Genomic DNA, 110,754 nt, shown 5'->3' with positions numbered 1-110,754 from the left:
ATCAATAGTACCTAAAGGGTACCAATCTTGGCTCATCAATTACTGACAAAAAATTTGCTCAAATAAACTTCGAGAAATTTCTACCAATTATTAATGATAATATATATCGATCAATCAACCAGTAAAAATCCACACAAGTTGTTCTTCATAATCTCTTAATGATCTTCTTAATGCTTCGTCAGCATCAAGCTAGGTCGGCTATATTACCCTTTCTTTTCAGAAAGTCAACTAGAAATGTTAATTTATTTTCTAACTTATTCTCAAAACTTAGATCCAACCTATTCAGCTAAATCCTTGTTTTTCAACAAGTTTTAATCAACATCACCGCCGATGGATGTGCATTCTACAGCATTCCTCTCCCAATGCAACCTCTTTTGTAAAATTTAATTATATTTTCTTAACAAGTGATTATATTTTCTACAAAATCACTCTTTTTTCACGGTTAATTCACATTTTTTGTGCAAATATACTTTAGTAAACTGCTTTCAACTCTCGCTATAATGGCGTTATTCTGTTCGTACTTACTATTTATTTAATAAGACTAATATTCAGCTTTTATTCTAGGATGTTTTTATGCAGTACTCTCAACTTCTTTGGGTCAGTATGTTAAGTATTGGTTTAGCTGCACCCGCTTACGCCCAACAACCTGAGATTGCAGGCAATAAAGTTGCTGACGATACTGCATTATCTACATCTGATGAATTGTCTGCCACAAATGATAATAATCAGCCTTCAGACAACGATACTGCTAACGCCTCAAACCCTGCTTTAGAAAATTCAGTTAATACCAATGGATCTATCAAAGATTTAAAAAATTTAAAAATTGATAACTTCAAAGTCAATGCAACAGCAGCATTACCTGAAAATGAAAAAGATCCACTTCAACCTTTAAACAGACAAATCTATGCATTTAATGATGTTGTCGATCAAAATGTCTTGCGCCCTATAGCTGTGCAGTACGCTGATAAAATTCCAGAACAAGTTAGAGATTCAGTACGTGGCTTCCGAGACAATTTGGGTGAGCCATGGAATGCTGTAAATCAGGTTGCTCAAGGTCGCTTTAAACGTGCCGCACAAACGTTTGGTCGTTTTACATTAAATACAATTACAACGCTTGGTTTCGCTGATCCTGCACGTCGCTTATCTCTTCCGATGGAAGATGAGGATTTTGGAACTACTTTAGGCTATTACGGTGTCCCTTCTGGTCCTTACCTTGTTCTACCCTTTATGGGCCCAAGCACCTTCCGTGATACTGTTGGCCGCGTAGTAGATAGTCAAGCACGCCCTCAAAAATACCTACTCGATGGTCATGATCGTATTTATTATAGTGACTGGGCACTTAGCGCATTAGATACACGTGCTCAACTTTTAGAGATTGAACAAGTCTTGCAAGGTGATAAGTATGCAGCAATGCGTGATGCCTACTTACAACGAAAAAACTATGTTATTGCTGAAAAACGCGGTTTAGAAACTGGTTCTGGACTATTTATTGAAGATGATTTTTCAGATGATGAATCCTTCATGGATGAATCTATCGAATCTGAATAAAAGCCATATGTAAGTTAAAGTCTAAATCTTTTGTTTTTAGACTTTAACTTGGCGTTCGATATAAGTTCGTCTAAGATAGTTTTATAAATAAAGCATTTAGGATTGATTCTTTCATCTATGTATTTCATTCAACCCACTCGTGACATCCATCTTCTAGATAGCGTTCTAGAGGCTCTGCCGAGTTTACAAATGATTCATATAGATGATCTTCATCTTTACGATTCAACCATCATTGCCATTAGTGATGTTAATGATTTTCTGCAATATAAATGGACCCTCCCTACGATCGTGATAGGTCATGCAGATGAGGGACTTCAACTCTCGCAAGCATGGGAACTTGGCGCACTCGCTGGCTGGATTTGGGACCGTCTTCCAAAAGATCTCGCAAAATCGATTGCTAAAATTGAAGCAAAATACAAACGCAATCAGGACAGCCGCGACCTGCCCTCTGCAGCTGAATTACAAAAAAAACTATTACCCAACCCAATCGACCTACTTAATTATAAAGTCGAGACTTTATTTCAACCGTCAGCTTACTTATCTGGTGATTGGTATGATTATTGGAAACTCAGTGATCGTGAAATCTTATTTTATCTCGCGGATGTTTCTGGACATGGTGTAACAAGCTCACTTCTTACCTCTTGGATGGCTGCATTTCACGGTAGATCGAAAACCCCACGAGAACTTCTCAAAAAACTTAATGGCATGCTTTTGCAAGAGAACATTGAAAAGCATATTACAATGATTGCAGGCACATTGAATCTAGAGACCCACCAACTTAAGTGGTCCAGCGCAGGGCATTACCCTCCAGCAATTATCTTTGAACCTAATCAGGATGCTCGTATCCTCAACACCAGCAGTTTCCCCTTAGGGCTTACTGAAGACCTCGAAATTGAAGAGTTTGAATGTACGTTGAATCGTGGAGCTCGTTTTATTATTTGCTCAGATGGTGCGCTTGAACCTTTTGATGGTGGTTTGAATGAACAATTCACCCAATTGGTCTATCACTTGCAAAATCAATCATTCGAAGTTCCTGAACATGTTGCAGATGATATTGCAATACTCAGCTTCCAACGTCTAAATTAAGTTAATAATCAATAGTGTAGCTGTTTATAAATCGATCTACGACTGAAGACTACTTGAGTATCGACTTGCGCTATGTGATAATTTTAGCATCCTTTCTGCAAATGGCATTTATATGTCAACAGGTCATGTTGAATATGCAAGCTTGGATGGTACGCACATTTTCAAACTCATTGGAGAAGTGCGCGCTCAATCTTGTATAAGCCTTGATAAATTATTATCTCGGATTGAACAACAACAAAACGTCGTAGGCGCAATTGTTGATTTAACTCAAACTACATTCATAGACAGTACTGTGCTTGGAATCCTCGCAAAACTAGGATTAAAGCTCAAACAAGTGCATCAAGTTCAAGCTGTTATGTTATCTACTAACCCAGATATCACTACACTTGCGAACAGTATGGGTCTTGGTCAGGTTTTCGTAATTTTAAACTATTGCGGAGATCCGAATGTGTGCACGCGCGCTTTATTGGACGAACACATCACACATAATGCAATGCTTTCAACTGTATTAGATGCTCATCGTACATTAATGAAATTAAATGCTGATAACCAAAATATGTTCGAGCCTTTGGTTAAACAATTAGAACAACAACAAGATACCATCGATCACAGCATCTGATATTCTCTTAAGCATACTGAGCGCTTAAGGAGAACCTCATGACAACCTTACTTTCTGTCACCCAAATGAACTCCCAAAATGATATTGAAAATAACTTTCAAGTCATTGAATCATTGTTAGCAAAAAGTAAGAATCAAGGGGCCTCCTTGATCGTTTTCCCGGAGAATTTCGTTTGTTTTGCGGCAGGCAAACAGCGTGAGACTGCTGAACGATTTGAAGAAATACAATCTCGTTTAGAACAACTTGCTCATCAATATCAAATGTGGATTGTTGCTGGGACACTCCCCTGTCCTTTTCGCCCAGACGGCACCATTGTGCCAGATGGTCGTGTCAGAACAACCAGTCTTTGTATTAGCCCTGAAAAGACAGAAGCACGTTATGACAAGATTCATTTATTCGATGTTCAAGTCGGTGATGCGGTAGGTGGATATCAAGAATCTAAGTTTTTTGAACCAGGTGATCACACCGTCATTGCTAAAACTCCATTTGGCAATATTGGTTTAATGGTCTGCTATGACCTTCGTTTTCCTGAACTTGCTTTAAAGCTGCGCGCACAAGGCGCAAATATTTTAACAGCACCTTCTGCTTTTACTTACACGACAGGTCAAATGCACTGGCAATTACTTTTACAAGCTCGTGCCATGGATAGTCAATGCCAAGTTTTAGGCTCAGCTCAACAAGGGTGGCACGGTGAAAAAAGACAAACCTGGGGTCACTCTGGTGCTGCGAATTCTCGTGGTCAATTGTTAGATATCATCTCTGAAGAAGGTGCTCAAATGATTACAGTTCCGTTTGACATCGATGAACAGAAAAAAATTAGAGAATCGATGCCATTAATTCAGCATCGTAAACTTATTCAGCTTTAACCTGCTCACACATAAAAAATTGAATACCAAGCTTTACAAAATTACCGCTTATCATTCCTTTTAAATCAGAGAGTATAGATATTCACCTATACTCTATCTGGAAGGAATCATGTCATTAGAAAAAGTTGTTTATACCGCACATGCAAAAGCTACTGGTGGGCGTGATGGTCGTGCTACATCATCAGATCAAATTTTAGATGTTCAGCTCGCTGTACCAAAAGAAATGGGTGGTCCCGGTGGTGGAACAAATCCAGAGCAATTATTTGCTGCTGGTTATTCTGCATGTTTCTTAGGTGCGATGAAATTTGTTGCCAACCGCGATAAATTGAAAATCACACCAGATGCTTATATTGAAGGTGAAGTGAGTATTGGTCCTATTCCAACTGGTTTTGGAATAGCAGCCACTTTAAATATTCATCTGGAAGGCTTGGATAAAGAGCAAGCTCAAAAGCTAGTAGATGCTGCTCATATCGTTTGTCCATATTCAAATGCAACACGTGGCAATATTGATGTGACCTTGAATGTGATTGTTTGATCCAGTTGTTTCAATCCTAAAAATCACGCTGATATGCATATTGCATCTCAGCTTTTTTGTGGTTATAAGTTAATTTCAACTTAGAAAAAGAAATTTTATGTTAGGTGGGATCAAGTAGATTTATGTGTATCTAAAGGAATAATGACTCTTTGCCTCAGCTTGCAGTAATCAGTCCTGCAGCTTAATTTAAAGAAAAATAGTGATTTGGAGATACCTCCACTAACTAGTTCAGTATCTCCAAAATTTCCGTCTTCAACTATATCAATTCAAAAGTACATATGTCTTTTTAACTATTACTCTTTTAATCTAGCAAGTAAACTATTTAAAAAGTATTGCTAAGTCAATTAAGGCGGGCGTTGTAATTGAGCCGATCATTGACTTCATAACACTAGGCGTCCCATTAACGGAAATAGCTGGACGTGCACGAGGAGTTGTAAGTGCTGTATCGCTATTTAGATCTATACGGTATAGGATAGAAGCACCATTATTGTTGCTTATTGCCGCTAGAGCTAATCCATTATCACCACCAGCAATATCGAAACCATCATTCAAGCTTAAGTTCACGCCAAGACTACCTAATCTCACCAATGTTCCATCATTGGGTGGAACTTGCTTCGTCAGTAACTGATTGGCCTGATCTAGATTAAATAATTCGGTGCTAAGAGCTGAAATAGGTGTTTTAAAACTGTTGGTATATGCCGCAGCGCTAATCACTGCATTTGTGATCCCATTAATTTTGCCATCTTGAATGGTTTCACCCGTATCGACATTGATTCGCAGATTTTGCCCTGAATTACTGATGACTCTTAAACGGTCAGCCGTTGGATTGAAGTCAACAGCAAACTGTGTGCCGTCTAGAGTACTAAAGTTACTACCCGTGCCTGCTTTAAGTGCAGTCACAAGTGTTGCAGCACCAGAATTTGGGTTAATGGTATACAAGTTTGCTTGATTAGTTAAACCATATAGTGTATCGGTTTTATCAGCAGCAGTACGTAATCTAAAATCAATACCTACGAATTTCTCATTGACCAATACGCCTGTAATTTTTTGTTCGGTCGTATCATTTGGACTATTGATTTCAAATCTAATTAAAGAATTATTATTGGTCAACCCAATTCCTTTTGAAGTGGTTTCTTCTGCTCGATTAAGCGCAATCCCACGAATGGAGGTTTGACGATATTCGTTAGGCAAGTCGCTTGTCTCAAAAATAGCGTTATTGGTCGTTCCGACTTGAGCAAGATTAACTTGAAATAGTTTATATGCACCCGAGACTTTTAATGCAGCAAAACCAATATTATTTATTGGGTCTATATCAAAACCACCGTTATTCGATACATCCTGACCTAAGGGTGCAGAGATACCTAATGTTCCGGCATTTGCATTTTGCAGATAAATGCGATCTGTCGAAGATTCGATACTGTATAATTTTGTACTTGCCGTTCCAGCAAAAGCATTGGTATAAGCTGCGGCACTTACTTCGGTTGTAGCATCACCAACCCGACTAATTTCTCCATCGGTGATGGTGAGACCTGTATCAACATTAACTCTTAGGTTTTGACCATCTTGACCAATAATTCTTAGACGATCCGCAGCAGGGTTGAAATTCACGCTAAGCGCATCAGGATTGGAAGTAATTTTACTAAAAGCTGCATTACCATCTGTCGTATCTGCTGGATCAGCTGTCATTTTAATAACGAATTTTGCTACTCCAGAACTTGGATTTAACGTGTAAATATTACCCAACAAACCTACTGCATATAACTTTCCATCACTTGGACGATGGTCCATTCCAACCAGCTGATCCCCAGAAACTAAACCTGAAATTTTAATATTTGAAATCAGCGAACTAGGTTGGTCGTGATTGAGTGAGCTAATCATACCGTCACTGGTCAGTACCAAGAGATTACCAGTAGCATTTGTTGGAGGAATAGGCTCAGATGAATTTGAATCATTACATCCAACTAATCCGATACCACCGAGTGCGGTGAGGGTGCAGATGAGTGTTTTGAGTTCCATGTATAATTTTCCTTAATTACTGATATTTGATTTTGAAGAACTTCTGATTACACGGTTCAATATGTAAAACAACTCAGCTTTGCTGAGAAACACGTCGAGGTATCTTTAGACTTGGAAAGGATCATTCTCTATAGTTAAGCATGTAGAATACATAGAAATGTAGATCTTCAAGTTCAATGTCTGTCGCATGTTAATTAACCATATGTTTTTATTATTTTTTAGTAAATATATGTTTTATAGCTATTGTTTTGTATTGTTAGATCTATTTGGTAATACTTCACAGATTTTTCACATTATGTATGAAACCAAATGCAAAATTAAATTATCACATTGCAAAATCTAAATATTACATAATCTTTAATTTTGTAAAATAATTTTAGTGAGATGTCTTACAGTAATGGCGTTTTGACATAAGATAATTCATAAATATTCCTATAATTGACCTTATAAACCTTATTCAAAATTATTTTTATTTATGAATGTAATTCATTACCTTATGCGAATGCGAAATGCCCAACTATTATAATTGGGCTCTTTTGTTGAATCCTCAGCTTTCGAGCTTACTTTCAAATCAGCGCTTCTTCGTTTTATCGAGAATTATTAAATAATCTCTGAATCACTCCGCCGCTTCATTTGTTACTCGAAGTACTTCCTCTAATGTACTCTTACCTTCAAGCACCTTTCGTAACCCATCATCACGTATCGAACCTGACTGCTGACGAGCATAGTTTTCAACTTCAAACTCTGCAGCATTCCCATGAATCAGACGGCGCATTCCATCATCAACAGGGGCGATTTCATAAATGGCGGTACGACCACTAAAACCTGTATGCGCACAATGTTCACATCCCTCTGGTTGAGGCAGATTGAGTGCAGTACCATCATGGACATTCTTAAAAATTTCTTTTTCAAAATCATCCGCGGCACGCCAACTATGACAATGCGAACACAAAGTACGAACCAATCGTTGCGCAATCACACCAATTAAAGAACTCGATAGAAGGAATGGCTCAATTCCCATGTCTTTTAAACGCGTCACTGCACCAATCGCAGTATTGGTATGCAACGTCGACAATACCAAGTGACCCGTCAAGGATGCTTGCACAGCAATTTCTGCAGTTTCTAAATCTCGGATCTCCCCCACCATCACCACATCGGGATCTTGACGAAGCATCGCTTTCAATGCACGCGCAAATGTCATATCCACTTTAGTGTTAACCTGAGTTTGTCCAATACCTTCAAGTTGATATTCAATTGGATCTTCCGCGGTCAAAATATTCTTAGATCCGTCATTTAAATCCGAGAGTGCAGCATAAAGTGTCGTCGTTTTACCAGAACCTGTCGGTCCGGTCACGAGAATGATACCGTGAGGACGATGCACTAATTGGGTTAATCGCTCGTAATCATCTTTCATCAGACCCAAATGGGTCATATTTAAACGACCTGCTTGCTTGTCTAAAAGACGCATTACTACGCGCTCACCATGTGAAGAGGGTAAAGTCGAAACACGGACATCCACCTCACGACCTGCCAGTCGTAAAGAGATACGACCATCCTGAGGTATTCGCTTTTCAGCAATATCAAGTTTTGCCATTACTTTAATACGTGAAACCAACAATGGCGCAAGTTCACGACGTGGTTGCACGATTTCTCGAAGTTGCCCATCAACACGTAAACGAACCGATAACTTTTTTTCAAAAGCTTCAATATGTATATCTGATGCACTCACTCGAATGGCTTCGGACAATAATGCGTTAATCAATCTAACAATCGGAGCATCGTCTTCCTGATCCATCAGATCTTCTGCTTCAGGTACTTGATCGGCTAAACTTAACAAGTCAGGATGATCTTCCAAACCAGCAGCCACTTGCTGAGACTCGCCTGTCTCGCCAGCATAACTTGAACTGAGTAACTGACTAAAATCTTGTTCAGTCGCCAATTGATATTGGGCTGTACGCCCCACGTAACGGCGTGCTTCTTGCAAAGCAACCAAAGCAGTATCTTGACGACGGACAATAAAAACTTGATCCCCTTCATAACGCAACAAAACGCCATGCTTTTTTGCAAAACTATACGGTATTTGTATTTGTTTAAGTACTTGCATAAGGGATGATAATCATGATTAAAATTACCTCGAGTGTACTCTAAGCATTTGACAGCGTGAAGACAGTTTTTTAATGAATTTATTTAAGGATATTCCCTATTGTCACTAGATCAGAAACTTGAGCAAAACCCTTCGACTTTAAGATGGTGGGGTGAGCAGCATTTTGAACTCAATCAAGTGCGTGCTTGGCAATTTGGTTCATTGCTCTTTCGACTCACTCGTGGCTTACAAGAATGGCGCATGGAGTACTACCGTCCTCAAATTCAATACGACTACGAACAAAAGTGGCAGGAAATGGATGACCCCCATTTTTCATTTCCTCGTCCTGTGCATGTAGAACGTTACATGTTCAGGGAAACTCACCCTAAAATTCAATTGATACCACGTCTTGCAGATCGATCTGTGGTGATCCGTCCTGTAGACCCAATTTACATTCCAGCTGGTCAACGTGGCACGCTTTATATTAGTACCCCTCTGTGGCTTTCAGGTTATGTCGAAAGCCAAAAGACCCCATTATTCGATATACCGGTCATTATGCCTAAAGATACATGGTTCGGACCTGATCAACGCAGTGGTGAAATGTGTTACGCCACTTCAGTTGATGGTCGAACAGAACTCAAACAACTTCGTCCACGTGCATTTCGTGCAGTCACTCCAATTGACTTTCACAATGTCAGTGGACATCAACTCCGTTTCGATCGAATGAATGTACCTGTTCCTGCCCTGCCTTTGTTTTATAGTGAAAGTACAGAGCGATTATGGACGTCACAAATTAAAGTCATTCACGAAGGGATGGATCGACCAGCACGTATTCGTATTGAAAATCGCACCCCACCATTGGCTGGTGATGTAATTTATGTCAATCCAGCACGTGCCCCAGGTAGTACTTTATTTAACATGTTTGATTCATTCTTCTAAGGGGGGCATATGGCAGATAGTCTTACCGGCACCATTGCTGATAGCCTCAAAAGTATATTTACCAATATCAATACGGATCGCCTAACTGAAATTATTATTGCGATTGTGCTTTGCTTTATTGGATTCCTTTTTGCTCGACTCGTTTCCAATACTTTTGTGAGAACGATCGGCGCCAAATTTAATGCTCATCAGCGTTTGGTATGGCGGCGCGGTATTTTTTATTTTATTTTCCTCATCTTTGTGATGGCGAGTTTAAAAGAAGCAGGTTTTAAATTAAGTGTATTTCTAGGTGCCGCTGGTATTTTGACCGTAGCGCTGGGTTTTGCATCTCAAACCTCTGCGACGAACTTGATCAGCGGTTTATTCTTGATTGGTGAAGGTTCTTTTGAAATTGGTGACACCATTCAAATTACGTTAATTCGTGGACATACCATCGAAGGTGAAGTGATCTCCATTGATTTACTGTCTGTCAAATTACTGACTCAAGATAATGTCTATGTCCGTTTACCTAATGAGCAATTAATTCGTGCTCCCGTACACAACCTTTCTAAATTCCCGATACGGCGCATCCCCATTACACTTGCAATCAACTTTCATGAAGACATCATTAAAGTACGAGAAGTTTTATTAAAAGTGGCCAACAGCTATCCTTTAGTGTTAGCAGATCCCAAACCTGCTGTAACGGTAACCGCATTCCGTGAATCTTCAATCGAATTGTTATTCGCCATTTGGTGCCAACAGGAAAACTTTTTAAAAGTGCGTGATGAAATGCAAGAGCGGATTCGAAACGGTTTTGTTGATCACCATATTGAAATTCCTGTACCTAAAATGGGTTTTGTTGATCGCCCTCCACAACCCTCGTTAACAGATGAGGAAATAGACCAATACGCCAATGCTAAGGAAATCAAAAGAGAGCCTAAATTATAATGAATTAAGGTCAATGCTTGATCTCAGGATCAAGCATTAGTCTCTTCTACTCGATTTTGCTCTGGCGCTGGGGCGATGTACGCAATAATCAGCATCAATCCTCCCGCGCCTAAAAATGATAAAACTCGACTTAGAGTGCCGATATGGGATAAATCTAACAATACCAATTTAAAAGTCACGATCGCCAAAATACTTGCACCAAACATCCATACCACTCGATTATGGATGACAGCGGCATATTTCATCACAATGAATGCCATGACCACCCACAATAATGTCAACGCCAATTGCACTGCAGAATCTTGCCAAATGATCCACTGGTTATAAGGTGTAGCAAAATAAAAATGTAAGGCTCTAAGAAGTACATAACTACTTACCCATAGCACAGCGAGTAAGATCAAGAATGCGCCAAGTGTTCGCTCTAGCCCCATTCTGATTTGACTGCGAAGCACCTGAATAAGAACCCACAAACCAGCCAGACTGACGACATCAATAGGATTTAAGATTGGGATAAAATATTTCCAAAAAGGTTCTACCACCCAAATTTGTGAGCTGACAATCCAGCACAACAATAAAATGAGACTAGTCTTAGTTAACCAAAGCTTATTCAAGTCTGTTGTTTTAGAAACACTATAGCCATAAAGTATCAACGGTAAAAGAACAGCTCCCATCATAGGTGACATTGAAACTACACCCACACTGGCACAAGCTAAAGAAGCGAGTCCACCAAAGGCGATCCATTCATTTTCATACTGAGCATTTGAAATTGGTTTTAACCACAGATAGCTCAGGCCCAAACAAGCCAAGATAAACAAGCCTTGCTCACCAAATGACTGCCAGACGATGACTCCTTGAGTGTATTGATCGATCAGCATAATAGCTGCGAACACTACAATAGGAATCAGCCCCAACCATTTTGGTAATAACCATGACCATGAGACTACTTGACGCGGTTGTAAGACTAAATTAGCAGCAAAATAAATCGCAGTTGTGAATGCAAGTGTGTAGATTAATCTCATCGGTTCACTAAAACTTTCCACACCTTGATATAGCAGTAAAAGACTCGCAAAAAAAGAAAAAATAGACAGGAAAATTTTATCTGACAGTGTCAGCTGTTTTTGATAACGCATCACAACATTGGAGACCGCAATCGCAAGGATATAACTTAGACCTAGTAACCATGGGATGCTATTTGGAATTGATGCTAACTCGATCAAATAGTATAAATACGAAAATAATCCAACTGCTAACAACGCATAACCTAATGTTCGCCCTACCCTAAACTCACGATGCAAGCCCCACATTAAAATAAGCAGTCCTTCAATGATCCACCCGATCACACTCCATGCTTGTGGAATCAAGATCGGCGGGATAAAACTTAGAAAAATAAAACCTAACATTAAATAATTTTGTTTAATCGGCGTATCAAATTTTGCGTGCTGCACAACTTTAAAAATCGCAAAGTGAGTCAATGCAAAACCCAAACACAAGGCAATTTGAACCGATGTTTGATCTAAATACATGAGATGTAAAAATGCATATGCGACCAAGGGACTGACATAAATCAATGCGGAGTCAATAATACGCTGACCTAAATGAGCTTGATTTTGATGTGTAGCGAGCTGGTTAAATCTGAAACCCAACCAAATAAATACACTCGCATGTACAATAACTAGACAGGATAAAACGAATCTCTCTGCAACACTGCCATTCAGAAAGCCATAACCACCACCGATAACAACAATGAGCAGCAACGCTATTTGAGTGAGTATTTTCCATGGATGTAATGTACAAATTACACCTACAACACAATTGACCGCTAGATAATAAGACAGTAATTGAGCTGAGGAAAAATCTGCATGAGGTAATGTGAACGGTGCAATATAAGCAACCAAAACTCCCATCAGGGAAAGCTCCACTGACCGCTGTTTTAAAATCAGTATGACCAACGACAGCATGCTCAAGCTGTAAAGCGTAATCGTATTAATGAGATTTAACAGATCATAGTGATAAGCAAATAGAATACTTAATAACAATCCCGCAAAACCCAGTCCTTGTAAAGCAAGACCAAAGCCGCGGTTTTTTTTCTGTATATGATAACCAAAGGCAACACATATGACGGCGATGACAGCAACAGCCAAAAGTTTGATTGAAAGACTTAAGGTCCAATGTTCAACCATATATCTCAATAATAAGACGACCCCAATCACTAGGACGGTAATCGCAACTTTCAGGACAGGATTCCCATGAAAGATCCATCGTCTGATTTGCGCCCCAAAACCCAAATCATCCTGCTGATTTGTGTGGATTCCCTCTGAACCTTGTAAAATACTTGTGATGCTGGTCTGATCGTCTGGATCTTGTTTTATTAGCTTTTCCTGTAAAGCACCGATTTGAATTAATCGTCCCTCAAGTTGTCGCAACCAGTTTAGAAAAAAATAAATCCAGAGCGTTAAACCTAATCCAACCAACCATGTCCAATCAAACAAGCTGCCAATTAGTGCAAGAAATGACGAAATATATAAGGGCAATCGTGATGTATTCTGTTTCGAATAATGAGTCTGTTGCTCAATGTTGGTAAGCGGTTTTTCAATATGATGGGCATATTGCATAACACTTATGAGGAATGCAGCAACACATAAAAACGTAATGATCGGCAACGCTAGAACCCAAGTACTGATCGCTACTATGATGAGTAGCATCAACCAAATCATTTTTATTTCACTATGTTGCTTCAGCATACACATCATTCCTTTTTAGCTAGATTGATGATACCTCAGCAAGAATTAGCATTTTGCGTTTTTCATCGCATATTCTGTACACTTGATTGCAAATCTTGTATCAGCGCAACTGCTGAAAATCACGTACAATGAAAAAGTTAATTGGATTAGGAACGTTTCAATGCCACCATTTGTCTTGGTCGATGGGTCATATTTTTTATTTCGTGCTTATCACGCACTACCACCGCTAACGACGTCAACAGGTTTACAAACCAACGCAATTCGCGGAGCTATTTCTGCTATCCAAAAGTTAATGCGTCGTGTTCAACCTACACACATGGCTGTCATTTTTGACACACCTGAACCAACTTTCCGTCATCAACTTTCCCCAATATATAAAGGGGATCGACCGAGCATGCCTGACGAACTCGCTCAACAAATTCCGTATTTACATAATTTAATACGCGCTTTAGGTATCCCACTCCATGCCATTCCAGGCGCGGAAGCCGATGATATCATCGGTACGCTGGCAAAACGTGCAGAAAAAGAAGGCTATCAAGTCTTGATTTCCACAGGCGATAAAGACATGGCTCAATTGGTCACGGACAAAGTGACACTTGAAGACAGTTTTAAAGACAAGCCCATGGATGTGAATGGCGTTTTTGAAAAGTTTGGTGTTTGGCCGAACCAAATTATTGATTATTTAACCCTCATGGGAGATGCCTCTGACGGCATCATGGGCGTTCCTGGTATCGGGGCAAAGACTGCGGCTAAACTGCTGAATGAATATGGTTCAATAGGCGGAATTCTTGAAAATGTCGATAAAATTAAAGGCAAAGTAGGCCAAAATATTAAAGACAATGCAGATGGTATTGCGCTAGATCATCAGCTAGCAAGTATTGTTTGTGACTTAGACATGAATCTGACCTACGATGATCTTAAACTCCGAGATCCAAATGTTGCAGAGTTACGTCAGCTTTACACCGAACTTGAGTTTAGAAATCAACTTCAGTCTCTAGATCATCCCAACAATCCAAATAGTGCTGCGTATAAACAATCAAGTCAAGTTATCGCAAAACCGAGTAATGCAACATCGAAAATCGAAGACCAAGCGGTTCAAACTAGTGTAGATGATCAGCTTGGCGAGGCAACTTACCATACCGTTTTAACACCAGCGGATTGGGAAAAACTCTTTCAAAGATTGACTACTGAGAAACGCTTTGCTTTCGATACTGAAACCACAAGTTTAGATTATCGTGTTGCAGAGATGGTAGGCTTCTCTGTGGCATTTGATGCCCAAGATGCATATTACGTTCCGCTTGCTCACGACTATGAAGGTGCTCCAGAGCAATTGGATCGCGACGCTATTCTTGCGCAGATCAAACCAATTTTAGAAAACGCTGAGATTGAGAAGATTGGTCATCATTTAAAATATGATGCTCATATTCTCGAAAATCATGGAATTCATTTACAAGGCTGGTACTTTGACACCATGCTTGCCTCGTACGTGCTCAATGCTGTGGCGACGCGCCATGGTATGGATGACGTTGCGCGCGTTTATCTTAGCCACTTAACCACCACTTACGAACAAGTGGCTGGCAAAGGTGCTAAACAAAAAACCTTTAATCAAATTGAAATCGAAACAGCAGCTCATTATGCCGCTGAAGATGCCCATGTAACCTATCGTTTGTATGAGGTATTGGAGCGTAAGCTTAAAGAAATCCCAGAGCTTCTCAATATTCTTCATCAAATCGAAATGCCGACAGCTGCAGTTCTGACGACGATGGAAGAAAATGGAATTCAGCTCGATTTGAGTTTCCTCGATCAATTGGGTCAAGAATTTTCTAATACAATTCTAGAGTTAGAAAATCAGATTATTGAAATCGCGGGTCAACCTTTCAATGTCAGCTCACCTAAGCAGGTGGGTGATATTCTTTTTGATAAGTTAGGTTTAAAAGGTGGTAAGAAAACTTCAACAGGTCAATACAGTACCAGCGAAAGCATTCTTGAGAAAATTGATCACCCGATCGCTGCACTTATTTTAGAATATCGCGGCTTGTCTAAGTTAAAAAGTACCTATACTGACGGTTTAATCAAACAAGCCAATAACGAAAGTCATCGTGTTCATACCAGCTACCATCAAGCTTTAACCGCAACTGGACGATTATCTTCTACTGATCCTAATCTTCAGAATATTCCAATTCGCGAAGAGATCGGTCGTCAAATCCGAAAAGCTTTTGTTGCACCTGAAGGTCGGGTTTTACTTGCTGCCGATTACTCACAAATTGAACTACGTCTTATGGCACATTTTTCACAAGATGAGGCTTTAGTTGACGCGTTTAATCACGGCCAAGATGTTCATCGCCGTACTGCAGCAGAAGTATTAAATATTGCTTTGGATGATGTAACCAATGATCAACGTCGCCAAGCCAAGGCCGTCAACTTTGGATTACTTTATGGCATGTCTGAGTTTGGTTTAACACGTCAATTGGGATTCACACGCGAAGAATCTCAAAATTACATTAAACAATATTTCCATCGCTATCCTGGCATTTATGAATATATGCAACGCACACGACAAGTCGCATTAGAACAAGGCTTTGTTGAAACCATTACAGGGCGACGCTTATACACACCAGATATCGATGCGCGCAATATGATGATTCGAAAGGCAGCTGAACGCGCTGCAATTAATGCGCCTCTTCAAGGTTCTGCTGCGGAGATTATCAAAATGGCAATGATCGAAGTAGATAAAATTCTACCTAAAGATCAGGCCAAATTATTATTGCAAGTTCACGATGAATTAGTGTTTGAGGTAGATGAAGCGATCGCTGACGAGATCGCTATTAAAATCGCAGATGCAATGCAAGGTGTTGTTCAACTCTCTGTGCCACTTGTTGTTGAAGTCGGCAAAGGGAAAAACTGGGGCGAAGCGCACTAATTTCTAAGATTCTTAGATTGTAAAAAAGGACTCAAATGAGTCCTTTTTTATGAAATTGTTTAAATCCACAATTTAGATTTAACCAATTGATTTCAACATGATTTCAGCAATATAAAGTGTAAAGAATGCAAGGATAGGAGAAAGATCAATCATCCCTAAATTTGGCATTACTTTACGGAATGGTGCCAACATCGGTTCAGCTAATTCTTGAATCACTTCAATATATGGTGAACGTGTTTGTGAAAACATCAAAATCCAACTACATATAATGTAAGCAAACAGCAAATATTTAAGAATTGAAATTAATGCCTGCAACATTGAAAGTACTGTTGAACCAATAAAGTACAATGCATCGCCTGTTGGTAAGGCATTTAAATATTTATAGCCAAATACCTTAAGAAAATACAACAACACGATCAGCACTAAAGCTGCTAGATTTACACGCCCCTGTGCCACAGTTGGCAAGATTCGTCCAAACACATCTACAATTTTAGTTGCTTTCACTGTCGATAGTACAACAGGGTTATATGGACTGACTGCCGCTAATTGCATTAAAAAACGGAAAAATACCAATAAAATCGCAACATTAATGATAATGTCAAAAAATAGCGCAGAGTTCGCACCCATACTTCAATTTTCCTAAAATTTAGTTATTTAGAACTATCACTTAATTCCTGAGCGAGCTCCTGACTGCGTTTTTTTGCAGCCGCAAGAGCAGCTTGAATATTCTGTGAAATTTGCGCTCGATCAAAAACTTCCAAGGCCGCTTGAGTTGTACCATTTGGTGATGTCACATTTTTACGCAGTTCAGATGGCGTATTAGAACTGGTGATCGCCATTTGTGCAGCACCGAGAGCTGTTTGTAGCGTTAATGCTGTTGCAGTTTTCTCATCCAAGCCTAAATTTTTCCCAGCACGAATCATACTTTCCATCATATAGAAAAAGTACGCTGGACCTGACCCCGATACCGCAGTTACTGCATCAATTTGCTCTTCTGAGTTTACCCAAAGTGTTAAGCCTGTTGCAGCTAAAATCTGACTTGCCAATTCACGCTTTGCTTGGTCAACAACGTCATGAGCATATAAACCATGGGCACCTGTTTGAACCAATGCGGGTGTATTAGGCATGACACGAACGATAAACTCCGTCCCCGTTAATGCAGCAATCGTTGCAATTTCAGCTCCTGCTACTATCGAAACAATTAACTTATTCTCAAATTTATCTTTTAACGGTTTAAGAACTTGTGCGAGTACTTGTGGTTTCACCGCCAGAACAACAACATCAGCATTTTGGATCGCGTCTTCATTATTGTCTGTAACTTGAATTTCTTTTTCTTTTAATAACTCTCTCACACGTTCTACAGGATCGGAAACTGTAATACGCGTTGTTGGTAAACCACGACTAATCAACCCTCCAATTAGGGCTTGAGCCATATTACCACCACCAATGAAACAAATATTACAGTTTAACGCAACACTCATGAACGACTCTCAACCTTGATTTTATAGCGATGAAACTAACTTTGGCTGCCAACCACCGACTTCACAATACTCTGATTCAGCCAGCCAAAACCCTTTTGGCGTGAAAACACCAAGCATAACATTATCTAAGCTTAAAATTTGAATAGTATGACGCTTCCATGGAAAAATTTGTGCCTCTTGAATTGCTTTTTTTAATGGCCATTTCCCCACACGTCCATGCAAATGGACTTTTTCCCCACCTTGACGATAATGCAATGTCAAAGGCTGATTTAAAAGTTCTGTACGCAGACCATACTCTTCCTGATGTTGGCAGATCTTAAATTGACCCGAAGCTAAATTTACAACTTGCTGGATTTCAAATTTTATTTCTGAATCAGTTGTATTCGATTCTGCTAAGTATGCATCCTTAGCAACTCGATATAAGACGTTTTGGAAACGAACATAATATTGTCCATTCCAATGCAATGCTGCTTGTGCATCAGGTTTCGCCAAAATAACTTCTTCATTCAACCGCTCTACCATCTCAAATGCAGGACGGTATTGATCCTTACCTTTCATCCAATTGGATAAAAGTTGTCTTCTTCTTGCTAAACTTAATTGATTGAGTTGTCGTAAATCTAGATGATCATCATCGCCACAGAACGCCAAATCTTGCAGTAAAACCTCTTGCAAAATTTCATCCGCATCTTGCATCAGCACACTAGTTCTCACAATCGCCTGTTGCATTTTAGGGAATCGGCTTTGCAAAATATTCCAAAGCTCATGACGGCACCAAGCTCGATCATAGTGCGTATCAAAATTGGTCGGGTCATCCACGTAGGGCAATTTGAGTTGTTCTACCCATTGGCAAATCTGCTCACGACTTAGATTCAATAATGGTCGCCAAATAATGATGTCTTCACGTGAATCTAATAATTTCATCGCGGACAACCCCTGTATTCCAGCACCAGAGAACAAACGTAATAATACGGTCTCAGCTTGATCCTGCTGATGATGTGCCAGTACTAAAATATCTGTGTCGGATAAATGATGTTTAAAAGCTTGATAACGTGCTGCTCGAGCTTGCTGCTCCAAATTCCCTTCAGCAACTTGAACTGTCTCGAGAACCACAGGGATGTGCGCTGCTATACAAAATTGATGGACGAATTCGGCCCATTCCTGATTTGCAGATTGCAACTGGTGGTTAATATTAATCGCACGGATTTTTTGGGGAATTAATTGAGACATGACATACAGCAACAGCATGGAATCCATGCCGCCACTGCATCCCACTAAGAACGTGTGTTCATCACCAAATTTGGCAATTTGTTTTAAGAAGCTAGACCTGAATTGTCGCTGCCAAACTTCATTAAACGTTGGTAACGTGCTTCGCATCTTGCATTTGCATCCATTGGAACAAGCTCATCAAGTGCAGCTTGTAACACATGTTTTAAATTATCCATGACTACGTCTGGCTGAAGATGAGCACCCTCACCTTCATCTACAACATACTCAACAATACCAAGTTCTTTCAGTTTATCCGCAGTGAGTGCAAGTGCTTCACTCGCTTGCTCAGCTTTTTCAGCAGTTTTCCAAAGAATTGAGGCACAACCTTCAGGTGAAATCACAGAATAAATACTGTGAGAGAGCATAATCACACGATCTGCAACGCCAATGCCTAATGCGCCGCCAGAACCACCCTCGCCTAGAACAGTCGCGATGACAGGTACTTTTAAACTTGAGAGTTGAGCTAGACTCGTTGCAATTGCTTCTGCTTGTCCACGCTCTTCAGCACCTACACCAGGGTATGCACCCATGGTGTCAATAAATGTGAAAACTGGAAGATTAAAGCGTTCAGCCATATCAAGTAAACGCTGAGACTTGCGATAGCCTTCTGGATTACTCATCCCAAAATTATGCTGTAACTTTTCACGTGTACTACGACCACGATGTTGACCAACCACCATCACAGCCTGACCATTAAAACGTGCTAAACCGCCAACCATTGCACCATCATCACCATATAAACGGTCACCATGAAGTGCATCAAATTCTGTAAAAATTTCGCTCACATAATCTAAAAATTGTGGGCGATCTGGATGACGCGCAATTTGAACCGTTTTCCATGCTTTAGATTGAGCAGCTTTATTTTTCATAAGTCGATGAATATCCCTAAATTAACTATGACGTAGTTAACTAATAAAATTCGCTTATCAGCTTCTGTTAGCCAATAAATTGTTCCGACTGAATATTCAAAACGATATCCCAATGTTTAAATTGCACCTGCTCATCATGCAGCTCTGCAACCAACAAAGGCCATTGTTTTGCATCACCAGAAACTTTCAGTTGCCATTGTTGCTCATCTAATATCTTTAATTCAATGGCAGGAAGCATCTCATCGCTTCGGCTGTGATTCAGCAAAATTGCGAGACGAAGGAGCAAACATAGATAGACAAGTTTAATTCCACCGACTTTCGTCACATCATTTTTTGCTTCAGCACGCAATTTACGGCGATGATGAGCGACCAAATGTGACAAATGATTTTGATCAATTTGTGAAAAACCAGCAATGTCAGAATGCTGAAGCAAATATGCGCCGTGATGATGATAACCACTATGACTAATCGCTAAACCAATTTCATGAAGATAAGCTGCTCGACGTAGCAAATCACTATCGTCATTATTTAGACCAAGCGTTCCTGCCACGGTATCAAATAATTGTTGAGCCGTTTCAACAACACGTTCTGCTTGTTTTTGATCAGCACCATAACGCCCCATCAAGGCTTGTACGCTACGATCTCGAATATCTTCATGCTGGAAACGCCCGAGTAAATCATACATTACACCTTCTCGTAAGGCGCCATCTGAATAGACTAGCTTATCAACTTGAAGAACTTCAAATACAGCGTATAAAATCGCAATACCCGCAGGTAGGACTGCACGACGATCTTCCTTAAGACCCTCAAATTCCATGTCTGAAATATGCTTGTATTTGAGTAACTTATCTTTAAGTTTTTCCAAGCCTTCTCGCGTCAAGTTTTCCTGATCATCGCTCCAACCCATATTTACCGCAATTTGACGACAGGCTTTAATGGTTCCACTTGAACCAACAACAGTATCCCATCCTGCCGCACGGTAAGTAGTCGCGATACCCGAGATTTCTTTGCGTGCCGCAGTCACCGCACGATCGAAAGCTTTTGGATTAATATCTCCGTCTGCAAAATAGGCCTTCGTAAATGCAACGCATCCCATTTGCACGGATTCAGTATGAATCGGCTCAAACTCTTCACCAATGATTAACTCAGTCGAGCCACCACCAATATCAATCACCAAACGGCGACCGCTGTTCGCCATAGTATGTGATACACCTAAATAAATTAAGCGTGCTTCTTCACGACCAGCAATAATTTCAATAGGTTTAGGCAGAATTTCAGCTGCTTTTTGAATGAATTCATGCCCATTTTTAGCTTGGCGCAAAGCATTGGTGGCCACAATTCTTAAGCGATTGGATTGGACTGAACTTAGGCGCCCTACAAATCGAGCTAAGCATGCTAAACCACGTTGTTGAGCAGCTTCTGTCAAATTTTTATTTTCATCTAAACCTGCGGCCAATTGGACCTTTTCAGACATCGATGCGACTTTTTTTACCTCACCATGATCAACTCGAGCAATCGCCAAGTGGAAGCTGTTTGAGCCCATATCAATGGCTGCAAGGAGTTCTTCATCAATCAAAAAATCAGACATTGTTGCGCTAAGTTCAACCAGAATTGTGCCTAGATTAATTCACATAACTGTAATTTAAAAGCCATTTATTTAGTCAATTTAACGACTATTTAAAAAATCATCATATATGACAATTGTGTTACACCGATCATTGAAATCGTGAGCATCAATTAGACATTTACAGAATTTAGTCCGAAAATAAACCCTATCCCCTACTTTGTTAAAGTGGTCTATGTAATACTTATATACATAGATAGACCGTTTTCAAAAAATTATTCGGAGCAAATTCCATGTCTGCTAATATTGTTAATACAACTGATGCTAATTTTGAAGCTGACGTTTTAAATTCTGACACGCCAGTTCTTGTTGATTTTTGGGCAGGCTGGTGTGCGCCATGTAAAGCTATTGCTCCTGTACTTGAAGTTTTAGCAACTGAATACGAAGGTAAGGTTAAAATCGTAAAAGTTGACGTAACTTCATGCGAACAAACTGCTGTAAATTACAATATTCGTAATATCCCAGCTTTATTGATGTTTAAAAATGGTGAAGTTGTTGCTCAACAAGTTGGTGCAGCTCCTAAATCTAAACTTGCAGCTTTTATTGAAGAAAATATCTAATTCTTTCAATTTTAATTGCTTTGAAAGCGTCAAATTTTTGGCGCTTTTTTTGACGGTAAAATTGACAAAGAGCCATATCTCACTTATATTGCATGATCAAGAAACACTTGGACAATTTCTCCTCGTTTCTTACAATACACAAAACATAAGATCGCCGCTCGGCTAAAGAAATTGTTTACACATTTCTCCTCGAAAGAACTTACTAGATTCTGAGTTTGTTATTGTGCAAATCAATTGCTGCTCTTTTCTTGCACTGCGGATGTCTTTTGCTTCTATTCTATCTGTGTTCCACACTTCCTTTTAATTCAATCGACCATTTATGAACTTAACTGAACTCAAGAAAAAACCGATAGGCGAACTCATCAAAATTGCTGAGTTCATGGGCCTTGAAGGAATGGCACGTAACCGTAAGCAAGACATTATTTTTGCCATTTTGAAACGCCATGCTATGAATGGTGAAGAAATTTTCGGCGATGGTGTTCTTGAAATTCTGTCTGATGGTTTCGGTTTTTTACGTTCTGCAGCAGGGTCTTACCTTGCGGGTCCAGATGACATTTATGTCAGCCCTTCTCAAATTCGCCGCTTCAATTTGCGCACTGGGGATACGATTACAGGTACGATTCGTCCACCAAAAGAAGGCGAACGTTATTTTGCACTTTTAAAAGTGAATCAAATTAACTACGACACGCCAGAAAACTCTCGCAATAAGATTCTTTTCGAAAACTTAACGCCTTTATTCCCAACTGAACAATTAGTGATGGAGTTAGGAAATGGTTCGACTGAAGATTTAACTGCGCGTGTTGTCGATTTAGTTGCTCCAATTGGTAAAGGTCAACGTTCAATTATTGTTGCACCACCTAAAGCTGGTAAGACAATGTTAATCCAAAACATTGCTCAATCTATTGTTCGTAATAATCCTGAATGCTTCCTAATCGTTCTTCTCATTGATGAGCGCCCAGAAGAAGTAACAGAAATGGAACGTACCGTTCGTGGTGAAGTTGTTGCTTCAACATTTGACGAATCACCTGCACGTCACGTTCAAGTCGCTGAAATGGTGATTGAAAAAGCGAAACGTCTGGTAGAACACAAAAAAGACGTTGTTATTTTGCTTGACTCAATTACACGTTTAGCACGTGCATATAACACGGTTATTCCATCATCAGGTAAAGTTTTAACTGGTGGTGTTGATGCCCACGCTTTAGAACGTCCAAAACGTTTCTTCGGTGCTGCACGTAATATCGAAGAAGGTGGTTCACTTACGATCATTTCTACTGCTTTAATTGAAACTGGCAGTAAAATGGATGAAGTCATCTACGAAGAATTCAAAGGTACAGGTAACCAAGAGATTACGCTTGATCGCCGTATTGCTGAGAAACGTGTATTCCCTGCGATGAATATCAAGAAATCTGGTACACGTCGTGAAGAACGCCTCATGGATGAAGATAAACTACGTAAGGTTTGGATTTTACGTAAGCTTCTCCATCCTATGGACGAACTTGCTGCGATGGAATTCTTACTTGATCGCATGAAGGAAACCAAGACCAATGATGATTTCTTCGATCAAATGAAACGCAAAGCTGCCAACTAATACGCAAAAGGCCATCATTTATTGATGGCCTTTTATTTGGGTTGACACCATTTACATAAATACACAATACTAACTTTTGAATGTAACTTTTCTTGCAAGTATGTGATTTTTATCATCTTGTATTTTAATTCCCTTTATTTTTTAAGTATTTACTTAGTATTTCTCCAATTCAAAATGCAAAAATGATTGTAATTTTCTGTTAAAAATAGGGTCAAATTTCTCATTTTTTAAGCATTTTTTCATTTCGCCTAGTAGTAATTCAAAATACTCAGTGATAGCATGTCGGCATACCAGTTAGGCTGCTCCATGCGTTATTAACCTTACTAACGTTAGGAATAATAAAAGCACACAACAGACTAACCGGGTTTTTTGTCTCAATTTATTTTAATGAGAGTGATGCCATGTTATTCAAAAAAATTGCTATTGCTGCTGCCGTTGCTACTACTTTAGCTTTCGTTGGTTGTGCTAAAAAAACTGAAGAAGCTGCTGCTGATGCAAACGCTGCTGCATCTGAAGCTGTAGAAGCTGCTTCTGAAGCTGTTGTAGCTGCTGACGCTGCTGCTGTTGAAGCTTCTTCTGAAGTTGCTGCTCAAGCTGACGCTGCTGCTGCTGAAGCTACTGATGCTGCTGCTGAAGCTACTGACGCTGCTGCTGACGCTACTGCTGCTGCTTCTGCTGCTCAATAATCTAAAGTTTAGATTATTCGAAAAAAAGAGAACCTTTGGTTCTCTTTTTTTATGCGCTGAATTTTATGAATACGCATAAAGTTAAGAGCATAAAAAAACCTGAGCTGAGCTCAGGTTTTTTTTAATGTTATTTGATCAAGCGATTAATCGACTTGCTCTGTCCCTACACGCTGTCTAAACTTTTGACCAGCACGGAAGGTCACTACACGGCGTGCAGAAATAGGAATCTCCTCACCTGTTTTTGGATTACGCCCTGGACGCTGACGCTTGTCACGCAGTTCGAAATTACCAAAACCCGATAATTTGACATGTTCACCTGCAATTAATGCCTGGCTAATTTCATCAAAAAACAACTCAACCATTTGTTTAGCTTCACGACGATTTAAACTCGTCAGCTCACTCAAATGATCAGCCATTTCTGCTTTTGTTAATGCTGTCATGAGGCCCTCAATGTCGCTTGGTAAGTGTTTTCTAACACTTGTAAAATATTATCCATACCAGATTTAATTTCAGCATCCTCAAGCGTGCGACTCGGATGCTGCCATAAAAGTGCAAACGCCAATGAACGTTTACCCTCTTCTACACCTTGACCCGTATACACATCGAATAACCAAGAAGAATCAAGTAACTCTCCTCCAGTTTTTTCGATAAGTTGCTGAATTTCACTAACATTAATCTTATCACTAATTAAAACTGCAATATCACGTCTCACTGAAGGAAATCGTGATAATTCTGTAAAATTAGATACATAAGTTTGCAAAACAGACGATTGATCGAGTTCTGCTACCCATGTCGTTGCGAGATCAAGCTCATCTTCAAGCGATGGATGTAAACGACCAATATAACCAATTGATTGTCCGTCCACTAAAATTTCAGCAGATTGACCTGGATGTAACCATGAACGCTCTGAACGCACATATTCTACTTGAACTCGCCCAGCCGCCAATACAGCCTCAATTTCACCTTTAAAATCGAAGAAATCCATTGGCTGAGGTTTAGCATGCCAAGATTCCTGATTCTTCGCACCTGTTGCCACAATCGCAAGTGTAGGTATTTGCTTAAGATCATGAATACTGGTGGCTTCTTGATAATCAAAACGTAAGCCAAGCTCAAAGAAGCGTACGCGACTTTGTTGACGATTAACGTTGTATTGGACACAAGGAATTAAGCTTGAAAGTAAAGTCGAACGCATTACCGCCAAATCACTTGAAATTGGATTTGCCAATGCCAAAGGATTTACACTTGGATTTAACTGTTTTTCAAGTTTTAGATCAGCAAAACTAAAGCTGATTGCCTCTTGATAACCAAGTGCAACCAAAGTTTGACGTAATTGTGCAACTTCAAATTGATCTTGGTATTTTGCAAGTTTCACATCAATCACAGGCAAGCTGATTTGAATGTTGTCATAACCATGAATACGCGCAACCTCTTCAATTAAGTCTTGGTAGATTGCCATATCATAACGATGTGATGGCGGTACGACAGACCATTGACCTTGTGCTTTAATTGCTACCTGACAACCTAGACGTGTTAACGCATCAGTAATAAAGTCAGAGTCAACTTTATAACCAAGAAGTTGATCAACTTGCGCCTGCTCAAGCTCGATTGCTTCTCGTGTTGGTAATAGTGCTGGATTTTCTGCTACCGTAATTGGACCAAATTCACCACCTGCAAGCTCAGAAATCAACTGAGATGCACGGTGCATTGCGATCATTGGAAGTTCGAAATCTACTCCACGCTCATAGCGCTGAGACGCATCTGTATGTAAACCGAAGCTACGCGCACGACCTGCGATATGAAGCGGTGCAAAGAATGCTGATTCAAGGAAGATTTCAGTCGTTGCGTCTGTCACTGAGGAAGACAGACCACCCATGATGCCCGCAATTGCTAATGCTTTTTCGTCATCTGCAATCACCATCACGTTGTCTTGCATTTCAACTTCTTGCTCATTCAATAGAACAAGTTTTTCACCTGCAGTTGCTTGGCGAACATGTACCGCACCTTGAACTTTACCACCATCAAATGCGTGAAGCGGTTGACCCAACTCCATTAATACATAGTTGGTAATATCAACCAAGATACTGTGCTGACGGATACCAGAACGAGCCAGTGCACGCTCCATCCATTCAGGAGTTGGCGCTTTGGTGTTAACGTTTTTGATCACACGACCTAAGTAACGTGGGCAACCTTCAGTAGATATAACGACCTTCTTTTCATCAGCAATCGTTGCAGCAACTTCTTTAATTTCAGGCGCAGTCACAGGAAGTTGGTTAATCACACCAATTTCACGTGCAATCCCACGAATACTGAAACAGTCACCACGGTTTGGTGTGATACTAATATCAATCACGTTGTCATCAAGGTCCAGATATTCACGTACGTTTACACCGACTGGCGCGTCCGCAGGAAGCTCAAGTAGACCATCGATTTTATCTTCTAAATCAATTTCAGATGCACCGCACAGCATACCTTGTGATTCAACACCACGAAGCTTACCTTTTTTGATTTTAAAATCACCCGGTAATACTGCACCAATGGTCGCTACAGGTGCTTTCATACCTGCACGTACATTTGGCGCGCCACAGACGATTTGTAATGGTTCACCCGAACCAATGTTGACAGTCGTTACACGTAAACGATCTGCATCTGGGTGCTGTTCTACCGTAAGTACTTCACCTACAACCACACCTGTAAATGGTTTTGCAGCAGGAGATAAATCATCTACCTCAAGGCCAAGCATGGTCAGTTGGTCAGATAAAGTATCGCTATCGATGGCTGGGTTAACCCATGTGCGTAGCCAATTTTCGCTAATTTTCATTGATATAAAACCTGTAATTCAAATCTCTAGAATCCTCCCTCTACCCCCCTTTGCTAAGGGAGAGAACCCCAAATGATTCTGTGGAGTTCCTCAAGTTAGGAGAGGATTTAATAAAAAGTTTTAAGCAAACTGGCGTAAGAAACGCACATCATTTTGGTAGAACATACGCAAGTCGTTTATGCCATAACGAAGCATTGCAAAACGTTCAACACCTAAACCAAATGCAAAGCCTTTGTACTTATCTGGATCAATACCCGCTGAACGAAGAACATTTGGATGCACCATGCCACAACCTAATACTTCTAACCATTTTCCTCGCTCATCCATGATGTCGACTTCAGCACTTGGTTCTGTGAATGGGAAGTAAGATGGGCGGAAACGTACTTTCAAGTCTTTTTCAAAGAACTCATTCAGCAAATTAACCAATAATCCTTTCAATTCAGCAAAGCTCGTATTTTCTGCAACGTACAAACCCTCAATTTGGTGGAACATCGGAGAATGTGTTTGGTCTGAGTCACAGCGATACACACGACCTGGACATACAATACGAATTGGTGGTTGCTGTGTTTCCATCGTACGAATCTGTACACCAGAGGTATGCGTACGAAGCAAATGGTTTACATCGAAGTAAAAGGTATCGTGCATTGCACGCGCAGGGTGATGACCCGGAATATTTAATGCCTCAAAGTTGTGATAGTCATCTTCAACCTCTGGACCAGTCGCAACAGAAAAACCTGCTTTCGTGAAGAATTGACAAATACGCTCTTGTACTTGGGTCACTGGGTGGATACTACCCACCTGTTGACCACGACCAGGCAACGTGATGTCTATCTGTTCACTTGCTAATTTTTGTTCTAGTGCAGCTTTTTGTAATGCAGTTTGACGCTCAGTTAATGCGCCATTAATCGCTTCTCGAACTGAATGAATCTGCGCACCAAAGACCTTACGCTCTTCCGGATCCATTTTACCCAGTGCTTTCGATTGTTCAGCAAGCTGGCTTTTCTTACCCGTAAATTGCACTCGAACCTGATCGAGTGTTGCAAGGTCTTGAGCTGCTGCAATGGCAGCGAGCGCTTCAGTGGTCAGGGCTTCCAGTGACATAGTAACTCTCAAAGCAACAAATATAAAAAATAATATAACTGCGCATTCTAACAGCTTTTATAGCTCCGTATGAAGATCAGCAAGTGTTAAAATTGGATGTGGAATTAAATTGGAAATTACATTTATAAAAAGTTTAAGATATGCGCAATGATCATTGAGAAGATATGTCATGGCATTAGATCAAATTTGGAAACAACAGCTCACACTCGTGACTTATGGCAATGAGTTTTTAAGTCAGGATTTAAGTTTTCAACACTGGAAAAATCATGCGATTTTTAATCAGCACCATTTCCTTTTTCGAGATTTAAATACACAACACTTATTGGCACAACACTTCCAAGTTTGGTTAGAAAGCTTAAAACGTCAGGGTGTCACACGCTTAAGCCTACATAACTCAAGTTTATTAATCGATGAAAAAAATCCCAATCCAAATGTTGAACTTTTACCATATCCCCATTTCATTGTCAGTCATCACCGTAATGTAAAAACAGCATGGATCTGTGGTAAAGAACTTGCCGAATGGTATAGCTCTGAACAAGACTTCGACATACCAAACAATCAAACACTCCCTGCACGAATTGAAACATTTTGGCGTTTTGATCTATCCACCCAACATATCAAACGTGTTGAGGCAGATCTTCAAGCACCTAATTGGAATGATATTCACGACTACACAGAGAATGAGCTGTTCGATCGCGCATTAGCACAAGGGGTGGAATCCGTTAAACGTGGTGCAATCTTTTATGGTACTGACGATCAATCACCCTCCAACGCTGGAGCTGCCTTACCATTACTGCCACAAGATTATGCAGCACCTTATGCCAATGAAACCTTAGTGCGTTTCATGCATCTAGAACAACATTTAAAGATTCAAAAACGAAAGCTTTTGGAGCAAGATCATCAAGAATCTCTTGAGGAAGAAAAACAACTGAAGGTATTTCAACAAAAGTTAGATGACCTGAGTGCAAAATTCATTACTAAAGTAGCAAATCACTATAAAACTGCTCATTTAAAAAGCCCCGAAATTCACTCCCCTTTGGATGAAGCCTCAACACATACTCAACATGGAAAACGCTTTTTCAACAATGATTCCAGTTCTCACCAACCCACACCTAAAACAGGTAAATCAAATGTGTTTGCCCTCATTTTAGTCACTGCAATAATCTGTTTCTGCGCTTACTATTTTGGACTGTGATGTTTTAAAAATTCATCTAATTGTTCAGTTTTATGAAAATGTAGCCACTTTATATGATGATATTGAGTGGCATTCATCATCTGCAAATATTTAAGTCTATTTTTCCCATGTGTTTGGACTACCCACAATATTATTGAGTCTTTACTTAATAATTTCGCCCAATGTTCTCTATTGTTAGAATTTTTCCATATTTTCTTTTGGCTAATCACACGGTATAGCGACCTCTTAATCACACGATAAAGATTTACGCGTAGTGAAAAATCCAACCACATCACAGTGTCGATCTCATTTAAGATTAAATTTTGAATCAGGGAATAATTACCATCAATCACGAAGCCCTTATTCACAGACCTAACACGATTTATAAATTTTTCTTGAAATTGTATTGAAGCTGACTTGGTCCAGTTATCCAACCAAAAGAGATTATCAAGTTCAATATGATCGACTTGCAGTTGAGCAGCCAACTTACGTGCAAAGGTTGTTTTCCCAGATGCTGCTGTACCGACGACCATAATTTTATTCATACTAATCTCTTGGCTTTATTTAGTCGTAAACAATGAAAATAAAAAAAGACCGCTAAAAAGCGGTCTTTTTCTCATCTACGATGATTAAGCAGCTAATGCGCCTTTAGCTTTTTCAGCTAAAGCAGCAAATGCAACTGCGTCATGCATAGCGATGTCAGCAAGTACGCGACGGTCGATGATCACTTGAGCTTTTTTCAAGCCATCGATCATACGGCTGTACGACAAACCATTTTGACGTGCACCAGCATTGATACGCGCAATCCATAAAGCACGGAATTGACGTTTCTTTTGACGACGGTCACGGTAAGCATATTGACCTGCTTTGATTACCGCTTGGAACGCTACGCGGTAAACGCGTGAACGAGCACCATAGTAACCTTTAGCGCGAGCAAGAATTTTTTTGTGACGGCGATGAGCCTGTACACCACGTTTTACACGAGCCATTTATAATCTCCTTAGATGTACGGGCACATACGACGAACTGAAGCAACGTCACTTACGTGAACCATTACACAGCCGCGCAATTGACGAATACGCTTAGCAGATTTTTTGGTCAAAATGTGGCGTTTGAACGCTTGTTTACGCTTAAAACCGTTAGCAGTCGCTTTGAAGCGTTTTGCTGCACCACGGCGAGTTTTCATCTTAGGCATAACAACCTCTTTTGAACACCTGTTCGGCTCGTTTGCACCATTACAATACGACCTGCAGGTAAGGGAGCGAGTATTCTATAGCATCTTTGCGCAAAACAAAAGCACCGTTAATCTTGATTCAGACAAATTAATCTTGATGAGTTTTACTCTACGAAAATTTAGAACAAACCAAGATACACCCAGTAGATAAATAGATATCGACCTGTTTTCGCTATACCCACCACGAAGATAAATTTCCAGAATTTTTCTTTCAAAATTCCTGCAATTAAGGTGATTGGATCACCAATGATAGGCACCCAACTTAAAAGAAGTGACCATGTACCATACTGCTGATAAGCCCGTTGAGCACGAATCATTTGATCTGGCTTAAATGGAAACCACTTTTTAGTTTTAAACTGCTCTATTTTTAAGCCCAACCACCAATTGACGCATGAACCCATCACATTCGCTACACTTGCAACAAAAATAAGCATCCACGGCGAAAATTGTTTTAAAGCAAATGACCCCAACAATACTGCTTCGGACTGTAAGGGCAATAAAGTGGCGGCTCCAAAGGCACTTAAAAACAATAAAATCAGATTCATTTACTGGACTTGTTCGCCGCTAAAAGTTTCTGCGTTTTGCGATATTCTTTTATCGACCAAGCAATTGCCAACACTACTATGATGGCACGTAGCACCGTATATTTATTCGTTATCGCTGGAATCACCTGTTTTAATTGATCCCTAGAATCTGGTTCGATTGCTGCAATGATATTTTGCACATGAAATATTTCGACGATATAAGAAGCAACACAGAGTAAAATACCAGCAATAATTGCCCAGTATACTTTTGAATTAGATTCAACAATTTTGCTGAAATTTAAAAAAAAATCCTTCATGGCAGTTCTCCATAAAAAAACCACCAAATGGTGGTTTAGATGTATAGAGTTTAGCACACTTAAATCCGTGATCTACTTTAGTAGTGCAAGCGCCTTTTGTACCGCTGGTCTCTGTTGGATACGTTGAATATAAGCTTCCACTTCAGGAAACTCTGCTAAATGAATACTTTGCCACTCGTGCCGCATCAACCAAGGGAAAATTGCCATATCCGCAATAGAGTACTCACCAGCCACATAGTCTTGCCCAACTAACTGCTTATTGAGCACCCCATATAATCTTTTAGTTTCTGTAATGTAGCGCTCGATCGCATAAGGGATTTTCTCTTTAGCAAATTTAGCAAAATGATGATTTTGACCTAACATCGGTCCTAGACCACCCATTTGCCACATCAACCATTGTTCAACCTGAATCCTCGCGATTTCGTGCTGAGGATAGAATTGTCCCGTTTTACGTCCTAAATATTGCAGTATTGCACCAGACTCGAAAATCGAAATCGATTGATTATTCGGTCCATTTTGATCAACTATCGCAGGAATTTTATTATTAGGAGAGATCGCAAGAAAGTCAGTTTGGAACTGATCATTTTCTAATATATTGATTGGATAGATTTGATAATCTAAAGCCATTTCTTCGAGTGCAATTGTTATTTTTAATCCGTTGGGTGTTCCCCAGTAATATAAATCGATCATTACAGTTCAGGCTCCATATGCCCTTTGTTGATTGATTTATCCACCATAAATCATTTCAGACCAAACAACAAGGATAGAAATTCTTTATTTATAAGTTATAAAAAATCAATTATTTATAAAATATTTTAAAAATTTTTTGAATTTATTATTGAAAAATTTCGGTCTGAACCTATATAAAAACTTGCCAGATTTATGATGATCATCTGGTTCTGTTGATGATAGTCATGACAGAACAACATTCTTATTTTTATGACTTTGCTGACCTCAGGAGGTTTTAATCATGAGTAACTTAAATCTTCATCCATTGTTTCGTCGTAGCATTGGTTTTGATCGTTTAAACGATTTTATTGATTATGCAATGCAAAGTGATGCTCCAAACTACCCACCTTATAACATTGAAAAAAAAGGTGAGAATAAATATCGCATCGTGGTCGCTACTGCAGGATTTAGTCAAGATGAGTTAAATATCAGTCTTGAAAATCAGCTTCTCTCGATCACAGGAAAACCAGAAGCTATTCAATCTGAACAAACCGAATATCTTCATAAAGGAATTGCGCGTCGTTCATTTAAATTATCGCTTCGCTTAGATGAACATATTGAAGTTCAACAAGCAGATTATGAAAATGGCTTATTAGTGATCGACTTAGAGCGTATCATTCCAGAAGAGAAATTACCTCGACAAATTCCAATTGGCAAAAAACTTCTGTTAGAAAATACAGAGTCTACTGAAAAAACAGTTCATGTCGAATAAAGCATCTAACTTAATGAGTCACAAAAAAAGCCGATGCAAAAGTATCGGCTTTTTTTATAAATCAAATCTACAGCTACTTTGAGCAACGAATTTCCTGATGTGCTGATGTGCAATATAAAAAATCCTTTTTGGGTCATCTTTCAAGACAGTAAACACTCTAAACCTATTCAGTTTTACCATCCATCTAGAATTTTCTATGCATAAGTACGAGTTTACCTGTCGAAATAATTACATTTTTTACTCAAGCCACAAAATGATTCGAGAAGTTTAAAATATAAGTTTATTAGACTTCACTAAAGTACTGCCTGATGGAAATATTCAACTGATGATTTATACCCCAACTACAGTCGTTCCTCTCTTTACTAACTCAGGATGTACCTATATCCCTTCAATCAACATATAAAAAAGCCCTGCATGTGCAGGGCTTTTTCTCTAAATCGGTTTTACTTTTTCTTTTTAGGACCAAGTAACATACCCATTTGACGGCCTTCCATTTTTGGTGCTTGTTCCACTACACCGATTTCAGCCACATCAGCTTCAATCTTTTGTAATTGAGCAAGACCCAATTGTTGGTGAGCCATCTCACGACCACGGAAACGTAGAGTAATTTTAACTTTGTTGCCTTCTTCAAGGAATTTCAGAATAGCACGCAACTTAACATTGTAATCACCAACGTCTGTACCAGGACGCAACTTGATCTCTTTAACCTGAACTTGATGCTGCTTTTTCTTAGCATCTTTTTGCTTTTGCTTCAGATCAAATAAATGCTTGTTGTAATCCATGATTTTACAAACAGGCGGCTCTGCATTCGCAACGATCTCAACGAGGTCAAGATCAACTTCTTCTGCAGCACGCAACGCTTCAGCAAGTGAAACGATGCCTTTTTGTTCTCCGTCAGCGCCAACGAGACGCACTTCTTTCGCACGAATCTCATCATTTAATGCAGGACGATTGCTTTTAGCACCTTGTTGTTGGTTACGGTCAGGCTGTTTAATCTTTCTTACTCCACAATATACCGGCCGCGTTCGGCTACGGCTACTTTCACTAAGTCAACGAATGCATCGATAGACATAGTACCTAAATTTGTTCCAGAGCGAGTACGTACATTCACTGTACCTTCCTCTACTTCTCGATCCCCAAGCACCAATAGGTATGGAATACGCTCTAAAGTACGCTCACGAATCTTAAAGCCGATTTTCTCATTTCTCAAGTCTGAAATCGCTCGAATGCCATTTTCTTGCAATTTAGCGACGACTGACTGACAAGCATCTGCTTGAGAATCGGTAATATTCATCACACATGCTTGAATTGGTGCCAACCATGGTGGCATAAATCCAGCGTAGTGTTCAATAAGTATACCAATAAAACGTTCAAAACTGCCAAGAATTGCACGATGAAGCATCACAGGATGATCACGATCGTTGTCTTCAGTGACATAAGATGCATCTAAACGTAATGGCAAGTTAAAATCGCATTGGATTGTACCGCACTGCCAGATACGACCTAAACAATCTTTCAAAGAAAATTCAATTTTAGGACCGTAGAACGCACCCTCACCAGGTTGTAAATCCCAAGCGAGACCTGCTGCATCCAGTGCGTCAGCTAAAGATTTTTCAGCAACATCCCAAAGCTTATCATCCCCTACACGCTTTTCTGGACGTGTTGAGAGTTTCATTTGCACTTCTTCAAAACCGAAATCTTTATAAACATCTAAAGTCAGTTTAATAAAGTCAGCAACTTCTTGACCAATTTGCTCAGTTGTACAAAAAATGTGTGCATCATCTTGGGTGAAACCACGAACACGCATAATCCCGTGTAATGAACCCGATGGTTCGTTACGGTGACATGAACCAAATTCAGCAAGACGAATTGGTAAATCACGGTAAGATTTTAAACCTTGGTTAAACACTTGAACATGACATGGGCAGTTCATTGGTTTAACGGCATAGTTACGGTTTTCAGAATGTGTAGTAAACATGTTTTCTGCATAGTTTGCAGCATGTCCTGATTTTTCCCAAAGACTAAAATCGACCACCTGAGGTGTGCGAATCTCTTGATAACCATTGTCCTGCTGAACTTTACGCATGTATTGTTCTAAAACTTGATAGATCGTCCAGCCATTTGGATGCCAGAACACCATGCCTGGTGCTTCTTCTTGCATGTGGAACAGATCAAGCGCTTTACCAATTTTACGGTGGTCACGCTTTTCAGCTTCTTCAATACGCTTGATATAAGCAGCCAACTGCTTCTTATCCGCCCAAGCCGTACCATAAATACGTTGAAGTTGTTCGTTTTTCGCATCACCACGCCAGTAAGCACCTGACATCTTCGTCAACTTAAATGACTTTAAGAATTTAGTGTTTGGTACGTGTGGACCACGACACATATCCACATATTCTTGATGATAATAAAGACCCATTTGAGTCTCATCTGGCATATCTTCGATGAGGCGTAATTTATAATCTTCACCACGCTCAGTGAATACTTTGATCACTTCATCACGAGGTGTCATCTTTTTAATGACATCATAATCTTGATCGATGAGCTTTTTCATACGCTCTTCGATGGCAGCCATATCATCTGGTGTAAATGGTTTTTCACTGTAGATATCGTAATAGAAACCATCTTCAATGACAGGTCCAATCACCATCTTTGCTTCAGGGAAAAGCTGCTTCACTGCGTGACCAACTAAATGGGCACAAGAGTGACGAATAATTTCAACACCTTCATCATCTTTAGGCGTAATGATCTGCAACGTGGCATCATCAGTGATTAAGTCACATGCATCAACTAGATGGCCGTTTACACGACCTGCAACCGTATTTTTTGCAAGACCTGGACCGATGCTTTGAGCAACTTCCATGACAGAGACAGCTTGATCAAATTGTTTTTGATCGCCGTTTGGCAAAGTAATAATTGGCATAAAAAATCCTTAAGGAGTGATGCCCCGTACAATGGAGCATGTCACCGCGAGATTATGATCGAGGCGAACCTCAAAAGATAAAAACGGTGGATAAATAAAATCGCTAGAGATTTTACACGTGTCACGTTGTTTAATAAACTGTTAATCGAGCATTAGGCGATAGCAGTTTTAATTATGACAAAAATAGTTAAAATATATTCCCAATTTGATATTTAAATTACTATTATCCCAATTATAGAAAAATAATCTTTTATGCTTTCTATTAGATGATCAACATACTTTTAAACAAATAAATATAACCCACTGAAATCATTAGGCAGGTCATATGAAATCTCACCCACTAATTGCTTGGTCTACACTCCAGCCGCTTAAACCCGCATATGCTTTAGCAGCCAATGTGGATCTTGTTGTTCTTCGTCTTGAAGATCATGATGAAGAAAAAGTCGTAGTCATGTATGGTCGTTGTCAGCATCGCGGAGCACTCATGTCCGATGCCCATATTCAAGGCGACAAAATTGTATGTGGCCTTCACGGCTCTCATTACATTTATAAAACTGGCATTAATCCAAGATATCTCAATAAAAATCTGCAAAAAATTAAAGCTTGGATTCAAGATGATCATGTCTATGTTGACTTAGAAGAAATTGAAGCTTGGGAAAAAAGAAATCCACAGCAATTCAACCGTGATCGTTATCAAGGACTCTATGCAGATTCACAGCCTGCTCCTGAAGAGCCACACAATAGATTCATCTTAGAATTAGCTCGAAATGGTCTAAAAAATTTCGGTCATCATGGTCCTACCGCAGCCATGGGTGTGCCTTTTACAAACTTCCAAAATGGGAAGATATCCAACTGGTCACAGCTCAACTTCGGAAAGTTCCTCTACTGGATGATGCTCCCGTTGCAAGCGAAGTGATTATTGGACCAAATGCAAAGAAACCATTGAAACTCAATATTCCATTATTTGTTTCCGACATGAGTTTTGGTGCTTTATCACAAGAAGCAAAAACTGCACTGGCAATGGGTGCAGAAATGGCAGGTACTGGCATCTGTTCTGGTGAAGGCGGAATGTTAGATGATGAACAAGCCTCAAATTCACGATATTTTTACGAGTTGGCCTCTGGTCGTTTTGGCTATGACATTGAAAAAGTAAAAAAATGCCAAGCTTTTCACTTTAAAGGTGGACAGGCAGCAAAAACAGGAACAGGCGGACATCTACCCGGCCATAAAGTAGTTGGAAAAATTGCAGAAGTCCGTGGTTTAGAAGAAGGACAATCTGCGATTTCTCCCGCAACCTTCCCGGATTGGACTGAGCTTTCACAATATAAGGAGTTTGCAAACTATATCCGCGAGCAGACAGGTGGTATTCCGATTGGCTTTAAACTGTCTGCACAGCATATCGAAAAAGACATTGATGCTGCGATTGCGATAGGTGTGGACTACATTATTCTAGATGGTCGTGGTGGTGGTACAGGTGCAGCACCAACATTATTCCGTGACAATATTTCAGTGCCGACCATTCCTGCCTTGGCACGGGCACGTCGTCATTTAGATCGTTTAAGACGTCGTGACATTAGTTTGGTCATTACAGGTGGCTTACGTGTCCCTGCTGATTTTATTAAAGCCTTAGCGCTGGGTGCAGATGCCATTGCCGTGTCTAACTCTGCCATGCAGGCAATTGGTTGTTTGGGAATGCTCGCGTGTAATACAAATGAATGCTCTGTCGGTATTGCAACACAAAAAGATCATTTGCGTCGAAGACTCGAAATTGAAAAATCAGCACAGCAACTCGCCAACTTCTTCAATGCTTCAGTCGAATTGATGCAGGTAATGGCGCGTGCTTGTGGGCATGACCATTTAAGTAAATTTAATTTGGATGACTTAACCACTTGGAAAAAAGAAATCAGTGAATTAACGGGCATCCACTACGGCGGTATCCAATAAATTTCAAACCAATGCTAAAAAGGGATGATTAACTTCATCCCTTTTTCTTTTAATCACTACTCTCTAAAATTTTCCCAAGGTTCAAATCTACTCGTTTCCAAATCAGATGAATTCCACTCATTTTCTTTTCGATAAAGGTACGTGCGATTGAACTGCGGGATGACCACCTCACTCTGGCTCGGTCGAATAATTACATAGTCATCAGGATGGATATCAATTTTACGATCGACACAAATCATTTCCTGATTGGTGCTTCGTCCATACAATAAATGAGGATGAGATTTTGCTGGATAAACATATTGACCCATCCAATAGCCACCGTAGATAAAAACCGATTGATGCTTCTGAAAGAATTTTATTTTTTTAAATGAAGGCATTCCTGGCAATGAAACTTGGTCTAAAACTTTCAGTACGGGACTCGCTATATATAAAGCAGATTTAAGTGAAGAAAGATATTCAGAATCAAAATCGCTGGGCTTAAGCAACATTGAGCCAAATGACAGATCATTACACACACTATGTTTCACGTGAAAACTAAAGGTTGGACTTCCTCCTCCGTTAAAACACAGCTGAGCATGATTTAAATCTGGGAATTGGTGCTTTAAGATGTGCTGATAATTTTGATAAATATGTTGAGATTCAGCATAAGCTGTTTCTGCACGCTTCACCACCTTAGGTAGTTTAGTGACATGCGCATCGTAGCCCATTAAGCCACTCAAATTTAGCGTTTTTTGATGCTGCTGAATATAATTGAGCATTTGTATAAATTCAGCAGAATTTTGAACGCCTCCACGATGTAATCCCACATCAATTTCAAGATTGATATTGAAGCTAAGTCCCAGTTGATCAGCCAAGGCATGATATTGTTGCAAACGAGCAAAGGAATCAATTAACCAATGTATCTTGCATTGGATTGGCGTGTGATGGTTTTGATAAAACCTTTCTACTGCACGAATTGGCATCGGCTTGCCAAAGAGTAAATCAGCTTGATCAAAATGATTGAACATCAATTGTAAGTGATCAATATGGAACACCATAAAGTGTCGGGTGTCTAAATCGAAACTTAGCTTTTTTAACAAAGGCAAACAAGCCAAAGATTTAACGACTAACCGCGGTTTTAAGTGCTTTGCCGAAGCTAACTGCTGTTTTACATAATCAATATTAAAGTTTAATGCATCGTCATCGATCAAGAGCATAGGCTGACCTAAACCATGTGCCCGCAAATCATCATTCATTTGATTAAAAAAACTATTCATCTCTCATCCTTGTTGCCCAAGTAATAGTTTTTCAAGATAGGGATTGAGAAACTTTCGATGGGGATCGAGCGCTTCTCTGATTTGCATAAACTCATTCCATTTCGGATAAAGAGCTCGCATCTCTTGGTGAGACAGTTGATGCATCTTAGCCCAGTGTGGACGGCCTCGATATTTTTGAAAAATCGGCTCAATAAGATCAAATACTTTTTGAGGTGACTGCTTATAATATTGATGGATTGAAATCGAAATACTGTCTTGCTGATAGAAAGGACTTAGCCAAATATCATCCCCTTTGACCACGCGGAATTCGATAGGGAAAAAAGAATTTATTTGATATTTTCTAAACGTTGCAATCACTTCTTTGATGCATTGAATACCATTCTCAATTGGAATTTGATATTCCATTTCATTGAATTTGGTATTCCGAGGTGTTGCAAAAATATCACTCGACCAATCAATGAATTCTGTTGGCTTCACAAAAACACCGACTAATTTTTGAAGATATTTCGTCAAAAAAGGGGCTTTTTTAGAAATTTCACAACACCATGTTAAAAGTTGATCCTCAGATGGCCAAGAAGTTTCTCTTGGCTTCACCTCACCCTCTGTAACATCAAGTGTTTTAAAAATTAACTGATCTGTAAAAGGGAAAATAAAATACTCCAAATGCCGATGTTGGTGCATCAATTGGAGAAATTGATCAAGGCTTTCTTCTACAGGGGCTAAATGAATTTTCTCTTCCAATTTATATCTAGGGCGGTTTTGCATGGTTATTTTCGTTAATATCCCGAGTGATCCCAAAGATACTCTCCCTGCCTGAAAAATTTCAGGGTTCTCCGTCTTGGAGCATTGGATTAACTCCCCATTTGCCTGTAATAGCTCAAAATCTTCTACATAGCCTGAAATAGAATATAGCGCTGCACCTGTCCCGTGTGTTCCTGTAGACACAGCACCAGCTAAACTTTGTTGATCAATATCACCCTGATTCATAAGCGACTGTTCATAAGGCGCAAGATGCTGTCCTAAATTGAATAGTCGAGTACCTGCCCATAACGTCGCTTGGCATTTAGCCTGATCAGCATTTAAGACACTTGAAAATCGGTCTAAAGAAATAATAGACGCATCCGTTTTTACCAAAGGAGTAAATGAATGCCCTGCACCAACCACACGAACTTTAGGATGTTGAATCACAATATCCTGTAATTCATGTAATTGATCTGGATATAAGATGTGTTGCGGGTTTGAGTGGCAATATCCCGACCAGTTAGACCAATAATGATGTGTCAGATTACTCATGTTGCCAACTCCTTTTGTGCAACGGCGGTTTGAACATTTCCCCGATTGGTTCTTTTCTCTAATTCTTTTTGAGGTACTGCTTTAGGTACGCAATTTGATAATTGACGTTGTTCAGGTGGCAAACAAATCTGTTTAGCCAAATGTTTAAAATAGGTTTGAAAAGCTGCCAAAGTCCATTGACCAAATAAAGTGTGTCCACCTTCATAGGCTTGTTCTTGATATTCTTCGAATGTCGTCACATAGCCCATATAGTCATTACAATAAGATGCAAACCAAATTTTTGCGTTAGGAAATGTCGGTAATACACTTTTCTGAATGGTATTTAATACGCGCTTACCTGAAGTTGTTGTAAACTCTCCGGGAGCACATACCAAAAAAAGTTGACCGATTCGAATGAGCTGAATTGGCACAATATGTGGCACTAAATCGCTCTCTTGAATTGCGCCAGCGTGAACTTGAGCATTCATTTCAGCAATGAGTGGATCTAAAACACCAGGAAGTGAACCTAATTTTTTTCCTAATATCCGATGCTGACCCGATTCAAAAATAATATTTTTGGGTCCTTGAGCATGATAAAGCTTCTGATAATAAGCACTTTCCACTGGATCTTTTGAATTCAATTTACTTCGTTTGAATTGTTTTGAAAGTAAATTCATAGCCATGATCAATGGCTTTGCAGCACCCACACCATCGACTGGTGTGCCCGCAATAAATGCTGTCCCATGACAAGCTTGGCTTGTTATCGCATTGCTATATCCACCTGAAAACTCTGGATCAGCCACAGTATTTGCCATATCAACATACTCGAGTACTGCATCCAAATCTTGATATTGGATGTTTTGATTCTGTTGCTCAAGTAAAGCGGCTAAAGCATACTCACTCTGTATACGACCATTGTTTCTCGCATAGATGTATTCTGCTTCTCCTTTTATCTTTTTTCTGATCTTAGTCTGATTCTTTCCATGGAAGTGTGGTGACACATCGCCTGCTGTTGCTTGCGCAAATATACAAACTGGTCCATCCACCCCAGCAGCACTTAAGGTCTCTTCCGAAAGTGTTGCGGCATAGCCTTTATTATCACCATCATGAGCGTCTAATTGATTGCCCAAACATGTCGCATGCACACCAAACAGTGACAACAGAGAATGAAGCTTTTCCCCACGATAAAAGCCAAGGACTTGCATTTGTCGATTGATTGCTTTGTAAGTTTCAGATTCACCGACGAATGCAGTATCGAGATTTCGATTATACGCTTTTATCGAGCGATTCCATGCCACAGGGACTTGCTCAGGAATGTCAATTGTCGCTAATCGAATCTCTGTAAAATCGCGATTGAATAATGCCTGTTGAATACTGGATTCCACAGCATCCACAACTGCATCAAGGTGCTCAGGCACAAATCCTGGTGTCGGCATATTATAAAGAGCTTCATAACCACAACCGCCTGGACCTGAATGGGTATGCGTTGCCATTAGAACCAAACGATGCGGATCGAAACAATCCCTCAACGTTTCATTCAAGCGTTGGATTACATTGATTCGAATTGCTGAAGTAATACAGCCAAAATCTAGACAACATAATATCAATGGGGCATCTTGATCTTTTTGAATGGTCACTGTTCTCGCATACAGCGCAGTTCTTTTTTTATAGGCACGGTGATGCCACATCCCATAGCCAAACATGGCATAGCCTTTGGGTTCGATGTTAATTTCATCTTTCCCCCACCCAACAATATACATATGCAAAATCCTTTTGCTTTTATTATTCGATTTTGAAACTTAAAATCTGTTTAAAATTTACCCTATTTCTCGATCAATTACATTATTCAGCACAAATAAATATCACCAACTTCACGAATAAATCGCAATAAAATGAAGTTAAAAAATATGAAATTTCGCCTAATTGACAAAATGTCACGTTTGCTCGACTAAAGGATAAATGTATTCCGTTTATTTTTTGCTTATCTTTTACTCAGGATTATAAAAATGAAGATGGATACTAAAATGAATTTAAGTCCGTATGACGAACTACCTAGAACGCCAGCAAATTTTGTTGCCCTTTCTCCACTCAGATATTTAGAGCGTGCGGCCTATATCTACCCTCAGCAAGATGCAATTATTCATGGTACACGCCGGATTAGCTGGAAAGAAAAGTACAAACGTTGCCGGCAATTTGCCGATCAGCTGCAAAAGCTTGGTATTCAAAAAAATGATACTGTGTCGGTATTACTTCCAAATATTCCAGCCATGATCGAAGCGCATTTTGCAGTGCCTATGGCAGGCGCTGTACTCAATACATTAAATACGCGCCTAGATGCAAAAACACTCGCATTTATGCTTGAACATGCTGAATCAAAAGTACTTTTAGTTGACCCTGAATTCTCAGAATTAGCACAGGAAGCTTTAGCACAAGTTCCTCAGGACATTTATGTTATCGATGTTGCAGATACTGAATATGAATTCAATGATCAAGCGCCCCGTATTGGAAAAATTGAGTATGAATCTTGGCTTTCACAAGGTAATCCTGAGTTTGAGTGGCAATTACCACAGGATGAATGGGATGCCATCAGCTTAAACTACACCTCAGGCACAACTGGGAATCCAAAAGGTGTGGTCTATCATCATCGTGGGGCTTATATTAATGCAGCGAGTAATATCATTGCTTGTGGTATGACACCCCGTGCCACCTATTTATGGACTTTGCCTCTGTTCCATTGTAATGGATGGTGTTTCGCTTGGACCATGGCCGCCAACGGTGGCACAAATGTTTGTCTTCGAAAAGTTGATCCAGCACAGATCTATCAATTGATCGCGGATCATCAAGTCGATTACTTCTGCGGTGCACCAATTGTATTGTCCATGTTGATCAACACACCAAAAGAGCAACAACGCGAAATTAATCATCGAGTCGAAGTGATGGTTGCTGGTGCAGCGCCACCAGCTGCCATTATTGAAGGTATGCGAAATCTAGGAATCAATGTTACCCACGTCTATGGTCTCACTGAAACCTATGGACCATCAGCGCTATGTGCTTCGCAAGCAGGCTGGAGTGATTTAAGCATCCAAGAACAAGCTCAACTACATTCACGCCAAGGTGTACCTTATCCACTTCAAGATGGGATGAAAGTATTGGATCCTGAAACGATGCTGCCTGTACCGAACGATGGTCAGACCATGGGGGAAATTATGTTCCGTGGCAACATTGTCATGAAAGGTTACTTGAAGAATCCTGAAGCCACCGCTGAAGCATTTGCTGGTGGATGGTTCCATACTGGCGATCTTGCCGTATGCCAGCCTGATGGTTATGCCAAAATCACAGATCGCTCGAAAGATGTGATTATTTCTGGTGGTGAAAATATTTCTTCACTTGAAGTGGAAGAAGTACTTTATCAACACCCAGCCGTGCTGACAGCTGCAGTTGTTGCAAAACCTGATCCACGTTGGCAAGAAGTTCCATGCGCATTTATTGAATTGAAGCAAGGGCAACAAGCTACACCTGAAGAAATCATTGAATACTGCAAACCACATCTTGCTCGATTCAAGGTACCTAAAGACGTAGTGATTACTGAAATCCCTAAAACTTCAACTGGTAAACTGCAAAAGTTTGTGTTGCGAGATTGGGCAAAAGATCGTGCTGCACTCTAAATATTAAGCATCTAAGAAATAAAAAAGGTCTGAAACATCAGACCTTTTTTTTGACCATTAACGATCAGAGATAAGTGCAACTTGCTGAACGTAATTCAGCAAATTTAACTTAGATTGTGCAACAGCATCCTCACCTAAGTTTTTTTGAATATCACGTTCAATACGAAGTAAATGCTGACGTATTGCATGATGCTCTGCAGCATTGTAAGTCTTCATAAATTCTTTAATAACAGGCTCACCTTGTGCAATCATACGATCGACCCAGCGGTGCAATTGTGCTGTCTTTTTCGCCCCTTGTTGAGGTGTCAAATAAGATAAGATCATGCTCTCGTCTTCATTGCGTAATAATTTACCAATACGCAAAAATTGACGACGACGAGCCTCACCTGATGTTATCAATTGAACATCCAATAAAGCTTCAATTAAGCGCTCTTCCACAGGAAGGCTTTCAATCTTTTTTTTGGGTAACTCAGCAAGTTGAGCCCCTAAAGCAGCCATACGTTGTACAGCTTTCTTTTGTTCAGTTTTACTTGCACGTCCTTCTAAAGACTCAAAATCATCTTCAGTAAAACGTTGCGATCGACGTGCCACGATTATTCAGCCTCGTAAAATTTTGCTGCGAATAATGCTTGAACTTCAGACAAAGCTTTCTCTTCATCTGTCCCTTCAATCACTAGTCTTAATGTAGTTCCTTTGCCTGCACCGAGCATGAGCAAAGACATAATATTTTTGGCATCAACTAATTTATCGCCCTTACCAATTTTAATCGAACTTCGAAATTTGGTAGTGACCTCAATGAGCTTGCCTGACGCACGCGCATGTAATCCTAATTTGTTAATTACGTCAACAGTTGTGTCAATCATGACCAGTGCTTCATTTCTCTATGCAAGACCTGAATAGACCATTGTGCCTCAAGCGCCTTTTTGAGTCTATCCACAATAAATACAGAGCGGTGCTGACCACCTGTACATCCAATCGAAACCGTAATGTAATGGCGATGCCCTTCTGCAAAGGCAGGCAACCACTTCTCTAAAAATTGCTTTAAATCCTCAAACATCATATTCACTTGGTCAAATGATGTCAGGAATTTTTCAATGGGCTCATCTAAACCCGAATATTTTCTAAGCTCTAAATCCCAATGTGGATTGGGTAAATGCCGCACATCAAAAATAAAATCAGCATCCAACGGAATACCATGCTTATATCCAAAAGACTGTAAAATAACTATTAAGTTATCTACCTGCCCTAAGCGGGATAATAATGTATCTTTAAGATCATGGACACTTTTATCTGATGTATCAATCTGTACAGTTGCTCTTAATTGAATCGGCAACAGTAATTGTTTCTCTTCCTGAATGCACTCATTCAGACTTTTAAAACGATTCGCCAGTGGATGAGGTCGACGCGAAGCACTAAAACGAGCAATTAACTCTTGATCTTTGGTGGTGAGATAAATCACCTCGACCTCACCATGTTTTTCCAGTTGCTGATAAACTTGCTCAAATTCTTGCAAATCAGCGCGTGTACTCCGAACATCAACCCCTAAAGCCAATTGTTCTAAATTATTTTCTTGATCTAACTTTCCAACGATCTCAGGAAGTAATGCTAGCGGCAAATTATCGATACAGTAATAACCTAAATCTTCGAGAACCTGCAATGCAGATGACTTCCCTGAACCGGATTGTCCTGTAACAATAAGAATTCGCTTCATGCACCACACCTGACGATCATCATCGAGTTTAATCCTGTTTTAATGACTGATTTGTAAATTGTCGATCAAGCGTGTCGAACCAATTTTCGCAGCAACAAATAACACAATATCTTGGTCAAATTGCTCTACTGCCTGCAACATTGGATTACGTGCTTCAACATAATCCACGACAAAGCCAGCATCACTTAAAGTTGATTTTATCTCAGCAAGAACCTCTGTAAGCGCTTGACCTTGTTTTAAATTTGTTTCAGCAGTTTTTAAAGATTGATAAATGACTGGTGCAATTTGACGATGTTCAGCCGAAAGATAACCATTACGTGAACTTAATGCCAAACCATCTTCAGCACGTGCAATTGGCACACCAATAATTTCAATCGGCATGTTCAAGTCACGTACCATTGTCTTAATCACAGCCAACTGCTGGTAGTCTTTTTGACCAAAAAATGCAAAATGTGGTTGTACGATATTAAATAACTTCGTTACCACTACCGCAACACCATCAAAGTGCCCCGGACGTTGAGCACCACATAAATCATTGGTAATTTGACCGACACTAATGTTTGTTAAGCGAGGTTGACTGCCATACATTTGCTCAACTGAAGGTGCAAAAATAATGTCACAACCCTCTTCAGCCAACAACTGACTGTCTTGATCAAGTGTGCGTGGGTAACTGTCATAATCTTCATTTGGGCCAAATTGAATCGGATTCACAAAAATACTGACCACAACCACATCACATAATTTACGTGCTTCACGTACTAAATTTAAGTGACCTTGATGTAGATTCCCCATGGTCGGGACAAAACCAATAGTCTTTCGTGCTTGACGAGCAGCATGAAGTGATGCGGTTAAACCATGGATTGTTGTTTCAGTTTTCATGATTAAAGCTCAACTTGGAACGTATGTTCTTTAGCAGGGAAAGATTGATCTAGTACAGCAACATGATACGATTTGATTGCATCAAGAATGGCCGTTTCACCAGACTGTTCTTTCATAAAATTACGTACAAAACGTGCAACACGACCGAAGTTTAATCCCAGCATATCTTGAATAACCAGAACTTGACCATCGGTTTGTGCTCCAGCACCAATACCAATCACAGGTACATGCGGAAATAGTTCTGTAATTTCTTGACCCAATTGTGCAGGTACACACTCTAGCAATAACACTGCAGCCCCAGCCTCAACAACGGCTTTACAATCAGCAATCAGCTGATCCGCAGCTTCACGCGTTTTGGCTTGTAATTTATAGCCACCAAATACATGAACGGATTGTGGCGTTAGTCCAAGATGGACACATACTGGAATACCATTGCGAGTCAATACTTCTACCGTTTCAGCAAGCCAAGCACCACCTTCAAGCTTGACCATTTGTGCGCCAGCTTGCATCACTTTTTTCGAGTTTACTAGTGCATCATTGAGTGTGGCATAACTCATAAAAGGCAGATCAGTTAAGATGAAAGCATGGTTATTTCCACGACGTACAACTGAGGTGTGATAGACCATATCTTCCACATTCACAGGCAACGTTGAATCATGGCCTTGAATAGTCATCCCAAGCGAATCACCAATTAAAATGGTATCTATTTCAGCAATTTCCATTGCCTTCGCCATACTGGCGTCATAACAAGTCAGACATGAAAATTTTCGACCTTGCTGTTTGAATTGTCTTAAATCGCTCAGACTGATCATAAGATGTCCTCTAACACAGTTCCTTAGAACATTTTAAAGTTTAAATATTGATCCAAGATGAATCTGCTAAAACATCCAATTGGCTGTGTTTTGCAATATTCGTTTCTCGAATTTTCTGTCCATGAATTTCTAATTCGACATCCAGATCTAATAACGGCAGTATGACAAAATCTCGCTCAAATATCCCGATATGCGGAACAGTTAAGCGATCATTTTGAATCGTTTGATCACCATATAACAATAGATCTAAATCGAGTGTGCGTTCACCCCAACGACGTAAACGCACCCGCCCTGCTTCATTTTCTATTTTTTGTAATTCATCTAATAGTTCAAGCGCCGTTAGAATCGTATCTAAACGAACGGCCGCATTGTGGTAATGTGGTTGGTCTTGCGGACCCATAGGTGGGCTATGATAAAGCCTTGATGCTTTCACCACACCCAGCATTGCCAGTTTCGCATAGGCTTCTGCCATCAACTGCTGAGAATCACCTAAATTACTTCCCAGTCCAATATATGTTCGTATTGTCATTGGATAGGACCAAACACCACTGTATTTAAATCGCGTTTGACACGTTTACGCTTCAAAATAGGATGATCAGCTGCAATGCCATTATCCAAAGCAATACTCGTATTTTGCTCTGTTCTTCGCTCATTCGCTGAAGCGGCCTTACGACTGCGACGGCTACGTGACTCCGTTTCTTTAACTAGCGGTTCAATCTGCTGAGGCTTTGTTTCCACAGCATCTTCGGTCACGGCAACTTTACGTCGTGATTTAGTCCGTTGACGATTGTACTGCGCAATTACACGCTCTTTTTCGTCCAAAGACATCATCTGATAAGCATCCCACCATTGACCCATGCCATCGGTCGTCTGATCTCCAGACTTTTCACGCAGCAACATAAAGTCAAAACCTGCTCTAAAACGAGCATGACCTGAGAGTGCTTCAATTTGCTGAGGTTTTGGGTTCAACAAACGAGTTTGCATTTCCCAAACTTCACGAATAAAGGTTTCTGCAAAACGCGGGATAATCGTGCGAGTCGCTTGGCGCTTCAACACATCTAAACCGGCTTGAGCACGTGCTTCAGCTGCCACAACACCTTTGTGCATATAAAAATCACAACGCTCAAGGAACGGTTTCCACAACAATACCGCATAGAAAAATGCAGGGTTAATCGTTTTACCAATTTGAATTCGCTGATCTGTATTTTTCGCTGCACGTTCAATAAATGCATCAATATGAGGAGGGATATCTGCAAATAATTGTTTCCAGATTCCAAACTCAATCAACATTGGGAGCACACGATTCAAATGCCCCATTGTGAATAACTTTTGAGATTCATCATATAAACGATGTGGTGATACATCACGTAAAAGCAAGGTTGCTTCAGGTGTAAATACGTCTAAAATTGCAGGATCAATTTTAAAGTTAAGTTTCGCAGCAAATCTCAGTGTTCGTAACATACGAACTGGATCTTCTTCAAAGCGTAACTTTGGATCACCCAATAAACGCAATGTTTTTGTTTTTATATCATCAATAGCGTTACAGAAATCAAGAACGATACCCTTACGCGGTTGGTAATACATCGCATTGATTGAGAAATCTCGACGAGCAAAATCTTCTTCAATTGAGCCCCAATTATTATCTCTTAGAATCATCCCTGCAGCAGAAGTCACTGCTTTTTTAGGAGGAGCTCGGAAAGTGGCCACTTCAATTAATTCACGACCAGAATAGACATGAGCCAACTCAAAACGACGACCAATAATTCGGCAACGACGACCAAATACTTCTTTAATTTGTGAAGGTGTCGCATTGGTTACAGCATCGAAATCTTTAGGCGCAAGTCCAAGCATCAAATCACGGACACCACCACCGACGATGTAAGCTTCATAGCCGGCTTTAGTTAAAGAATCAATAACATCTAAAATGGAAGAAGGTAATTGTGCAGTGGATAAACCGCACTTTGACGCGTGCAAAGTTTGCAAAAGACGCTGTCTCCTACGTCAGAACGTAAAATCATAATTGTGCTAATCATAGCTCTAACACAATCAAAGGGCAATTTTATTCTCCAAGATTCACCGTCAAAATTGATTAAATTTCAACACCCCTTAGTGCCATTTGACCTCTATAAAAATGTGTTAGAGGGCTAACTGGTTGCGATTCTTTTCGATAAACTTTGGACCTATTCCTTTGACATTTTGAAGTTCATCTACTGACTTAAAACTGCCATGCTTTTGCCGATACTCAATAATTGCAGCAGCTTTCTTCTCACCCACTCCTTTAATCATTTGTAGTTCAACCATTGAAGCCGTATTAAGACGAACTTTAGTTGATTGCCCGACACCACCAGCTGATTGCTTTGATGATGTATTTACGGCTGGTCGAGATAAATAATGGTTCGCACTTTGCCGGTTAAGTCGTTGATCATGAGCTTCTTGCTCTGCTTTCCATTTTAAGTAAGATTGATCAAACTGTTGTGGATATGCCGAACTGATTAAACTCACACATGCAGTAAATATCAGAAGAAGAAAAGAAATGATGCTATTCATGTTGAACCTGAATGTTATTGTTATGTTGCTTTAGATACACTTTTGCCTGACCCCACAATTGGTCCATTTCTTTGAGACTCATATTTTCAATGGGCGTATTTCTATTTTTTGCCTGCAACTCAATGTATGAAAAACGTTGTTTAAATTTGTGGATGGTTCCAAGTAGAGCCATCTCACTTGAAATGCCGATTTTACGTCCAACATTGATTAAAGAAAATAAACAATCTCCAAACTCCTCTTGTATTTCGTCGGAATTTTGATGGTTGAGCGCCTCTCTCAATTCAGATAACTCTTCATCTAACTTTTCATACGCTTGCTCAACATTTTCGAAATCAAATCCAATCTGAGCTACATTTTTTTGAATTTGTTCGGCTTGATCTAAGGCAGGACCCGCTTTAATTTCATCTAAACGTGATTTAGTTTTGTCTTTTTTCTCTTCAGCCTTAATTTTTTGCCAAAGTTCACTCACCTGCTGTTCATTCAGTTGTTCAAATTGAGCCGATTGAAAGACATGAGGATGTCTTCGAATCAACTTGTCGCACAACGTTTCCACCACATCATGAAAATTAAATGCTCCTTGCTCACTATACATTTGCGCTTGAAATACAACTTGCAGCAGAAGATCTCCTAATTCCTCTTTTATATGCGCTGTATTTTGTGATCGAACTGCTTCTTCAACCTCATAAGCTTCTTCAATCGCATAGCGAGTCAAGCTTTCAGGCGTTTGTTTTTGATCCCATGGACATTTCGCACGAAGCTCTTGCATGATATTTAAAAGTTTTTCCATGAAAGTTGATCTCTAGTGAATGATGAGTTTAAAGATATTGTTGATTCAATGAACAATCTTATGCTCAACTAGGAACATAAAATGATGTAAAACAACAAGGATTTTCGATGACATCTAGTATTTTTATCAGTGGCGCAGCACAAGGGATTGGCGCAGCTACCGCAAAACTATTCTATCAGCAAGGTTATAAAGTCGGTATTTATGACATCAATCTCGAACAAGCTGAACAATTGGCTCAATCTTTAGGGCCAAATGCTAAAGCGGGTTTGCTAGATGTTTCCCAATACGACCAATGGCAAAGTGCTTTAACTGAGTTCAACGAATGGGCTGGTGAAATAAATATATTATTAAATAATGCTGGCATCTTATATTCAGGGGCATTCGAAAATACAGATATCTCATCGCATCATCGAACATTTAATATCAATGTTAACGGCGTTCTCAATGGCTGTCATGCTGCGCTCCCTTTCTTAAAACAGGCCTCCCACGCACGTATCATCAATATGTCCTCTGCTTCTGCTATCTATGGTCAAGCTGATTTAGTGTCCTATTCAGCAAGTAAATTTGCTGTTCGCGGCATTACAGAAGGTCTTGATGTTGAATGGCAAAAATATGGAATACGCGTATTAGACATCATGCCATTATTTGTTCAGACTGCCATGGTAAAAGGCATGGATGCGGGTACGATTCAAAATATGGGAGTCAGTCTCAGCGCCCAAGACGTTGCTCAGGAAATTTACCGTGTCGCACGTTTAAAAAGCCATCACTTAACCGTGACTCACCATACTGTTGGCATCAAAACTGAACTAATGTATCACCTGTCAAGATTCAGTCCTCAATTGATCAATAGAGTGACAAATTTAATATTAAGTAAAAAGAAATGACAAATTAGTCACATTTGTGTATATTCTCTCGCCCCAACAGGGGCATTTATAACAATGCGTTACAAATGAGAATATATAATGAAAAAAATTTTAACTTTAGCTATCGCTACTGCTTTAACAACGACTCTTGCTCAAGCTTCGGGTGAACTACCAACGAAACAACACTCAACTGCTGAACTCAAGGCAATGGATTGTGCAACACTAGCTGTTGAAAAAGCCAATGCTAAGCGTAACTTAGAAAATGCTGATAAAAATATTGCAGCTGCTGCAACCCAAACGCCAGCTAAATCATTGAGCAAATGGGCGGGTATGGCAGGTAATGCATTATCTACTTTCGGTGGCAACTCAGAAAAAGCAACAAAAATGGGGCAAGTTGCAAACTCTGTAGCGGGTGAAAGCGATACTTCTGATGCTGCAAATATTCCATTACAGCAACAGATCAAAGCTGCATCGCAAGCAAACATCGATAATATTGGAATCTATCAAGGTTCTAAAAAATGCAAAATCTGATTTAACTCTATTTGAGTGATCAGTCATAAAAAAGCCTGCTAAAGCAGGCTTTTTTTTAATTTCCTTGAACCAAACGTCTTGCGCTAATGATGCCTGGTTGCTGTTCCAATCGAGCCAACAAGCGAGACAATTGAGCCAAACCTTTGACCTCAATCAATAGTTTCATATTGGCAATACCATCCGCTTCCGAAATAGTATTCACTTGGCGAATATTAATCTGATCTGAAAAAATCACTTGGGTTAGATCCTTCAGCAGTCCTCGACGATCATAAGCCTCAACCACAATTTGGACACTCTGCCCTCTTGTGGGTTGCATTTCCCAATCTGCTTCAACAGCGCGTTCAGGTTCTTGGCTGATCATACGCACATAATCCGGACAAGCCACCTTATGAATACTCACGCCACGATTGAGTGTGATATATCCAGCAATCGACTCACCATGAACAGGCTGACAACATTGTGCAATATGTAGTTCAACATTATCCAAACCGTCAATCAGAATCCCATGCGCTGATAATGTATGACTCGCCCGTGGATTTAATGCTGGCTTCAGCACTAACTCAGGCTCATCTTGATCCAAGTGCATATGACGATTGACTTGATTAATCAATGCATGAAGACTGATATCTCCACTCACCAAGGATACAAGAATGTCCTCACCTGTTTTAACGTTAAAGTGAGCACAATAATCACTCAAATCAATACTTTTTGGGTGAATTGCAAGACGTGATAATTCCTTGGTGAGAATCTCTCGACCGACTTCTAAGTTCTTACTACGGTCTTGCTGTCTGAACCAATGGCGCAACTTGTCTCTTGCACGTGCTGTCTTGATATAACCTAAAGAGTTCACCAACCAATCACGATTTGGCTCACGATCTTTCTTGGTCAGAATCTCGACTTGTTCACCTGTTTTTAATGTATAAGTCAGTGGCACATAACGTTGGTTCACACGTGCTGCATAACACTTATTACCAACCTCAGTATGCACATGATATGCAAAATCTAAAACGGTTGAATTACGCGGTAATTCTTTAATGTCACCATCACGACTAAAAACATAAATTTTTTCAAAATCTTCAAAATCTTGAAGCTGATTGAAATTTTCAGTTTCGTCTTCATTCGGATGCGCACCTGCTTCATTTCGTTCTTGATAATGTTCAAGCACGGAACGTAAAGAGTGCAAACGATGATTAAATGAATAATCTGTAGTTTTCGCACCTTCTTTATAATTGAAATGAGAACAAACGCCTAACTCAGCTTCTTCATGCATTTCAGTGGTTCTGATTTGTATCTCTAAAGATTTATTTTCAGCAATCACTGCAGTATGTAAAGAACGGTAGCCATTGGCTTTTGGGTTAGTGATGTAATCATCAAACTGATGGGGAATATGACGCCAGATTTGATGTACGATCCCCAAAGCGTGATAACACTCAGATACATTCTGAACCAGTACACGAACAGCTCGAATGTCATATAGCTGATCGAAACTTAAGTTCTTACTTTTCATTTTTCGATAAATCGAATAAATGTGTTTCACACGACCTGAGATTTCAGCCTCAATGCCATGCTTCAACAACTCACTTTTCAGCTTATCGACCACGAATTGAATATATTGTTCGCGCTCTAAGCGTTTTTCATTGAGTAAAGATGCAATTTCTTTATAGCGCTCTGGTGCTAAATAACGGAACGCAAGATCTTCAAGTTCCCATTTTAACTGCGCGATACCAAGACGATGCGCCAAGGGCGAGTAAATGGTCAAAATTTCTCGTGCGACACGCTCTTGACGCTCTTTTGGAGAGTTTGCCAACTCACGCAAAGCCAGCGTACGCTCAGCCAACTTGATTAATACAACGCGAACATCCTCTGTTACTGAGATCAACATCTTGTAAATCCCAGTTAAATGTTCACGCTGATTATTATTGAAGTGATCTTCTAAACGTTTATTTTTTTCGATCAGCTCTGACAACTTACCCATTGCCAAAGTGCCTTTCACCAAATTGTAGACACTTTCACCAAAGCTTTTACGAATCTCCTCAAGCGACGTCATGCCCTCACGCACACTACGATAAAGCATCGCTGCTGACAAAGTATCTTCATCAACATGTAGGTGAGCCAAAATATCTGCCATACCTAAGCCAGTCGCGAAGGTATTGGTTTTATGATGGTGATCAGAAGTCAGTTCTTTTTTTAAAACACTAAGAGCGACTTCTTCTAATTTTTTAAGTTCTGCACCGTCTAAAATAATCCGCGCACGGTCTAGCCAAGTTGCTAAACCAAGTTGCGCTTCAGCGGCATGTTCTACAGTCGTTTCCTCAGACAACTCAGTCAGTCGTCCAGGTAACTGCTCACGTACTGTGACCATACCCTTCTCCTTTTTTAAATCTAATCTTCATTTTATTAAATCAACACTTAGCACTAGCTTTTTTCAAATAAAGCAATAGATTCAACATGGCCTGTATGACTGAACATATCCATCACACCAGCTTTCTTCAACTGATAGCCATGTTGTACTAAAATCCCTGTATCACGTGCTAATGTAGCAGGATTACAGGAAACATAGACGATTTTTTTTGCACCAAAATTTGGCACATAGTGCATAATTTCTTCAGCTCCAGCGCGTGGTGGGTCTATTAAGAGTGCATCGAACCCTTGATTTGCCCAAGAATGTTGCGAAAAATCTTGCGTTAAATCCTGAGCATAAAATTTTACGTTTGTGATGCCGTTTTTCAGTGCATTTTCTGTCCCACGCATCACCATTTCCTCACTTCCCTCCACCGCGACGACCTCACCCCGTGTTACAGAACGTGCAAGTGGCAATGAGAAATTCCCTAGACCACAGAATAAATCAAGAACACGCTCATTTCCGCTCAGGTCAAGCAATTCACATGCCAGCTTCACCATTTGTGGATTAATGGTGGGGTTCACCTGAGTAAAGTCAGTCGGTTTAAAACCAAACGTCACGTTAAAATCAGGTAGTGAGTAATGTAATCGCTCAGATAGGTCACCATCCGCACGATGAACACTACTTACACCAGCTGGTTGCAAATAAAGCTGCCATGATCTTTCTAACGCAAATTCACGCAGTTGGTTGACATCATTTTGCGGTAATTTGTTGGTATGACGTATCAAAAGTGCAACCTCTTGATCTCCTTTCGCCAATTCAATATGACCTATATCTGCTTTTGCTTTTAGATTTTCAAGGAGTACCTTGAGGTGAGGTAACGCAGCATCTAGCTCTGCATCTAAAATTTTGCAGGTTTTAATTTCAGTAAGCTGATTAGATTGAGCCTCACGAAAACCCATGACTAATTTATTTTTTTTAGCAATGTAGCGAACGCCAATACGAGCCTTGTGACGATAATCTTCACGTGTCGAACGCAATGGTTCTAGCCACGACTCTGGAAGAGCACCTGCAAAGTGGGTGAGATGCGACTCTAAAACTGATTGTTTTAAACGAATTTGTTCATCTAATTTTATGTGCTGCATATTACAGCCTCCACATTTTCCAAAATGTGGACAAACTGGCTGTGTACGAATTGGACTCGGCGCCCCAATCAACTGCACACAATCAGCTTCTTCTAATTTTTTTGCCTGATGGGTAATTTGAGCTTCTACTGTTTCTCCTGGCAGTGCAAAACGAATAAAGACCTTTTTACCCAATTTGTCTTGAGGATGTTCCTGTCCTTGAAAATGTGCGATCCCTCGCCCTTCGTGTGAAAGTCTCTCAACTGTAAATGTATAACGAGGAAGTTGAGATGAGCGATGTGCGGCACGTTGTTTCAAAGAGATAACCTAATGTTGAGTTGATTTAAAATCCGAAGCGGTGAAGTCAGTTTTTTCAGCAGTTTCTTGCCAAATACGCAAAAATTCTGTTTGCTGTGGTTGACCTTGAAGATAATGAATCGTCGCTTGAATCCAGAGACGATGATCTTCAGGCAAAATCTGTCCTTTTAACAATACATAGCGCAGATAGACTAACCATGTGTTTAAAACATCCCCTTCACAATAACTGGTTAATTCTATCCAATTATTGTTACGAACATATTCAGGGATAAAATAACCTGGTGTTCCGCGCTTACCCGGGTAACCGAGCATATAGGCGACATCATCCAGTTTTTGGAAGTGACGCGCATTAAACATTGCCATAAAATCCATCAAATCAATATGACGATGATGGTAACGATTCTGGTAGTTATTATAGCGCTTTTGCGTATCAATTTCGCCTTGATCAAACAGACTTGGCGCAGACAACCCATGATACATTGCTCTATACATAATAACAGGCAGATCAAATTGGGAGCCATTCCAACTGACTAAAGTCGGATTACGTTTATCAAAAATTGATAGAAATTTTTGTAAAATTTCAGGTTCTGAATAATGTTCACGACTGAATGAAAATAATTTCATTCCTGCCTTTTCATCAATCCATAGTCCTGAAATACAGACAATTTCATGTAAAGCAAGTCGCTGAAAGTCAGTGCCCGCTTCTTGACGTCTTAACTTACTCAGCGCTTGTTCAATACTATCTTCTGGTAAATCTAAGCCATATAGATGCGCTCCTGATTTAAGATCGGTCAATGTTTCAATATCAAACACTAAAACAGGTAAGCGCATATAGATTTACTCGAATTTATTGTTCATCTTCTACAGAGAATAACCCCGTAGAGAGATAACGATCACCACGATCACACACGATACATGCAATCACAGCACCAGGATGTTGTTCAGCGATTTTTATTGATGCCCAAACTGCACCACCAGAAGAAGTACCAGCACTAATTCCTTCCTTACGTGCCAATTGACGAGCCATTTTTTCAGCTTCAATTTGTGGAATATCCATAATTTGATCAACACGAGAAGCATCAAAAATCGTCGGCAAATATTCTTGAGGCCAACGGCGAATACCTGCAATATTCGATCCTTCAGATGGCTGTAGACCAATAATTTGAATATCTGGATTTTGTTCTTTGAGGTATTTTGAAATCCCCATGATGGTTCCCGTTGTTCCCATCGAACTTACAAAATGCGTAATTTTACCACCAGTTTGTTGCCAAATTTCTGGACCAGTTGTCAAATAGTGTGCTTGGACATTGTCTGGATTACCAAACTGATTGAGCACCAAACCTAGACCATCTTTTTCCATTTGCAATGCGATATCACGAGCTTCTTCCATATTCTCGGATTCAATAAGCTCAGCACCATACGCACGCATTGCATCTTTGCGTTCTTGACTAGAGCTTGCAGGCATAATCAATTTCATTTTATAGCCACGCATTGCCGCAACCATGGCTAATGCAATACCTGTGTTACCGCTAGTCGCTTCGATCAGCGTATCACCTGGCTTAATGTCACCACGTTTTTCAGCTTGCATGATCATGTTATATGCTGGGCGATCTTTGACAGAGCCCGCTGGATTATTCCCTTCCAGTTTTGCCAATACAGTCGCTTGAGTATGACTTGCCAGACGCTGTAACCTAACCAATGGGGTTTTACCCACATAGTGGTCTAATAAAAAATCGTCTGATTGAAAATCTACTTGTGTATTACTCATTATTTGCACCCATATTGAGGTGCAGGTATTGTATGAAAAAAAGTATCTCACTGCATCAATTTCAAAGGCTTTTTAATGAGGGTGATTAAAGCACCATCATTTTTTAAAGCGTGCTAATATGCCCAACATGGGGAATGAGTCACTCTGCACATGTCGAATTTGAATAAAAAAATCTTCAATCGCTTAAAACTAAACCATGCTTATGGGCAATTGATTGCCCTCATTTTTGTACCCATTGCGGTACTGGCAAGCGTCGGCTCTGCACTGGTGCTCACAGAAACGTCTAATTCCGCAAAATCAGAACAACGCTTTGCCGCAAATGCAATTTTAAGTCGTTATAAATACACGACAGAAAACCTACTTATTGCGCTTGAAAAAAACCCCTCACAAGCGCAACAAGACCGCGCTAAAAGCATCTTACAAAAGATGTTTAATGAAAAGTATTTACTCAGTGTCGCAGTCCTAAACCAACAACAAAAACCTTATTTTGGGTTAGGCTATCGCAATGAAAAACCTTGGCCTAGCTTCCCGACCAATGTACAAACATTTGGTCCGATTAAAGATCAACATAATCATATTTATGGCTTAGCATTAAATACGCCTGATCAAAGTAAAAAATGGCTTGTTATCGAGCTAGATAATCAACCTCTCGCCATCTCTCAATATCGTGTTTTCATTGTACTGATCACGACGGGTTTGTTGACACTTTTACTCTTATTACTGTGCTTGAACTTTTATTCACGACGTTGGATTGCACCTATGTACGAAATACGTATGCAATTACAGCGACTCAATGCAGACACACTCGACCAACACATGGTCATCAATAGTACTGGCGAGTTAAGGTTACTCCAACGCGATATTGCGAATGTCGTGAAGCGTCTACATTTCAGCTTTTTAGAGCTGAAGGAACATACCGAGCAGACCGAAGACGATTTAAGACGTACGCTTGATACACTTGAAGTGCAAAATATTACTTATAAACAAGCACGCGATCAGGCCATTTCATCCAATCAGGCAAAATCTGTTTTTCTTGCCAATATCAGTCATGAGTTGCGTACCCCGCTGAATAGTATCGATGGTTTTATTCACTTGTTATTGCGCCAAGAGAATCTCAGCAATGATCAAAGCCTGTATTTGCAAACGATTCGCAAATCATCAGCACATCTTTTAGCACTAATCAATGACGTCTTGGACTTTTCAAAAATTGATGCCGGTAAACTTGAACTAGAAACCGCATCATTTGATTTAGAAGAAGCGATCTTCGATGTTATGGACATGTTGTCGCCATTAGCCGCCCAAAAAAATATCGATATGGCCTTCTACTATGCCGATAACATTCCAAAGTATGTGATTGGCGATGCTTTACGTTGTAAACAGATTTTGACTAACCTGATTTCAAATGCCATTAAATTCACCCCTGATGGTGAAATTATTGTACGTGTTCGAATGGAGCATGACGATCTAGAACATTGCCTATTGCATTTTAGTGTTCAAGATAGTGGTATTGGGTTAAGTGGTACAGACCGAAAACGGTTATTTGAATCATTTTCTCAAGGCGATGCTTCCGTCACTCGTCAATTTGGTGGCACAGGTTTAGGCTTAGCAATCTCAAAACAATTGGTTAATCTGATGCATGGCCAAATTGGCTTTGAAGATAACCAAGAACGCGCCCCAACTGAAAAGGGTTCAACATTCTGGTTTACTGCGAAATTTGCGGTTGATGAATATGAAATTATTCATCCGCAATTCCATGACATGCGTGTCATCTCCTATTTAGCCCACCCTGCAACTGCGAATGTTTTACGTCATTATTTAGAAAATTATGGTGTTGAACACACAGAAGCTCAATCCATTCTAGATTTATTCAGCCGTCTAAACGGTTTGACACATCAACCTGAAAATACGTGGTTGATTGTAGATCACAGTGGTGATCCAGAGGCTTTATTAAAAGAGATTCGCGGACGTTATCAAGGTCACTTAGCCGTATATGGCTATCAGATGGCACTCGACCTCAACATGTTGAATGAATACAAAGCGAGGCCACTGTATCAACCTCTGAGCCGCTCATCATTAATTCAGCTCTTGGAAAATCAGCCAATATTTGAAGTTGAACCTCATGATAACTTTAAAGCCCTTAATTTACATGTACTTGCAGTAGACGATCATCTACCAAACTTAATCGTTTTAGAAGCTTTGCTCGGCGAAATTAATGTTCAAACAACTAAAGCGCAAAGTGGACAAGAGGCACTACAAATTTTACAACAACAGATTCAAAATGATGAAAAGCCGTTTGATCTGATATTTATGGACATTCAAATGCCAGTGATGTCTGGCATCGATACGACTCGTGCGATCAGATCGTTAGAATCCACCATCGAGGGACGTCACACACCAATCATTGCACTCACAGCACATGCTTTAGCAGATGAGAAACAAAAATTACTTAAAGTCGGCATGGATGACTATGTCACCAAACCAATCCAAATGGATCAGATTATTCAGATTCTGACCCATTGGAGCAGTGATAAGTTTATTCATCCAATTAAATCCCAAGAAAAAACTTTACGTATCGAAACCTTAGATCATCAGGTTTTAGATTGGAAACAGTGCGTTCAATTGGCAGCGAATAAAGAAGACTTAGCACAAGATTTATTGAAGATGCTGGTGGACAGCTTCCCGAATGAACTTGCTGAAATAGAACAACTCATCGAACTTGAAGATTATCCGCAGCTCGAACATGTACTACACCGTTTATATGGGGCAACACGCTACGTCGGCACTCCGAATTTACAAAGCATCACAGGTGAATTTGAACAGTTCGTTTCAACGCTGCGTAAAGAGCGTAGAAAAGCAGATGAGCAATTTATTGAAAATGTGATGAAACGGCTGGATGAATTAAAACATGCGATTGGACAAGTGAAAGAAGCAGCCGAGTCTATTCTGAATCATTAATAGACGATCAACACACTGTATTAGGCAATACGTGATGACTCTACTGTCACGACAGTCTATTTTGGACATGTTATGCTTAAAACAAGGAACAATAAACTCGAGTCACAATAATGGCTGTAATACGTGTAGAAAAAAATAATGGAATTGCGACGGTTTTTCTGAATCGTCCCGACAAACGTAACGCGATGAGCTTTCAACTTTTGAAAGAGTTGGTGCAAGTCGCAAAAAAAATTAAATCTGATCGTACTATCCGCTGTGTGATTCTCACTGGTGAAGCCAACGTATTTAGTGCAGGTATTGATTTAACAGACCTGAATAATCCACAAAATCGTGCTTATGCCGCATGGGAACTCATTAAGCCTGGTCAAAGTCTATTTCAAAAAGCTTTTTTAATCTGGCAAGAACTCCCTGTTCCAGTCATTGCAGCTATTGGAGGGTATTGCTTCGGTGCAGGTATGCAATTGGCTTTAGCGGCTGATATTCGAATTGCTCACCCCAACACCCAAATGTCGATCATGGAAACCCGTTGGGGCTTAGTTCCAGATATGGGGTTAACACGCTCAATCAAAGGTATTATTGGAGTCGACCTAGCCAAAGAATTATCATTAACAGCACGTGTATTTGATGGTCAATATGCCAAAGAAATTGGATTGATCACACATGTTGATAACGCGCCGATGCAAAAAGCTCAACAGCTTGCCGACGAAATGTTGCAGCGCTCACCTGATGCCTTAGCTGCAGTAAAACAAGTCTTAGATGCGATGGAACACGCACCCAAAAAATCACTTCGTCTTGAGAAAATTTGGCAACTCAAATTACTCCTTGGCAAAAACAGTCAAATTGCGCGTAAAAAAGATAAAAATCCAGATTTGGAATTTCTACCACGTCAATTCAAATAAATTGGTTTTCAAACTTAGATCAGGGATTAGCTTCAATAATGATTAACGGTCAAACTAAAATCGCATTCTTAGGTATGGGTTTAATGGGTAGCAGAATGGCGACTCGATTGATACAGGCTGGGTTTTACACTGCTGTCTGGAACCGAAGCCCCAACGCATGTGAGCCGTTAATCCAGCTTGGGGCACATCCCCTTCAACTCTCTGAGATAGCACAATTTGATCTGATCCTAACTTGTTTAGCCGATGACAATGCGGTAGAGGCTGTTTTTTCTCAAATTGAATCACTGATTCAACCCGAGCAGATTATTGTGGACTTCTCGAGTCTATCTGTGGATAAAACTAAAAATCTTGCACAACGTGCAACTGCTAAATCAGCGCATTGGATAGATTCTCCTGTGTCAGGTGGAACAGCTGGTGCTGAAAATGGCAGTTTAGTTATTTTTGCTGGCGGACCATCGAGCATCATCGAATCTTTACAACCAATGTATCAAGTTCTTTCACAACGTGTAACCTGTATGGGTGGAACTGGAACAGGACAAGCCACCAAAATTTGTAATCAACTCATCGTTGCTGCAAATAGCACACTCATCGCAGAAGCTGTTGCTTTAGCAGATCAGGCGGGTGTTGATACTCAACTGCTTGCACCTGCCTTAGCAGGTGGATTCGCCGACTCTAAACCTTTTCAAATTTTAACACCACGTATGGCAACGCACGAGTTTGAGCCTGTGCAATGGAAAGTTCAGACCCTGTCTAAAGATTTAAATAACGCCTTGAGTTTGGCTCGACAATTTGACCTTAATATTCCTGTCGCTCAACAAGCCTTAGAACAATTGAAAGCGCATCAATCCAACGGCTTTTCTGAATCAGACCTTGCCTCAGTCATTCTGCAAGTTGAACAAAACAATAAATAGGTCGCATTCAATATGAAGCTCGCTGTCAATTTATCGATGATCTTTACAGAAGTTCCACTCATTGAACGCTTTGCGCTGGCTGCTGAATATGGGTTCCAACATGTAGAAATTCAATTTCCATATGAGCTGAGTATTAATCAAATTCAGCATGAACTCAATGAACATCAACTTAGCTTGTGTCTCATCAACGTTCCTGCCGGAGATTTAATGCAAGGCGGATGCGGATTAGCAAGTAGCCCAAGTAAAACTGATGAATTCAAACAAGCTGTTGACTTAGCGATTGAATATGCATGCTCACTCAATATACCTCGAGTGAATATTTTGGCTGGCAAGCAACCAGATAATGTTGAATATCAGGTCTGCTATGAAACCTTAGTCTCAAATCTTAAATTTGTCAGCGAGATCTTCACAGCGCATGGGATTCAACCCGTTTTTGAGATGATTAATGGCTTTGATATGCCCAACTTCATGATTCAAACAATGCATCAAGCCAAAGAGTTACTGAAAGACGTTAATCATCCAGCTCTAAAAATGCAATTCGATTGCTATCACATGGCTAGAATGCAAGAAGACCTGATTCTGTCACTCAAAGAAAATATGCAACACATTGGGCATATCCAATTTGCAGATGTACCAGGTAGACATGAACCACTCACAGGGATAATTGACTATCCCGCTATTTTTGAATGCATTGCAAATAGCATGTATGAAGGATTTGTCGCAGCCGAATATCGCCCCCAATCTCATTCAACAGATTCTTTCGAATGGAAAAATAAACTTCTTTAATATCATCATATTGTGGTATAAAATTTGTTCAAAGTTTGAATTTTCAAGCAGAAAGCGCTATAGTGAAAGATGAGTTATAGTCAGGAAAATACACTTCTCATGAATTTAGAACCATCGCCCGGCGCTTCTAATTCTCACGAACTCTCTTTGAATTCTCCAAAACAAGACGTTCAAGCTTGCTTAAAAGTTGTTCAAGAAGCATTGCTTGACGTTAAAGCAAAAGAAATCACAACGATTGATGTTAGCGAAGTGAGCAATGTTGCAGATGCAATTGTCATTGCTTCAGGTACTTCTACACGTCACGTGAAAGCGCTTGCAAACAACGTCGCTGATGAAGCACGTAAAGCAGGTTTTCGCCCTATCGGTATTGAAGGTGAAAGCGATGCAGAATGGATCCTTGTTGATCTTGGCACTGTTGTAGTACATCTGATGTTACCTACAGCACGTAAGTTTTATGATCTAGAAAACTTATGGCGTAATGCTTCAACTACAGATTCTGTAGCATAAACATATTAAAGCGACCTTCTTGGTCGCTTTTTTATACTGTGCATTTTAAATTTATAACAATAAAGCCAACAAAAAAGAACTCACTAATTTGGTTTACCTTGATATGACCATGATAAAAGCCACAAGAACAGATCACGATGCATTAGTAGAAACATTAATGCAATCCTTTTGGAACGAAGAGTTTTGCAACTGGGCGATCCAAGCTGAAAAACTGAGTTTCCAACAAAAACATGAAAAACTTGAGCAATTCTTTAGTATTCAATTGAAAGATATCGCTCAACCATATGATGAAGTCTATACCAATCCCGATCGCTCAGTTGCTGCACTTTGGATTCCGCCAAATCAGTGGGATTTAAACCTCATTCAGCAGGTTAAACTACTCCCTCAATTAACGAAGATTATCGGTTTAAGACAACTGGTGAAATTTATTCACATCATTAATCTGGTGCAGAAACATCATCCCAGTGAGGCGCATTATTATTTACAACTCATAGGTGTAAGTCCTGACCACCAAGGACAAGGCTTAGCCAGCAAAGTCTTAACACCTATTCTCACAAAGAGCGATCAACACGGTATCCCATGTTATTTAGAAACTGCAACACCAAGTAATGTTGGACTCTATCGTCATTATGGATTTGAAGTGATCTTTCACCTTCGCGATCTGCCCTACGATGCACCTGAAATTTGGGGAATGTGGCGAAAACCTACACATGAAAAATAAAAAAACCACCCGAAGGTGGTTTTTTTAAAACAGTCTATAAATTAGTGACCTGTACCATTAATGGCTTTCGTCATATCTTCAACAACTTTCTTCGCATCACCAAAGATCATCATTGTTTTGTCGTTATAGAACAAGTCATTATCAAGACCCGCATAACCTGTCGCCATAGAGCGCTTGATCACCATAATGGTACGAGCTTTATGTGCTTCAAGAATAGGCATACCATAAATTGGCGAGTTTGGATCATCTTTCGCTGCAGGGTTAACGACGTCATTCGCACCGATGACCAACACCACATCTGTTGCTGGGAAGTCTGAGTTAATCTCATCCATCTCTAAGATGTCTTCGTACGGAACATCTGCTTCAGCTAAAAGGACGTTCATGTGACCAGGCATACGACCTGCCACTGGGTGAATCGCAAAACGTACAGTTACACCTTGCTCTTTCAATAAATTTGCAAGCTCTTTCACCGCATTTTGAGCACGACCTTGCGCCATACCATAACCCGGTACAATTACAACACTGTCTGCATTTGACATTAAGAAACCAGCATCGTCAGCAGAACCAGAACGGTAGTTGCGTTGAACTGCTGCACCAGCTGCTGCTGTCGGTGCTGCAACACTACCCATTGCACCACCAAACAATACGTTGATGATTGAACGGTTCATTGCTTTACACATAATATAAGACAGAATTGCACCTGACGAACCTACAAGCGAACCTGCAACAATTAACATGTTGTTTTCAAGCGTAAAACCAATCCCTGCTGCCGCCCATCCAGAGAATGAGTTAAGCAAAGACACCACAACTGGCATATCACCACCACCAACAGGCGCAATCCATACCCAACCAAAGGCTAAAGCAAGTGCTGTCATTGCCCAGAACGAGGTCATGTTACCCATCAAGAAGAAGTGAATCCCTGCTGCTAGCATCGCAATAAAAATCAAAGCTTGTACAGGTTTAACCCATGCACCTGAAATCGTTTTTGCCCATTTCTTTGCCGCCAATTTACCATAAGCAAATACCGATGCAGTGAATGTAATGGCACCAACGAAACATCCTACGAATAATTCGAATAAATGTACGCGACTCATTTCATGGAAGTTCACACCATTTGCAGCCAGTAAGTCTGGCCCAAGCTCGACGAGCTTGTTGTTGTGAATAATTGCAGCGATCGCAATCAACACTGCAGCAAGACCCACGAGTGAGTGCATGAGAGCAACTGTTTCTGGCATTTGTGTCATAGGCACTGTACGAGCTCGAGCAATACCAACAATCGCACCCAATACCATTGCACCGACAATCATCCATACCACAGGATTATCAGCAACAAAGAAAGTTGTTAACACGGCGATTGCCATTGCAATCATACCGTAACGGTTACCTGCAATTGCTGTCTTAGGACCAGACAAGCCACGCAAAGTTAAGATAAAAAGAACGGCACCGATTAGGTAAAACCAATCCGCATACTCACGAATAAATTCCATGTATTAACCCTCTTTTTTCTTTTGCTTTGGCTTAAACATTTCAAGCATACGAGCGGTTACAGCGAAGCCACCGAAAATATTAATGCTTGCTAAGAAAACAGCGATCGCACCTAATACACTCACCACATTGATGGTTTGAAAATCAACAGCCCCCTCAACACCCATAACAGGTAGACCAACAGTTTGGATCATCGCGCCGACAATAATAATTGAAGACAATGCATTCGTTACGGCCATCAGCGGCGTGTGAAGCGCAGGTGTCACTCCCCAAACAACGTAATAACCTACGAAGATTGCGAGGACAAAAATTGTAATAGTTTCAACCATGATCAGTCTCCTTAACCACGCTTCAACAGCACTTGACCACCATGAGTGACAAGCAATGCTTTTTGGATTTCGTCTTCTTGATTGATACTGTAGTTTTTATCTTGATCAAAAAGCGTTTCAACAAAGTTATAAACGTTACGTGCATATAGCGCTGAAGCTTCTGTAGAAACGGTCGCTGGAATATTTGGGACACCCAAAATTTTCACGCCATTATCAGTCACAACAGTTTCGCCGCATTTTGAACCTTCAACGTTACCACCAGTTTCAACTGCCATATCGAGGATGACTGAACCTGGTTTCATTTTGGCAACTGTTTCAGCTTTAATTAAGCGCGGTGCATCACGACCTGGTAAAAGCGCCGTCGTGATCACGATGTCAGCATTCGATACCGCTTTGTCTACAATTGCAGCTTGGTCTTTAATATATTGTTCACCAGGCATCCAACCATAACCATTTTTTGCAGCTTCATCGGCACGCGCTTGCTCTTCTGCTGACATTGGTACGTCTAACCATTTACCGCCTAAAGATTCAACTTGATCTTTGGCTGTTGGACGTAAGTCTGTCGCTTCAACAATAGCACCTAAACGTTTGGCTGTTGCAATCGCTTGTAAGCCTGCTACACCAACACCCATGATGACTACACGAGCTGGTTTAACCGTACCCGCCGCTGTCATTAACATTGGGAACATACGTTGGTACTCTGCCGCCGCAAGCAGCACAGATTTATAACCTGCCAAGTTTGCTTGTGATGACAACACGTCCATATTTTGGGCACGAGATAACGTACGTGGTAATAACTCAAGTGCAAATGCAGACACTTGCTGAGCAGCGAATTGATCAAGTTCCGTATTACGGTACGGATCAAACATCGCAACCACTGTGGTGTTTGGGGCTAATTTTTGTATTTCTTCGCCTTTAGGTGCGCGAACTTTTAAAACCAATTGACTGCCGGTATAAGCATCATCAACAATTTTTGCACCAACCTGTTCATAGGCACTATCAATATAAGCAGCTTTAACACCTGCATTACGTTGGATAACGACACTGTGACCAGCACCAATTAACTTCTTTACTGTTTCTGGTGTCGCAGCTACACGACTTTCACCAACTACAGTTTCGGTAGGGATTCCGATCTGCATGAGCATTCCTCAAGCTAATTTTTCTTAAAGTAGATATCGCATTCCTGCGATATACCCCTGGATGTATTCATGTGAATTTTTTGGATTCTAATTGAACTTTTTTAAATTACCACCCAATATTTATTTAATAAATACCCTCATTTTGAACTCATGATTCACAATCATCACAAAATTTCATGGTATTTGATCTATCATTTTCATAAAAAATAGTTCCAGATTCGTTCAATTTTCGATCCATTTTTTAACAAAAAAGAAACTTTTTTCTAATTTATCGTCAGTATAGGGAGCTTGACTTTATTAAGCTTTGATCATTCTGACATTTTTTAGCTTTCTTTTTATCCCTTTTGATTGTGTTAAAGCGCCGTGCATGTCACATTTTTAGTTGCTTCTTTCATTCTCATAAATCTCAATTTGCCGAATTGACAAAAAATCAGACTAATCGATTCAAATTCTCACGACATTCTTAAAAATTATAAATAAGACAAAATTTAGATAAATCTTGGTTTTAAAATTGAGCTTAAATTTTGGCTGAACATGAAATACAAGCTGACTGATTCTTGAAAAGAATGCTTACAAACCGTGCAAAAAAAATTTGAAATATTTTTTTGATGTATTTTTTGGGTTGATAGACCACTGTTTTTTTCATATTACGCACCACAATGATGCATTTAAACAAAAAATCAAAACGCCTTATATCGCTAGGTAGGTGATTTAGCGAAAATTAGAGATTGAATTTTAGAGCTTACAATAAAGATTGGCTTATACTTCCATTACTTAAAAATTGATTTTTAACATTTATGGTACTTAAGCTGACTCCCACTCAGTTAGGGAGTTTATGTGCGCTGTTGGCAGCATTCTTGTTTAGTAGTAAAGCGATCTTAATCAAACAAGCTTATGCAGTTTCTGAAGATGTTGATGCAACATTGCTTGTTGCCTTAAGGATGCTCAGTGCCTTACCCGTTTTTCTTTTTATTTGTTGGTTGAACCGACACCGTAATCGCGGATTTTCAGCGCAGGATTGGGCCCTACTCCTCGTTGCTGGTTTGATTGGATATTATTTTTCAAGTTGGCTCGATTTTATGAGTCTGATGTACATCAGTGCCTCTTTGGAGCGTATTATCCTATTTCTATATCCCACCATGACAGTAATTGCATCAAGTGTAATTTTCAAACATCCTCTTTCAATGAAGACTATTTTTGCGATTGGACTAAGTTATGGCGGCACGCTTATAGTGATGCTCCAAGAACAAAGCAATGTGCCTCATGAAAGTAATTTTTGGCTAGGTGTGAGTTTAGTTTTCGCAAGTGCGATTTGCTTTGCGAGTTATCTATTGATGACTCCAAAATTAATCCAAAAATTTGGATCGTGGAATTTTACGGGCTTAGCAATGTCTATCGCCTGCTTAGGGACGATTCTTCACTACTTTATTGCTCAGCCAAGCCCTGTATCCAATATCCTTGAACAACCCATGGAAGTAATCGGATATGGTGTTGCATTAGGCATTGGGGTAACGGTGATTCCAACTATTCTCATTGCGCAAAGTATTGCTCGTTTAGGTGCTTCTCAAACAGCCATGATTGGTTCACTTGGTCCAATTCTGACCATTATATTGGCAACTATCTTTTTAGGGGAATCAATGAATATGATTCAATGGTTTGGTTGTGCGCTGAATATATTGGGTGTGATGATGATTACGCTTTCCAAAACTAAACTGAAATAAAGACAACATTAACCTCACAGTTCAAATTTCAAAATAATACTTCACGATGAAACTTAGTCTTCATAGTGAATTTCTATTTTCCCTTGATCATCGTCAAATTTAATGTCGAGTGGAACAAAGTGGGAACCCGACGATGTAGACCCCATTTGATCATTTTCATTTCTTAGTGGGCATTCAGTTAAAGATAAGCACCCACAACCAATGCACCAATCCAGTTGTTGACGAAGTTGAAGCATATTTAAGATTTTTTGATCTAAAATTTTTTGCCATGCACTCGATAATGCGGTCCAATCTGATTTAGTCGCGGTTTTATTCTTAGGGAGTATGTTAAATGCTTGCTTCACTTCAGAGAGTGAAATCCCAACCTGCTGTGCCACTTTGATGATGGCAATCCTTCTCAGCATATATCGTGGATATCGCCGTTGATTTCCTTCCGTCCGCACACTCCAAATAAGAGCTTTGTCTTCATAAAATCTGAGTGCTGCGACCGATACACCACTTCGAGCAGCTAACGCGCCTATACTGAGCCACTGTTGTAATTTTTGTTCTTCCATGCTCTTGACCTCAAGTTAAGTTGAGCTTTCATAATTCTTTTCTAAGCTTAATCCAGAGAAGATAGAATGACAAAACCAAATAAGCCACCATTTAGTTTAACAACTAAAAATCCACCTCAGCTTTATTCCCCAAGGCAATTTGGATATAGCCACATCTGTGAGGTCAAACACTTCAACACAATCGTTCATATATCAGGTCAAGGTGGTGAAAATGCCGAAGGACATTATTCCACTGATTATTCAGAACAACTCAACCAAGTCTTCGAAAATCTCAAAATCGCTCTCAGCTATGCACATATCGACTTTTATAACATTGCTGTTCTAAGCGTTTTGATTGTCAATTTTGACCAACAAAAACATCACCTGTTAAATCTGAAAATGAATACAATATGGAAAGATCAAAATTTCCCAGCATGCACACTAATCCCTGTGTCTCGCTTGGCATTAGACGCCATGCAAATTGAAATCGAAGCCACAGCTTACTGCTCCTCATCCACTGAGCCATTTATTCATGTATAACGATCTTGACGATTTAAATAAAAAAGACATCACGAATGACACTGCTTTACTTTGGTTGATGGCCATTGCTTGTGGTATTTGTGCAGGCGCTAATTATTATTCGCAGCCCTTAATTCACTCTGTTCAACTTTACTTTAATGCCCCTGCAACAGATGTGGCATTAACTGTCACTTTGGCTCAAGTCTCTTATGCTGTCGGACTGCTTTTTATCGTACCACTTGGTGATATTCTCAATAAAACGAAATTAATCCCATTTTTAATGTTCTTTGCAGCAGTGGGATTATTTATTTGTGCTTTTTCGCTCAACCTTTATATGTTATGGGCTGGCACAATTATCACTGGGCTTTTCTCGGTTGCAGCACAAATTTTGATTCCGTTTGCCACGATGGCGGTTCGACCAGAACGAACAGGCGAAGTGGTCGGGTTACTGATGAGCGGATTATTGGTTGGTATTTTGATTTCGACCAGTTTAGCTGGTTTGTTATCCAACTTATTTAATTGGCAGCTCATTTATATCGTCAGTGGAATTTTGATGTTAATGGTCGCTGTGGTACTTAATATTCGTCTGCCTTATATTCCTAGCTCTAAAATTAGTTATTATGCTGTGTTTAAATCCATGGGGTTGCTACTTAAAGAAGAGCCTCGTTTAATCTATCGCTCTATCATTGGTGCCTTTGCATTTGCAACGATGAGCATCCTCTTCTCCACCATTTCTATTTTACTTAAATCTTCTTTTTCTCTTGAAGATGTCATGGTGGGTTTAGTCACTCTGGTTGGCGTATTTGGCGCCTTGTCCACCAAGAAAATTGGTAAGATCGCCGATCGTGGTTACGTCAAACAAATCACTTGGTTTGGCATTTTAATCCTAGGTAGCGCATGGATATTCCTTTATTTAGGTGCATTCTATTTAAGTTGCTATATCATCGGTTTTGGACTGATGAATCTCGGTCTAGCATTGGTGCATAGTAGCAACCAGAATGTGATTTTTAATTTAAGACCGGATGCTAAATCTCGTGTAAATTCACTTTATATGACCAGCTATTTTATTGGTGGCGCAAGTGGTTCCGCGCTAGGAATTTATGCTTGGGATCATGGTGGATGGGCAATGGCGTGTATCGTAGGATTAATTCTGGTCAGTTGTACGGCACTATTCACACTAGTGGATCAACGTTATCATCGAGCCCAACTCAGCTAGCTCATAAAATATGCATGTTAAGCCTCTATAAATGGAGGCTTTTTCAATAGTTTAGCCTCTGCAGTCATCATTCAGTCCTCTAAAGCTGTGTATCTCTTGTGCGTAATCACACACACTGTTCACTATCATTATAAAAAATATTCGTGGACAAGAATGAAAGCTGTTGTATGTCATCAAAATGAATTAACACTTGAAGATGTCAGCCATCTAACACCATCACAAGGACAAACTTTATTAGAAGTTGTGCGATGTGGTATTTGTGGCAGTGATTTACATATGCAACATAGTTGTGACCACATGCATGAACTTACGGCTAAAGTGGGTCTAAAAGGTGTTGCAAAGTCAACAGACCGTTTTGTCATGGGGCATGAATTTTGCGGTCGTGTTCTAGATTATGGTCCTAAAACTAGAAAAAAATTTAAAATAGATACCTTAGTTTGTGCGATGCCACTATTGAAAGTTGATCAGTGGTGTTATCAAGCGACTGGTCTTTCCCCTCAAGCTTCTGGTGGTTATGCCGAACAAATCTTGGTGCAATCTCAACTCATGTTTGCGGTGCCAAATGGATTACATCCCGATCTTGCGGCAATGACCGAGCCAATGGCGGTTGCTTTACATGCAGTACGTCGGAGCAGAATAAAGAAATCAGAACCTGCAATTGTTATTGGTTGTGGTCCAGTAGGCTTAGGTGTCATTTTAATGCTCAAAGCGATTGGTGTTAAAAAAATTATTGCCAGTGACTTTTCACCAAATCGCCGCCGGCTGGCTCAACTTTGTGGCGCAGATGTCGTCATTGATCCTAAACAATCATCGCCTTTTGAGAGTTGGAAAGAATACGGTTTATTGGGTGATGCTTCTGAAGCGATTAACTATGGGATCGGTATTTTTGAAAAGATTCAGTCTATGCATATTCCATGGTGGCATGCGTGGCGTGTGGCTGACAAATTAGGTGCTTTACCCAAACGTCCTGTGATTTTTGAATGTGTCGGGATGCCAGGCATCCTTCAACAGATTATTAACGGTGCGCCATTATTTTCTAAAATTATCGGTGTGGGTGTATGTATGCAATCCGACAGCATCGAACCCGCTTTGGCTTTAAACAAAGAAATCGAAATCCAGTTTGTGATTGGTTATACGCCACTGGAGTTCAGAGACGCGCTCCATATGATCGCTGAAGGTCAAATTGATTGTTCTCCTCTGATAACGGGCGTTGTAGGTCTTGCAGGAGTTAAAGATGCTTTTCAGGCCTTAGGTGATCCTGAACAACACGCTAAAATTTTGGTCGACCCCAAAAAGATCGGATCTGATATCAGTGCACTTTAGATATTCTTTAGGTTCTATACGATATCAGTGCTCATGGAATTTTAACTAGAAGATTCAGACTTCATCAGATTCCCTCATTCATCCTGCATGATACTCAATCGAACTTTAAATTTTTAATTTCATCTATGAATAGATCTTAAATAAGGAAGTTTTATGTCAAATTTAAATCACATGCCTTTCAATGTTGAAGCAAGTTGTTCTTGTGGCGCAAATACTTTTCGCTTTTCTCATGCACCCATCGCACATTTTATTTGTCACTGCCAAGTTTGCCAAGAATATACAGGTAAGGCTTTTTCAGATGTTTTGGTATTTCTAAAACAAGATGTTTGTGATTTGAATATTGAACAGACTATTTTTAAACGTTTGAAGTCACCACCCAATATCCGTCGTGGGATATGCAAACAATGTCATTCCCCTTCTATTGAATTTGGAATATTAGATCAGTTGGTATTTATTCCTAAATGGAACTTAAAAGACTTCTCGCAAGTTCCCCCTGAAAATATGCATATTTTTTACCATCGTCGTGTGCAAGATGTAGCTGATGATTTGCCAAAATATAATGGTTTTATCCAGAGTCAAACTCAAGCAGCTAAGTTTATTTTAACAGGGCTTAAAGAGAGAATATTGTCTTAAAATGAACATTGAAGCCTAGATTATTAAGGTAAAACTAATCAAAGCTTTTCAATTAGGGTTTTAGAGGGTATTGAATTCCTTGAATGTTCAACCTATTTAAATCTCAATTGTGCTTCAATGACCCTTTTTCCAAATTATGGTAAGATGCCGAGCTTTTCACGATTTATTCAATCTAGGTTTCACCATGTCTGATATCCAATCCTTACAGCCTCGAATTTCCGTCGCCCCAATGATGGATTGGACGACTCGTGATTACCGTTTTTTTGCACGCCTATTCAATCCAAATATCATCATGTACACCGAGATGGTAACCACAGGCGCAATTTTATTTGGCGATGCAGCCCGTCATTTAGATTACAGCAAAGAAGAACACCCTATTGTGTTACAGCTTGGTGGATCAAATCCTAAAGACCTCGCAACCTGCTCTAAAATGGCTCAAGATTGGGGCTATGATGAAATCAATTTGAATGTTGGTTGTCCTAGTGATCGCGTTCAAAACAATAAAATTGGTGCTTGCCTCATGGCTGAGCCTGAGCTGGTTGCTGAATGTATTGCTGAAATGCAAAATGCAGTTGATATTCCCGTCACGGTAAAACACCGAATCGGCATCGATGATATGCAATCTTATGAGGAGATGCTGCATTTTGTCGATACCGTTGCAAAAACGGGATGTCAAAATTTTATCGTGCATGCACGCATTGCTTTACTACAAGGTTTGTCACCGAAAGAAAATCGGGACATTCCGCCTTTACGTTATGAAGATGTTTATCGCTTAAAGCAAGATCGCCCAGAACTATTGATCGAAATCAACGGTGGGATCAAAACATTTGCTGAAACTCAACAACACTTACAACATGTGGATGGTGTCATGATTGGTCGCGAGGCTTATCACAATCCTTATCTACTGGCTGAACTAGGACAATTATGGAGTTTGTCAGCACCTGATCGTTTTGAGATCATGCAGGAGATGATGCCATATATTGCAAAACGTTTAGCTGATGGTGCGCCACTTTCAGTGATTACACGTCATATTTTAGGCTTATTTCAAAACCTTCCTGGTGCACGAAAATGGCGACAAGCCCTGAGTGGGGGTAACGCGAAAACATTAAAAGATATTGAAAATGCCTTAATCGGTATGCAACAAGCCATTCAAAGACATGCTGAACAAGAAAGCTTAAAAATCAATGCTGAATAAACCAATTTCATCATTAAAAAGGTCTCTTGATAGAGACCTTTTTTGATAATCACTTTTAGGCTTGTTTTGCTTGAATCGAATCTAATCGTTTTAACACTTCAGCCACTGCTACCATTGCAAAACTTGATGTCACCACCACGGCTGAACCATAACCACCACATCTTAACCCAGCACTCGCACAAATATCAGCATTCGAAAAAGGATTATCCACCGAATAAATACAGGTGATACCGAACTTCTCTTTCGGCTTTTTACAGATACCTTTTGAGCGTAACTGACTTCTTAATTTTGCCAGCATCGGGTCGTATTCTGTTTTTGACAAATCTGCGACCCGAATTTTGAGTGGATCTAATTTACCACCAGCACCACCAGATACAATCAAAGGGACTTTATTGAAACGACAATGTAGCATCAATGCGAGTTTTGCTTTGACATCATCAATGCAATCCAACACAACATCTGGATTTGAACTCAAAATCTCCGTTACATTTTCAGGCGTTAGATAATCATCAATTAAATTGATTTTTATACGTGGATTAATTTGGCGACAACGCTCTGCCATCACTTCAATTTTTTCATGACCTAATGTTGATGTCATCGCAGGTAACTGACGATTAATATTTGACGCTGCAACAGAATCCATATCAACTAGTGTTAACTCGCCCAAACCTGTTCTAGCCAAAGCTTCGACAGCCCAAGAGCCAACACCGCCAATACCAATCACCATGACATGACTGTTTTCATAATGCTGAAAATTTTCTTCACCATAAATTTTGGCTACACCCGTAAAACGGCGTTCATATTCATCATCATGAACTAAGTCAGTCATATTGCTCTAACACTATTTGGAAAAGGCGTATTTTAGCAAAACTTCGGAGGAATAGAGAGTTTTGAACTCACGACAATTTCAGTTCATTTTTTAGGTTGAGTGCAGACACACTATTCTCCCAAACACGTTGCGCAATGTCTTCGACTTTTGTATTTAAACTATGTGCCAAACCTTCTAAAACATAAATTAAATTCTGTGGGGTATTACGGGTACGGTGTTCAGTTGAAGCTTGACAACATAATGGCGTCATATCAGGACAGTCTGTTTCAATGACCAGATGTTCAATACCAACATACTGAACTGTTTGGTGTAATTTTTTAGCATTGGGATTGGTAATCTGTCCCGTGACCCCTAACTTAAATCCAAGTTGAATAAATGCCTTCGCTTCTTCTATCCCTCCACTGAATGCGTGGGCGATACCACCGTGAACAAATTGCTTTGCTTTTAACAGCCTTAATGCTTCAGCATGAGATTTACGAATATGTAACAGCACAGGAAGCTTAAATTGTTGAGCCAAATCGACTTGTTGCGCAAAAAAATCCTGTTGCTTAGCGAAAACTTCCGACTGCTTATGTTGCTTGAGAAAAGTATCTAAACCAATTTCTCCAACGGCGATGCATTGTTGTACTTCAAGAATTTTTTTTAGATCGTCTAGATGATGAGGCTGATGTTGTTCGATATAAAAAGGATGTAGACCAGGAGCGAGATAACTCCTCGGTGCCTGATCTAAACCATTTAACCAATGGTGTGTTTCAATCAATGTATGAAAGCGTTGGTGTTGAAACCCAATCAGTACAAGGGCATCCACTCCCTTCTGTTTAGCCTGATACGCAAGTTGCTCACGATCGAAGTCAAAATCTTCTACATCAAAGTGCGTATGCGTATCAAACAAACGTGGCATGGACATGTTATTTTGCTTCACCTGCAGCTTGAGGTACAGCAACTTGAACCGAAGGATGAACAGCCTCCAGCATTTCAGGTTTAATCACACCCTGTAGCTTTTCATAAGGAATCGTAAGTCTTGGCAAACCCACCACATAAGGACCAATTTCATATTCACCGTATTGAAGAATTAAACCCTTCTTACCCAAATAATAATTATCAGTGAGTTTAAATTTCCAAGCCTCTTCATACTCTTCAACGTTATCTGCTAACTGCGAATCTATGACCCATTTTTTAAATTCCTCATGGGCCAATTGATTTAATTTATTCTTTTGGTCTTTCACTAAAATTTGATCTAGTGACACTTGTTTCTGCTGTTTCAAATCAAAATTAAAGTAAGTTTGTGAAGAAGAACCATGTGCACCTCCTAAATAGTTACTCGTATTCAATACGACGGTTGCAAGTGGTCCTTGTGAATTTAAAATTTTAGGACTAATACTCAAACTAATTTGATGTCCAACCCCCAAGTGCTTTAACTCTTTATCTAAACCCACAAAGTTATCAATATAGGGCTGAATCTGCTCTGCAAGTAACTGCGCTGCAGTTTTATATTCAACAACTTCACTTGCGGCTTGAGTATCTTTGTCTTTAGGCAGCGTCTGCTCAGGTTCGAACAACTCTAGCGTTTCTTGTAAATTTTTGATAATCGCTTGATCAATTAAGCCATCTAACACAAATTGATTCGTTCTCAATCGATCAATTGAAATTTCTGGACAATTGTTACCATCACATTCTACCAACCGAACAGGCACTTTTTCAGTTTCACCCTGAAGCACGAGTATCTGAACTTCCGATGCTGCTTGAGTTTGAGTGTCAGGTGACTCTTTAGGCCCGTCCCCTTTTGGCTGACATGCGCTCAGCGTAATTGCGGCAGTAAGTACAGATACAGTCCAAACTATTTTATTTTTTAACATCTCACAACCTTGAGGAGAAACGGTCATTTATCATTGATTTAAGCCTAACCCGATGAAATTGATAGCTCAAGCTTCGTTTGTATGGGTTTAACTGCAATTGTATATGCTACATTACAATATTTGTAATATTTCAAAACATCTTTTGAAAGATCTGCGGTACAACCACCTGCTTGGTTTGAGCATGATTCAAATAGATATCCAATTGCTCACCACCTTTGACAATTTCGTTCGCACGAATATGAACACCAATCCCTTCACCATCAAAGAACCATTCCTGATTTTGCCAGCTGAGATTCACTGGAGCGATACTTCTCACTTCACCACTCTGGGCCTTTAACCATTTTTGATAGGACACTTGAAGTATTCTTTCAAAATCATTTATTTGGTTCTTTTGAATCACATCCTGCAACTGTAAAACTTTTTTCTGCTTTCGATCCAATACCATAAAGTAACCACGATCTTTAACGATCACTTCAGCTTGTTTTGTGTTAACAATGAATTGGATCAACACATATTGATTTCGTTGGGTGGCGACTTGCGTCAGTATATCCAACTCATAAGGCTGATTCAGTGAAAACTCCTTCATCCATGATTCAGAGCGACTTATATAGGTTTCGATGGATTGATCCAAACTCAATTGTTCTTTTTCATTAATTTGATCTTGAATCACAAAAGCCAAATGGTTGTTAAGTTGTTGATTGACCCACTGATCTGCGGTTTTTAAACTTAAAATTTCAATTTTTTCACAGACCGATTTTGTGCAATTTTCGCTCTTTATTTCAACTTGAAACGCGTCATCATTTAAGTCTGGTAACACATCAGCGTTTTTAACTTGGGCAGACTGCCCTGACTTTTGTGTCTTAGACTCTGGTTGTTTTTCACAAGATGCCATCCCAATGACTAAGGTAGCAAGAAGAATACGCAATCGTTTTTTTTGTAAGTTTAGAGTAATCACAAAAATCAACCAAAATTAAATCATTGGTTATTCTGATACAAAAACAGCTTCACGAGGAAGCTGTTTTACATTTTCAAGCAAAATTAATGTTCACGTGTATTACGGAAAACAATATCAGGATAACGCTCTTGCATTAATTGTAAATTGACACGGCTAGGTGCTAAGTACGTTAAATGCCCACCACCATCAACTGAAAGTTGGTCATGTGCTTTTTTCTTAAATTCGTTAAATTTTTTCTCATCTGGACATGAAACCCAACGAACAGTGTTAATGCTCACAGGCTCGTAAATACAATCTACTTTGTATTCTTCTTTTAAACGATAAGCTACAACTTCGAATTGAAGAACACCCACAGCACCCACAATAAGATCATTACTGTTTTGTGGCATAAATACCTGAGTTGCACCTTCCTCTGAAAGCTCTTTTAAACCTTTTTGGAGTTGCTTCGATTTCAAAGGATCTTTTAAACGAACACGGCGGAACATTTCAGGAGCGAAGTGAGGAATACCTGTGAATTGCAAGTTTTCACCCGAAGTGAAAGTATCGCCAATTTGAATCGTACCATGGTTATGTAAACCAATAATGTCACCTGGCCATGCCTCTTCTAAATGCTGACGATCACCCGCCAAGAAAGTTAATGCATCTGAAATACGCACATCTTTCCCAATACGTACATGCTTCATTTTCAAGCCTTTTTCATATTTGCCTGAGCAGATACGCATGAAAGCAATACGATCGCGGTGTTTAGGGTCCATATTGGCTTGAATTTTAAAGACAAAACCAGAGAAACCCTCTTCAGTCGCTTCAACTTTACGATCTTGGGTAGGATGTGCTTTTGGTGGTGGTGCATATTCACTAAATGCATTTAAGACATGGTCTACACCAAAGTTACCCAACGCTGTACCAAACAATACTGGAGTTTGACGCCCTGCTAAGAATTCTTCACGATCAAGCGGTTCATTTGCCATTTGAACTAATTCTAGTGACTCTTCAAATGCAGCCCAAGCTAATTCACCGACTTTTTCACGAAGGTCAGCATGGTCATAACCGTCACGAATTTCGATATCTGTAATGGTTGAACCAAAACCTGCTTTATAGACATAGAATTTTTCTTCGATCAGATTAAAAACACCCGCGAAGTCACGGCCTGTACCTAAAGGCCAAGTTAAAGGTACGCATTTAATCTTAAGTACGTTTTCAATTTCGTCGAGTAGTTCAAGTGGCTCGCGAATTTCACGGTCCATTTTGTTAACGAAAGAAATAATCGGTGTGTCACGCATACGACACACATCCATCAATTTAATCGTACGATCTTCGACACCTTTCGCACCATCAATCACCATCAACGCTGAGTCTACGGCTGTAAGGGTACGATATGTATCTTCAGAGAAATCTTCATGCCCCGGTGTATCGAGCAGGTTGATCATTTTGTCTTTATAAGGGAACTGCATCACAGAGGTCGTGATCGAGATACCACGCTCTTTTTCCATTTCCATCCAATCTGATGTCGCAGCACGGTCAGATTTACGGCTTTTTACCATACCTGCAACTTGGATCGCTTGCCCCCACAACAATAACTTTTCCGTCATTGTGGTTTTACCCGCATCGGGGTGGGAAATAATGGCAAATGTACGTCGCTGAGCAACTTGCTCCGCTAACTCTTGCTTAAAGCTCATGAATAACACCTACTGCAGACATGCAGTTTAGAAGATCAAAAAAGATCAAAATAAAAATTGGCGATATTGTAGCAGATCAATACCGAATGTGAATGTGATGAATCAGAAACTGACCAGAAGTTAATAGTTCTTAAATGTGCTTTCTAAACGATCCACAGGTAATGGCATACCCAATAAATAGCCTTGTAATTGCTGACAACCTAAACGTTTTAAGATATCGGCTTGTTTTTGAGTTTCGACGCCTTCAGCTGTCACCACCAAACCTAAACGTTTAGCCAAGACAATAATACTTTCTAAGATAATTTCATCTTTTGTATTGGGTGAAAGATTTCGAATAAATTCACGGTCAATTTTAAGTTCATCTACCGGGAGATTCTTTAAATATAAGAAGCTTGAATGACCTGTTCCAAAATCATCAATCGCAAGCCCAATCCCCAGGTTTCGCAGGCTCTCAAAAGTACGAATACTGACATCGATATGATGCATTGCTGTCGATTCAGTAATCTCAATAATTAAATGGGCTGGATCGATCTGGTATTGTGTGATTAAACATCTTAATGTATCTACCAGCGCTTTATGTTCAAATTGTACAGCTGATAAATTTACAGCGATCGGACAGAAAGGCAATTTCTTTTTTTGCCAAGCTTGAATCTGTATACACGCTTGTTCAAGGGCCCAGTAGCCCATTTTAATAATAAGACCTGTTTGCTCCGCACCCTCAATAAACATATTCGGTGCTAGAAGTCCTAGACTTGGATGCTTCCAACGAATTAAAGCTTCAACGCCACAAATTTTAAAATCTGCTGTGAATTTCGGCTGATAAAATAAAATGAATTGTTGTTCTTCAACAGCACGATACAAATCATTGATAAGTTTTGATTGGCTACGTGCGACTTCTTGTTGATCTAATGAATAGTTAAACACACTATAAGTATTGCGACCTTGCTCTTTGGACATCAGCATTGCAGCATCAGCATTCACCAACAAATCATGTAAATCAGCACCATGATCTGGATAATAGACCACACCTAAACTTGCTGAGATATTGATTTCCTTCCCCGAAATCACAAAGCCTTCTTGGATTTTACTCAATACTAGATTGGCAACTTGATCAATTTGGTCTGTAGAAAAATCTTCAACAACCAATAAAAACTCATCACCACCAATACGAATTAATTTTTGGTTTTTTTCGAGTAATGCATGGAGTCGATGCGCTAAATTCACTAAAAGCTGATCACCAATATGATGTCCAAAAGCATCATTCACTGCCTTGAAACGATCCAAATCAATATAAATGAATGCAACTTTATGATCTTTAGATTGGTGAAGTGAAAATAATGAAGTGGTGTAATCAAGCAAAAAAAGTCGATTTGGAAGTTTGGTCAAATTATCTTGAAGAGCAAGACTTTCCAATTCCTTATTCATTTTGATTAGTTGTTGATTTCGTTCTTCAAGTCGTAATTCTAAAATAGCGACAAAAAAACTGACCACTAAAACCAAGCAGGTGACAAATATAATGACAAAAAGTAATAAACCTTGACCTTCATGGAGTTGATTCAATGCTGCATATTTGGCATCCACGGGTTGGAAAGTCGCAGCCGCCATACCAATATAATGCATTCCTACAATACTAAAAGCGATCATGAATGCCACGGCAAGCTTGAAAGCCAATTTATTGTGATAGGTACGCTTATATTTAAACATCAGCCAGAATGACAATCCTGAACCACATACAGCAATCAGCACAGAAAAAATCACCAAAATGGTGTCATAACGAATAATGTAGTTGGGAACGATCAATCCCGCCATTCCAGTATAGTGCATACCTGAAATACCGAAACCCATCAGAAGTGCACCCAAAACCAATCTAGCTAAAGGAAGTGTAGATCTAGTCGTGAGCCATATGGCAAAGATTGAAGCGAGAGCTGCGATCACATAAGAGAATAGCGTTAAACCTATATCGAAACTATGATCTTCGGGTAAATGACAAGCCAGCATTCCAACAAAATGCATGACCCAAATCGCAAGACCAAATATCATGCCACTTACACCGAGCAGCACTTTTTGACCAACTGGGTTTTTGTGGGTACTAATGAGTTGTTCAAATGAAATAGCAATAAAGCAGACGATCACTGCCGCCACAGCAGAACCCGCCACCATTGCATAATCGTAACTCATATGAATCATATAGAGACTTATCCGTACCTGAACCTGTTTTTATTTTATTTAAACCCCAAAAGTACAGCAAATAAATGTAAGAAGGTTCAACTTTTTAATGAGCATTTGTCGCCTACAACAATATCACCATCTCATTGAACGTCAAGTTGTTTTTCGGCGAGATCCATAAAAAATGGCGTATCGAAATACACCATTTTTAAGTATAACTTAATAATAAATATTTTTATTTTTGCAAGGCAATATAATCGAGCAAGATATGAGCTGATTCAGTGACAAATGCCTCTTCTTCAGGTAAAGGTGGGCGTTGATTGGTTTTCATCTTAGCACGCGATTCAGCCAAAGCCTCCATCGACGCCTGATAACTTTCCCAATTTGGATAAGCCGTTTTACCCATTGCTATACGGCGTTTGTTTTCTTCTGCCAACGTTTCTTTTTCCAAAGCGATGAGTTCAGCTTTACGTTGATCGATATCCAACACGATTTGTTTTTTCTCTTTAGCTTTCTGCGAAATCGCTTTACGCGCTTCTAGATACTTAAATTGAATATCATTCGCAACACGCTGTTTTGAATGAGCAGCTAATTTTGGTACAAAGGCCTGCACCTCTCCCTCACGTTTGAAAGGAGCTGTAGGGATGGTATCCCACTCTAAAGCATTCTTAGCTTTACGCTCCCCAAACTCTTCATCGTAGATATCAACCAATTGAATATCAGGCACAACCCCTTTATTTTGTGTGCTTCCACCAGTAACACGGTAAAACTTTCGTTGCGTCAATGTCGCTTGACCATACGCTAAGCTGTCCAATTGAACTTGAGCTGTACCCTTACCTGTCGTAGTACTTCCAATCACAATCCCACGACCATAATCCTGCACAGCAGCTGAATAGATTTCACTTGCTGATGCAGAAGCCAGATTCACCATGACAGCCAATGGACCTGCGTAGGTTTGAGCGCCTCCATCACGATCTTCGAAGACACTGACGTTACCATTCCCATCCCGAATTTGAACCACTGGACCAGATTTAATCACTTGCCCAATCATTTTTGCCACTTCTTCGAGTGAACCGCCAGGGTTATTACGAAGATCAACGATAATGCCATCGACATTTTGCGCAGCTAAACTTTTCAATGCATTATTGGTATCTTCAGATACTGAACGATAGCTTTCACCAGCACGACGGGCACGGTAGTTGTAATAGAACGATGGAATTTCGACTACTCCAACTTTATGTTTCTTGCCATCACGTACAATTTCAACTGTTCTTGAACGTACACCCGCATCCTCTTCTTGAATCACATCACGTACGATAGTTACGGTACGTGCCTGACTCATAGATGCTCCAGGTCCGAGCAATTTAATGGTGACTTTAGTCCCACGCTTACCTCGGATCAATCCAACGATTTCAGAACTGGTCCATCCAATGACGTCGACCATTTTGTCACCGTCTTGCGCGACACCAATAATACGATCACCAGACTTGACCTGTCCCGTCTTAAACGCAGGACCACCATCTACGATCGTCTCGATACGCGTATAGTCTTCATTCCCGCGTTCTGGACGGATCGACACACCAATCCCCTCAAGCTGCAATGTGGTCTGACGATTTAACTCAATCGCATCGATTGGTGGGAAATAATTACTGTGCGGGTCATAAGTCGCTAACATAGCATTGAGCGTTTTTTCTAAAACGTCATCGCTTTTTGTACGCTTCATACGTTCTAATTGACGCATATAGCGCTTGGTCAAAGTCTGAACTGGCGTTAAATCTTCAGCTGAAGTGAGATCTTGCCCTGCTGCTAAAGAAGGATCATCTTTCAGCGCTTTTTGCTTAGCCAAATCTTCTTCTTTAGCAATCGTTAAATTGATTAACTGAGACACCAGCATTTTGCGCCATTGATTTTCTTGCTCAGCTTTATTTTTGAAAAATGGAGCCTTTTCACGATCAGACTCGATAAACACATTAGGTTGATTTAGGTTTTGCGGTTTTTTTAACTCCGCCAACATAAACTCATAGAATGACTTTAAACGATCACGATATTGAGCGTGAATGGCATAAGGTCCTTCAAGGTTACCCGCTTTGAGCGCGGCTCCAAAAGTTGGTCCGTATTTTTTCTTATAGTTTGCCACTTCATCTGCCAAGAAAAGGCTATGGTCAGGATCAAGACTATCAATATACATATCAAAAATACGTTGTGAGGTCGTAGCATCTAAACGCATATTTAAATAGTGCTGACGATCCACCAAAGTTGCTAATTGTCTTGAAACTAAAGCTTGTTCTTGTGTGGGCTTTATATTCTGAACCTGTTGAACCGCTGGTTCATTCGCTGCGATCGCAACATTAATTGTATGACCAAAAAATAAACCACCAGTGGCAATGGCTACCGCGCAAGCGATTGTTTGAAGTTTCATAACGAATTTGTCTTTCCTTGGATAAACCAAATTTACACTATTGTTTTCAGATAGAAATATTAATATTCAAAACCTTAAACAACTTTTTTATTTCTGCCGTATAGTTTTATCATAATCTGTACGGAGAAAATGTAGCAAATCATTGCAAAATTCGGGTATTGTTTTCTCTTTTAAAATTAGAATCACGGATTCCACTATGATTGGCGCATTGATGCTTGATATTGAGGGCACAACACTTAATCAAGAAGATATTCAACTCCTTCAATCTCCACAAGTTGGTGGAGTCATTTTGTTTGGAAGAAATATTGAATCACCTCAACAAGTTCGCGCCTTAACGGATCATATGCGCCAAGTTCGTCCCGATATTTTAATTGCAGTCGATCAAGAAGGCGGACGCGTACAACGTTTAAAACAAGGCTTCACTCTCCTTCCTGCCATGGGACGTTTCGGTGAGCTCTATTTAAGTCAGCCAGAACGATCAATTGAATTGGCTGAACAATGCGGTTGGCTCATGGCTACCGAAGTTCTTGCAGTCGGGATCGATTTCAGCTTTGCACCTGTATTAGACCTTAACGACATCAGCGATGTTATTGGTGACCGTGCTTTTGCTAAAAATATCTCAGATATCATCCCTTTAGCCCAAGCCTTTATGCAAGGTATGAAACGCGCTGGTATGGCAACCACGGGGAAACACTTCCCTGGCCATGGCTCGGTTAAAGCAGATTCACATATTGCGGCAGCTGTGGATACACGAAGTTATGCTGAAATTGAAGCTCAAGATATGCAAAGCTTTATTCAACTCCAACCTCAACTTGACGCACTCATGCCAGCACATGTGATTTATGAAAAAGTAGATCCAAATCCTGCTGGTTTTTCTCAGTATTGGGTTCAAAAAGTACTTCGTGAAACACTTCAGTTTGACGGTGTCCTGTTTTCTGATGACTTAAGTATGCAAGCAGCTTGTGTTGCAGGTGGTGCAGATGCTCGCATCAAAGCCGCGCTTGAAGCTGGCTGTGATATGGGCTTAGTCTGCAATAATCGGGAATCTGCATGTGTCGCGCTCAGTGCCATAGAGAATTATCCATTGCCGAACCAAGAACGCTTAGAGCGTATGCGCGGTAAGATTCAAGAGATTCGCATTGGTGAACAACTTGACTTAGGCAACGAATGGAAATCTGTCAAAAAGGTCATTGAAGATTTTAGACAATCATTTTAATAATACAGGGAGCATTCTAATGCTCCCTTTATCTTGACCAATCCAATAATAATCATAGCCAAGGATGTGTATGTCTCAATCAAAACAATCAAAGCACCGTCATATTTCGTTTACTGCTCACTACACTGGCTATATTTGGTACCAAATGGGTATCTCTCACGAAGCATTTGCGACTTCGAAAGGTAAAGCGTTGGTGCAATTCGCTCACCCTTTTGAAAGTATGGCTGAGAAGTTTATCGGTGGAAGTATGCGTTCAACCCTGAAGACACGACATACATTATTAGACGATCACTTAAAATTATTAATCAAACAATATCCAAACCTGCAAATTTTAGAAATTGCAGCGGGACTTTCACCTCGTGGTTGGTGGTTTAGATCCCATTATCCCGAAATAGATTATCGCGAATTAGATTTACCAGACATGGCTACCACAAAACAATCCGCTTTGAATAAAATCGATCCCGAAAGCCCTAAAGTTTTATCAGCAGACTTATTCACGGATGATTTCAAAACAGCTTTTGACGAATTCGACCCAACACGACCGCTAGTGATTATCAGTGAAGGATTAATCAATTATTTTAATCAAGATTTACTCAAACAATTGCTGAATTCGATTGTGCGTTTTGGTCAACCATTCCAAACGCTTCATTATTTAACTGACCTTTATCCCGAGCCTGTGCAACATAAACTGGCTAACTTAATTTGGTCGAGCAGCAAATTACTCAAATACGCTTCAAGAAGTGCATTTACCTTCCACTTTAAAGACCCTTTAGAGGTACAGCACTTTTTTAAACTGTCAGGTTTTACTGAAGTTGAAGTCATTCAACCTCAACTGTATTTTGAAAAAAAGAATCAAAATATGGATACAGATCAGCATCTTGGTGATCTAGTATGGATGATTCATGCAATAAAATAATGATTCGTTCGTAGCAATATTACGAAGTATCTATTTTTTGATTCAAATGAATTCAATGACAGCCTAATCCACGCTGTCATTGTGTTTATGGGTATCTATAAATTGAAGTAAGCGATCAGCCACTTCAAAATAACCATGCTTGAATAATGCTCTTACTTCATTTCCAATAAAATCGAACATTAAACATTCGACAGCAAAATGTCCTTGCTCATCCTCAAATTCAATTGCAAAACTTCGAGCATCTTCCTGTAAGACTTCAACTTGAGATGGATCATCCAAAAAGAATGATACACCAAAGTAATTCAGGTCTTTAATTTCAACTTCAAAACGTTGTGCATTTGTTTGATGAATTAAAACAGAATGTGCATTTTTAAGGGCAAATCGAACTTCCCCTCTGCGATCCAATGATTGCATTTGGTCTTTATCTAAATAAATGATCCCATCTAGATTATGAATCGATTCGCCTTTTAAGAAACTGGTAAAAAGATTCATGGTTTCTTTTCGGCGTTGCAGTTGAGGCACATGATCCGCATTTGCAATCATTGCAAACTCAACATCAGGACATTGCAAGGCAAAATTCGCATTCTCAAATGGCAAAGTAAAACTATCGAATTGACCACATGCGACCAATGTTTTACACATCGGAATTGGAACATGGGAAAGACGCAATAAACGATTACAGTTGATTTCATATCGCTCACGCTCAGCGATATCAAACTCAGACATCTGCTTATAAAAAAGTCGTTTAGCTGTTGGAGACATACGCGTTTGATCTAATTTTGCATGATTCACCAAATACAAAATGACAGCCTGACCAAACTCATCCATACGTTGCTCTTGCATCAATATTAATGACTCTTCAAGCAACATACGCCAGCTTTTCCGCGTCTTCTGCATGACGCCCATCAGAATTAATCGATCTACCAGTTCTGGACGATAATGAGCAAAACAGGAAGCAACCACAGAGCCTAATGACATCCCCATAACAGAGACTTTCTTAATCTCCACCAAATCCAACCATTGACCTAACATTTTTGAAAGCTCTGGTAGCTCTAGAGTACCAGCAGAAATTCCAGTATCACGATTGTGGATTTGTTGATTTGAACCTAAAGATGGTAAGTCGATTAAAATAACAGGTCCTTTCTCGAAGAGCTGTTCAACGCAATATTTATATGAATTAAAATTTTGAAATGCGCCTCCGACAATCAGCGTTGGCGTCTGATGCAGTGTTTCTGGCGATGCGATCGCCATATATTCAATTTTCCACCCATCAATCCATGTGGTTCGTGGCGGCTCTTTAAAACTATTTTTATGGTACAGATCAAAAAAATGAGTGCTGTCTTCAGCTGAATAATCTTCAAGCTCCATTTTTATCATGGAATTCATTCCCTTATCTCCATTTGGCTTTATTGTTTTGTTTTCACAGCCGTTAATTTGATCATACTCTCAATTCGTTATGATTATGCAACATAATTAACATTCATTTCATTTTATACAGATGCATGAAATCTGCGCAATGCAAGAATTCACCTTTTATCTTTTTTAACTGCCGTTAGGTTCTAAAAATAGTTACAAGTTTTATCAACTTAGCTTTTTTCGCTGATAAACATAGATTGTTGTCATCTGCGCTGCTACTATTTGAATGAGATTTTAAAATGATCAGTTAAACTGCTATGCAAGACTCCATCGAACAGTACATGCAAGTCGTCGGTCAGAATGCGCGTGAAGCTTCACGCTTTTTGGCTGGCTCTTCGACTTTTGAACGAAATAATGCTTTGACGGCAATCCATACCGCTTTGGAAGACCATCAAGCTCAAATTCTAGCTGCGAATAAACTAGACATGACTCGTGGTCATGAAAACAATTTAGACAGCGCATTACTCGATCGTTTGGAACTTACACCCACACGCTTCAGTGGAATGTTACAAGGTCTTAAAGATGTCATCAGTTTAATTGATCCCATTGGTGAAATTACTGACCTAGCTTATCGCCCGTCTGGTATTCAGCTTGGAAAAATGCGAGTGCCTTTAGGTGTCGTAGGTATGATTTATGAATCACGTCCTAACGTCACTCTAGAAGCAGCCTCTTTAGCGATTAAGTCTGGCAATGCCATCATTCTTCGCGGTGGTTCAGAAGCATTAGAGTCAAACAAAGCCATTGCTACCGCAATTCAAAAAGGTTTAGAGCAAGCTGGTGTACCAGTTAACGCAGTCCAAGTTGTCAATACAGCAGATCGTGCTGCAGTTGGGCAATTGATTACCCTCTCTGAGTATGTTGACGTTATTGTTCCACGTGGTGGCAAAGGCTTAATTGAACGTATTACACGTGAAGCGACTATTCCTGTAATCAAACACCTTGATGGTAACTGTCACGTCTTCGTTGAGGCCCAAGCAGATCTACAAAAAGCATTGCCAATTGCGTTAAATGCAAAAACTCATCGCTATGGCGTATGTAATGCCATGGAAACGCTGCTGGTTGATGAAAAAGTTGCTGATGACTTTCTGCCTCGCATTGCTGAACTTTATGCTGAAAAACAAGTTGAGTTGCGTGGTTGCTTGAAAGTCAAAGCAATTTTAGGTGAACAGATTAAAACTGCGACCGAAGAAGACTGGTATGAGGAATATCTAGGACCTATTTTAGCGGTTAAAGTAGTCAGTGGCGTTGAAGAAGCAATTTTGCATATCAATAAATACGGATCGCATCACACTGATTCGATTATTACTGAAAACTTTAGCACGGCCCGAAAATTCCTTACTCGCGTCGATTCAAGTTCGGTCATGGTTAATGCCTCTACTCGTTTTGCTGATGGTTTTGAATATGGTTTAGGTGCTGAAATCGGCATTTCAACAGATAAAATTCATGCCAGAGGTCCAGTCGGATTAGAAGGACTCACCTCACAAAAATGGATTGTTTTAGGCGATGGCCAAATCCGTCAATAAATCTAACTTAAAAAAACAAAGCCCTTTGAGTAAAGGGCTTTGTTTTTGAGTAATTCAACTCTTCATAACGAAATAAAAAACGTATAAATTAAATCAATTACAAACCAGAAGTGGTATATAAAAAATACAATACATGCTATGTTTTACGCATACAATTTAATTAAAACATAACCATCATTTATTTAATAAATGAATAAAGAAAGACTATAAATTTTAATTATTATCGCCTTAGTGGTCGATAGTGCTTAAGTCTAATCACCTAAAGTCTATCTAGGACAATAAAAAAACGCATGATACAAATGCTTCACGATCAAGAAATAACATTTTTTGTTCATTTGGAAGAAAACAAACGAAATATTAAAATTGCCAGTAAAGGAACACACCATGCCCCATTCAGTTCTTATCATCAATTGCGGTTCTTCTTCGATCAAGTTTGCATTATTACTTAAAGATCAAGATTTCCGAATTCATGGTCTTGCTGAAAACTTAGGTACGCCAGAAGCGCGCATCAAAGGCGTGACTATAGGCAACGAACCAGTTGATATTCGTATTCCAAATGCAGACCACAAAGAAGCTCTTGAAGTTGGATTATCTCGCTTAGCGAATCACAAGCCTGATGCCATTGGTCATCGTATTGTACATGGTGGTTCTTTAACTCAAGCAGAGTTAATCACCGATGAAATTATTGAAAAAATCCGTGAAGCAACACCTTTAGCTCCATTACATAATCCTGCACATCTCGTTGGGATCGAAGCGACTAAACGTTTGTTCCCAGACTTACCGCAAGTTGCAGTGTTTGATACAGCGTTCCATCAAACAATGCCAGCGCATGCCTATCGTTATGCGGTACCAAAATTTTTATACACTGAACATAATGTTCGCCGCTATGGATTCCACGGCACAAGCCATGCCTATGTATCAGATCGTGGCTCTGAGCTTGCTGGTAGTTTCCGTGAAGGTGGTTGGCTCACCGCTCATTTAGGCAATGGTAGTTCTACTTGTGCAATTTGGAATGGTAAAAGTGTTGATACCTCTATGGGATTAACGCCACTCGAAGGTTTAGTGATGGGTACCCGTAGTGGTGATGTAGATCCAAGTTTACATAATTTTTTAGCCAAAAACCTAGGATGGGACATTTACAAAATTGACAGAATGCTCAATAGCCAATCTGGTTTATTAGGACTTTCAAACCTGTCAAACGATATGCGAACACTTATCGAAGCTTCAGAAGAAGGCAATGAAGATGCTGCTCTTGCTATTGAAGTATTCTGCTATCGTCTTGCTAAATCATTAGCAGCACTCAGCTGTGGTTTACCTCGTCTTGATGGCTTATTCTTCACAGGTGGTATTGGTGAAAACTCAGCATTTATTCGTGAAAAAACATTATCTTATTTGCCACATTTTGGTTTTAACTTTAGCAAAGAAAAAAATAACCAATTAGCTCGCGGTACTGAAGGTCGTATTGATAATGGTACTGGTCCGCAAATTTGGGTCATTCCTACAGATGAAGAAGGACGTATTGCACAAGAAACAGAACATGTGGTGAATCAAATCGGAGATGTGAATTCATCTGAAAAAAAGTCTGAACTTGAAACCGCGACTGCTTAAGTAGTCGCCCGCTCAGACATATTTACATATTTCTTTTTTATTTTTAGATATAGATTTTGATGATATGAAAACAATTGTACTTGTTCCAACTGGTGAAGGTGTAGGTCTGACATCAGCGTGTTTAGGCTTAATTTATGCACTTGAGTGTCAAGGTGTAAAAGCTGGTTTTGTGAAGCCATTTTCACAAGAAGTACATGCTGAAAATTTCGATCGCACCACAGCGTTATTCCGCCATGTTTCTCAGAACGAAACAGTTGAACCAATCTCATATCAAAATGTAGTTCAGCAATTAAATGCTGGTGAAAGTGATGAGTTATTAGAAGAAGCTGTTCGTCTACATCGTCAAATTGCTAAAAAACATGATCTTATTATTGTGGAAGGGTTAGTTCCAAACAGTCGTGATAGTTTTGCATCTGAACTGAATGCTCAACTTGCTCAAGCACTAGATGCGAAAGTCATCATTGTGAGCAATGCTGATATCAAACAACCAGCCTATACAGCAGAAAAAGTAGAAACCCAATTACGTAATTTTGGTGGAGCAAACAGCAACCGAACAGCTGGTGTGCTTTTCATGCGAACCAAAGGTCTGTCCGAGGAGTCTGCACAGATTCCAGTGACCATTGATCCAAATCTTCGTCTGACACAAGAGACTCAACAATTTGTTGGGGAAATTCAAAAAACACATCCACTGATTGGTTCCGAACAACTTCCTGTTATTGCATTAGTACCATTTAGTAATACTTTAAGTGTGCCGCGAATGTCTGATATCGCGCAACATATTCAAGCAGAATGGATTAACTTAGGTGAGGCTGCACAACGACGTGTTCTGCATAGTAGCTTGATCGCTTCAAATATCGAGCGCGAACTGCACAAATTCACGGCAGGTGAACTGATTATTAGCGCATCAGATCGTATTGATGTCTTACTTGCAAGTAGTTTAGCAAGCAGCAATGGTATTCCTCTTGCAGGTTTAGTACTGACTGAACATTATGCGCCTAATCAACAAGTACTGGCTTTCTGCCAAGCTGCGATAAAACAGGGCTTACCTATTTTACACACACCACTGAGTACCTTTGAAACGGCAACCCAACTGGCTAATTTAAGCAATGAAATTCCTGTAGATGATACTGCTCGCGCTGAACAAGTCACTCGATTTGTATCTAGCCATATTGATGCGGATTGGGTAACGCAGTTGCTGAATGGCTCATACCAACCACGTCTTTCTCCATCTGCATTCCGTCATGAGTTGGTACAAAAATCAATTGCAGCGAAGAAAAGAATTGTTCTTCCTGAAGGTGATGAACCTCGTACGATTCAAGCAGCCGCGATCTGCCAATCACGTGGTATTGCTCACTGTATCTTACTGGCAAAACCAGAAGCAGTTTTAGATGTAGCCAAAGCTCGAGGGATTGAATTACCTGATGATTTAGAAATCATTGATCCAGACCTCATCCGCGACAACTATATTGCGCCAATGGTAGAGTTGCGTAAAGGCAAGTTAAATGCACTGCAAGCGAAAGAACAGTTACAAGATACAGTGGTTCTTGGAACGATGATGTTAGCACTAGATCAAGTGGATGGATTAGTTTCAGGTGCAGTTCATACCACAGCCAATACAGTTCGCCCTGCATTTCAGTTGATTAAAACGGCACCTGATTACTCTTTAGTTTCGTCTGTTTTCTTTATGTTATTACCAGATGAAGTGTATGTTTATGGTGACTGTGCAATCAATCCAGATCCTAATGCAGAGCAACTTGCTGAAATCGCGATTCAATCTGCCGATTCAGCCAAAGCGTTTGGTATTGATCCACGTATTGCCATGATTTCATATTCAACCGGTACATCTGGCACAGGTGCTGATGTTGAAAAAGTTGCTGAAGCAACACGCATCGCAAAAGAACGTCGTCCAGATTTATTGATCGATGGCCCCCTTCAATATGATGCTGCATCTGTCGAAAGTGTGGGACGTTCTAAGGCTCCTGACTCTCAAGTGGCTGGACGTGCCAATGTCTTTATTTTCCCAGATCTTAATACAGGTAATACCACTTATAAAGCTGTTCAGCGCTCTGCCAATGTGGTGAGTGTTGGACCAATGTTGCAAGGTTTGAATAAGCCAGTCAATGACTTATCTCGAGGAGCTTTGGTCGATGACATTGTATTCACCATTGCATTGACTGCCATTCAAGCAGATCAACAATTGGCATCTTAAGCTTCTAACAATTGATGTCTCCGCGTTACCTACCCTTTCGAAAGATGGGGTGGTTTTTTATTTTGAGACATCAATAAAATCAAATAGATTTGTTTTTTCTGTATATTAAAATGATAGTCATATGCCCTTAACATTGAAAAGTCATTCAGAAATATTTAAACAAATCTTTGAAATCGCAAATCAATTTAACAAAGATCAGGAAAACTATTTACTTGCTTATTCTTATTTTTTGAACTTTTTCAAAAGTAGCGAAACCCTAACTTTAGATGACATTGTGATCGGGATCAGCTTCACCTATTCATGGATGCCTACGATTTAAAAAAAAATTGATTTAACTTCAGCAGATGATCTAATCCTTATTTTGAATAAATTCAAACAGGGTCATCGCATCACAGTTGAAGAGCTTAAAATTCTCAAAAGTGCGTTCAATAATTCACTGGTGAGCGTATCTAAACTATTGCACTTTATTCACCCCGAACAATATGCAATTTGGGATAGTCGAGTATTCAGATTTTTAAGCGAGAGTAAGCCCCATCATCAAATTTTTAAACAACCAGAAACGTATTTAGCATATTTGACACTTCTTGATCAGTTGAAAAATGAGATGATGTTTGAAAAATTTTACTACTTAATGCAAAACAAAGTCGGGTATCAGATTTCTGAATATCGTGCTTTAGAACTTGCCTTCTTTAAAGGTGGATAAATGAAGAGGTAAATTAACTTGATAGGTCGATGATTTTTAGACACCTCTACACAAAAAAGCGAATATAAAGCTTACAACTCGATCTTATTGTAGAGCATAGATAGCAGCTACAGTAATACCCCCAAAATATCAACAGTGGAAGCAAATAGCCCAATCTGGAAAGTTCACTCCAGATATGATGAATATATCAAGCAAAACCTTTAGAACAGCCCACCTTTCTCGTAAACTTTCGGTCAAATCCTCAGCAAAACAGCCACAATTGAATCATTTTGTCTTATAATTTAGCCCGCTAGCTATCAGCCCGCTCAAGAGATATTTGTATGACAACTATTATCAAGCAAGACGACTTGATCACATCCGTTAAAGATGCGCTTCAGTTCATTTCTTACTATCATCCACAAGACTTCATCCAAGCAATGAGTCGTGCGTATGACCGTGAAGAAAACAAAGCTGCCAAAGATGCGATCGCACAAATCTTAATCAATTCACGTATGTGTGCCGAAGGTCACCGTCCGATCTGTCAAGATACTGGTATCGTCAACGTATTCGTTGAAGTGGGCATGGACGTTAAATTTGATTTAACAATGAGCTTAGACGACGCGATTAACGAAGGTGTTCGCCAAGGTTACTTAGAAAACTCTAACGTACTTCGTGCATCTGTACTTGCTGATCCTGCTTTTGGCCGTAAGAATACGAAAGACAACACCCCTGCTGTGATCTACCATAAACTTGTTCCAGGTAACAAAGTAGATATCACTGTTGCAGCAAAAGGCGGTGGTTCAGAAAATAAATCTAAACTTGCAATGTTAAACCCATCTGATTCAATCGTGGACTGGGTACTGAAAACTGTACCAACCATGGGTGCAGGCTGGTGTCCTCCTGGTATGCTCGGTATTGGTATCGGTGGTACAGCTGAAAAAGCCATGATGCTTGCTAAAGAAGCATTGATGGAAGAGATCAACATGGACGAGCTTCTTCGTCGTGGTCCACAAAATAAACTTGAAGAACTTCGTATCGAAATCTTCGAGAAAGTAAACGCGCTGGGTATTGGTGCACAAGGTCTTGGCGGTTTAACGACTGTTCTAGACATCAAAATTAAAGACTACCCTTGTCACGCTGCGGGTAAACCAGTCGGTATGATCCCGAACTGTGCTGCGACTCGTCACGCACACTTCACACTAGACGGTACAGGTGTTGCGAATATTATTGCACCTAAACTTGAAGACTATCCTGAAGTCACTTGGGACTCATCTTCTTCTAAACGTGTTGACTTAGATAACATCACACAAGAAGAAATGAACTCTTGGAAACCAGGTGATACGCTTCTTCTTAACGGTACAATCTATACAGGTCGTGACGCTGCGCACAAACGTATGGTTGATATGTTAAACAACGGTGAAGAGCTTCCTGTAGACCTTAAAGGTAAGTTCATTTACTACGTTGGTCCTGTTGATCCAGTGGGTGACGAAGTTGTAGGTCCTGCAGGTCCAACAACTGCAACACGTATGGATAAGTTCACACGTCAAGTTTTAGAAGCAACTGGTCTTTTCGGTATGATCGGTAAAGCGGACCGCGGTCCTGCTGCGATTGAAGCAATCAAAGACAATAAAGCAACTTACCTCATGGCTGTAGGCGGTGCTGCATATCTCGTATCTAAAGCAATTCGTGAAGCGGAAGTTGTCGCTTTTGAAGATTTAGGTATGGAAGCAATCTATAAGTTCGTGGTTAAAGATATGCCTGTATCTGTTGCAGTAGACGTTAACGGCACATCAGTTCACGCAACTGCACCAAAAATTTGGCAGGCTAAAATTGGTAAAATTCCAGTTGTAGATGCAGCTGCACAATAAATAATATTCGACTTGTCTCAAGTTCAAAAAGCACTCTATCATTAGGGTGCTTTTTTATACCGAGAATACTCATGAAAATTTTAAGAACATTATTTTTGAGCGGATGCATGATCTGCTCACCTGCGGTTATGGCAGCTCAAGCGACTGATCAACAAATCGAAAAACTCATACAAGTATTGAATTTAGATCAGCTCTTACAAAGTACGCTTAAACAAATCCGACCTCAAATTGATCAACAGGCCTATAGCATTGTTCAAAATATTGTTAAGGCCGAAAAATTAACACCACAACAACAAGTTATTGCCAATGAACTGGCTGATAAAATTCACCAAGAAAATATTAAGCAAACTTCTTGGGAAAAACTTAAACCGATCTATCTCAAAATTTATAAAGATGTCTATGATGCCCAAGAAGTTCAAGCCCAGATCGACTTTTATTCCTCTCCAACAGGTCAATCCATTTTAAATAAAGGTCCACTTGTTGCTCAAGAATCCATGAAAATCCTGAATCAACAACTTGCAGGCTCTTTACAATCTACAGAAAAGAATTTTGCTGAAGTCCAAAAGAAATTAGAACAACTACAAAAACAAAGTATTCATACTGACTCGAAATAAGCTAAAAACCATTCTGCTGAATCAGAGTTACCATGTGCGTGGATCATATATCTTAAAAGGTTCTGTTAAGCGCACATCATCACTGGCTTTATATTCTTTATTTTTAATTTTTTCTTTTGATTTTTGCAATGTTCCGTTCGGTTGAATAACGGCAACATAGTTAAGCCCAGGCGTTTTCAACTGAGTCATGCCAATTTCTCTTAATGCCTGTTTTGTTGGCATTTGCATCAATGGTCCAACTCTGAGGAGATCTTCACTACCATTTGGTCCACCTCGAAACTGTTCTTCTTCATATTTTAAGAAATACTGCTGCCCCGCTTTAACACTAAAACTTGCAACCAAAGGTTTTTGAAAATGCATCACAGTTAAAGGTCGACTAATACTAAGTTGATAATCCCCTTCAGCCAGCTCTATCCAATAATAATGATTGCTGATTAAACTCGGAATGCGCTTACCATTTAGAAAAAAACTCGGTGCAATAATTTCCTGACGATTCCACTTACTATCAGGACGGTACAGATACAACACTGCGGCTTGCTGATGTTGAGGTTTTACACGGCTGAAAAACTGTCCTGGTTTTTGATTTACCCATGAGCCCAGATCAAATCCTGCAACTTTATATTGATCTAGCTTCTGAGATATAAAAGTTTTTTTCTCACTAAAATCTACCGGTTTTAACGTTGAAACCACATGAGTTTGATTATTTTCGTTAAGCCCTTTATGTGTCTGACATGCCACAAGAAACAGACTCAAAGCACACACTGCTACGGTTGATCGCATGATTATCCCTCATCACGAATACTTTTTATTCTATGTCATGTTTTTGTTATCGTTAGATTATCATCTCAATCCGAGATTAAAAACAAAAAACGCGCAAAAAGTGGGACTTTTTACGCGTTTCAGATGAATTACAATCAATTAAGCAGATTTAGTATCTAAAATCTTTAAATCGACCTTTTCTTCAACTTGTTGTTCTTGTTTAGGTTGGCGCTCAGCTCGATATTCTGGTTCAGCATTTTCATTGATCACAGCTTCATTGATCACAACAGTACCAATATCAGAGCGACTTGGTAAATCGTACATCGTATCGAGTAAGACGTTTTCAAGAATTGAACGTAAACCACGTGCACCTGTATTACGCTCAAGTGCTTTTTTCGCAACAGCTCGCAATGCTGAATCTTCAAATAATAGATCAACATCTTCCATTTCGAACAAGTATTGATACTGACGGGTTAATGCATTTTTTGGTTCAGTCAAAATTTGCATTAATGCTTCTTCGTCCAATTCTTCGAGCGTTGCAATCACTGGCAGACGACCAATGAATTCAGGGATTAAACCAAATTTCACAAGATCGGCAGCTTCTACCTGACTAAATAATTCAGATAACTTCTTAGAGTCATCTTTAGTCTTCACGTCAGCAGTGAAACCAATTCCACCTTTTTCTTGACGCTGTTGCACGACACGCTCCAAACCAGAGAATGCACCACCGCAGATGAACAGGATATTAGACGTATCAATTTGAATGAACTCTTGCTGTGGATGCTTACGACCACCTTGAGGTGGAATTGAAGCTACCGTGCCTTCGATCATTTTTAAAAGCGCTTGTTGAACACCTTCACCTGAAACATCACGTGTTATTGAAGGATTTTCAGACTTACGGGTAATCTTATCGATCTCGTCGATATAAATGATACCCTTCTGTGCTTTCTCAACATCGTAATCTGCTTTTTGTAGCAATTTTTGAACGATATTCTCAACATCTTCACCAACATAACCAGCTTCAGTTAATGTCGTTGCATCAGCCATCGCAAATGGCACATCTAATAAGCGCGCTAAAGTTTGCGCCAACAAAGTCTTACCCGAACCTGTTGGTCCTATGAGTAAGATATTGCTTTTAGCAAGTTCTACACGATCTTCTGACTTTGCAGTTGATTGAGTCACTTTAAGACGTTTATAGTGGTTATATACCGCAACAGAGAGCGTTTTTTTCGCAGTGTCTTGACCAATCACATATTGATCTAAAGCTGCACGAATTTCATGCGGCTTAGGTAATGGACGAGTTGCCCATTCACCAGTTTCGACTTGCTGGCTCGTCTGAACTAAATCTAAGCATACATCTACACATTCATTACAAATGTAAGCGTCCTCGCCTGCAATGAGTTTACCCACTTCAGACTGCGTTTTACCGCAAAATGAACAATGCTTTTGTCCTTGAGGATTTTCAGACATCTTCACTCCAAATAAATTTCTATGCTTTACAGCTTAAAGTTGCGGACGTTTCGTTAAAACTTCATCGACCAAACCATATTCTTTTGCAGCTTGAGCGGTCATAAAGTTATCACGGTCTGTATCACGTGCAACAGTTTCATAATCTTGGCCACTGTGTTCAGCCATTAGACGGTTCAAACGCTCTTTAATAAATAGAATTTCACGTGCATGAATTTCAATATCTGAAGCTTGACCACGGAAACCACCCAATGGTTGGTGAATCATAACACGAGCGTTTTCTAAGCAGTAACGTTTACCCTTAGCACCAGCATTCAATAAAAAAGCGCCCATTGAGGCTGCTTGGCCCATACAATATGTCACGACATCTGGTTTGATGAATTGCATCGTATCGTAAATTGCCATACCCGCAGTCACTGAACCACCAGGTGAGTTAATGTACAAATGAATATCTTTTTCTGGGTTCTCAGCTTCTAAGAACAACATTTGCGCAACGATTAAGTTCGCCATATTGTCTTCAACTTCACCCGTTAAGAAAATTACACGTTCGCGTAAAAGACGCGAGAAAATATCAAAAGAACGCTCACCACGAGATGATTGCTCTACGACAACTGGAACCAAAGCATTATCAATTGTTGGAACATACATACGTTATTTATTCCTGAATTTTTTGTCACTCAATACATTTTCACAATATGAGGGATAATTGTCGAAAATGCAAAATATTCACCATTAAAAATCAGATATTTTTTAATTAGGCTTTGTGAATACAGGACAAGTTGATCCATATTTTTTTACAAGAAAAAAGGCGCGTTAAGCGCCTCTTCCTTCGGATAACCGATTAGCCTTGTTGACGAGCTTGTTGCTCTTTCAACAATTCTTCATAGCTAACAGCTTTATCAGTTACTTTAGCAGACGCTAAGATGTGATCTACAACTTGGTCTTCTAAAACAACAGCTTCGATTTGTGCACGTTGTTGCTTATCATTTTTGAAGTATTCAATAACTTCTGTAGGATCTTCATAAGAAGTCGCCATATCTTCGATATAAGCTTCTACACGTGCTTGATCAACTTCGATTTTTGCTTCAGCAAGAATACTGCTCACCAAAACACCTAATTTTACTGATTTTTCAGCTTGCTCTTTGAATAATTCATCTGGAAGCATGCTTGAATCAAATGCTTTAGCGCCTTGAGCACCAAACTGTTGAGTAAACTGTTGGATCATTTGTTGACGTTGACGGTCAATTTCTTGAGACAACATAGATGCAGGTACTTCGATTTCATTTGCAGCTACAAGCGCATCAAAAGTTGCACCTTTCACTTGATTGCGAAGACCGTTTTTCACTTCACGTTCCATATTTTTGCGAACGTCAGCTTTTAACTTCTCAACACCTTCTTCTTCAGTTAAACCAAAGATTTTTAGGAATTCAGCATCTACGTCAGGAAGCTTTTGTTTTTCAACAAGCTTAACTGTGATTTTGAATTGAGCTGATTTACCTGCAAGGTTTTCTGCTTGGTAATCTTCAGGGAAAGTTACATCAATTACTTTCTCTTCGCCTTTCTTCATACCAACGATACCGTCTTCGAAGCCAGGGATCATACGACCAGAACCTAATACAAGTTTGAAGTCTTCAGCAGAACCACCTTCAAATTTTTCGCCGTCAATAGAACCTTCGAAATCAAAAGTAACTTGCATGTCTTTTTTAGCCATGCCTTTTGTTTCAGTCCAAGTCGCGCGTTGCTTTTGAAGATTTTCGATCATTTGATCTACATCTTTATCATTTACTTCAGTAGATTTACGTTCAACTTCTAAACCGTCAAACTTAACTGAAACTTCTGGGTAAACTTCAACAGTTGCTTCATAAACTAAAGCATCTTCTTTGTTTTCAACTTTTTCAATGTTAGGCATGCCTACAGCATTGATTTTCTCTTGTTGAATTGCTTCGAATACTGTGTCACGAATAACATCATTTACCACTTCTTGGTAAATGCTCGCGCCGTATTCACGACGAACAACATTTAAAGGCACTTTACCTGGACGGAAGCCGTTGATCTTAACTGTTTTAGCAGTACGTTTTAAACGAGCTTCGAATTGCTCATTAACACGGCTCGTCGGTACAGATACATTTAAACGACGGGCTACGCCCGAAACCGCTTCAGAAGTTACTTGCATGGCTTCCTCGATATAGAAATAGTAATTGCAATTTTTAAAGTGCCACATTATATGACAACAATCAAAGATATACAAAATACCTTTTTCAAACCATCTTTTTTATGAACCTGAGAATATTTTTTTGCTCACAAGGTTTGACCATATTCAATTCATCTTTCTTAATTATTGTTTGTTTTTTATTGCAAATGATAAAGTTTATCATTAATATTTGCATCAAATTTGATCATGCCCTCAAGCATCACTCATACCAGCGGAAGAACATAATATGAGTAAGTTTAAGCTTCAACCTCTTACAGTTGCATTATTCGCTTTGTCTAGCGGTGTAACATTTGCAAATACCACAAATGAAAGTAGTGCTCATCAACTTTCGACAATTGTCGTTTCTGCTGCGGGTTTTGAGCAGGATATTAAAAATGCACCTGCATCTATTAGTGTTGTAACTAAAGAAGATATTGAAAAGAAAAATGCGACAAGCATCGCTGATCTTTTATCAGATGTCCCTGGTATTGATATTCGTTCTGGAGTTGGGAAAACATCTGGCCTTAACGTTAAGATGCGTGGTCTTGGTAATGACTATAGCTTAGTTCTTATTGATGGACGCCGTCAAACAACCTCATCAGATGTAACACCTAATGGCTTTGGTGAAACCTCTAATAGTTTTTTACCGCCTCTAGCCGCTATTGAGCGAATTGAAGTTATCCGTGGACCAATGGCTACTCGCTATGGTTCAGAAGCAATGGGTGGTGTGATCAATATCATTACTAAAAAAGTTGCAGATCAGTGGTCAGCAAATGTCACAACGAGTGGCAACATTATGGAAAGTAATGCTGAAGCAGACTCTTGGAAATCTAGTTTTGTGATTAATGGTCCACTTATTAATGACCGCTTAGGTTTACAATTAAGAGGTAGCTATTTGGATCGTCAACGTTCTGAACGTATTGTTGAGGGTTCGACTAGCCGTGATCCACGCCCAAGTAAAGCAGATAATTATGATTATGGTGCAAAATTAGACTTTAAATTAGATGAACAAAATGCTTTATGGATTGATGGTTTTTATTCTAGCCAACGCTATGACAACACAGATCAACGTTTAGGAAACTTTATTTCTCGTGGTGGTATCGCAGGCTATAACGATGAGCTTGAGTTCAATCGAACTCAATTTGCACTTGGTCATGATGGTAACTATGATTTTGGTTTGTGGAAAACTTATCTAAGCCATAACACAACAGAGACCCAAGGTCGCACCATTCCAACAGATGCATTCCCAGAGTTAGCAGGTCAAGCTCGAAAACTCGAAAATAAAGATCTTGTGATTGACTCTCATATTGTTGCACCAATCAAAAGTCATAAATTGACAGTTGGTACTGAATACAAAGATACAACCATTGCAGATGATATTGCAGGTATAGGAAAAGAATTTACACAGGATACTTGGTCTCTCTACGCTGAAGATGAATGGCAACTCAAAGACAACTTATTTTTCACATTCGGTGGTCGCTTCGAAGATCATAGCGGATTTGGTGGACAATTTAGTCCGCGGGCTTATTTAGTTTGGAACACCAATGATGCACTAACGATCAAAGGTGGCGTAAGTACAGGTTATAAAACACCATCCGCTAAGGATCTTTACGACGGAATCAATGGTTATAGTGGTCAAGGTGCTACACCGAGTCTTGGAAATCCAGATTTAGATCCTGAAACATCAGTCAACTATGAGCTTGGATTTAATTATCAACCTTCTGATAATTTTAACCTTACAGCAACTGCATTCTTCAACGTTGTTGAAGACAAGATCGTTTCTAGAACGTTCAGTTGTAACACCAATGATTGCTCTAATCTTAGTGATAAAGCAACTTCTTATAGCAAGAGTTTCAACACGGATGAAGCAGAAATTTATGGTTTAGAGACATCCCTAAATTATCAAATTATTCCAGAATGGAGCTTAAAAGCGGCTTACACCTATACCGATTCAGAAATAACTAAAGGTCAAGACAAAGGATATGCTTTAGAGTCTACTGCGAAACATTTAGCTAGCCTAACATCTACTTGGCACATTAATGACTCTTTAGACCTATGGTTACAACATGAATATCAATCTGGTCGTCCTCGATTTACTAGTGAACCTACAGACGCTGGCTCAATTAGTATTTTGGAACAAACCAATAACGAATTTTCTGGTTATAATTTATTTAATCTTGGTGCAAGTTATCAACTGAACGATAAAATTCGTATTAATGCAGCAGTAAACAATCTATTGGATAAAGACTTTACTCAAAATATGGAATATGTAGATATTAACGGCGATCTTCAACAAGCTTATAAATATCTTTCAATTGGACGTAGCTCTGAAGGCACATACTTGGCTGGTCGTAACTACTGGTTATCTATTTCATATGATTTCTAATTCTAGGTAGATTCTCTCTAGTAAAACCCTGCGCTAGCAGGGTTTTTTATTTTATTAAAAATTAATTCCCTATCAAAAATAGCCATACAAAAATGTAGAAACTTTAATTTTTCCAATATTATTTAAATTCATTTACTTATACATAAAATATTACATTATTACATTTAAGCTTCCGTTATTTAGTTTAACTTAAATCGCAAATATCAATTTTAAGACCCGTTAAAGCTAAAAAAGAATCATTATTATTCTCAACCTGAAAACAAATTCATATCAGGTTGAACATGGCCTTTATCAAGACACGTAAAAAAATCGTTTCATCTGCAATAGCAACGTCATTGGCTTTTATTTCAGGTCAAACTTTCGCACAAGAAGATACAGCGCATTTAGAAACAATTAAATCAGAGGCTCGATCAGAGCAGTCATTTAAAGTCGACAAATCCTCAAACGCTAAATACGTTGCTCCCCTACTCGATACTCCCAAATCAATCTCTGTTATTTCTCAAAAACAGATACAAGATACTCAAGTGACTACGCTGTCTGATGCTTTAAGAACTGTTCCAGGAATTACACTTGGTGCGGGCGAAGGTGGCAACCCAAATGGTGACCGTCCATTTATCCGTGGTTATAACTCTGAAAGTTCAATGTACGTTGACGGTGTGAGGAACTCTACTTCTCAAAACCGAGAAATGTTTGCCGTTGAACAGGTTGAAGTCACCAAAGGCTCCGCCTCTACTTTAGGTGGTGGAGGTTCCACGGGTGGTAGTATTAACCTAATTTCCAAATTAGCCAAATCTGGAGATGCTTTCCAAGGCTCTGTTGCTGGCGGTACTGATGCTTATGCACGTATCACATTAGATGCAAATAAAGATTTTGGGAATGGTATTGCGACTCGTGTCGTGGCAATGAGTCACCAGAATGAAAAAGCGGGACAACATAATGGCGCTGAATATGAACGTGCTGGTATTGCACCAAGTATTAGCTTTGGGTTAGACACGCCCACTCGAGCGACACTAGCCTACTACTACCTAAAGTCTGCTGATAAGCCAGATTCAGGTATTCCATATAAATACGACACTGACAGAAAAGCGACCGTCGGCTCACCCGTTGATGTTAAACAGGGTACATACTACGGTTGGTTAAATCGTGACTTTCAAAAGCAAGAAAATCAAAGTGGGACCCTTAAGCTAGAGCACGATTTTAGCGAAAATCTAAGCTTGATGAATACTGCTGTCTATAGCAAATCAAAAAATAATTACTTATGGACTCAACCAGATGACAGTCAGGGCAACGTCGCAAATGGAAAAGTTTGGCGTCGTCTAAATACCAACCTAACAACCACTGACAGTTTTACAGATCAACTCGCATTAACAGGTAAACTCCAAACAGGCATCATAAAACATAATTTCAATTTGGGTGCTGAATACAGTAAACAAGATTCTGAACGCGGCACAAACATTGTAACCGACCCTAATACCACGTTAATAGGCGGTAGTGGTGCTAATAATGCATGCTCATTAAATATTTCAAATGGTTGGTGTACTGATCTTTATAACCCCAATTCGAATGATGCTTGGCTAGGTAAAGTTCAAGCTAATCCAAATGTCATGAAGATTAAATCTGAAACACAATCAGTATATGCCCTAAATAATATTGAGCTTAATCCTCAGTGGCTCCTTGACCTTGGTATTCGCTGGGATGAATTCGAAACTGAAATGAAATACAATCAAGATACTGGTTCAGGCACTTCAGCAATTCAAGCAGGAACAAAATATAATTCAAAACACGATTTCTTCAATTATCAAGCTGGATTAACCTTTAAACCAAGAGAAAATGGATCAATTTATGCAAGCTATGCGACTTCAGCTAATCCCGTTGGAATCGATGCTGGTAATGGTTCAGAAGGGTTAAGTGTCCCAGGACGAAATACGACTGATGCACAAGCAAGAGCAATTAACAACCTCAAACCTGAAGAAGTCAAAACCTATGAAATCGGAACCAAATGGGACCTTTTGAATAACAGAATTAATCTCACAGCTGCTATTTTCCGTACAGAAAAAGAAAATACTCGCGCTTTAGATAGTGATGGATTTACAAGAAATATTGGTGAGACACGTGTTGATGGCGTTGAATTAGGCTTAAACGGCAATATCACAAATAAATGGGCTTTATCTGCAGGATACACATATTTAGATAGTGAAATTGTTGATGCAGGTTATGTCAAAAATAGCGATGGAAGTTATTCGGCTAGCCCAACTAATGGTAACCAAGTCCAAAATGTCGCAAAACACTCTGCCACTTTGTGGACAACTTACCAAGTTCTCCCTAAATTACAATTAGGTGCTGGTGTTTTAGCTATGGATCGAGTGTATGGAGATGCTGCAAATACCAAATTTGTACCAGGCTATGTTCGTTATGACGCCATGGCTCGCTATCAAGTAAATTCAGATATTGATCTTCAATTGAACGTCAATAATCTCTCAGATACACGTTATTTCACGAAAGCTTATGCTTCGCATTATGCAACTGAAGCTGAAGGTCGAAATGCTGTATTGTCTTTAAATTTCAAGTTTTAATTTCATTTCAGCATAGCTCTATACAAGCTATGCTTTTCATCACCTAAAGCAGTGAGTGATCGTAGTGATTCATCATATTCCAAATATTCTAAGCCCTGAACAAGTTCGATATTTTCGTGAAGAAATGTCTAAAGTAGATTGGGTCAATGGAAAGGTAACAGCTGGAACACTCTCTGCAACAGTGAAACATAATCAGCAACTTTCCAATGATCATCCCCTGACCAAACATCTAGGTGATATTATTTTAGAATCCCTAGGTCAACATCCTTTATTCTTATCAGCAGCAATTCCACTAGATATCATCCCTCCTCTGTTTAATCGCTATGAACAGCATCAATCATTCGGTTTTCATGTCGACAACTCGATTCGCAGAGTTCAAGGCTCACAAGAACGCTTGAGAACAGATTTATCTTGTACCTTATTCTTGAGTGATCCGCACGAATATGACGGCGGTGAATTAGTCATTGAAGATACTTATGGATATCACGAAGTCAAACTCCCTGCAGGAGATTTGATACTTTATCCATCTACTAGCTTACATGAGGTCACTTCTATCCAATCGGGTTGTCGCTTGGCATCATTTTTTTGGGTACAAAGTATGATTCGAGATGATTCAAATCGACATATGTTATTTACTTTAGATCAATCTATTCAGCAACTTCGTATGGCATTAGGAGATCAACATGAGCAAGTCATCAAACTCACGAGCCTCTATCACAATTTAATTCGAAAATGGGCAGAACTCTAATTTATTTTTCATCATTAATTTTTATAATGAAAAATTTTATTAAAAAAAAATATATTGTGAAAAAAAATTTCACATTCATCATACTTTGATCTAAATCAGGGAATAATTCTCTTGAAGATCGTACTATAATAAAAGAAAGAATTTACAAGCACTGTGACGGTATAGCTAAGCTCTATATATTCAAAAGATTTTTAGAGAATTCAGCAAAATGATGCAGTAAGCCACTTGTAAATTGATAGAATAGACACAATCGATATAAATAGCGCAGTGCCTTTACACAAGACCCAAGCATGTTGTGCTATGAAAGGAGTTATCTCATGATGTTGGCTGATCCAAGCAAAAAATACCGTCGCATGTACCAACGTGTAGACTTACCTGACCGTCAATGGCCAAATAACGAAATTAATAAAGCGCCTATCTGGATGAGCACCGACCTTCGTGATGGTAACCAAGCTATTTTCGAACCAATGAACATCGAACAAAAATTCAAAATGTTCCAAATGTTGGTGAAAATTGGTTTCAAACATATTGAAATTGGCTTTCCATCTGCCTCACAGATTGATTTTGACTTTACCCGTAAATTAATCGAAGAAAATCATATTCCAGATGATGTCTATATCGAAGTATTAGTTCAAGCTCGTGATCACTTGATTCAACGTACATTTGAATCATTACAAGGTGCAAAACGTGCAATTGTGCATATCTATAATTCAAACTCACCAACATTCCGCCAAAAAGTATTGAATGTTGATGTAGCGGGTGCAAAAGCCTTAGCGGTGAATGCGGCTCAAAAAGTGAAAGAATATGCAGCGCAATACCCTGAAACTGAATGGGTGTTCCAATACTCTCCTGAATGCTTTACCGCAACTGAATTAGAAGTTGCAAAAGATGTCTGTGATGCTGTCACTGAAATTTGGGACGCTCGTCCAGATAATAAGGTTATTTTGAATTTACCAGCGACTGTAGAAGTTTCTGGGCCTCATGTTTACGCTGACCAAGTTGAATGGATGCATCGCAACTTACAACGCCGCGATGGTGTCATTATTTCTGTACACTGTCACAATGACCGTGGATGCGGTATTGCAGCATCCGAGTTAGCGATCATGGCTGGTGCTGATCGTGTGGAAGGTTGTGTATTTGGTAATGGTGAACGTACAGGTAACGTTGACGTTGCAGCGATTGCATTAAATATGTATACCCAAGGTGTCGCTCCAAATCTAGATTTTTCAAATATTAATGAAATCATTTCTACTATTGAAGAATGTACAGGTATACCCGTTCATCCACGTCATCCATATGCGGGTGATTTAGTATTTACTGCATTTTCTGGCTCACACCAAGATGCGATTAAAAAAGGCTTTGAGTTCCAGAAAAACGAAGAAATTTGGGACATGCCTTACTTACCAATTGATCCTAAAGATTTGGGACGTGATTATGATGCAGTCATTCGTGTCAATTCACAATCAGGTAAAGGTGGTATCGCATACTTGTTAGAGTCGAACTACAACGTCGTATTACCACGTCGCTTACAAATTGAGTTCTCGCAAGTCGTGCAACAGGTAGCTGACGAAGAAGGCGTAGAAGTTTCTGCTGAGCAAATTTGGAGTTTATTCCAAAGTACATATGTAAATCAGAAAGATAAACATTATGTCGCGAAAAACTATCGATTATCTGATGAAAATGGCAATCAAGTCATTGAATTAGATATTGAAGTCGGTGGTCAAGTTCAACATCTACGTGGTGAAGGCAACGGACCAATCTCTGCAATTTTAGATGCTTTACAGTTGCCAATCGATGTTGTGAACTATGAAGAACGTAGCATTGGTTCTGGTGCAAATGCTAAAGCGTTGGCACTAATTGAACTTCAAGTCAAAGGTACAGGTAAATCAGCATTCGGTGCTGGTGTACATGACAACATCGTGACTTCATCTATTGAAGGAATTATTGCATGTACAAATCGTTTAATTGATCAAGGTGTTTTGAGCACAGATCAAGTGATCGCTGCGGCAGTATAAATATTAGCAATAATATTTAGCACGAAAATGACTTTAGAAGGATACCCTCAAGTGGTATCCTTCTATTTATTCATACTTAAGATTTTAGGCGAATTTATCCTGTGTCTTTTCCAGCTGACTCAGTGGGCATTGTTGTTCCACAAAAGTTCCAATTTGAAGAACCACTCGCATTAGAATGTGGCCGCGTTTTACCACGTTTCGAATTGATGGTCGAAACTTATGGCACACTCAATGCAGATAAATCTAATGCAATTTTGATCTGCCATGCGCTTTCTGGTCATCATCATGCTGCTGGTTATCACCATGAAGATGATAAAAAAGCAGGTTGGTGGGATGCTTGTATTGGGCCAGGCAAAGCAATTGATACCAATACATTTTTTGTGGTGGCATTAAACAATATTGGTGGTTGTAACGGATCAACAGGACCAACCTCCCCAAATCCTGAAAATGAAAATCGTCCTTATGGTCCAGATTTTCCATTAGTGACCGTGCGCGATTGGGTTAAAACTCAAGCAATGCTGTCTGATCGTCTTGGTATCACTGTTTGGCACTCGATTATTGGGGGTTCTTTGGGAGGCATGCAGGCACTTCAGTGGTCTGTAGATTATCCTGACCGATTAAATAATTGTGTCATTATTGCCAGTGCACCTAAACTTTCAGCGCAAAATATCGCGTTTAATGAGGTCGCGCGCCAATCCATTTTGTCTGATCCTGATTTTCATCATGGTCGCTATTTAGAAAAAGACAGCTATCCTAAACGTGGTCTTATTCTAGCGCGGATGGTAGGTCACATTACCTACCTTTCTGAAGAAGCCATGAAACAAAAATTTGGTCGTGATTTAAAATCTGGCAAATTCATGTATGGTTTCGATGTTGAATTCCAAGTTGAAAGTTATCTTCGCTATCAAGGTGAACAATTTAGTCGTAACTTTGATGCGAACACCTACTTGATCATGACTAAAGCTTTGGATTACTTCGATCCTTCTCGTGAGTATGAACAATCTTTAGTTAAAGCAATGTCGAATACAAAATGTAAATTCCTTGTGATTTCATTTACTACGGATTGGAGATTCTCTCCTTCCCGATCTGTTGAGATTGTGGATGCATTGATTACCAATCATAAGCCTGTGAGCTATGTTGATATTGATGCAGAACAAGGTCATGACTCGTTCTTGTTCCCTATCCCTTTATATGTCAAAACTTTAAGGGCTTTCTTAAGTGGTGTAGACCATCTTGCTTCAACCCCTAAGGAGACCGTGTAATGCGTATTGATCAGAAGCTTGCAGAAAAATGGATTAAACCTGATTCAAGCATTTTAGATCTTGGTTGTGGCGATGGTGAGTTACTGGCTCATATGAGCAAAAAGCACAACATTCGTGCATACGGATTAGAAATCGATCAAGAAAAGATTGCAATTGCAGTCAGTCGAGGGTTAAATATCATCCAACAAGACTTGAACCTCGGTTTGGGACGCTTTGCAGACCAGTCATTTGACTATGTTGTCATGGCACAAGCTTTGCAAGCTGTAGATGCACCTGATGTGCTTTTGCGCGATATGGTGCGTGTTGGGAAACAAGCAATTATTACTTTTCCTAACTTTGCACACTGGAAAACACGCTCTTTCCTTGCTTTAAAAGGGAAAATGCCTGTTTCGGATGCCTTACCCTATATGTGGTATAACACTCCAAATATCCATCTGTGCACGTTTAAGGATTTCGAAGCACTTTGTGCTGAGAATCAAATTAAAATTATTGACCGTTTAGCCGTGAATGGGAATCAACAAGGGAGTTTGCTCAGCAAGCATATCCCGAACTTGTTTGGCGAGGTCGCGATTTATCGAGTGAGCGCTCTATGAAAAAGTTATTCTTAGGTACTTCATTATTTCTAGGGTTGTTGAGTTTCCAAGTTCATGCAGATTATGTACCTCAACAACCATCAACTTCTGCACTAGCTGCACAGTATTCACGTATGCCTGTATCTGAGCTCCAAAAAGCTGCTCGAGCAGGTCAACCGGCTGCCCAGTTTTATCTGGCAACACATTATCAACATGGTAAAGATGTTGCTAAAGACCTAAAGCAAGCTTTCG

The 110,754-nt window shown here is 39.7% G+C and carries 96 protein-coding genes (1 of these 96 running past the window's edge); 45 read left to right on the top strand and 51 right to left on the bottom strand.

All coding sequences use genetic code 11. The features are described 5' to 3' along the window. Positions 1–573: 573 nt before the first annotated feature. The 5 genes from AC1M87_RS07370 to AC1M87_RS07350 all read left to right on the top strand — a co-directional run bounded on the left by AC1M87_RS07370 (position 574) and on the right by AC1M87_RS07350 (position 4,654). Positions 574–1,548, top strand: a complete 975-nt coding sequence (locus tag AC1M87_RS07370; protein ID WP_481593346.1) for an MlaA family lipoprotein — start codon at positions 574–576, stop codon at positions 1,546–1,548. A gap of 117 nt (positions 1,549–1,665) precedes the next feature. Next, on the top strand, positions 1,666–2,634 hold the full coding sequence (gene gigA, locus AC1M87_RS07365) for an RsbU family protein phosphatase GigA (RefSeq protein ID WP_035268527.1): 969 nt from the start codon (positions 1,666–1,668) through the stop codon (positions 2,632–2,634). Between the two features lie 112 nt (positions 2,635–2,746). Then, positions 2,747–3,253 (top strand): anti-anti-sigma factor GigB, encoded by a 507-nt coding sequence (gene gigB / locus AC1M87_RS07360; protein ID WP_035268529.1) that lies wholly within the window; start codon positions 2,747–2,749, stop codon positions 3,251–3,253. 38 nt (positions 3,254–3,291) lie between these two features. Then, positions 3,292–4,119 (top strand): carbon-nitrogen hydrolase family protein, encoded by an 828-nt coding sequence (locus tag AC1M87_RS07355; protein WP_092768369.1) that lies wholly within the window; start codon positions 3,292–3,294, stop codon positions 4,117–4,119. A gap of 109 nt (positions 4,120–4,228) precedes the next feature. Further along, entirely contained in the window at positions 4,229–4,654 is a 426-nt protein-coding gene (locus tag AC1M87_RS07350) for an organic hydroperoxide resistance protein (protein ID WP_179998598.1), read from the top strand. 318 nt (positions 4,655–4,972) lie between these two features. Here AC1M87_RS07350 and AC1M87_RS07345 read toward each other — a convergent pair whose 3' ends face one another. Next, positions 4,973–6,670 carry a DUF4394 domain-containing protein gene (locus AC1M87_RS07345; protein WP_481593345.1) on the bottom strand — a complete coding sequence of 566 codons (1,698 nt, stop codon included), beginning with the start codon at positions 6,668–6,670 and terminating at the stop codon, positions 4,973–4,975. 616 nt (positions 6,671–7,286) lie between these two features. Then, a complete protein-coding gene (gspE, locus tag AC1M87_RS07340) occupies positions 7,287–8,774 on the bottom strand; it encodes a type II secretion system ATPase GspE (protein ID WP_481593344.1) in 1,488 nt (495 codons plus the stop codon). A gap of 99 nt (positions 8,775–8,873) precedes the next feature. On the opposite strand from gspE, the gene AC1M87_RS07335 reads away from it, so the two are divergent. Beyond that, on the top strand, positions 8,874–9,692 hold the full coding sequence (locus AC1M87_RS07335; RefSeq protein ID WP_092768367.1) for a hypothetical protein: 819 nt from the start codon (positions 8,874–8,876) through the stop codon (positions 9,690–9,692). A gap of 9 nt (positions 9,693–9,701) precedes the next feature. Continuing rightward, positions 9,702–10,619: a mechanosensitive ion channel family protein gene (locus tag AC1M87_RS07330; RefSeq protein WP_481593343.1), complete on the top strand. Its 918-nt coding sequence runs from the start codon at positions 9,702–9,704 to the stop codon at positions 10,617–10,619. Between the two features lie 29 nt (positions 10,620–10,648). Here AC1M87_RS07330 and AC1M87_RS07325 read toward each other — a convergent pair whose 3' ends face one another. Next, entirely contained in the window at positions 10,649–13,360 is a 2,712-nt protein-coding gene (locus tag AC1M87_RS07325) for a DUF2339 domain-containing protein (protein ID WP_481593342.1), read from the bottom strand. 160 nt (positions 13,361–13,520) lie between these two features. Here AC1M87_RS07325 and polA point away from each other — a divergent pair, with 160 nt between their 5' ends. Further along, entirely contained in the window at positions 13,521–16,280 is a 2,760-nt protein-coding gene (gene polA / locus AC1M87_RS07320) for a DNA polymerase I (RefSeq protein ID WP_481593341.1), read from the top strand. Between the two features lie 78 nt (positions 16,281–16,358). Here the strand turns inward: polA and AC1M87_RS07315 are convergent, their stop codons facing one another. The 5 genes from AC1M87_RS07315 to ppx all read right to left on the bottom strand — a co-directional run bounded on the left by AC1M87_RS07315 (position 16,359) and on the right by ppx (position 21,484). Beyond that, positions 16,359–16,907: a YggT family protein gene (locus tag AC1M87_RS07315; RefSeq protein WP_092768361.1), complete on the bottom strand. Its 549-nt coding sequence runs from the start codon at positions 16,905–16,907 to the stop codon at positions 16,359–16,361. 23 nt (positions 16,908–16,930) lie between these two features. Then, positions 16,931–17,761, bottom strand: coding sequence for a pyrroline-5-carboxylate reductase (proC, locus tag AC1M87_RS07310; protein WP_481593340.1), 831 nt, complete (start codon positions 17,759–17,761; stop codon positions 16,931–16,933). 21 nt (positions 17,762–17,782) lie between these two features. Continuing rightward, positions 17,783–19,135 (bottom strand): tRNA lysidine(34) synthetase TilS, encoded by a 1,353-nt coding sequence (tilS, locus tag AC1M87_RS07305; RefSeq protein WP_481593339.1) that lies wholly within the window; start codon positions 19,133–19,135, stop codon positions 17,783–17,785. Further along, positions 19,072–19,896, bottom strand: a complete 825-nt coding sequence (locus tag AC1M87_RS07300) for an acetyl-CoA carboxylase carboxyltransferase subunit alpha (protein WP_481593338.1) — start codon at positions 19,894–19,896, stop codon at positions 19,072–19,074. The genes tilS and AC1M87_RS07300 overlap by 64 nt, the downstream gene beginning before the upstream one ends. A 67-nt stretch (positions 19,897–19,963) precedes the next feature. Further along, the gene (ppx, locus tag AC1M87_RS07295; RefSeq protein ID WP_481593337.1) at positions 19,964–21,484 is read right to left on the bottom strand and encodes an exopolyphosphatase; all 1,521 of its coding nucleotides are present in this window, start codon (positions 21,482–21,484) and stop codon (positions 19,964–19,966) included. 269 nt (positions 21,485–21,753) lie between these two features. Between ppx and trxA the strand changes: the two genes are divergently transcribed. The 3 genes from trxA (at position 21,754) to AC1M87_RS07280 (ending at position 24,354) form a co-directional block, all read left to right on the top strand. Next, entirely contained in the window at positions 21,754–22,080 is a 327-nt protein-coding gene (gene trxA / locus AC1M87_RS07290; RefSeq protein ID WP_035268564.1) for a thioredoxin, read from the top strand. A 319-nt stretch (positions 22,081–22,399) separates the two neighbouring features. Continuing rightward, positions 22,400–23,668, top strand: a complete 1,269-nt coding sequence (gene rho, locus AC1M87_RS07285) for a transcription termination factor Rho (RefSeq protein WP_035268567.1) — start codon at positions 22,400–22,402, stop codon at positions 23,666–23,668. A gap of 401 nt (positions 23,669–24,069) precedes the next feature. Next, on the top strand, positions 24,070–24,354 hold the full coding sequence (locus AC1M87_RS07280) for a hypothetical protein (RefSeq protein ID WP_035268570.1): 285 nt from the start codon (positions 24,070–24,072) through the stop codon (positions 24,352–24,354). 143 nt (positions 24,355–24,497) lie between these two features. Here AC1M87_RS07280 and AC1M87_RS07275 read toward each other — a convergent pair whose 3' ends face one another. The 3 genes from AC1M87_RS07275 to pheS all read right to left on the bottom strand — a co-directional run bounded on the left by AC1M87_RS07275 (position 24,498) and on the right by pheS (position 28,273). Next, positions 24,498–24,794, bottom strand: a complete 297-nt coding sequence (locus tag AC1M87_RS07275) for an integration host factor subunit alpha (RefSeq protein WP_035265376.1) — start codon at positions 24,792–24,794, stop codon at positions 24,498–24,500. Next, entirely contained in the window at positions 24,791–27,172 is a 2,382-nt protein-coding gene (pheT, locus tag AC1M87_RS07270; protein ID WP_481593336.1) for a phenylalanine--tRNA ligase subunit beta, read from the bottom strand. Before pheT ends, AC1M87_RS07275 begins: the two co-directional genes overlap by 4 nt. A gap of 120 nt (positions 27,173–27,292) precedes the next feature. Further along, positions 27,293–28,273 (bottom strand): phenylalanine--tRNA ligase subunit alpha, encoded by a 981-nt coding sequence (gene pheS / locus AC1M87_RS07265; RefSeq protein WP_035265373.1) that lies wholly within the window; start codon positions 28,271–28,273, stop codon positions 27,293–27,295. 169 nt (positions 28,274–28,442) lie between these two features. Here pheS and AC1M87_RS07260 point away from each other — a divergent pair, with 169 nt between their 5' ends. Continuing rightward, positions 28,443–29,468, top strand: a complete 1,026-nt coding sequence (locus AC1M87_RS07260; RefSeq protein WP_481588721.1) for a hypothetical protein — start codon at positions 28,443–28,445, stop codon at positions 29,466–29,468. Here the strand turns inward: AC1M87_RS07260 and AC1M87_RS07255 are convergent. The 6 genes from AC1M87_RS07255 to AC1M87_RS07230 all read right to left on the bottom strand — a co-directional run bounded on the left by AC1M87_RS07255 (position 29,453) and on the right by AC1M87_RS07230 (position 32,212). Further along, entirely contained in the window at positions 29,453–29,992 is a 540-nt protein-coding gene (locus tag AC1M87_RS07255) for a P-loop NTPase family protein (protein WP_481593335.1), read from the bottom strand. The genes AC1M87_RS07260 and AC1M87_RS07255 overlap by 16 nt on opposite strands. Positions 29,993–30,076: 84 nt before the next feature. Beyond that, the gene (gene rplT / locus AC1M87_RS07250) at positions 30,077–30,436 is read right to left on the bottom strand and encodes a 50S ribosomal protein L20 (RefSeq protein WP_004867327.1); all 360 of its coding nucleotides are present in this window, start codon (positions 30,434–30,436) and stop codon (positions 30,077–30,079) included. 11 nt (positions 30,437–30,447) lie between these two features. Further along, entirely contained in the window at positions 30,448–30,642 is a 195-nt protein-coding gene (gene rpmI, locus AC1M87_RS07245) for a 50S ribosomal protein L35 (RefSeq protein WP_004278281.1), read from the bottom strand. A gap of 158 nt (positions 30,643–30,800) precedes the next feature. After that, positions 30,801–31,226: a YqaA family protein gene (locus tag AC1M87_RS07240; protein ID WP_481593334.1), complete on the bottom strand. Its 426-nt coding sequence runs from the start codon at positions 31,224–31,226 to the stop codon at positions 30,801–30,803. Further along, positions 31,223–31,522: a hypothetical protein gene (locus tag AC1M87_RS07235; RefSeq protein ID WP_092768345.1), complete on the bottom strand. Its 300-nt coding sequence runs from the start codon at positions 31,520–31,522 to the stop codon at positions 31,223–31,225. The genes AC1M87_RS07240 and AC1M87_RS07235 overlap by 4 nt, the downstream gene beginning before the upstream one ends. 72 nt (positions 31,523–31,594) lie before the next feature. Then, positions 31,595–32,212 carry a glutathione S-transferase family protein gene (locus tag AC1M87_RS07230; RefSeq protein ID WP_035265364.1) on the bottom strand — a complete coding sequence of 206 codons (618 nt, stop codon included), beginning with the start codon at positions 32,210–32,212 and terminating at the stop codon, positions 31,595–31,597. 280 nt (positions 32,213–32,492) lie between these two features. On the opposite strand from AC1M87_RS07230, the gene AC1M87_RS07225 reads away from it, so the two are divergent. After that, on the top strand, positions 32,493–32,963 hold the full coding sequence (locus AC1M87_RS07225; protein WP_179998611.1) for an Hsp20 family protein: 471 nt from the start codon (positions 32,493–32,495) through the stop codon (positions 32,961–32,963). 443 nt (positions 32,964–33,406) lie between these two features. On the opposite strand, the gene infC is transcribed toward AC1M87_RS07225, so the two are convergent. After that, positions 33,407–33,958 carry a translation initiation factor IF-3 gene (infC, locus tag AC1M87_RS07220; RefSeq protein WP_081403231.1) on the bottom strand — a complete coding sequence of 184 codons (552 nt, stop codon included), beginning with the start codon at positions 33,956–33,958 and terminating at the stop codon, positions 33,407–33,409. A gap of 5 nt (positions 33,959–33,963) precedes the next feature. Then, on the bottom strand, positions 33,964–35,886 hold the full coding sequence (gene thrS, locus AC1M87_RS07215; RefSeq protein WP_092768341.1) for a threonine--tRNA ligase: 1,923 nt from the start codon (positions 35,884–35,886) through the stop codon (positions 33,964–33,966). A gap of 325 nt (positions 35,887–36,211) precedes the next feature. Here thrS and AC1M87_RS07210 point away from each other — a divergent pair, with 325 nt between their 5' ends. Together AC1M87_RS07210 and AC1M87_RS07205 are read left to right on the top strand one after the other, a co-directional pair. After that, entirely contained in the window at positions 36,212–36,802 is a 591-nt protein-coding gene (locus tag AC1M87_RS07210; protein ID WP_481593333.1) for a Rieske (2Fe-2S) protein, read from the top strand. Continuing rightward, positions 36,799–37,830 (top strand): FMN-binding glutamate synthase family protein, encoded by a 1,032-nt coding sequence (locus AC1M87_RS07205; protein ID WP_481593332.1) that lies wholly within the window; start codon positions 36,799–36,801, stop codon positions 37,828–37,830. The genes AC1M87_RS07210 and AC1M87_RS07205 overlap by 4 nt, the downstream gene beginning before the upstream one ends. Positions 37,831–37,886: 56 nt before the next feature. On the opposite strand, the gene AC1M87_RS07200 is transcribed toward AC1M87_RS07205, so the two are convergent. The 3 genes from AC1M87_RS07200 to AC1M87_RS07190 are packed head-to-tail and all read right to left on the bottom strand — an operon-like array spanning position 37,887 to position 42,118. Then, complete coding sequence (locus AC1M87_RS07200) at positions 37,887–39,086, bottom strand: alanine racemase (protein WP_481593331.1); 1,200 nt, start codon at positions 39,084–39,086, stop codon at positions 37,887–37,889. A 3-nt stretch (positions 39,087–39,089) separates the two neighbouring features. Further along, positions 39,090–40,379 (bottom strand): D-arabinono-1,4-lactone oxidase, encoded by a 1,290-nt coding sequence (locus tag AC1M87_RS07195; protein ID WP_481593330.1) that lies wholly within the window; start codon positions 40,377–40,379, stop codon positions 39,090–39,092. Continuing rightward, a complete protein-coding gene (locus AC1M87_RS07190) occupies positions 40,376–42,118 on the bottom strand; it encodes a neutral/alkaline non-lysosomal ceramidase N-terminal domain-containing protein (protein ID WP_481593329.1) in 1,743 nt (580 codons plus the stop codon). Before AC1M87_RS07190 ends, AC1M87_RS07195 begins: the two co-directional genes overlap by 4 nt. Before the next feature lie 264 nt (positions 42,119–42,382). On the opposite strand from AC1M87_RS07190, the gene AC1M87_RS07185 reads away from it, so the two are divergent. Further along, the gene (locus AC1M87_RS07185; protein WP_481593328.1) at positions 42,383–44,023 is read left to right on the top strand and encodes an acyl-CoA synthetase; all 1,641 of its coding nucleotides are present in this window, start codon (positions 42,383–42,385) and stop codon (positions 44,021–44,023) included. Between the two features lie 57 nt (positions 44,024–44,080). Here the strand turns inward: AC1M87_RS07185 and yjgA are convergent, their stop codons facing one another. The 9 genes from yjgA to mazG form a co-directional block, all read right to left on the bottom strand. Continuing rightward, positions 44,081–44,614 carry a ribosome biogenesis factor YjgA gene (gene yjgA, locus AC1M87_RS07180; RefSeq protein ID WP_035265351.1) on the bottom strand — a complete coding sequence of 178 codons (534 nt, stop codon included), beginning with the start codon at positions 44,612–44,614 and terminating at the stop codon, positions 44,081–44,083. Positions 44,615–44,616: 2 nt separating this feature from the next. Continuing rightward, the gene (locus AC1M87_RS07175; protein WP_481588713.1) at positions 44,617–44,886 is read right to left on the bottom strand and encodes an HPr family phosphocarrier protein; all 270 of its coding nucleotides are present in this window, start codon (positions 44,884–44,886) and stop codon (positions 44,617–44,619) included. Further along, entirely contained in the window at positions 44,883–45,734 is an 852-nt protein-coding gene (rapZ, locus tag AC1M87_RS07170) for an RNase adapter RapZ (protein WP_035265345.1), read from the bottom strand. The genes AC1M87_RS07175 and rapZ overlap by 4 nt, the downstream gene beginning before the upstream one ends. Before the next feature lie 39 nt (positions 45,735–45,773). Continuing rightward, complete coding sequence (panC, locus tag AC1M87_RS07165; protein WP_179998617.1) at positions 45,774–46,613, bottom strand: pantoate--beta-alanine ligase; 840 nt, start codon at positions 46,611–46,613, stop codon at positions 45,774–45,776. 2 nt (positions 46,614–46,615) lie between these two features. After that, positions 46,616–47,425, bottom strand: coding sequence for a 3-methyl-2-oxobutanoate hydroxymethyltransferase (panB, locus tag AC1M87_RS07160; RefSeq protein WP_481593327.1), 810 nt, complete (start codon positions 47,423–47,425; stop codon positions 46,616–46,618). Between the two features lie 40 nt (positions 47,426–47,465). Next, positions 47,466–47,954, bottom strand: a complete 489-nt coding sequence (folK, locus tag AC1M87_RS07155; RefSeq protein WP_481593326.1) for a 2-amino-4-hydroxy-6-hydroxymethyldihydropteridine diphosphokinase — start codon at positions 47,952–47,954, stop codon at positions 47,466–47,468. Further along, the gene (pcnB, locus tag AC1M87_RS07150; RefSeq protein ID WP_481593325.1) at positions 47,951–49,408 is read right to left on the bottom strand and encodes a polynucleotide adenylyltransferase PcnB; all 1,458 of its coding nucleotides are present in this window, start codon (positions 49,406–49,408) and stop codon (positions 47,951–47,953) included. The genes folK and pcnB overlap by 4 nt, the downstream gene beginning before the upstream one ends. A gap of 153 nt (positions 49,409–49,561) precedes the next feature. After that, positions 49,562–49,972: a ComEA family DNA-binding protein gene (locus AC1M87_RS07145; protein ID WP_035265336.1), complete on the bottom strand. Its 411-nt coding sequence runs from the start codon at positions 49,970–49,972 to the stop codon at positions 49,562–49,564. After that, positions 49,965–50,759: a nucleoside triphosphate pyrophosphohydrolase gene (mazG, locus tag AC1M87_RS07140; RefSeq protein WP_180028508.1), complete on the bottom strand. Its 795-nt coding sequence runs from the start codon at positions 50,757–50,759 to the stop codon at positions 49,965–49,967. The genes AC1M87_RS07145 and mazG overlap by 8 nt, the downstream gene beginning before the upstream one ends. Positions 50,760–50,866: 107 nt before the next feature. On the opposite strand from mazG, the gene AC1M87_RS07135 reads away from it, so the two are divergent. Continuing rightward, a complete protein-coding gene (locus AC1M87_RS07135; protein WP_481593324.1) occupies positions 50,867–51,643 on the top strand; it encodes an SDR family oxidoreductase in 777 nt (258 codons plus the stop codon). A 78-nt stretch (positions 51,644–51,721) separates the two neighbouring features. Further along, positions 51,722–52,153 (top strand): hypothetical protein, encoded by a 432-nt coding sequence (locus AC1M87_RS07130; protein ID WP_035265332.1) that lies wholly within the window; start codon positions 51,722–51,724, stop codon positions 52,151–52,153. Between the two features lie 55 nt (positions 52,154–52,208). Here AC1M87_RS07130 and AC1M87_RS07125 read toward each other — a convergent pair whose 3' ends face one another. The 4 genes from AC1M87_RS07125 to cysM are packed head-to-tail and all read right to left on the bottom strand — an operon-like array spanning position 52,209 to position 57,704. Beyond that, positions 52,209–54,515, bottom strand: a complete 2,307-nt coding sequence (locus tag AC1M87_RS07125; RefSeq protein WP_035265331.1) for a RelA/SpoT family protein — start codon at positions 54,513–54,515, stop codon at positions 52,209–52,211. A gap of 53 nt (positions 54,516–54,568) precedes the next feature. Further along, positions 54,569–55,936: a 23S rRNA (uracil(1939)-C(5))-methyltransferase RlmD gene (rlmD, locus tag AC1M87_RS07120; RefSeq protein ID WP_180028509.1), complete on the bottom strand. Its 1,368-nt coding sequence runs from the start codon at positions 55,934–55,936 to the stop codon at positions 54,569–54,571. A 9-nt stretch (positions 55,937–55,945) separates the two neighbouring features. Beyond that, the gene (locus AC1M87_RS07115) at positions 55,946–56,767 is read right to left on the bottom strand and encodes a 3'-5' exonuclease (RefSeq protein ID WP_035265329.1); all 822 of its coding nucleotides are present in this window, start codon (positions 56,765–56,767) and stop codon (positions 55,946–55,948) included. 16 nt (positions 56,768–56,783) lie between these two features. Next, positions 56,784–57,704 carry a cysteine synthase CysM gene (cysM, locus tag AC1M87_RS07110; RefSeq protein ID WP_179998626.1) on the bottom strand — a complete coding sequence of 307 codons (921 nt, stop codon included), beginning with the start codon at positions 57,702–57,704 and terminating at the stop codon, positions 56,784–56,786. Between the two features lie 150 nt (positions 57,705–57,854). Here cysM and AC1M87_RS07105 point away from each other — a divergent pair, with 150 nt between their 5' ends. The 6 genes from AC1M87_RS07105 (at position 57,855) to AC1M87_RS07080 (ending at position 64,483) form a co-directional block, all read left to right on the top strand. Continuing rightward, a complete protein-coding gene (locus AC1M87_RS07105; RefSeq protein ID WP_481593323.1) occupies positions 57,855–60,659 on the top strand; it encodes a GacS-like sensor histidine kinase in 2,805 nt (934 codons plus the stop codon). A 110-nt stretch (positions 60,660–60,769) separates the two neighbouring features. Continuing rightward, positions 60,770–61,558: a crotonase/enoyl-CoA hydratase family protein gene (locus tag AC1M87_RS07100; protein ID WP_481593322.1), complete on the top strand. Its 789-nt coding sequence runs from the start codon at positions 60,770–60,772 to the stop codon at positions 61,556–61,558. Positions 61,559–61,593: 35 nt separating this feature from the next. After that, positions 61,594–62,469 carry an NAD(P)-dependent oxidoreductase gene (locus AC1M87_RS07095; RefSeq protein WP_481590400.1) on the top strand — a complete coding sequence of 292 codons (876 nt, stop codon included), beginning with the start codon at positions 61,594–61,596 and terminating at the stop codon, positions 62,467–62,469. A 12-nt stretch (positions 62,470–62,481) separates the two neighbouring features. Continuing rightward, on the top strand, positions 62,482–63,255 hold the full coding sequence (locus tag AC1M87_RS07090) for a hydroxypyruvate isomerase family protein (RefSeq protein WP_481593321.1): 774 nt from the start codon (positions 62,482–62,484) through the stop codon (positions 63,253–63,255). A gap of 99 nt (positions 63,256–63,354) precedes the next feature. Next, on the top strand, positions 63,355–63,762 hold the full coding sequence (rsfS, locus tag AC1M87_RS07085) for a ribosome silencing factor (RefSeq protein ID WP_035265319.1): 408 nt from the start codon (positions 63,355–63,357) through the stop codon (positions 63,760–63,762). Between the two features lie 103 nt (positions 63,763–63,865). Next, positions 63,866–64,483, top strand: a complete 618-nt coding sequence (locus tag AC1M87_RS07080; RefSeq protein ID WP_481590354.1) for a GNAT family N-acetyltransferase — start codon at positions 63,866–63,868, stop codon at positions 64,481–64,483. Positions 64,484–64,524: 41 nt separating this feature from the next. Here AC1M87_RS07080 and AC1M87_RS07075 read toward each other — a convergent pair whose 3' ends face one another. Genes AC1M87_RS07075 through AC1M87_RS07065 form a run of 3 tightly spaced genes read right to left on the bottom strand, consistent with a single transcriptional unit; the run spans position 64,525 to position 67,436 of the window. Continuing rightward, complete coding sequence (locus AC1M87_RS07075) at positions 64,525–65,970, bottom strand: NAD(P)(+) transhydrogenase (Re/Si-specific) subunit beta (protein WP_481593320.1); 1,446 nt, start codon at positions 65,968–65,970, stop codon at positions 64,525–64,527. A gap of 3 nt (positions 65,971–65,973) precedes the next feature. Then, a complete protein-coding gene (locus AC1M87_RS07070) occupies positions 65,974–66,297 on the bottom strand; it encodes a proton-translocating transhydrogenase family protein (protein ID WP_035265316.1) in 324 nt (107 codons plus the stop codon). Between the two features lie 11 nt (positions 66,298–66,308). Further along, positions 66,309–67,436, bottom strand: a complete 1,128-nt coding sequence (locus AC1M87_RS07065) for a Re/Si-specific NAD(P)(+) transhydrogenase subunit alpha (RefSeq protein WP_481587563.1) — start codon at positions 67,434–67,436, stop codon at positions 66,309–66,311. Positions 67,437–68,233: 797 nt separating this feature from the next. Between AC1M87_RS07065 and AC1M87_RS07060 the strand changes: the two genes are divergently transcribed. Further along, positions 68,234–69,157: a DMT family transporter gene (locus AC1M87_RS07060; protein WP_481593319.1), complete on the top strand. Its 924-nt coding sequence runs from the start codon at positions 68,234–68,236 to the stop codon at positions 69,155–69,157. Positions 69,158–69,210: 53 nt separating this feature from the next. Here AC1M87_RS07060 and soxR read toward each other — a convergent pair whose 3' ends face one another. Further along, positions 69,211–69,711, bottom strand: coding sequence for a redox-sensitive transcriptional activator SoxR (soxR, locus tag AC1M87_RS07055; protein ID WP_035265311.1), 501 nt, complete (start codon positions 69,709–69,711; stop codon positions 69,211–69,213). A gap of 66 nt (positions 69,712–69,777) precedes the next feature. Between soxR and AC1M87_RS07050 the strand changes: the two genes are divergently transcribed. The 5 genes from AC1M87_RS07050 to dusA all read left to right on the top strand — a co-directional run bounded on the left by AC1M87_RS07050 (position 69,778) and on the right by dusA (position 74,576). Continuing rightward, positions 69,778–70,230, top strand: a complete 453-nt coding sequence (locus AC1M87_RS07050) for a RidA family protein (protein ID WP_481593318.1) — start codon at positions 69,778–69,780, stop codon at positions 70,228–70,230. Continuing rightward, a complete protein-coding gene (locus tag AC1M87_RS07045; RefSeq protein ID WP_481593317.1) occupies positions 70,223–71,425 on the top strand; it encodes an MFS transporter in 1,203 nt (400 codons plus the stop codon). The genes AC1M87_RS07050 and AC1M87_RS07045 overlap by 8 nt, the downstream gene beginning before the upstream one ends. A 153-nt stretch (positions 71,426–71,578) precedes the next feature. Next, positions 71,579–72,748: a zinc-binding dehydrogenase gene (locus tag AC1M87_RS07040; RefSeq protein ID WP_092768291.1), complete on the top strand. Its 1,170-nt coding sequence runs from the start codon at positions 71,579–71,581 to the stop codon at positions 72,746–72,748. Between the two features lie 153 nt (positions 72,749–72,901). Continuing rightward, a complete protein-coding gene (locus AC1M87_RS07035) occupies positions 72,902–73,381 on the top strand; it encodes a GFA family protein (protein ID WP_481593316.1) in 480 nt (159 codons plus the stop codon). Positions 73,382–73,565: 184 nt separating this feature from the next. Further along, positions 73,566–74,576, top strand: a complete 1,011-nt coding sequence (gene dusA, locus AC1M87_RS07030) for a tRNA dihydrouridine(20/20a) synthase DusA (RefSeq protein WP_481593315.1) — start codon at positions 73,566–73,568, stop codon at positions 74,574–74,576. Between the two features lie 55 nt (positions 74,577–74,631). Here dusA and AC1M87_RS07025 read toward each other — a convergent pair whose 3' ends face one another. The 7 genes from AC1M87_RS07025 to AC1M87_RS06995 all read right to left on the bottom strand — a co-directional run bounded on the left by AC1M87_RS07025 (position 74,632) and on the right by AC1M87_RS06995 (position 84,477). Next, complete coding sequence (locus AC1M87_RS07025; protein WP_481593314.1) at positions 74,632–75,405, bottom strand: tRNA threonylcarbamoyladenosine dehydratase; 774 nt, start codon at positions 75,403–75,405, stop codon at positions 74,632–74,634. Positions 75,406–75,472: 67 nt separating this feature from the next. Further along, complete coding sequence (locus AC1M87_RS07020) at positions 75,473–76,306, bottom strand: TatD family hydrolase (RefSeq protein ID WP_481590402.1); 834 nt, start codon at positions 76,304–76,306, stop codon at positions 75,473–75,475. Between the two features lie 7 nt (positions 76,307–76,313). After that, positions 76,314–77,261 carry an RsiV family protein gene (locus AC1M87_RS07015; protein WP_481593313.1) on the bottom strand — a complete coding sequence of 316 codons (948 nt, stop codon included), beginning with the start codon at positions 77,259–77,261 and terminating at the stop codon, positions 76,314–76,316. Positions 77,262–77,391: 130 nt separating this feature from the next. Beyond that, positions 77,392–78,216: a hypothetical protein gene (locus AC1M87_RS07010; protein WP_481593312.1), complete on the bottom strand. Its 825-nt coding sequence runs from the start codon at positions 78,214–78,216 to the stop codon at positions 77,392–77,394. Between the two features lie 83 nt (positions 78,217–78,299). Beyond that, positions 78,300–79,892 (bottom strand): peptide chain release factor 3, encoded by a 1,593-nt coding sequence (locus AC1M87_RS07005; protein ID WP_035265298.1) that lies wholly within the window; start codon positions 79,890–79,892, stop codon positions 78,300–78,302. A gap of 120 nt (positions 79,893–80,012) precedes the next feature. Next, positions 80,013–82,079 carry a putative bifunctional diguanylate cyclase/phosphodiesterase gene (locus AC1M87_RS07000; protein WP_481593311.1) on the bottom strand — a complete coding sequence of 689 codons (2,067 nt, stop codon included), beginning with the start codon at positions 82,077–82,079 and terminating at the stop codon, positions 80,013–80,015. Positions 82,080–82,293: 214 nt separating this feature from the next. After that, positions 82,294–84,477, bottom strand: a complete 2,184-nt coding sequence (locus AC1M87_RS06995; protein WP_179998645.1) for a carboxy terminal-processing peptidase — start codon at positions 84,475–84,477, stop codon at positions 82,294–82,296. Positions 84,478–84,673: 196 nt separating this feature from the next. Between AC1M87_RS06995 and nagZ the strand changes: the two genes are divergently transcribed. Together nagZ and AC1M87_RS06985 are read left to right on the top strand one after the other, a co-directional pair. Further along, a complete protein-coding gene (gene nagZ, locus AC1M87_RS06990) occupies positions 84,674–85,693 on the top strand; it encodes a beta-N-acetylhexosaminidase (RefSeq protein WP_481593310.1) in 1,020 nt (339 codons plus the stop codon). A 70-nt stretch (positions 85,694–85,763) separates the two neighbouring features. Beyond that, positions 85,764–86,609, top strand: a complete 846-nt coding sequence (locus AC1M87_RS06985; RefSeq protein ID WP_035265290.1) for a class I SAM-dependent methyltransferase — start codon at positions 85,764–85,766, stop codon at positions 86,607–86,609. A 63-nt stretch (positions 86,610–86,672) separates the two neighbouring features. Here AC1M87_RS06985 and AC1M87_RS06980 read toward each other — a convergent pair whose 3' ends face one another. Beyond that, complete coding sequence (locus tag AC1M87_RS06980) at positions 86,673–87,995, bottom strand: alpha/beta fold hydrolase (protein WP_481591556.1); 1,323 nt, start codon at positions 87,993–87,995, stop codon at positions 86,673–86,675. Positions 87,996–88,282: 287 nt separating this feature from the next. On the opposite strand from AC1M87_RS06980, the gene AC1M87_RS06975 reads away from it, so the two are divergent. The 6 genes from AC1M87_RS06975 (at position 88,283) to AC1M87_RS06950 (ending at position 96,529) form a co-directional block, all read left to right on the top strand. Continuing rightward, the gene (locus AC1M87_RS06975) at positions 88,283–89,548 is read left to right on the top strand and encodes a glutamate-5-semialdehyde dehydrogenase (RefSeq protein WP_035265287.1); all 1,266 of its coding nucleotides are present in this window, start codon (positions 88,283–88,285) and stop codon (positions 89,546–89,548) included. A gap of 384 nt (positions 89,549–89,932) precedes the next feature. Continuing rightward, positions 89,933–91,156 (top strand): acetate/propionate family kinase, encoded by a 1,224-nt coding sequence (locus tag AC1M87_RS06970; RefSeq protein WP_481591557.1) that lies wholly within the window; start codon positions 89,933–89,935, stop codon positions 91,154–91,156. Between the two features lie 64 nt (positions 91,157–91,220). Next, complete coding sequence (gene pta, locus AC1M87_RS06965; protein ID WP_481593309.1) at positions 91,221–93,365, top strand: phosphate acetyltransferase; 2,145 nt, start codon at positions 91,221–91,223, stop codon at positions 93,363–93,365. Positions 93,366–93,726: 361 nt separating this feature from the next. Next, the gene (locus AC1M87_RS06960) at positions 93,727–94,068 is read left to right on the top strand and encodes a hypothetical protein (protein ID WP_481593308.1); all 342 of its coding nucleotides are present in this window, start codon (positions 93,727–93,729) and stop codon (positions 94,066–94,068) included. Between the two features lie 320 nt (positions 94,069–94,388). Then, positions 94,389–95,915: a fumarate hydratase gene (locus AC1M87_RS06955; RefSeq protein ID WP_035265279.1), complete on the top strand. Its 1,527-nt coding sequence runs from the start codon at positions 94,389–94,391 to the stop codon at positions 95,913–95,915. A 71-nt stretch (positions 95,916–95,986) separates the two neighbouring features. Then, positions 95,987–96,529: a DUF2059 domain-containing protein gene (locus tag AC1M87_RS06950; RefSeq protein ID WP_035265277.1), complete on the top strand. Its 543-nt coding sequence runs from the start codon at positions 95,987–95,989 to the stop codon at positions 96,527–96,529. A 27-nt stretch (positions 96,530–96,556) separates the two neighbouring features. On the opposite strand, the gene AC1M87_RS06945 is transcribed toward AC1M87_RS06950, so the two are convergent. From AC1M87_RS06945 to tig, 4 genes are all read right to left on the bottom strand, one after another. Continuing rightward, entirely contained in the window at positions 96,557–97,309 is a 753-nt protein-coding gene (locus tag AC1M87_RS06945) for a DUF2846 domain-containing protein (RefSeq protein WP_481593307.1), read from the bottom strand. A 138-nt stretch (positions 97,310–97,447) separates the two neighbouring features. Then, the gene (gene clpX / locus AC1M87_RS06940; protein WP_179998657.1) at positions 97,448–98,758 is read right to left on the bottom strand and encodes an ATP-dependent protease ATP-binding subunit ClpX; all 1,311 of its coding nucleotides are present in this window, start codon (positions 98,756–98,758) and stop codon (positions 97,448–97,450) included. Positions 98,759–98,791: 33 nt separating this feature from the next. Then, positions 98,792–99,403, bottom strand: coding sequence for an ATP-dependent Clp endopeptidase proteolytic subunit ClpP (gene clpP / locus AC1M87_RS06935; RefSeq protein WP_035265270.1), 612 nt, complete (start codon positions 99,401–99,403; stop codon positions 98,792–98,794). Positions 99,404–99,596: 193 nt separating this feature from the next. Next, the gene (tig, locus tag AC1M87_RS06930) at positions 99,597–100,928 is read right to left on the bottom strand and encodes a trigger factor (RefSeq protein ID WP_180028337.1); all 1,332 of its coding nucleotides are present in this window, start codon (positions 100,926–100,928) and stop codon (positions 99,597–99,599) included. A gap of 265 nt (positions 100,929–101,193) precedes the next feature. Between tig and AC1M87_RS06925 the strand changes: the two genes are divergently transcribed. From AC1M87_RS06925 to AC1M87_RS06895, 7 genes are all read left to right on the top strand, one after another. After that, positions 101,194–103,332 (top strand): TonB-dependent receptor domain-containing protein, encoded by a 2,139-nt coding sequence (locus AC1M87_RS06925; protein ID WP_481593306.1) that lies wholly within the window; start codon positions 101,194–101,196, stop codon positions 103,330–103,332. Between the two features lie 281 nt (positions 103,333–103,613). Further along, positions 103,614–105,905, top strand: a complete 2,292-nt coding sequence (locus AC1M87_RS06920; RefSeq protein WP_481593305.1) for a TonB-dependent receptor — start codon at positions 103,614–103,616, stop codon at positions 105,903–105,905. Between the two features lie 64 nt (positions 105,906–105,969). After that, on the top strand, positions 105,970–106,653 hold the full coding sequence (locus AC1M87_RS06915) for a Fe2+-dependent dioxygenase (protein ID WP_180028368.1): 684 nt from the start codon (positions 105,970–105,972) through the stop codon (positions 106,651–106,653). 317 nt (positions 106,654–106,970) lie between these two features. Continuing rightward, the gene (leuA, locus tag AC1M87_RS06910) at positions 106,971–108,668 is read left to right on the top strand and encodes a 2-isopropylmalate synthase (protein ID WP_035265262.1); all 1,698 of its coding nucleotides are present in this window, start codon (positions 106,971–106,973) and stop codon (positions 108,666–108,668) included. Between the two features lie 101 nt (positions 108,669–108,769). After that, a complete protein-coding gene (gene metX / locus AC1M87_RS06905) occupies positions 108,770–109,930 on the top strand; it encodes a homoserine O-succinyltransferase MetX (RefSeq protein WP_481593304.1) in 1,161 nt (386 codons plus the stop codon). After that, the gene (gene metW, locus AC1M87_RS06900) at positions 109,930–110,523 is read left to right on the top strand and encodes a methionine biosynthesis protein MetW (protein ID WP_092766759.1); all 594 of its coding nucleotides are present in this window, start codon (positions 109,930–109,932) and stop codon (positions 110,521–110,523) included. Before metX ends, metW begins: the two co-directional genes overlap by 1 nt. Then, on the top strand, positions 110,520–110,754 hold the beginning of the coding sequence (locus tag AC1M87_RS06895; protein ID WP_092766758.1) for a tetratricopeptide repeat protein. 356 nt of this gene lie beyond the right edge of the window; 235 of the gene's 591 nt are visible here — the first part of the coding sequence; its start codon is at positions 110,520–110,522; its stop codon lies off the right edge, out of view. The genes metW and AC1M87_RS06895 overlap by 4 nt, the downstream gene beginning before the upstream one ends.

This window comes from Acinetobacter sp. 24-47-62 (assembly GCF_056779765.1).
This window is presented reverse-complemented; position numbering and strand designations above follow the sequence as displayed.

What these genes read in the sequence shown, in the direction of transcription:
- AC1M87_RS07370 (WP_481593346.1), top strand. Translation starts at nt 574, where the DNA reads ATGCAGTACTCTCAACTTCTTTGGGTCAGTATGTTAAGTATTGGTTTA.
- gigA (WP_035268527.1), top strand. Translation starts at nt 1,666, where the DNA reads ATGTATTTCATTCAACCCACTCGTGACATCCATCTTCTAGATAGCGTT.
- gigB (WP_035268529.1), top strand. Translation starts at nt 2,747, where the DNA reads ATGTCAACAGGTCATGTTGAATATGCAAGCTTGGATGGTACGCACATT.
- AC1M87_RS07355 (WP_092768369.1), top strand. Translation starts at nt 3,292, where the DNA reads ATGACAACCTTACTTTCTGTCACCCAAATGAACTCCCAAAATGATATT.
- AC1M87_RS07350 (WP_179998598.1), top strand. Translation starts at nt 4,229, where the DNA reads ATGTCATTAGAAAAAGTTGTTTATACCGCACATGCAAAAGCTACTGGT.
- AC1M87_RS07345 (WP_481593345.1), bottom strand. Translation starts at nt 6,670, where the DNA reads ATGGAACTCAAAACACTCATCTGCACCCTCACCGCACTCGGTGGTATC.
- gspE (WP_481593344.1), bottom strand. Translation starts at nt 8,774, where the DNA reads ATGCAAGTACTTAAACAAATACAAATACCGTATAGTTTTGCAAAAAAG.
- AC1M87_RS07330 (WP_481593343.1), top strand. Translation starts at nt 9,702, where the DNA reads ATGGCAGATAGTCTTACCGGCACCATTGCTGATAGCCTCAAAAGTATA.
- AC1M87_RS07325 (WP_481593342.1), bottom strand. Translation starts at nt 13,360, where the DNA reads ATGCTGAAGCAACATAGTGAAATAAAAATGATTTGGTTGATGCTACTC.
- polA (WP_481593341.1), top strand. Translation starts at nt 13,521, where the DNA reads ATGCCACCATTTGTCTTGGTCGATGGGTCATATTTTTTATTTCGTGCT.
- AC1M87_RS07315 (WP_092768361.1), bottom strand. Translation starts at nt 16,907, where the DNA reads ATGGGTGCGAACTCTGCGCTATTTTTTGACATTATCATTAATGTTGCG.
- proC (WP_481593340.1), bottom strand. Translation starts at nt 17,761, where the DNA reads ATGAGTGTTGCGTTAAACTGTAATATTTGTTTCATTGGTGGTGGTAAT.
- tilS (WP_481593339.1), bottom strand. Translation starts at nt 19,135, where the DNA reads ATGCGAAGCACGTTACCAACGTTTAATGAAGTTTGGCAGCGACAATTC.
- AC1M87_RS07300 (WP_481593338.1), bottom strand. Translation starts at nt 19,896, where the DNA reads ATGAAAAATAAAGCTGCTCAATCTAAAGCATGGAAAACGGTTCAAATT.
- ppx (WP_481593337.1), bottom strand. Translation starts at nt 21,484, where the DNA reads ATGTCTGATTTTTTGATTGATGAAGAACTCCTTGCAGCCATTGATATG.
- trxA (WP_035268564.1), top strand. Translation starts at nt 21,754, where the DNA reads ATGTCTGCTAATATTGTTAATACAACTGATGCTAATTTTGAAGCTGAC.
- rho (WP_035268567.1), top strand. Translation starts at nt 22,400, where the DNA reads ATGAACTTAACTGAACTCAAGAAAAAACCGATAGGCGAACTCATCAAA.
- AC1M87_RS07280 (WP_035268570.1), top strand. Translation starts at nt 24,070, where the DNA reads ATGTTATTCAAAAAAATTGCTATTGCTGCTGCCGTTGCTACTACTTTA.
- AC1M87_RS07275 (WP_035265376.1), bottom strand. Translation starts at nt 24,794, where the DNA reads ATGACAGCATTAACAAAAGCAGAAATGGCTGATCATTTGAGTGAGCTG.
- pheT (WP_481593336.1), bottom strand. Translation starts at nt 27,172, where the DNA reads ATGAAAATTAGCGAAAATTGGCTACGCACATGGGTTAACCCAGCCATC.
- pheS (WP_035265373.1), bottom strand. Translation starts at nt 28,273, where the DNA reads ATGTCACTGGAAGCCCTGACCACTGAAGCGCTCGCTGCCATTGCAGCA.
- AC1M87_RS07260 (WP_481588721.1), top strand. Translation starts at nt 28,443, where the DNA reads ATGGCATTAGATCAAATTTGGAAACAACAGCTCACACTCGTGACTTAT.
- AC1M87_RS07255 (WP_481593335.1), bottom strand. Translation starts at nt 29,992, where the DNA reads ATGAATAAAATTATGGTCGTCGGTACAGCAGCATCTGGGAAAACAACC.
- rplT (WP_004867327.1), bottom strand. Translation starts at nt 30,436, where the DNA reads ATGGCTCGTGTAAAACGTGGTGTACAGGCTCATCGCCGTCACAAAAAA.
- rpmI (WP_004278281.1), bottom strand. Translation starts at nt 30,642, where the DNA reads ATGCCTAAGATGAAAACTCGCCGTGGTGCAGCAAAACGCTTCAAAGCG.
- AC1M87_RS07240 (WP_481593334.1), bottom strand. Translation starts at nt 31,226, where the DNA reads ATGAATCTGATTTTATTGTTTTTAAGTGCCTTTGGAGCCGCCACTTTA.
- AC1M87_RS07235 (WP_092768345.1), bottom strand. Translation starts at nt 31,522, where the DNA reads ATGAAGGATTTTTTTTTAAATTTCAGCAAAATTGTTGAATCTAATTCA.
- AC1M87_RS07230 (WP_035265364.1), bottom strand. Translation starts at nt 32,212, where the DNA reads ATGATCGATTTATATTACTGGGGAACACCCAACGGATTAAAAATAACA.
- AC1M87_RS07225 (WP_179998611.1), top strand. Translation starts at nt 32,493, where the DNA reads ATGAGTAACTTAAATCTTCATCCATTGTTTCGTCGTAGCATTGGTTTT.
- thrS (WP_092768341.1), bottom strand. Translation starts at nt 35,886, where the DNA reads ATGCCAATTATTACTTTGCCAAACGGCGATCAAAAACAATTTGATCAA.
- AC1M87_RS07210 (WP_481593333.1), top strand. Translation starts at nt 36,212, where the DNA reads ATGAAATCTCACCCACTAATTGCTTGGTCTACACTCCAGCCGCTTAAA.
- AC1M87_RS07200 (WP_481593331.1), bottom strand. Translation starts at nt 39,086, where the DNA reads ATGAATAGTTTTTTTAATCAAATGAATGATGATTTGCGGGCACATGGT.
- AC1M87_RS07195 (WP_481593330.1), bottom strand. Translation starts at nt 40,379, where the DNA reads ATGAGTAATCTGACACATCATTATTGGTCTAACTGGTCGGGATATTGC.
- AC1M87_RS07190 (WP_481593329.1), bottom strand. Translation starts at nt 42,118, where the DNA reads ATGTATATTGTTGGGTGGGGGAAAGATGAAATTAACATCGAACCCAAA.
- AC1M87_RS07185 (WP_481593328.1), top strand. Translation starts at nt 42,383, where the DNA reads ATGAATTTAAGTCCGTATGACGAACTACCTAGAACGCCAGCAAATTTT.
- AC1M87_RS07175 (WP_481588713.1), bottom strand. Translation starts at nt 44,886, where the DNA reads ATGATTGACACAACTGTTGACGTAATTAACAAATTAGGATTACATGCG.
- rapZ (WP_035265345.1), bottom strand. Translation starts at nt 45,734, where the DNA reads ATGAAGCGAATTCTTATTGTTACAGGACAATCCGGTTCAGGGAAGTCA.
- panC (WP_179998617.1), bottom strand. Translation starts at nt 46,613, where the DNA reads ATGAAAACTGAAACAACAATCCATGGTTTAACCGCATCACTTCATGCT.
- panB (WP_481593327.1), bottom strand. Translation starts at nt 47,425, where the DNA reads ATGATCAGTCTGAGCGATTTAAGACAATTCAAACAGCAAGGTCGAAAA.
- folK (WP_481593326.1), bottom strand. Translation starts at nt 47,954, where the DNA reads ATGACAATACGAACATATATTGGACTGGGAAGTAATTTAGGTGATTCT.
- AC1M87_RS07145 (WP_035265336.1), bottom strand. Translation starts at nt 49,972, where the DNA reads ATGAATAGCATCATTTCTTTTCTTCTTCTGATATTTACTGCATGTGTG.
- mazG (WP_180028508.1), bottom strand. Translation starts at nt 50,759, where the DNA reads ATGGAAAAACTTTTAAATATCATGCAAGAGCTTCGTGCGAAATGTCCA.
- AC1M87_RS07135 (WP_481593324.1), top strand. Translation starts at nt 50,867, where the DNA reads ATGACATCTAGTATTTTTATCAGTGGCGCAGCACAAGGGATTGGCGCA.
- AC1M87_RS07130 (WP_035265332.1), top strand. Translation starts at nt 51,722, where the DNA reads ATGAAAAAAATTTTAACTTTAGCTATCGCTACTGCTTTAACAACGACT.
- AC1M87_RS07125 (WP_035265331.1), bottom strand. Translation starts at nt 54,515, where the DNA reads ATGGTCACAGTACGTGAGCAGTTACCTGGACGACTGACTGAGTTGTCT.
- AC1M87_RS07115 (WP_035265329.1), bottom strand. Translation starts at nt 56,767, where the DNA reads ATGCGCTTACCTGTTTTAGTGTTTGATATTGAAACATTGACCGATCTT.
- cysM (WP_179998626.1), bottom strand. Translation starts at nt 57,704, where the DNA reads ATGAGTAATACACAAGTAGATTTTCAATCAGACGATTTTTTATTAGAC.
- AC1M87_RS07105 (WP_481593323.1), top strand. Translation starts at nt 57,855, where the DNA reads ATGTCGAATTTGAATAAAAAAATCTTCAATCGCTTAAAACTAAACCAT.
- AC1M87_RS07100 (WP_481593322.1), top strand. Translation starts at nt 60,770, where the DNA reads ATGGCTGTAATACGTGTAGAAAAAAATAATGGAATTGCGACGGTTTTT.
- AC1M87_RS07090 (WP_481593321.1), top strand. Translation starts at nt 62,482, where the DNA reads ATGAAGCTCGCTGTCAATTTATCGATGATCTTTACAGAAGTTCCACTC.
- rsfS (WP_035265319.1), top strand. Translation starts at nt 63,355, where the DNA reads ATGAATTTAGAACCATCGCCCGGCGCTTCTAATTCTCACGAACTCTCT.
- AC1M87_RS07080 (WP_481590354.1), top strand. Translation starts at nt 63,866, where the DNA reads ATGACCATGATAAAAGCCACAAGAACAGATCACGATGCATTAGTAGAA.
- AC1M87_RS07075 (WP_481593320.1), bottom strand. Translation starts at nt 65,970, where the DNA reads ATGGAATTTATTCGTGAGTATGCGGATTGGTTTTACCTAATCGGTGCC.
- AC1M87_RS07070 (WP_035265316.1), bottom strand. Translation starts at nt 66,297, where the DNA reads ATGGTTGAAACTATTACAATTTTTGTCCTCGCAATCTTCGTAGGTTAT.
- AC1M87_RS07065 (WP_481587563.1), bottom strand. Translation starts at nt 67,436, where the DNA reads ATGCAGATCGGAATCCCTACCGAAACTGTAGTTGGTGAAAGTCGTGTA.
- AC1M87_RS07060 (WP_481593319.1), top strand. Translation starts at nt 68,234, where the DNA reads ATGGTACTTAAGCTGACTCCCACTCAGTTAGGGAGTTTATGTGCGCTG.
- soxR (WP_035265311.1), bottom strand. Translation starts at nt 69,711, where the DNA reads ATGGAAGAACAAAAATTACAACAGTGGCTCAGTATAGGCGCGTTAGCT.
- AC1M87_RS07050 (WP_481593318.1), top strand. Translation starts at nt 69,778, where the DNA reads ATGACAAAACCAAATAAGCCACCATTTAGTTTAACAACTAAAAATCCA.
- AC1M87_RS07045 (WP_481593317.1), top strand. Translation starts at nt 70,223, where the DNA reads ATGTATAACGATCTTGACGATTTAAATAAAAAAGACATCACGAATGAC.
- AC1M87_RS07040 (WP_092768291.1), top strand. Translation starts at nt 71,579, where the DNA reads ATGAAAGCTGTTGTATGTCATCAAAATGAATTAACACTTGAAGATGTC.
- AC1M87_RS07035 (WP_481593316.1), top strand. Translation starts at nt 72,902, where the DNA reads ATGTCAAATTTAAATCACATGCCTTTCAATGTTGAAGCAAGTTGTTCT.
- dusA (WP_481593315.1), top strand. Translation starts at nt 73,566, where the DNA reads ATGTCTGATATCCAATCCTTACAGCCTCGAATTTCCGTCGCCCCAATG.
- AC1M87_RS07025 (WP_481593314.1), bottom strand. Translation starts at nt 75,405, where the DNA reads ATGACTGACTTAGTTCATGATGATGAATATGAACGCCGTTTTACGGGT.
- AC1M87_RS07020 (WP_481590402.1), bottom strand. Translation starts at nt 76,306, where the DNA reads ATGCCACGTTTGTTTGATACGCATACGCACTTTGATGTAGAAGATTTT.
- AC1M87_RS07015 (WP_481593313.1), bottom strand. Translation starts at nt 77,261, where the DNA reads ATGTTAAAAAATAAAATAGTTTGGACTGTATCTGTACTTACTGCCGCA.
- AC1M87_RS07005 (WP_035265298.1), bottom strand. Translation starts at nt 79,892, where the DNA reads ATGAGCTTTAAGCAAGAGTTAGCGGAGCAAGTTGCTCAGCGACGTACA.
- AC1M87_RS07000 (WP_481593311.1), bottom strand. Translation starts at nt 82,079, where the DNA reads ATGATTCATATGAGTTACGATTATGCAATGGTGGCGGGTTCTGCTGTG.
- AC1M87_RS06995 (WP_179998645.1), bottom strand. Translation starts at nt 84,477, where the DNA reads ATGAAACTTCAAACAATCGCTTGCGCGGTAGCCATTGCCACTGGTGGT.
- nagZ (WP_481593310.1), top strand. Translation starts at nt 84,674, where the DNA reads ATGATTGGCGCATTGATGCTTGATATTGAGGGCACAACACTTAATCAA.
- AC1M87_RS06985 (WP_035265290.1), top strand. Translation starts at nt 85,764, where the DNA reads ATGTCTCAATCAAAACAATCAAAGCACCGTCATATTTCGTTTACTGCT.
- AC1M87_RS06980 (WP_481591556.1), bottom strand. Translation starts at nt 87,995, where the DNA reads ATGAATTCCATGATAAAAATGGAGCTTGAAGATTATTCAGCTGAAGAC.
- AC1M87_RS06975 (WP_035265287.1), top strand. Translation starts at nt 88,283, where the DNA reads ATGCAAGACTCCATCGAACAGTACATGCAAGTCGTCGGTCAGAATGCG.
- AC1M87_RS06970 (WP_481591557.1), top strand. Translation starts at nt 89,933, where the DNA reads ATGCCCCATTCAGTTCTTATCATCAATTGCGGTTCTTCTTCGATCAAG.
- pta (WP_481593309.1), top strand. Translation starts at nt 91,221, where the DNA reads ATGAAAACAATTGTACTTGTTCCAACTGGTGAAGGTGTAGGTCTGACA.
- AC1M87_RS06955 (WP_035265279.1), top strand. Translation starts at nt 94,389, where the DNA reads ATGACAACTATTATCAAGCAAGACGACTTGATCACATCCGTTAAAGAT.
- AC1M87_RS06950 (WP_035265277.1), top strand. Translation starts at nt 95,987, where the DNA reads ATGAAAATTTTAAGAACATTATTTTTGAGCGGATGCATGATCTGCTCA.
- AC1M87_RS06945 (WP_481593307.1), bottom strand. Translation starts at nt 97,309, where the DNA reads ATGCGATCAACCGTAGCAGTGTGTGCTTTGAGTCTGTTTCTTGTGGCA.
- clpX (WP_179998657.1), bottom strand. Translation starts at nt 98,758, where the DNA reads ATGTCTGAAAATCCTCAAGGACAAAAGCATTGTTCATTTTGCGGTAAA.
- clpP (WP_035265270.1), bottom strand. Translation starts at nt 99,403, where the DNA reads ATGTATGTTCCAACAATTGATAATGCTTTGGTTCCAGTTGTCGTAGAG.
- tig (WP_180028337.1), bottom strand. Translation starts at nt 100,928, where the DNA reads ATGCAAGTAACTTCTGAAGCGGTTTCGGGCGTAGCCCGTCGTTTAAAT.
- AC1M87_RS06925 (WP_481593306.1), top strand. Translation starts at nt 101,194, where the DNA reads ATGAGTAAGTTTAAGCTTCAACCTCTTACAGTTGCATTATTCGCTTTG.
- AC1M87_RS06920 (WP_481593305.1), top strand. Translation starts at nt 103,614, where the DNA reads ATGGCCTTTATCAAGACACGTAAAAAAATCGTTTCATCTGCAATAGCA.
- leuA (WP_035265262.1), top strand. Translation starts at nt 106,971, where the DNA reads ATGATGTTGGCTGATCCAAGCAAAAAATACCGTCGCATGTACCAACGT.
- metW (WP_092766759.1), top strand. Translation starts at nt 109,930, where the DNA reads ATGCGTATTGATCAGAAGCTTGCAGAAAAATGGATTAAACCTGATTCA.